Origin of the sequence: Curtobacterium sp. MCLR17_044 (genome assembly GCF_003234435.1) — a bacterium.
GTDB lineage: Bacteria > Actinomycetota > Actinomycetes > Actinomycetales > Microbacteriaceae > Curtobacterium > Curtobacterium flaccumfaciens.
In genome coordinates, this window is the sequence record NZ_QKTC01000009.1 from 56,172 (window position 1) to 153,949 (window position 97,778).

The following is a 97,778-nucleotide window of genomic DNA, read 5'->3' on the forward strand; positions in this document are numbered from 1 at the left end:
CCGACGCCGTGCAGTCCGCGCCCTGGCTGCCGATCGGTCTCGGGGTCCTGGGCGTCGACGCGCTGTCGTTGTCCGGGCACAAGCTCGGCGCCCCGAAGGGCACCGGCGTGCTCGCCGTGCGCGCCGGCGTCCCGCTCGAGCCGCTGCTGCACGGCGGGGGACAGGAACGGGGGCGGCGGTCCGGTACCGAGGACGTGGCCGGTGCCGTGGCGGTGGCGACCGCCCTCGGGCTGGCGGCGGAGACGGTGCGGTCGGGGGAGGGCACGGCGACCACCGTCCGCGAAGCGGTGCTCGACGGCGTGCTCGCCGCGGTCCCCGGAGCGTTCGTCACCGGGTCGCGGGAGCACCGGCTGCCCGGGCACGCGTCGTTCTGCTTCCCGGGCGTCAACGGCGAGACCGTCCTGCTCGAGCTCGAGCAGCGCGACGTGGTGTCGTCGTCGGGCAGTGCCTGTGCCGCGGGCAGCACCGAGGCCTCCCACGTGCTCACGGCGCTCGGGATCCCCGAGGACGTGGCGCGCACCGCGCTCCGCCTGACGTTCGACGCGGTCCTGACGGCCGACGACGTCCCGGTCGTCGTCGGGGCCGTGGCCGAGGCTGTGGCAACCGTCCGTGCCCTCGGCTGAGGTGTACTAGACGTTCTACTCCATCTCTGGGTACGTGTCCCCCCTTCTGCGGACAACCGATCTGCGTCAGAGTGTCGTCATGGCAAACGCGATGATGACCCGGACACGACGGGACGACCGCTTCCGAGCGGTGCAGCTCCTGCCGGCGCCGGCCACCCTCGTCGCGCTCGCCCTGGCAGCGCAGCACGACCTCGGCACGGCCCCGCTCGGGATCATCGCCGTGGTCGGAGCGCTCGCGACCGCCGGGAGTGCCCTGCTCCCGATGGTCCGGCCAGCCGCCGCCCACCGGTCGATGCCCGCACCGACCGAGACGGACCGGTACCGAGAGGACACCGAACACCCTTGAGGTCCACCACCGTGCGGTTCCCCTGAACCGAGCCGCGCGGTGGACCTAGACCGGATGTCGACCCCCTGATCGACGTCCGGCGCGGGGCGCGACGTTCCCCCTGTCGTCGTGTCCCGCCGTACACCGCGATCCCGCCGTGGGTCGACGTCCGCACCCCTGAGCGGCGTCGGTTCCCCTGCAGCCCACGGCGGGATCCGGTTCCCCGGTAGCGTCGTCGCATGCCCTCGTACCGCGCGACCCTGGCGATCGGTGCCCTCGCACCCGGCACCGCCCCGGACGCCGTCCTGCCCGCCGCGGCCGCCCTCGTGCGCGAACACGCCGTGGTCGAGGCCGAGGACGTCCGGCTGCTCCGTGGTGTCCCGTGTGCGGTCGTGCGCTTCGAGGCCGAGGACGACCGTGCCGCCGCGGCCGTCCGCGACGCCGCAGTCGACGGGCTGCGGGACGTGGTCGAGATCCGCTCCGACGTCGTCACCCGGCGCGAGGGCGGTCGCTGGATCCCCGTCGCCTGACCGCCGGGCGGTCGCCTGACGGTCAGGCGCTGTGCGTCGCCGGTTCGGGTGTCCCCGGCCAGACGTAGTCCAGGTCGTCCGGCACGTCCGGGAACAGCTCCCGGTAGTGCTCCGGCGCCTTCTGCACGAGCTTCGAGCGGTGCGAGACGTGCAGGGCCTCGTCGTCGTTCCACGGCGGGACCGGCACGTCGCCGCGCTCGTACGCCGCCAGTTCCTCCGGCACGCGGCCCAGGTCGAGCAGGGTCTTCTCGAGACACGTGTCGGCGTACCCGCGCTCGGCCCAGACGTGGCACGTTGCCTCCTGGTACGCCATCAGCGCCGGACGGTAGCCACGCCACATCGCCGTCACCGGGTGGTGCTGCCAGCCGTAGTCGGGGAGCGTCAGTGCGCGCATCAACTGCAGGGTCTCGACCCGCTGCTTGCCGAGCCGCCGGTCGTCGAGGACCTCGGCGGATGCCCGGAAGTCGGCGTACGGCAGGAAGGTCTGCATGGCGCGGAGGCTACCCCGACCGACTGGCACCCGACACATGTCGTCACGAACGTGCCGCCCGCCCCGGCAGCGTGTGAGCATCGACCGCATGAGCGGAGAACTGGTCGTCGGCGTCAGTGGCAGCCCATCGGACCCCTCGCGGACCTCGACCCTGGTCGCGGCGACGGTGGCCCGGTTGGCCGAGGAGATCGACGGCGCTCGGACCGAGACGATCGAGATCGGCCCGCTGCTGGCCGACCTCGGAGCGGCGTCGGGTCGCGAGACGATGTCCGACCGCACCCGCCGGGCCCTCGAGACGGTGGAGGCCGCGGACGTGCTCGTCGTGGGCAGCCCGGCCTTCCGGGCGGCCTACTCCGGCGCCTTCAAGCTCTTCTTCGACTGGGTCGGCCAGTACGACCTCGTCGACACCCCGGTGCTCCTGACCGCCACCGGCGGCAGCGATCGGCACGCCCTGCTCGTCGAGCACCAGATGCGCCCGCTGTTCGGGTTCTTCCAGTCCACGACCCTGCCGCTCGGGGTGTTCGGCAACGAGCGCGACTTCACCAAGCGCGAGGGTGGCTACGACATCGCGAGCGTCGACCTGGAGCTCCGCATCGACCAGGCCGTGCGCCGCGCCGTGCCGCTCATCCGCGGCGGCTTCGCCACCGCAGGCCTGACCGACGTGCGGCGCCCCGCCGAGTTCTGATCCTCGTGCGCGCGCCCGGCTCTTCCGGGCGTCCCTGGTGCTTCCGGGCGTCCCTGGTCGAAAGTTCTCACCAGGTATGCCCGGAACCACCTGGCATCGCGCGTGCCATGGGAAGGAACGGGCGCGACCAAGCGTGACCAGCAGGCGGACTGGAGGCCCGTGGCGACGCCGCCACGGGCCTCCCTTCCGGTGGTTGGCTCAGCCGAGCAGGGACGCGACGTGCGCGACCGCCAGGCGGTAGCCATCGGCGCCCGCGCCGGCGATGACCGCCGTCGCGGCGGTGGCGACGTGGTCGACGTGGCGGAACGGCTCGCGCTTCCACGTGTTCGACAGGTGCACCTCGACGACGGGGACCCACAGGGCCTCCACCGCGTCGTGCAGCGCGACCGAGGTGTGCGCGTAGGCGGCGGGGTTGATGACGACCGCGGCGAAGTCGTCGAGGGCCTCGTGCAGCCACTCGACCAGCTCGCCCTCGCGGTTCGTCTGGCGGAAGTCGGCCTCGAGCCCGTGCACGGCCGCCTCGGTGTGCACGATCGCCTCGATCTCGGCGAGCGTCACGGTGCCGTACTGCTCCGGGTCGCGGCGCCCGAGGATGTCGAGGTTCGGGCCGTTGAGGACGAGGATGCGCGACGCGTCGGTCATGGGCCGAGCGTAGCGAACCGGGGGAGCGCTGCGCCGCTCGGACGATGCATGCGCTGGCTATGTGAACGGTCACAAATCGGTGTAACGTCTCCGTCCGGGTCGGCAGAGTTGTCGACTGCAACACACTGACGTGGAGATGTGAATGGTTCTCGCTGCAGCGAACGAAGGGATCCGGCTCGACTTGGGCTGGGTCGACTACCTGATGATCATCGTGTACTTCGCGGTCGTCATCGGGATCGGGTTCACCGCCCGCAAGCAGGTCCGGACGAGCATGGACTTCTTCCTGTCCGGCCGCTCGATGCCGGCGTGGATCACGGGCCTGGCGTTCGTGTCCGCGAACCTCGGCGCCACCGAGATCCTCGGCATGGCGGCCAACGGTGCCCAGATCGGCATGGCCACCCTGCACTACTACCTCGTCGGCGCCGTGCCCGCGATGGTGTTCCTCGGCCTCGTGATGATGCCGTTCTACTACGGCTCGAAGGTCCGCTCCGTGCCGGAGTTCATGCTGCGCCGCTTCGGCAAGGCGCCGCACCTGGTGAACGCGATCGCGTTCGCGGTGTCGAACGTGCTCATCGCGGGCATCAACCTGTACGCGATGGCCATCGTCATCGAGGCCATGCTCGGCTGGCCGGAGTGGCTGGCGATCATCGTCTCCGCCGGCTTCGTGCTCGTCTACATCACCCTCGGCGGGCTCTCGAGCGCGATCTACAACGAGGTCATGCAGTTCTTCGTGATCATCGCCGGGCTCATCCCGCTCACGATCGTCGGTCTGCACCGCGTCGGCGGCTGGGACGGCCTCTCGAAGGCCATCACCGAGACCCAGGGCGTGCAGCACCTGCAGGCCTGGGCCGGCACCGGCTTCGGTGACGTCACCAACCCGATCGGCGCCAACTGGCTCGCCATCGTGCTCGGCCTGGGCTTCGTGCTCGGCTTCGGCTACTGGACCACGAACTTCACCGAGGTGCAGCGCGCGTTCTCGGCGAAGAACATGTCCGCGGCCCGCCGCACCCCGCTCATCGCCGCGATCCCGAAGCTCTTCATCCCGGCCATCGTCGTGATCCCGGGCCTCATCGCCGCGGCCGTCGTGGGCAACCAGTTCGCCGACGGCACGCTGACCTACAACGACGCGATCCCGAAGCTCATCCAGATGTACCTGCCGACCGGTGTGCTCGGCATCGCGGTGACCGGCCTGCTGGCGTCCTTCATGGCCGGCATGGCGGCGAACGTCTCGTCGTTCAACACCGTCTTCACCTACGACATCTGGCAGCGCTACATCCGCCCGAACATGCCCGACCTGCACTACCTGAAGACCGGCCGCTGGGTCACCGTCGTCGGCGTCGTGGTCGGCATCGCGACCGCGTTCATCGCGGCCCAGGCGTCGAACATCATGACGTACATGCAGACGCTGTTCTCGTTCTTCAACGCACCGCTGTTCGCCGTGTTCATCCTCGGCCTGCTGTGGAAGCGCATGACGACGCAGGGTGCGCTCTGGGGCTACGTCCTCGGCATCGTGACCCCGACGATCACCTGGATCGCCTACCTGGTCAACCCGGACCTGTTCGCCACCGCGACCGCGGAGACCCTGTACGGCGCGATCATCTCGTTCGTCACCGTGCTGGTCGTCGGCTTCGTCGTCTCGATGCTCACCAAGCCGAAGGACGAGAAGGAGCTCGGTGGACTCGTCTACGGCGTGGGCAAGATCGACCTGCACGGCGACTCGGTCGCGACGGACACCGCCTGGTACCGCTCGCCCGCCCTGCTCGGCACCGTCGCGCTCGTCCTGTGCGTCGTCCTGTACCTCCCGTTCCTCTGATCCGCGAAGGAGACCACTTCTCATGAGTGACACCACCACCCCCGGCGCGATGACCGAGGAGCAGAAGGCAGCCCTCGTCCGCTCCACCCGCCGACTCGACCTGCGCCGCATCCTCGGCGGCCTGTTCGTCCTGTACGGCGTGATCACGACCATCGTCGGGATCGTGCACTGGAACACCGACCCCGAGAAGACCGGCGGGATCCACATCAACCTGTGGGTCGGGATCTCGCTGCTCATCGGCGGCGGCCTGTTCTTCCTCTGGGACCGCCTGAACCCGGTGCCCGCCGAGGACATCATCGGCCAGGCTGAGGCCGAGTCGCACCAGCGTGCCGCGGGCGAGGGGCGCGAGCTGGCCTGAAGCTGCTCGGGTCGGGCGTCCCCGGCCAGACGCTGAACGACGAAGTCGCTGTCGGACGACAGCGGCTTCGTCGTTTCCGGCCGCGGCGGCCGGTGCCTTGACCGGGGCCGAGCGTTGCGGGTAGCATTGATATGTCGATCGGGTGCTGCTCGGTCGAAAGTGATCCTCGGATGTCCTGCAGCCAGCGCGGGCCCGAGGATTTGCGCTTTCGGGGGCTTCCGTCAGGAGACCAGGATCGGGCTCGACAGTCCGTGATCTCCGGCGAGGCCGGCAACATGAGCCCCGCAGGCGATGTCAGCCAACGCGAGGAGCGGCTCCTCGGACGGGTTGAGGTGCTCGAACCGCACTCCGTGACCGACTCCACGATCGCGGAGCGCATCGAACATCGCTCGGTCATCCTTGTCCCGAGCGGGTCCGCGTGTCTCGAGGACCACGTGCCCGACCTTTCGCAGCTCCAGTTCGTGCACGAGGCGTTCGATGCACCGTCTTCGCCGACGTTCCGTCCGTGCCACGGTGCCGTCGTACCGGACCACGATGACGGCCACCGCATGCCGGAGGAGATCGAGCCACGAGATGCGCTGGCTCGGCAGCGCCTCGTACCAGTGCAGCTTCCGCATCCGCCTCGGAGTCGCCGCTCGGACGTCAGCACGCGCGGCGTCGCTGATCGAGACTGAGATGATCACCGCAGCGAGGACGTACGCAGTGTGGTCCCGTCCACCACCGGGTTCTGACTCGTCCACGTACGCCCGCGTCCGACCAGCATATTGTGTACCGGTTGGTTCCCCCACGAAACGGTTGCGCGCTGGATCGGGTGGGTCCAGGTTGAGCGTGACGAAAGGAACCGCCATGGACACGATGGTCTTCATCAACCTGCCCGTCACGGACCTCGAGCGCTCGAAAGCGTTCTACGAGGCGCTCGGGTACTCGATCAACCCGGCGTTCAGCGACGACACCGCGGCGTGCGTGGTGGTGTCCGACACGATCTCCGTCATGATCCTGACGACGGCGAAGTTCGCCGAGTTCACGGACAAGACGATCGCCGACACCGACACGATCGAGGTCATCAACTCACTCAGCGCCCCGTCGAAGGAGGACGTCCACCGCATCGTCGACGCCGCGGTCGCCGCCGGCGGTACCGAAGACCGCCCGGAGATGGACCTCGGCTTCATGTACCAGCGGAGCTTCACCGACCCGGACGGACACCGCTGGGAGTACGTGTGGATGGACGAGCAGGCGACGCAGGACGGCCCGCCCGCCGAGTGAGTGATCGGCTGTCGGCGGCGCCCGCCAGGATGGTCGCATGAGCACCGAGCCCGTCACCGCCCCGCCCGTGCCCGACCTCGTCACCGGCGACGACGGCCTCGCCCGGCCGGTCTGGGCGTCGTCGGACGAGCTCCTCCGCGAGTACTACGACACCGAGTGGGGCATGCCCGTCCGCGACGAACGCGGGGTGTTCGAGCGGCTCTCGCTCGAGGCGTTCCAGTCCGGTCTGTCGTGGCGCACGATCCTCGCCAAACGACCGGCGTTCCGGGCCGCCTTCGCGGACTTCGACGCCGACACTGTCGCAGCCTTCGGCGAGGACGACGTCGCACGGCTCATGGCCGATGCCGGGATCGTCCGGAACCGCGCGAAGATCCTGGCGACGATCACCAACGCGAACGCCACCATCGCCCTGCGGCAGGACGGCGGCCTCGCCGACTTCGTGTGGTCGTTCCGGCCGGCGACCACGCCCGAGCCGCGGTCGTCCGCCGAGGTCCCGACGAAGTCGGACGAGTCCCTCGCCCTGTCGAAGGCGCTGCGGAAGCGCGGCTTCGCCTTCGTCGGACCGACCACGATGTACGCCCTGATGGAAGCGCTCGGCATCGTCGACACCCACCTGATGGGCAGCCACCGGCGCGGGACCTCCGGCGTCTGGAGCTGACGGGCAAGCCCGCGAGAACGAGAACGAGAACGCCGGGACTATGGTCACGACATGGCCGACGACATCCGGATCGCGTTCCTGCTGTTCCCGCACCTGACCCAGCTCGACCTGACCGGTCCGGCGCAGGTCCTCAGCCGCGTGCCCGGCGCACGCGTCGAGTACGTCGCGGCGACACTCGACCCGGTGCCGAGCGACTGCGGCTTGGCGCTCGTCCCCACCGTGACGATCAGGGATGCGGGCCCCGCGGACGTGCTCGTAGTGCCCGGTGGTGACGGTGCCTTCGACGCGATGCTCGACCCGGACGTCGTGGCCTTCGTGCGACGTCAGGCCGAGCACGCGAGGTGGATCACCTCGGTGTGCACCGGCGCCTTCGTGCTCGGCGCCGCCGGGCTGCTCGCCGGCAGACGCGCGACCACCCACTGGGCCTCGAAGCCGATGCTCGAGGCCTTCGGCGCGCAGCCGGTGGACGCCCGGATCGCAAGGGACGGTGCCGTCGTCACCGCCGCCGGGGTGAGCGCGGGCATCGACATGGCGCTGTGGCTCGCCGCCGAGCTCGCTGGACAGTCCGCGGCCGAGGCGATCCAGTTGCAGATCGAGTACGACCCGCAACCGCCCTTCGACCACGGATCGGCTGAACGCGCAGACGCCGCCGTCGTCACCCGGGCCCGCGCAGCAGCCGAGGAATCGCGCGGCGCGAGGGTGACCCGCGCCGCCGCAGCCGTCCTGCGCTGACGCGGACCTTCGGACGGTCACGAATCCCCGCTGGTCTCCGCCGAGTGGTCACGACACGTCGTTCCGGGCGCGGCCAGTCGACACTTCGTGACCGCTCGGGGCCATGCACGCGGGGTGTTGTGACCGGGCAGCCGCAGCAGCAGCCGCCGCCGCGCGCTAGACCAGCGGCTTCCGCATCTGCGCCGACGTCACCTGGTACCCGAGCGCCGCGTAGAGCTCCTGCGCCCCCGTGTTGTAGCCGAACACGTTCAGCCCGATGCTCGTCGCACCGTGCTCCGCAGCGGCGCGGTGCCCGAGTTCGAGCGCCCGCCGTGCGTGCCCGCGGCGCCGGTGTGCCTCGTCGATCTCGACGTTGAACACCCACCAGTCGGTGCTGCCCGGCGTGAGCGGTCCGATCCACAGGTACCCGATGACGGTGTCGTCCTGGTCGGTGACGTCCCACACGAGGTGCCCGTCAGCGGGGGACCCGCCCGGGAACCAGCGGTCCCGTGACTGCTGCTCGTTCGCCTCGGCCTGCTCGCGGGTCTCGCCCGCCTGCATCCGCGACTCGACGTACTCGGCCATCGTGCGCTGGAGCCAGGCCGGGAGGCGCGTAGCCGGCATCAGTGCCAGCCGCGTGTCCGTCATCGGTTGCCCTTGGAACCCCGGCTCGGCTTACCGCGCATCTTGCCGCGTCCGGGTGTCGGCCCCTTGCCGGTGTTCGACTTCTTGCCGGCGCCGGACTTACCGCTGCCGGGCGACTTCGCCTTGGCCTTGCCGCCGGCGCCCGCGGCGCCGCCCTTGGAACCCGACGCACCCGACCCGCCGGACCCACCCGACCCGCCGGACGAACCCTTGGCACCCGACCCGGCCTTGGCGCTGCCACGAGCCGGACGCGAGTCGTCGTCGGCGTCGCGATCCGGGCCTCCCGGCTGGCGTGAACTGTTGGCGGTCCGCCCGCGCACCACGCCGATGAACTCCTCGGTGGTCTCGGTGGCGTCCTCGTCCCGCCAGACCAGCGCGATGCGCGTGCCCTCGGCGTCCATGAGCGGACGACCGACCAGGTCCTTGCGGCTGGCGGCGCGGAACAGCGACTGGGGGAGCACGACGACGCCGACGTTCGCCTCGACCAGGTCGAGCGATCCGTCGATGTCGGCGGGCACCGGGCCGGCGTCGATCACGTGGACCTCGGCGTCGGCCAGGTCGACCTCGGCGAGTTCGGCGAGGGGGGAGTCCTTGGGCATCGCGACGACGGCCGTCTCGGTCCAGAGCGGGATGGCGTTGTGCTGCTCGGACACGGGCATGCGTGCGAAGACCATGTCGGCCTCGCCGGCCAGCGTGTCGTCGACGTCGTCGGCGCCGATCGGCCGCAGCCGGAGCTCGACGGAGGGGAAGCGTTCCCGCCAGACACGGGCCCACTTTGCGGGGGAGACCCCCGGCACGAAGGCGATGGTGAGAGCCGCGGTCATGCAGACGAGCATAGGGGCCGTACCCTTGTCCTCATGGCGCAGGAACAGACCATGAAGCCCGAGACGGCTGCGAAGAAGCTCGGCATCTTGCTGACGGCGGCTCCGGAGTCCTTCCAGAGCGCTCCCCTCACGCGGACCGCCTTCGACGAGCTCCGCACCGAACCCCCGACCTGGCTCGAGGACCTCCGACGCGACGGCCCGCACCCGCGACCCGTCGTGGCGCAGAAGCTCGGCATCTCCATCTCCGGCCTGAGCCGTGCGGGGATCGACGACGCACTGACCACGGCGGACATCAAGACGCTGCTCGAGCAGAAGCCCGAGTGGCTCGTCCGTGAGCGTGCGACGCAGGCCGCCGTGCACGCCGAGAACGCCCGTGTGAAGCAGGAGCGCGCCGCCAAGGCCGCTGCCCGCGCCGAGGACTGACCCCACCCCGCACCACTCCGCCGCACCGAGGACGCCCCACGTGCACGAGACCGTCGCCGACGCCATGCTCGTCGTGCCGCAGTTCGCGTCCGTGTGCTGCATCGTCGGTGACCGCTACCGACCGCGCCCGGGCGTGATCGTGCCGGCGGGCGTGATGCTCGTCGCGATGCTGATGCCCGTCGTCGACGCCGGTGCGGTGTGGACCCTGTTCGCCGCGACCCTCCTGCTCCTGCTCGCGCCGTTGCCCGTGATGCGTCGCCGCCGCGCCGACGGTCGCCGCGCGGAGCCGATGGACGTCCACCGCGCGCTCTCCGCCGTCGTGATGGCCGGGATGCTGCTGATGGGTCACGCCTCGGGCGTCGCCGGCGACCACGCGGGGCACGGCATCGCCCTGTCCGCGGTGCTCGGCGCCGGCGTGATCGGCTACTGCGCGTTCAGCGGTTGGCTGCTCCGGTACGAGTGGGGCCGCGAGGACCGGCGGGCCGTCCGCAGCGGCGAGGTCTTCGCGATGACCGTCGCGGTGGTCGGCATGACCCTGGCGATGTAGCGGAGCGAGCGCTGCCGGTCGCGGCCCCCGCTGCAGGTCCGTCGGGTCCGTCAGTCGCGTGCGGCGCTGTCCGTCGGGGCGTCCGCCGCGTGCGTCACCCGCTGCTTCGCCGCCTGGATCGTGTCCTTCGGCACCGGCGGCACACCCCGCCGGATCCCGCGCAGGCCGACGACGAACAGGATCGCGGTCACGATCGCGAACACGACGAAGGTGATCCCGGTCGCCGCCCACAGCGGCAGCGCGAGGGCGAGCAGCGCCACCGCGAAGCCGGCCAGCGCGACCAGGGTCGTCAGGGCGAACCCGACAGCGACACCGGTGAGCACCAGCCCGGTCTTCGCACCGCTCGCGCGCTCGCCGATCTCGCGCCGCGCCGAGGCGACCTCCTCGCGCACGGCGCGCAGCACCGGCTCGAGGGCCTTCTGCACGAGTCCGGCGGTCACGGTGTCGCGGAACGACGGCCGTCCGGGAGTGGTGGTGTCGTCGTGGTCGGTGCTGCTCATGGGGTCTCCTGTCCGGGCGCGGCGGTCCGCGTTCCCTGACAGGACGCGACCGGTCCGATGATCGTCACGCTGACTCGCGTGCGCCCGGTGCGTTCCCAGGTTGCGCAACGGACGGGAGGCCCGCCCCGCGTCGTCGACGCTGGACGGGCCTCCCGGGTGGTCGGGCCCACGGCCCTACTCGGCGACCTCCTCGAGGTCGTCGATCCCACGGGCGGCGGCCGCTGCGCGGCGGGCACGCATCGACGGCGCGGCGACGGCGGCGAGCACGGCCACGACCGCCACACCGGTGCACGCCCAAAAGCCGATGGTGAAGGCGTCGTCGGTCGGCAGCCCCTGCGGCGTGCTGTGCGAGGTGATCAGCGCGGCGATGACGGCGGTGCCGACGCTCGAGCCGATGGTCCGGACGACCGTGTTGGCGCTGATGGCCTCACCGGTCTGGTTCGCGGGGACGCTCTCGATGATCGCGTTCGAGCAGGCGGCGAGGGCCAAGCCGATGCCGATGCCGGTCAGGACGCCGGAGGCCACCACCTGCCACAGCTCGGCGTGCGCGATCGCCGGCAGCACGAACGCGGCGACGATGGCGAACCCGCCGATGAGCATCGGCGGCTTCGGGCCGACCTTGCGCACCAGGATGCCCGCGATCGGCCCGGCGACGACCATCATCACGACGGTCGGCAGCAGGAAGAGACCGGCCTGGGTGACGTCCTTGCCGAAGCCGTAGCCGAGCGCCGTCGGGAGCTGCAGGAGCGTCGGGACGAGGACGAAGGTGCCGAACATCGCGAACCCGAAGACGAGTGCGACGACGTGGGCGGTCCAGACGCCGCGGACCGCGAAGAGCCGGACGTCGATGAGCGGCTCGGCGACCCGGAGCTCGACCAGGACGAACACGACCAGTGCGACGGCGCCGAGGACCAGCAGGCCGATGGTCTTGCCGTCGCCCCAGCCCCAGGTCTCACCCTCGCTGACGGCGAGCAGGATGGCGACGAGTGACACCGCGAGGACGAACGTGCCGGCCATGTCCAGGCGGCCGGGCTTCCGGACCGGGGACTCCGGCATCCCGAAGACCGCGCCGAGCAGTGCGATGACGACGAGCACGGCGGGGAGCCAGAACAGCCAGTGCCACGACAGGTGCTCGACGATGGGCCCGGCCGCGACGATGCCGACACCGGCACCGATGCCGAAGATCGCCGACAGCAGACCGATCGTGACGCTGACCTTCTCCTTCGGCAGCTCGTCACGGACGATGCCGATCGACAGCGGCATCACGGCTCCGGCCGCACCCTGCAGCGCGCGCCCGACGATCAGGACGCCGAGGTTCGGGGCGAGGGCGGCGAGCACGGCGCCGACGAGCAGGATCGACAGCACGACGATGAGGACCTTGCGCTTGCCGATCATGTCGCCGAGGCGACCGAGGATCGGCGTGAGCACCGAGGCGGAGAGCAGGTACGCGGTGAGCACCCAGCTCGTCGCACTGGTGGAGGCGCCGAGGTCCTGCCCGATGGTCGACAGTGCCGGGGCGACGAGCGACTGCAGGACGGCGAAGGACAGGCCGCCGAGGGACAGGTAGACGATGATCGCCGTGCTGTTCGGCCGACGTCCGTCGGTGGTGGGGTGCGAGCCGGTCCGTGGGCTCTGCATGGTGTCGGTCATCGTGCTCCGTGTCGTCGTGGTCGTCAATGTAAACAATTGCTGACATGACGAGCGTACGCGTTCGAGAGGGCATGTCAACGCTTGCTTACATCCCTGTGAGGACCGGTAGGCTGCGCTCCATGAGCAAGGACGCCGCGGCCACCCGACTCCTGCTCGTGCAGGCCGCCCGGCGTCGGTTCGCCTTCGACGGGTACCGCGCGACGACCGTCCGCGACATCGCCGGGGACGCCGGGGTGAACGTCGCCCTCATCAACCGGTACTTCGGCTCGAAGGAGGGGCTCTTCCGCGCCTGCCTCGACCGCGTCGTCCGCGACCTGGGGGCCGAAGAGGCGAGCCAGCAGGGCCTCGAACGGGCGCTGACCGGCATCATCACGCACATCGTGCGCGCCCCGACCGACGACGACTCCCTGCAGCTCATGCTCCTGCTCCGGTCCTCCGGCGACGACGGCGCCGATGCCATCCGCCGTGAGACGCTGCGCCGGTACGCCGAACGGCTCGCGGGCACGGTCGGCGGCGCGGGGTCCGAGGAGCTGCTCGTCCGTGCCGAGATCGCGCTGGCGGTGGTGCTCGGGATGTCGATGCTCCGGCAGTCCACCGCGGTGGAACCGCTGGCATCCGCCGACGACGCCGTCGTGTCGGCCGCGCTCGAGGACGCCCTCCGCGCCCTGCTCGCACCGCCGCGGTAGCGTCGAGCCGTGTCCGACCGTCCCGCACGTCGCCCCGACCCCGCTCCGCGCCTCGACGAGGTCGACGAGCGCATCCTCTGGACCCTGTCGGCCGACGCCCGGATCCCGAACAACCGGCTCGCGGCCGCCGTCGGCATCGCGCCGTCGACCTGCCTGGCACGGGTCCGTGCGCTCGAGGACGCCGGGGTGATCCGCGGCTACCGGGCCGAGGTGGACGTCGCCCGGCTCGGGTTCTCGATCGAGGCGATGGTGTCCGTCCGGGTGCACGCCGCAGCCCGCCACGAACTGCGGGACTTCGCCAAGCGCCTGCTGCGGGTGCCCGTCGTGCAGGACGTGTCGTTCCTGGCGGGGGACAAGGACTTCCTCGTGCACATCGCGTGCGAGTCGACCGAGCAGCTCCGGGACTTCGTCGCCGACGAGCTCAGCGGTGACCCCTCGGTGGCGACGACGCAGACGAACATCGTGTTCGAACGCCTCGTCGCCGACCGGGCCACCCAGGGCCGCTCCTTTGACGAACTCCGGCGCTGGCGGGCCTGACGCACGGAACCCGGGTCAGCGCTTCCGGGTCATCGGGATGTGCGGGATGCGGTCCTCCAGGTACTCGTCGCCCGAGCGCACGAAGCCGAAGCGGCCGTACCACTGCTCCAGGTGCGACTGGGCGCCGAGGGCGATGCTCGGCGAGCGCGACTCGGCGATCGCGGCCTCCATGAGCTGCGCGCCGAGCCCCTGGCCGCGGGCGTGCTTCGCGGTGGCGACCCGGCCGATGCGCTCGGTGCCGTCGGGCTCGCGGAGCAGGCGGAGCGTCGCGTCCACCGAACCGTTGCCGGCCCAGAACTGCACGGTGCCCGGCTCGAGGTCACGGCCGTCGATGTCGCCGTACGCGGCTTCCTGCTCGACGACGAAGACGTCCTGGCGGAGCCGCAGGATCTCGTGCAGCGTGACGATGTCCAGGTTGCGGGTCGGAGCGTTGAAGATCGAGACCACGGACGGCCCTTCCTGAGAATTTCTTCCGAAACAGAGTGTGTTCCGGACCGGATCGGCGTACATTGCCGGTCAACCACTCTACGTGCGCAGCCGAGATCAGGAGGTGAGCGCATGGACCACCCGTTGCGCGCACCCTGGCGCGCCGCACTCCGCATCGTCCTGCTGGGCGTCGGGACGCTCGCCGCCCTCGTGCTGCTGTCCCTGCTCCTTGGCGCGCGACCGGCCTCCGCCGCGACGACCTCCGCCGCACCGACCGAGCAGCGCGGACTCGTCGGCAGCGTCGTCGACGGCGTCGGTGGCACCGTGCAGGGCGTGACCGGTGAGGTCGGCAAGGTCGTCGGCGGCGTGACGGATCCCGTCCGCAAGGCCGTGGCACCGGCACCCACACCTGCTGCGCCCGCTCCGGCCCCCGCGCCCGCACCTGCTCCGGTGCCCCCCGCGCCCGCACCTGCTCCGGTGCCCGCAGCGCCCGCACCGGGTCCAGCAGCACCCGCTCCAGCTCCCGCAGCCCCCGCGCCGTCGAGCCCCGCTCCGGTCGCGACCACACCGGCTGCCCAGCCGACCACGACCGCCCCTGCGGCCCACCCGGCCACGCGCCCGGTGCGACAGGTCGTCGACCAGGTGAGCAGCGCCTCCAGGCCGGCCACCGACACCGTCGCGAACGTCCTGCGCCCCGTCACCGGAACCGTGGAACGCGTCACCGACACGCGCCCCGTGACCGCCGTCGTCGACACCGTCGACGACGTGGTCGGCAGCGTCCCGGTGGTCGGCACGGTCCTCGGCGACGACACCCTCGGCGCCGCCACCGGTCCGGTCACGGGCCTGGTCGACGACACGCTCGGCTCGGTCGGCACGACCGTGGGCACCGTCCCCGACGTGGTCGAGGGCGTCGTCCCGTCCGTCGGCGGCACCCTGCCAGGAGGCACGGACCCCGTCGTCGACGTCCCCGCGCTCCCGGTGGGCGGCGGCTCGAACCCGTCCGCCGGGCCCGTCCCGTCGGTGCCGGTCGCGAACACACCCGTCCGGCCCGGAACCGCCGCCACGCAGGGCGCCACGGTGCCCGCCGCACCCGCACCCGCACCCGCACCCGCACCCGCACCCGCGCGCCTCGCCGCCGATGCCGTGGGCGACCGCGCAGCCGGACTCCGCCCGTCGGAGCCCGTCGACGTAGCCGCCACGACGGCCACGGCCGGCCCGGCCGTCGATGTGCAGGACGCGACCCTCGGCGGACACGCTCTGCTCGTCCCCGCGGACGGCGAGGGCCACGGGCTCCCGTTCGACGGAGCCGACGCCGGCGTGCTCGGTGGCAGTGCCTCCTCGACCTCCGGCGGCGCAGCAGCCGTCGGCATCGTCGGCTCGACCGACGACATCGTCTCCCTCGCCGCGGGGTCTCGCGGCACGCTCTCCGACGACGCGGTCCCCGCATCGGTCGTCGGCGAGCACGACGTCGCCCCTGACTGAGATCGGTGCGCCTGTCCACCACGGCAGGCACGCACACATCCCGGCTGCGTCCGCGGTCGGTGACGATCTCGATCAGGGAGTACGACCATGAACAAGTACGTCTCCAGAGGGCTCTGGTTCGCCCTCTTCGTCGGCGGGCTCACGCTCGGCGGCACGGCTGCGGCGAACGCGGCCACGACATCCGGTGCCGACGGCACCGTCTCGGGCACCCAGGTGGCCCCCGCCGTCGACGCCCCGGTGTCCCTCGGCGGCAACGCGATCGCCGTGCTCGGCGACGCGGTGTCGACGGCGACGGGGTCCACGCCCGCCGCTCCGGCCCCGGCCCCGGCCCCGGCCCCGGCGCCTGCTCCGGCCACGACCGCTCCTGCCCCCAGCACCTCGGGCCAGGACGGCACGCTCTCGGGCACCCAGGTGGTGCCGGACGTCGCGGCACCGGTGACGGTCGGCGGCAACGCCGTGGCGGTCGCCGGTGACGCGGTCTCGGCCGCCGCACCCGCGGCTGCTCCGGCTCCGGCGCCTGCTGCCCCCGCTCCGGCTCCTGCCGCTCCTGCCGTTCCCGCTCCGAGCACCTCGGGCGAGGACGGCACGGCCTCCGGCACCCAGGTCGCCCCGACCGTGACCGTCCCCGTGACGGTGTCCGGCAACGGGATCGGAGTCCTCGGCGACGGCACCGCGACGTCGACCGCCCCGGCGGCGACGAACCCGGCACCGGCTGCCGAAGCCCCGTCGGCGCCCACCACCTCGGGCACCGACGGACTGCTCTCCGGCACCCAGGTGACCGGTCTGGTCGACGTCCCGGTGACGATCGGTGGCAACGGCATCGGTGTCCTCGGTGACGGTACGAGCACCGGCGGCACCACGGCTCCGACCACCGGCACGCCGACCCCGGCGGTCGGTGGTTCGACCTCGGGTTCGGACGGCACGGCCTCGGGCACGCAGGTGTCCCCGGTCGTCTCGATCCCGGTCACGGTGGCGGACAACGGCATCGGGCTGCTCGGGACGGGCACCGCGACGGGCACGGCGCCCGCTGCGGGCTCGGGCACCGGGACCGCTCCGGCGACCGGTGGTTCGACCTCGGGTTCGGACGGCACGGCTTCGGGTACGCAGGTGTCCCCGGTCGTCGACGTCCCGGTGACGGTCGGTGGCAACGGCATCGGCGTCCTCGGTGACGGCACGAGCACCGGCGGCGCCACGGCTCCGGCCACCGGCACCACGACCCCGACGACCGGCGGTTCGACCTCCGGCGACGGCGGCCTGCTCTCCGGGACCCAGGTCACCCCGGTGATCAGCCTGCCGATCACGATCGGCGGCAACGGGATCGGCATCGTCGGTGACGGCACCAGCACCACCCCCGGCACCGGCACGAACCCCGGGACCGACCCCGGGACGGACCCGGGCACGGACCCCGGCACCGACCCGGGCACGGATCCCGGCACCGACCCGGGCACCGACCCCGGTACCGACCCGGGCACCGTCCCCACCGACGGGACGGGCACCGACACCGGCACCACGCCCGGCACGGCGACCATCCCGGTGGGCACGGTCGACGTCGTCGAGCCGACCCGGGCCTCCACGACGGGTGTGGTGACCACCACGACCGCTGCCACCAGCGGGGTCCGCACCAGCGCCGGGACCGTCGCGGCAGCCGCCGCGGCCGGTGACGGCCAGCCGGAGCTCGCCTACACGGGAGCCGGCTCGCCGGTCCTGCCCGCCGGGTTCGCGCTCCTGCTGCTCCTCGCCGGAGCGGGCACGCTCGTGCTCCGTCGCCGGCACTGACCGGCGGGTGATCGAGGGGCGTCACACCGTGGCGCCCCTCGTCACCATGCCCGGAGGGGCGTGCGCGTTCCACGACAGAACACCGGAGGATCGACGGATGTCCTGTCGGAACATGTGGGCGCATCGGATGCGTGTGCATGTTCCGACGGACCGCTCGTCGATCGACTCGTGCATCGTCGCAGTGCGGACGCCGGACGCCGGACGCCGGACGCCGGACGCGGGCGCCGGACACCGCGGGTGCCACGTGCTGACCGTGCCCGGGGAGACGCCCGGTTACGGCGGCGCTGCCACCGTGGCGCGGCCGTCAGCGGCCTGGGGTATCGTTCCGACTACGCAAGCGCTCCGGGGTCGGTGTAATTCCGAGCCGGTGGTGACAGTCCACGAACTGATGACGGGTGCGAACCCGACAGAGGTTGACCCGGTGGGATTCCGGGACCGACGGTGAAAGTCCGGATGGGAGGCGCGCTGGGCGGACAGGACGACCCCACGACCCGTGGGGTGCGACCCGTCCGTCGATGCCGACGATCGTCGAACGCCCCCGGAGTCCCGTTGAGAGGACACCAGTGTTCACCGGCATCATCGAGGAACTCGGCACCGTCACCGCCGTCGAGCAGCAGGGCGACTCCGTCGCGCTCACCGTCCACGGCCCCGTCGTCGTGCAGGACGCCCGGCACGGCGACTCGATCGCGACGAGTGGTGTCTGCCTGACCGTCGTCGAGCAGACCCCCGAGACCTTCACCGCCTTCGTCATGAAGCAGACCCTCGACATGAGCGCCCACGGTGCACTCCGGGTGGGTGACCGCCTGAACCTCGAGCGCGCCGCCTCGGTCGGTGACCGCCTGGGCGGGCACATCGTGCAGGGCCACATCGACGGCACCGCCACGGTGCTCGAGACGGCCGACGGTGACGGCTGGCGGCGTGTGCGGTTCTCGCTCGCGCCCGCACTCAGCCCGCTCGTGGTCGACAAGGGTTCCATCGCACTCGACGGCGTCTCGCTCACGGTCAGCGCGGTCTCACCCGAGGACACCGCGCCCGACGCGGCCTGGTTCGAGGTGAGCCTGATCCCCGAGACGCTCGAGGCCACGACGCTCGGGCTCCGCGTGCCGGGTGACCGGGTGAACGTCGAGACCGACGTCCTGGCACGGCACGTCCGCCGCATGCTGCGGCTCGACGCCGCGGCGCAGTCGCTCGAGACCGTCGGATCGGAGGCCCGGTGATGGTCGCCGAGGCCGGTGCCGTCCCGCAGGCACTCGGGTTGTCGAGCATCGAGGCCGCGATCGCGTCGATCGCCGCCGGTCGTCCGGTGATCGTCGTCGACGACGAGGACCGCGAGAACGAGGGGGACGTCATCCTGTCCGCCGAGCTCGCCTCGCCGGAGTGGATCGCGTGGACCGTCGCGCACTCGTCCGGGTTCATCTGCGCGCCGCTCAGCACCGAGATCGCCGACGCCCTCGACCTGCCGCCGATGGTGGCGCACAACGAGGACGTCCGCGGCACGGCCTACACGGTCACCGTCGACGCCGCCGTCGGTGTGACCACCGGCATCAGCGCTCATGACCGCGCCCGTACGCTGCGGGTCCTCGCCGACCCGACCTCGGTGCGCGACGACCTGCACCGCCCCGGACACGTGGTGCCCCTGCGCGCACGACCGGGCGGGGTCCGTGAGCGCGCCGGGCACACCGAAGCAGCGATCGAGCTCGTCACCGCAGCCGGGCTCCGGCCCGCTGCGGCGATCTGCGAGATCGTCGACGAGGACGGCAGCATGATGCGGCTGCCGGCGCTCGTCGGACTCGGGGCACGCGAGGGCGTGCCCGTCATCACCATCGCCGCGCTCGCCGAGTGGCTGGACGCGGCAGACCGGGCGGCGGCAGCGACCGCAGCGCCCACGGAAGGAACGACACGATGAGCGGAGCAGGCGCGGCGGACCGCGACCAGGTCGACGGCACCGGGATCCGGGTGGCCGTCATCGCCGGACAGTGGCACGACACCATCGCCGCGGGCCTGCTGGCCGGCGCACAGCGCGAGGTCGAGCGGCTCGGGGCGACGGCCGAGGTCATCCCCGTCCCCGGCAGCTTCGAGCTGCCCGTGGTCGCGAAGACCGCGCTCGAGGCCGGGTTCGACGCGGCGGTCGCGCTCGGCGTCATCATCCGCGGTGGCACCCCGCACTTCGAGTACGTCTCGGGTGCTGCGACGAGCGGCCTGACGCAGGTCGCGATCGACACCGGCAAGCCCGTCGGGTTCGGCGTGCTCACGCTGGACGACGAGCAGCAGGGACTCGACCGCGCCGGGCTGCCCGACTCCAAGGAGGACAAGGGCGCCGAGGCCGCACACGCGGCGATCAGCACCGCGGTGACGCTGCGGTCCCTGCGCCTCCCGGTCTGATCGGCTCGTGATCTGACGCTCCACGCAGAACGGCCCCGCACCGGTGAGGTGCGGGGCCGTTCTGTGCTTGCTGGTCCGCGCTTGCTGGCTCGCGGCAGTGCTTGCTGGCTAGCGCTTGCCGAACACGTGGATCGGCAGGAAGAAGGAGAGGCTCATCAGGAGCACGCCGGCCATGAAGACGAAGGCCTGGCCCGACTCGACCTGGAAGGCGAACCCGAACAGGTACATCGACACCAGCAGCAGCAGGATCGAGAAAACAGCGGCGATGACGCGGCCCACGGGATACCTCCGGGTGTCGACGAGTGGATCGTTCCCCAGTCTATCCCCAGCCGGGGGTGTGCCGGTTCACGCTCCGGGTCGCGTCGCGATCAGACGGTCGACGACGGTGAGCAGGGTCTCCATGTCGACGCTGCCCCGCTTCGGTCGCACCTCGCTCGCGGCACCGAGCGAGGCCTGGTGGTACAGCCCGTCGCCGAGGAGCTTGACGGCCTGCGCGGTCGGCTCGTCGCCGAGGGCGTCGACGAGGGTCGCGAGCCAGGCGTTCTCGGTGTCGTCGAGGGTGCGTCCGGCCTCTTCGTAGCCGGCCTGCTGCAGGCGGCTCGCGGCGAGCAGGGCGAGGTCCAGCTCGCTGCCGACGAACAGGCAGTTGCGCACGAAGTAGCGCGCGGCACCGTCCTCGGCCTCCTGCATGCGCTCGACGTCGATCGCGGACAGGTCGGACAGGCGTTCGCAGAGCCCCTCGACCAGCGCGGCCTTGGACCCGAAGTGGTAGAGCAGGCCGCCCTTCGAGACACCGGCGCGCGCGGCGACGGCGTCGAGCGTGGCGGGACGCTCGCCTTCCTCGCACACGATGGCGACGAAGCTGTCGAGGACGCGGTCGCGGGCACTGGCCATGCCGAGAGTCTAGGAGCAGTTCCGGGGGTCGCGGACGCCAGCTCCTCCGTGGTCGCCGTGAACGCTCACGAAATGCCGCGGGACCGTTGCTCATCGTTCCAGCACCGGCTAGCGTCGAGCCGACCGTGAAGGTTCACGAGACGACAAGGATCCGCATGTCAGCGCAGACGGCGAACACCGCCACCACCCCGACCTCGACCACCACCGACCGCCCCGGGTGGGCCGTCCTCGGCCCCGGCGGCATCGCCCGACGCTTCCTCTCGCAGCTGCCCGCCAGCGGGGGCGTCCTGGTCGCGGCCGGCAGTTCGTCCGCCGAGCGGGCGCAGGTCTTCGCCGACGAGGCCGCCGGGTTCGGGTTCACGGATGTGACCGCCGGGACCTACGACGAGGTCCTCGCCGACCCGCGGGTGGACGCCGTCTACGTGTCGACCGTGCACACCGGGCACGCCCGGCTCGTGATCGCCGCACTCGAGGCCGGCAAGGCCGTCCTGTGCGAGAAGCCCCTCGCCGTGAACCACGGGACCGCGATGGCGCTCACGGACGCCGCACGCCAGGCCGGTCTGCCGCTCGTCGAGGCGTTCATGTACCGCTTCCACCCGCAGACCGCGGCACTGCTCGACCTGATCCGCGACGGCGTGATCGGCGACGTGACCCACGTCGACGCCTCGTTCGCGTTCCGGACGGGCGAGCGCACCGGTCGACTGTTCGACGTCGGCACCGCCGGCGGCGGGATCCTCGACGTCGGCGGGTACCCGGTGACGATGGCCGCGGCGATCGTGCAGGCCGCGACCGGGGTCGCCGTCGCCGAGCCCGTGGACCTCACCGCCACGGGCACGCTCGGGCCGACCGGGGTCGACGAGTGGACGGTCGCGCAGCTCACCTACCGGGGCGGGATCACGGCGACGGTCCGGACCGGCGTCTTCGTGCAGGACGACAACGCCGTGTCGGTGTACGGCTCGCGCGGTCGCATCGTGCTCACCGACCCGTGGACCCTGGGCGACGACCCCACCATCGAGATCCACACCGTCGACGAACCCCCTCGCTCGCTGTCGTTCGCGGGTGAGCACCCCTACGCCCGAGAAGCCGACGCCACCACCGACGCCCTGCGTGCCGGCGGGGTCGAAGCGGCGCAGATGACCATCGACGAGACCCTCGCCACCGCCCGCACGCTCGACAGGTGGCGCGCGGCGATCGGCCTGCGCTACCCCTTCGAGGCCGAGACCGCCGACATCCCGACGGTGTCCGGCCGGCCGCTCACCGTGCAGGACGGCAACCCGATGCGCTACGGCGAGGTGCCGGGCGTCGGCAAGCGGATGTCCCGCCTGGTGATGGGCGTCGACAACCAGCCCGACCTGGCACACGCCAGCGCGATCTTCGACCTGTTCGTCGAGCAGGGCGGCAACGTGTTCGACACCGGCTACATCTACGGCGGCGGGGTGCTCGAAGGACGGCTCGGCAGGTGGATCCAGAACCGGGGGATCCGGGAGGACGTGGTGGTCATCACGAAGGGCGCCCACACCCCGCACTGTGACCCGGAGTCGATCACCCGGCAGCTGCTCGAGAGCCTCGAGCGCCAGGGCACCGACTACGCGGACATCTACATGATGCACCGCGACAACCCCGACATCCCGGTGGGGGAGTTCGTCGACGTGCTCGACGAACACCGCCGGGCCGGCCGCATCCGCGTCTACGGTGGCTCGAACTGGACCCCGGCACGGTTCGACGAGGCGAATGCCTACGCACGGGCCAACGGCAAGCACGGGTTCGAGGTGCTCAGCAACCACTTCGGTCTCGCCGAGGCGTACGACGTGCCGTGGGACGGCTGCGAACACGCGACCGATGCGGCATCGAAGGCCTGGCTCGAGGAACGCCAGGTCCCGCTGCTGCCGTGGTCGTCGCAGGCCCGCGGCTTCTTCACCGGCCGCGCGACGCCCGAGGACACCAGCGACGCCGAACTCGTCCGCTGCTACTACTCGGACGACAACTTCGAGCGGCTCCGGCGTGCGCGGGAACTCGGCACGCAGTTCGGCGTCCCCGCGACGGCGATCGCCCTGGCGTACGTGCTCAACCAGCCGTTCCCGACGTTCCCGCTCTTCGGACCCCGTACGATCGCGGAGGCCCGGTCGTCCATGACCGGCCTCTCCGTCGACCTCTCCCCGGAACAGGTGGCATGGCTGGACCTCCGCGCCTGACCCCGGGCGGCCGCGCGACGATCATCGACGTCGCCGCGGCCGCCGGGGTGTCCCGGCAGACCGTCACCCGCGCGATGAACGGCATGTCCGGCATCAGCGCGGCGACCAAGGACCGCGTGCTCCAGGCCGCGGCTGCGCTCGACTACCGTCCGTCACGGTTCGGCCGCGGGCTCGTCACGGGTGGCGACCACCAGCTCGGGCTCGTCGTCAACGACCTGCGGAACCCCTACGCACCGGCACTCGCCTCCGCGGTGCTCGGCCTGGCCGCCGCCCGCGGGTGGAACGTCATGCTCGCCGACGTCGGGCTCGCGAGCGACTCGGACCGGATGGTGGAGTCCCTCGGTGCCCAGACCGACGTCGTGATCGGCTACCTCGGGTCCCGTGCGCCGGAGTGGATCGAACGGCTCGGCTCGGTCCCGGTCGTCGAGCTCGACCCCTCGGGGCCGGTGACCCGCGCCGCGGTCCGGATCGACCCGACCGCCGCGATCGAGGACCTCGCCGACCACCTCGTCGACGTCGGGGTGAAGCACCCCGTCGTGCTCGACGCCGCCGCCGACGGCGCGCCGAGTCAGCGCGGGGAGCACATGGTCGCGGCACTCCGGCGTCGCGGGTACCTGCCCGACCTCGTCGTCGCGTCCGCGCCCACCGCAGAGGCCGGTGCCGAACGGACCGAACGGATCCTCGCCGAGCACCGCCGGGTCGATGCGGTCCTGGCGTTCAACGACGTGCTGGCGCTCGGCGTGCTGTCGGCCTGTCGTCGTGCCGGCGTCGACGTCCCCGCTGACGTCCGCGTGGTCGGCGTCGACGGCCTGCCGCTCGGGACGCTCGTCGCGCCGACGCTCACCACGCTGGCCGTCGACCTCGACGAGGTCGCCGGCCAGGCCCTCGACCTGGCGCTCGGCATGCTCGCGGGCGAGCTGCCGCGCTCGGGCGCGGCCGTCGAGCGCACGGTGCGACACCGGTTGCTGCTCCGCGAATCGGCGTAGGCCCGACGACGCGACCAGTGGACCGACGCAAGGCCCGTGGCGGGACCGGCACGGGCCTCCCGGCCGTCGTCAGTTGCATTTGCAACCAAAACCGTCCGGACGGTACACTAACGGAGTCCTGACGGGGCGCGTGTCCATCCCGCGTCCCGTCTCGTCTGCCCCACGTACCACCCGCCGTCGACCTGGTCCGGCTCGAAGTCCCAGGAGTCCGCCGTGTCCGCACTGCTCACCAGCCCCGTCGCCACCCGCGTCACCGGCAGCCGCGCCCGACGGTTCCTCGCGCTCGCCGTGCTCATGCTGCCGGTCCTGCTCATCTCGGTCGACAACACCATCCTGAGCTTCGCGCTGCCGTCGATCAGCCGCGCGCTGAACCCGGACGCGACCACGCAGCTCTGGATCGTGGACGCGTACCCGCTGGTGCTCGCCGGTCTACTCGTCGTGATGGGCAGCATCGGTGACCGCATCGGCCGTCGGCGGATCCTGGTGATCGGTGCGACCGGCTTCGCCCTGTTCTCGGTGGCCGCGGCGTTCGCGACCGACGCGTGGATGCTCGTCGCGGCCCGGATCGCGATGGGCGTGTTCGGCGCGATGCTCATGCCCGCGACGCTGTCGATCATCCGCAACGTGTTCGTGGACGCGGGGGAGCGGCGGATGGCGCTCGCCGTCTGGTCGACGATGTTCGCGGCCGGCAACGCGCTCGGCCCGCTCGTCGGCGGCGCGCTGCTCGCGCACTTCCACTGGGGCAGCGTGTTCCTGGTCGCGGTGCCGATCCTCGTGCTCATGCTCGTCGGCGTGCCGTTCTGCGTGCCGGAGTCCCGCGACCCGATGCCCGGGCCGGTCGACCTGCCGAGCATGTTCCTGTCCCTCGGCGCGCTCGCACCCATCGCCTGGGCCATCAAGTCGGTCGTGCACCCCGAGGAGCGCGGCCTCGCGATCGCCATGCTCGCGGTCGGTGTCGTGTGCGGCATCGCGTTCGTCCGTCGGCAGCTGCGGTCCCGCACGCCGATGCTCGACCTGCGCCTGTTCCGCAGCACGGCCTTCACCGGCAGCGTGCTGATGAACCTGGCGGCGATGTTCTCGCTCACCGGGTTCCTGTTCTTCATCGCCCAGCACCTGCAGCTCGTGGCCGGGCTCGACCCGTTCGCATCCGGCGTCGTCCTCATCCCGGGGTCGGTCCTGACCATCGTCGCCGGGCTCGCGGTCGTGCCGATCGTGGCGCGTGTCGCCCCGCGCTGGGTCGTGTCGGTCGCGCTGCTGTTCTCGGCGGCGGCGTACGCCCTCGTCGCGGTCCTCGGACACCACGCCTCCATCGCCGCCCTGGCGTTCGCGTTCGTGCTGCTCGGCATCGGGATCGGGGCGTCCGAGACGGTGACGAACGACCTCATCATCTCGACGGCACCGGCGGACAAGGCGGGTGCGGCGTCGGCGATGTCCGAGACGGCGTACGAGATCGGCGCCGTGCTCGGCACCGCGGTCCTCGGCACGATCCTGGCGACGACCTACCGGGCGCACGTCGTGGTGCCCGACGGGTTGTCCTCGGCGGCGCACGTCGCGGCGCAGGAGACCCTCGGCGGCGCGGTCGCCGCGGCGGGGCAGCTCGGCGGCAGCGCCGGGCAGGTGCTGCTCGAATCGGCGCGGGCGGCCTTCGACTCCGGCGTGACGATCACGGCGGGTGTCGCCGCGGTGCTCATGGTCGTGGCGGCCGCGGGTGCGCTCGTCATGCTCAAGCGCCGCTGAGCGGCCGCGCGGGCGCCGCGCGCCGCGCTGCGCCGCGAGCGTCGCTGCGCTTCGTGAGCAGGAATGGTCGGGTCGCCGTGCGTGACCCGACCATTCCTGCTCACGAAGTGCCCACCACGGCGCGCCCGGCCACGCCCGAACCTGTGAATCGTTGACCTCAACCAGGGTTCAGGTCATACGTTGGGTGGCAGCCGCCGAGTGACGGCAGCCCCTCCCGAAGGAACGACCACGATCACCATGCCCGACGAAGCACCGGCAACCATCGCCGACGCGTACAAGTCCGCCTTCCGCGGGCACCCTGCCGGCGTCGCCGTCATCACGGCCGAAGGCCCCGACGGACCGACCGGCCTCACCGCCTCGAGCGTCGCGAGCGTCGCCGTCGACCCGCCCGTGCTGGTCTTCTCGCTCTCGACGAACTCCGGCTCGGCCGGGGTCGTGCTCGGTGCGCCGCTGTTCGTCGTGCACCTGGTCGACTCCCTCGGGGTCGCACTCGCGAAGCGCTTCGCCTCGACCGGCAGCCCGGCCGCCGACGACCCCATCTGGGGCACCCTGCCGTCCGGCGATCGCTACCTGCCGAGTGCGGCGAGTGCGCTCCGCTGCCGACCGCTGTCGACGACGCCCATCGGCAGCTCGACCGTCGTCGTGGCCGAGGTGCTCGACATCATCGTCGGCGCCGACCGCGGCGAGCCGCTGGTCTACCACAACCGGGAATTCCACTCCCTCACCGATCGTTCCCGGCTCTCGTGAGCCGCGGAGCCGCGTCCACAACCCACTGATCGAAAGGACCTCACATGGCTGAGTACACCCTGCTGGAACTGCCGTACGACTACGCCGCGCTCGAGCCGCACATCAGCGGCAAGATCATGCAGCTGCACCACGACAAGCACCACCAGGCCTACGTGACCGGTGCCAACACCGCGCTGCAGCAGCTCGGTGAGGCCCGTGAGTCCGGCAACTTCGGCGCGATCAACAAGCTCGAGAAGGACCTCGCGTTCCACCTCGGTGGCCACGTGAACCACTCGATCTTCTGGACCAACCTCGGCCCGGACACGAAGGTCCCCGAGGGCGAGCTCGCCGCGGCGATCGACGAGTTCTTCGGTTCGTTCGAGAAGTTCCAGGCGCAGTTCGCCGCCGTCGCGAACGGCATCCAGGGCTCCGGCTGGTCCGTGCTGGCCTGGGACACCGTGGGCCAGAAGCTCACCACGTTCCAGCTCTTCGACCAGCAGGGCAACATCCCGTTCGGCCTCGTCCCGATCTTCATGCTCGACATGTGGGAGCACGCCTTCTACCTCGACTACCTGAACGTCAAGGCGGACTACGTCAAGGCCGTCTGGAACATCGTCGACTGGGAGAACGTCGCCGCTCGTTTCGAGAACGCGAAGTCGCAGCGGTTCGTCACGCTCTGATCCGCGTCGGCGCGTCACCACGGTGACCACCTGACGAACGGGAGGCACGGTGTCAGCTGGCACCGTGCCTCCCGTTCGTGGTCCGGGTCACGTTCCGGGCCGTGCGCCGTCGCCGTGTCCCGTCGCCGGGTACGCGAGCGGTCCGCGATCGCGTGGGTGCGTGCGCTCAGCGCACGCGGTCTGCGGCGGCCGTGCTGGCTGCCAGGTCGTGGGCGATGCGACGCAGTGCAGCGTCGGCGTCGGTGTGCGCGCCGTCGACGAGCGCGCCCCACTGGGCTCCGCGGGCGGCCATGACCGTGTGCTGGGCCGCACGTTCGGCGAGGACGGGGTCGGCGCCGTGTGCTCGGCACCAGGCCCGGACGGCGGCGACCTGGCAGCGGTGCGCGCGGCGCTGCCGGTCACGCCCGTCGAGGGACTCGACCGACCCGAGTTCGAAGGTGAGACGTGCGGCCAGCGCACGGTGCGGGTCGTCGAGCCCGCCGAAGGTCGCGACCAGGTGGTCGGCGAGGGCGTCGGTGTCGGCGGCCGGGTCGAGTGCGGGCGCTCGGTGCGAGGTCGCGAGGTGTTCGACGACGGAGTCGATCAGGGCGTCGCGGGAGCCGAAGTGGTAGACGACCGGGTAGGCGCTCGTGCCGAGTACGCGGCCGAGACCCCGGACCGTGACGTCCTCGATCTTGGTCTCGACGAAGTGGTCGACGACCTTCTCGAGGATCGCGGGTTTGCGGGTGGGGTCGGGCTTCCTGGGCATGGCATCTCCGTCGTCGGGGCGGTGGTCGCGCGACCGCCCACATACTAGCAGCCGGTATATCAGTGACACCATTGGTCGTTGTGTGCGATCTCTCCGCGAAACCTCCGTTTTCACCGATAGAAACGGAGAAAAACTCGGCTCCGGGTAGACTGTTGCGGATGTCCATGCCGTACGAGGGCGCTCTGCCGCCGTCACGGCCCGAGGGGACCCGCGCCGGACGGGTGGTCGCGGGCCGTCGTCGCGGCGCCGGAAAACGCTTCCTGGTCGTCGGCGACGTCCTGGACGGCGTCCTCGTGCACACCACCGCACACCGGATCGGGGTGCACGACCCCGCTGCGGAGATCCGGCACCGGCCGACCGGTGCCGGTGGCAACACGGCCACGTGGCTCGGCTGGCTCGGGGCCGAGGTCGACGTCGTCGCCCGGGTCGGAGTCGACGACGTGTACCGCCACGAGCGCGCGCTCGAGGACGCCGGGGTCCGCGCCCACCTGCGCTACGACGCGATGACGTCCACCGGGGTCGTCGTCTCGGTCCGCAACGACCACGGTCGCACCGCGATGTCGGACCCCGCCGCGAGTGGGAAGATCAGTGCCGCCGACGTCCCGCCGTCGGTGGTCGCCCGCGCCGACATCGTGCACCTGACCGGGGCCGCCATGCTCGGCGGCGGTGCCGACCGGCTCGCCGACCTCGTGGCGTGCGCCCGGACCGGCCCGGCGCGCGTGGCGGTGGACCCCTCGTCGGTGGCGGTGATCGAGACGATCGGTGCGGACCGGTTCCTCGAGGCCCTGCGGGGCGTCGACGTGCTCTTCCCCGACCAGCACGAGGCGCTCGCCCTCGCCGGGGGTGACGACCTCGACGCCGCGGTGCGGCGGCTGACCGAGCACGTCCCGCTGGTCGTCGTCACGGCCGGAGCCGACGGCGCGCTCATCGGACGCCGGGGCCGCAGCGTCCACCGGGTCCCCGCGACACCGGCGACCGTCGTCGACACCATCGGGGCGGGGGACGCCTTCGTCGCCGGGTTCGTCCGTGCGTGGGCGACGGATCCGGTCCGCGTCGGTGCTGCAGCCCGCGAGGGTACCCGGGTCGCCGCGCGGGCACTCGGCTTCGTGGGCGGTCGACCGCCGGTCTGAGCTGACGGGTACCCGCGTGGTGCCGTCGGGTCAGCGCTCCGACGGCTCAGCGACGACGTTCAGGGTCTGGATGCGCCCCGCGGCGGCGGGCGCGAGCCGGATCTCGACGCGCAGCCGCCCGCAGGTGCCGGGGAGCCACCAGCGCAGGTGCGACGGCGCCGCCGAGTACTCGGACACCGGCGCGGCACCGAGGTCGGCACCGACGTCCGCGACGGCCTGCGCCACAGCCCGCCGCCGTCGGTCGTACGGCACGTCCATCGCCACGTTGGGTGTGCAGATCGCGTCCGCCAGGTCGTCCCGCCAGTCGGCCAGGAGGCGCGTCACGGCGGCCTGGGCGGCTCGCGTCGCGCGGGTGGTCGCCACCACCCCGGTGCTCGGTCCGGTCACGTCGGCGTCGGCTTCCGGCGCGTCGGATGTGTGGGCCGTCAGCGCCGCGTCGAGCACGAGGTCGTGCGCCTGCTGCGCGGCCGCGGAGACCTTGGCCTGCGTGGCGTTCTCGAACGCGACGACCCCGAGGCCGTCGCGCACGGACCACCGCATGTGCGCGGAGAAGCCCGGGTAGCCGCCGGAGTGCGAGACGAGCTCGCCGAAGCGATTGTCCTGCTCGACGAACAGCCCGAAGCCGTACGCCGTCGCGCGGGCCGAACTCGGGACGACGGACGACGGGACGACCCGCATCGCCTGCTGCATGAGCCGGCGGTCAGCGGGGGAGACCGGGCCGGGTTCCGGCGCGGCGGAGAACGCCGAACCGAGGTGTGTCGCCCAGCGCGCCAGGTCACGCACGGTCGAGAAGAGCCCGCCGATCGACGAGAAGGCGCCGGGGCCGGTCATCGGCAGGGGTTCCCAGTCGCCCTCGTGTCCGCGGACACCGGTGACCACGAAGCCGGTCGACTCGGCGGCACTGAACACCGTGTCGGTGAGGCCGAGGGGACGGAGCACGATCTCATCGGCGGCAGCGGTGAAGGGCTGCCCCGTCACGGCGGCGACGACCCGGCCGAGCAGCGCGTAGCCGAGGTTCGAGTAGGCGAAGCGGGTGCCGGGCAGCGAGTCGAACAGCAGGCCGCCGCGCAGGACCTCGTCGAGCTCGGCGTCCGAGATCGACTCCTGCCGGTCGGCCCAGGGGTCGTCGGTGGGGAACCCGGCCGACATCGTCAGCAGCATCCGCACCGTGGGGACCGGGGAGTCCGGGGTCGGCAGGGTGACGGCGCCGAAGGCCGGCACGAAGTCGGTGATCGGCGCGTCGAGGTCGAGTGCACCCCGGGCGACGAGGGTCAGCAGGGTCGCGGCGGTGACGCTCTTGGTGCAGGAGGCGATGCGGTACACGGTGTCGGCGTCCGGGCTCCGGCCGTCACCGCGGTCACCGTGCCCGCCGGACGCGACGAGGCCGGAGCGGTCGAACACGCCCCACACGCTGCTCGGCGCGATGCCCTGTTCGACGCGAGCACGGAACAGCTCGTCAACCTGGTCGACGACCGCAGCGATCGCGGGGTGCGACCCGGTCACGAGCGCCGCATCCGTTCGTAGGCGTCGAGCGCCCGCTGCCGTGACGCCTTCAGGTCGACCATCGGCTCGGGCCGCAGCTCGTCGGCGGGGACCCAGCGGTGGACGTACTCGCGGTGCGGGTCGAAGCGCTCGAGTTGCCGATCGGGGTTGAAGACGCGGAAGTACGGGGCGGCGTCGAAGCCGGAGCCCGCGACCCACTGCCAGTTCGCCGCGTTGTTGGCGGGGTCGGCGTCGACCAGGGTGTCCCAGAACCACTGCTCCCCGACGCGCCAGTCGACGAGCAGGTTCTTCACGAGGAAGCTGCCGGCGGCCAGCCGCACCCGGTTGTGCATGGCCCCGCTGTGCCAGAGCTCGCGCATGCCCGCGTCGACCAGGTCGAAGCCGGTGAGACCCTGCCGCCAGCGGTCGACCTCAGCTGCTTCCGGGTCACGCCACGGGAACGCGTCGAAGTTCCGACGGACGTTGACGGTGGCGATGTCGTCGCAGTGGAAGTACTCGTTCCAGTTGAACTCCCGCCATGCCAGCTGCCGGAGGAACGCGGCGGCGTTCTGGCGCTGCGCAGGCTCGAGCCGCTCGTGCAGGCGGTGCCACACCTGGTACGGGCTGATCTCGCCCCACCGCAGGAACGGCGACAGGCTGCTGGTCGCTTCCATCGCGGGCTCGTCGCGCTGGTCGTAGTCCTCGAGCGCGTGCTCGACGAAGTGCTCGAGCTGCTGCTGCGCGCCGTGCTCGCCCGGGGTCCAGGCGTCACGGAGGCCGCCGGCCCAGTCGGGCTTCGTCGGCAGCAGTGCCCAGTCGGCCAGCGCATCACCCGTGACGTCGGCCGGAGCGGGCAGGTCGTCGGGGTCGGGCAGGGGGTGGCGCGGTTCGGGCAGCGCCTGGACGGCGTTCCAGAACGGGGTGAAGACCTTGTACGGCTCGCCCTGCCCGGTGAGCACGGTCCACGGTTCCCAGAGCAGGTTCGCGGCGAAGCTGTGCGCCTCGACGCCACGGTCGTGCAGGGCCGTCTTGATGCCGGCGTCGATGTCCCGCTCGACGGCGCCGTACCGACGGTTCCAGTACACGGCGTCGGCTCCGGTGTCGGCGACGAGCTGGTCGATCGCCGTCGCCGCGGCACCGCGCCGGAGGACCAGCCGGGAACCCCGCTCGCGCAGGTCGGCATCGAGGGCGGTCAGGGACTGGTGCAACCACCAGCGGCTCGCGGCACCGATCGGACGGAGCCCGGGGGACTGCTCGTCGAGGACGACCACCACCGTGACGTCGCCGCCGTGGTCGATCGCCGCACGGAGCGCCGGGTTGTCCGACAGCCGCAGGTCGTCACGGAGCCAGACGATCGCGCCGGTCACACCGTCGCCGCATCCGCAGCGGCCACCGGGCGGGTCGTCGATCGCCGGCCCGGTGCCGTGCCGACCGCCAGCCGGAGCTTCGTGCAGAGCTCGGTGAGGGTGCGGAGTTCGGGGTCGGACAGTCCGGCGCCGACCTGCTGCGCGATGCTCGCCGCGTGCTGCACGGCGACCTGGCGGTAGACGTCGAAGCCGTGCGGGGTCAGTGCCACGATCACGCCGCGGGCGTCGGTGGGGTCCGGCTGCTTCTCGACGATGCCGCGGGCGAGCAGTCGGTCGACCAGGCGGCTGACGCTCGGCTGGGTGAGGAGCAGGTGCCCGGTGAGGTCGCGCATGCGGCAGCGGCGGCCGGGCTGGGTCGACAGGTTGAAGCAGACGTCGTACTCGTTGAACGAGATCTCGTCGCCGGGGAAGTCCGCGTTGAGACTCCGCATCACGGCGACCTGGGCGCGGAAGAGCGCTTCCCAGGCGGCGACCGCGGTCGCCTTCTCACTGCGGCGTGTCTCGCTCACGTTCGCGTTCCCTCCGGTCGTACGGTCTGACCACACTACCGACGGGGTCCGACAGGAGCCGGGCGACATGCACGAGGGCCGGCCGCCTGTCGGCGACCGGCCCTCTCCCTTGCACCAAGAGTTTCCTGCAATCACATTCCACAGGCGGTGCCACAGCAAACACCGTCTGCACCACCGACTGTATAACGAAGCGGTAACGGCGCGCCAGCCTCTCCGGGGCCGGTTCGCTGCGAGTTCACCAAGAGCAGCCGATCAGGCTCAGAAGAGGTCGGGCGACGGGGTCGACGCGTACCGCACGGCGACGTCCGCGTGCCGGTCGAAGCGGTAGCCGACGCCGCGCACGGTGCGGACGATCTCCTCGAACGCGCCGAGCTTGGAGCGGAGCCGACGCACGTGCACGTCGATTGTGCGCTCGTTCGGGGTCTCGTCCTCGCCGTCCGACCAGAGGCCGTCGATGATCGCGGACCGGTCGACGGTCTGGCCCTCGCGGAGGACCAGGAACTGCAGGAGCTCGAACTCCTTGTAGGTCAGGGGTGCTGCTTCGCCGTCGAGGGTCACGCGCTTCCGGGAGATGTCGATGACGACGCCGGTCTCCTCGGGCTCGGGCTTCTCGGCCTGCTTGCGGGCGGCCACCGCGGAGCGGTCCTGCAGGGCGAGCCGGACGACGTCGACGTCCCGGCCACCGGAGTGCTCGGCGGCGACGGCGACGGCCGCGTACGTCTCGGACGACGGGACGAGCTGCGCCGTGAGGGCCTTGAGCTGCTCGACCACCGCGGCCAGGGTCGTGCCCGCGGCGGCGGCCTTCGCTTCGTCGATGCCGACGTACAGGGCGAAGCCGCGGGCCTCGGTGCCCTCGGGGAGCGCGCGGTTCCGCTGCGGTGCGACCACGGGGCTCGTCGGCACGGTGGCCGGTCCGGTCGCCGCCGGGGAGGCCGGGCGCGGACGGATCGGGGTGACGGTGCCGAGGTCGGTCGGGGCCGGTGCGGAGCGGAGCGCGGTGCGGGGCTGGGCGATGGTGAGCGACATGGTGGTTCTCCGGGCGGTGTGGCCGGTGCGCGGGTGGCGCGGCGGCCGGTGTCGAATGCGTCATCCCGGGTACGGCGGTACGCCGATGTGCCCTGCGGTCCTGCTGCGGACCGGGGCCGACCCGGGGGAACGGGAGACAGACCTCGTGACGTGGTGCGCGTCGCCGACGGTGTCCGTCACCCGGGGATCACGCGCTCGCGACGGGGGTGGTGTCGCGGGGGATCCGGCTGGAACGGGTGCCGATCAGGCACACATTCGACAACGCATGACCGGCATGGTCGGCATCATCACGCCGACGGTCCCCACTGCCCCTGCGGAGGAGCACGCCTCGGAGAGGACGCGGGTGGACACGGTTGCAGTCATGTGACGAGTATCTGCGGTATACCAACGCGGTGTCAACCGTCCGCGCGGACGGTGCGCTGGGCGCGACCGCACGGACGTCGAGCGCCACGCCCGTTCTTTCCCATTGCGCCCGCGATGGAAAGTCGAATCGGGCGTACCGGGTGGAAAGAACCGACCGGGTACGCCCGGAACGACCTGGTACGCCCGGTACGCCCGGAACGGGCGGGTACGCCCGGAAAGACCTGGTACGCCCGGAACGGGCGGGTGCGGTGAGCGCGACCGCACGGACGACAGGAGGCGCGGTGCCAGCTGGCACCGCGCCTCCTGTCCGTGACGTATCGGGTCTGCGCTACTCGGCCAGGCCGTAGAGCCGGTCGCCGGCGTCGCCGAGGCCCGGGACGATGTAGCCGTTCTCGTCGAGCTTCTCGTCGAGCGCACCGAGGACGATCGAGACGTTGCGGTCGCCGACGGCCTGCTCGACCATGGCAAGCCCCTCGGGGGCGCCGAGGATGCACACGCACGTGATCTCCTGCGCACCGCGGGCGAACAGGAAGTCGATCGCGGCGGCGAGGGTGCCACCGGTGGCGAGCATCGGGTCGAGCACGAAGCACTGCCGCCCGGACAGGTCGTCGGGCAGGCGCTCGGCGTAGGTCTGCGGCTCGAGCGTCTCCTCGTTGCGGGCCATGCCGAGGAAGCCGACCTCGGCGGTCGGGACGAGCTTGACCATGCCCTCGAGCATGCCGAGCCCGGCGCGGAGGATCGGGACGACGAGCGGCCGCGGCTTGGCGATCGCGACGCCCATGGTGTGCGCCACCGGCGTGTCGATCGGCGTCGCCGTGACCCGGACGCCCCGCGTGGCCTCGTACGCGAGGAGCGTGACGAGCTCCTCGGTCAGGGCGCGGAACGTGGGGGAGGGCGTCGTACGGTCGCGGAGCACCGAGAGCTTGTGGGTGATGAGCGGGTGGTCGGCGACGTGGACTCGCATAGGGTCGAGCCTAGCGTGCCGTCGACCGTCAGGAGGTCCCGTGGAGGAGCCCGCAGCCCGCCCGTTCGTCCCGGCGATGGAGCGCGCGCTCGACGAGGCTCGACGGTGCCTGGAGACCGACGACGTCCCGGTCGGCGCGGTGGTGCTCGACCGCGACGGCGTCGTGGTCGCCACCGGCCGGAACGAGCGCGAGGCACGACAGGACCCGACGGCCCACGCCGAGGTCCTCGCGCTGCGTGCTGCAGCGGCGGTGACGGGGGACTGGCACCTCGAGGAGCACACGCTCGTGGTGACGCTCGAGCCCTGCCCGATGTGCGCCGGCGCCGTCATGGCCGCACGGGTGCCCCGTGTCGTGTTCGGCGCGTGGGACCCGAAGGCGGGCGCCAGCGGCAGCGTCTACGACATCGCCAGGGACCGCCGGCTGCCGCATCGCTCCGAGGTCATCGGGGGCGTGCTCGAGGCAGCGTGTGCCGAGTTGCTCGACGACTTCTTCAGTCCGCGGCGAGGATGACGATCGCCTCGGTCGGCGGCTGCGGCCCGGTGCGCAGGACGTCCGGTTCGACGTAGATGACCCGGGCGATCGGCACGGCGCTCCGGACACGCTGCTCGACGGTGTCGATGCCGGCGGCGACGTCACCGAGCCGGCGGTCCCCGTCGACGGCGACCTTCACGCCGACCATCAGCTCGTCCGGTCCGAGGTACAGGGTCTTCAGGTGGATGATCGCGTCGACCTCGGGGCCGTCGAGCACCGCCTGCTTGATGCGCTCGACGTCGGCGGCGGTCGCGCCCTCGCCGACGAGCAGGCTCTTCGTCTCGATGCCGAGCACCACGGCGACCGCGATGAGCAGCGCCGCGATGAGCATCGTGCCGATCGCGTCGAACACCCCGTTGCCGGTGATCGCCGTCAGGCCGACGCCGAACAGGGCGAAGACCAGGCCGAGCAGGGCCGCGGTGTCCTCGAGCATCACGACGGGCAGCTCGGGGGCCTTCGCACGGCGGACGAACTGCACCCAGCTCTGCGAACCCTTCTGCGGTCGGGCCTCGTGCAGCGCGGTGCGGAGCGAGAAGCCCTCGAGCCCGATGGCGATGACGAGCACCACGAGGGGGAGCCACCAGTTCTCGAGCGGGTGCGGGTGGGCGAGCTTCTCGATGCCCTCGTAGAGCGAGAAGACGCCGCCGACCGAGAACAGGATGATGGAGACGACGAACGCGTAGACGTAGCGTTCACGCCCGTAGCCGAACGGGTGCTCCTGGTCCGCCGCTCGCCGGGCCTTCCGGCCACCGAGCAGCAGCAGGAGCTGGTTCGCGGAGTCGGCCAGGGAGTGCACGCCCTCGGCCAGCATCGACGCCGATCCGCTGATCGCCGCCGCGATGAACTTCACGATCGCGATGCCGATGTTGGCACCGAGTGCGGCGAAGATCGCCTTCGTGCCTCCGGAAGCGCTCACAGCTGTCCCCTTCTCGTGGTCTGCGACACGATCCTAGGCGGGTGGCGTCGGTAGGGTCGGGAGCATGACGATCGACCTGCCCCGCACCGCCCTGCTCGGCGTCGGCTCCATGTCCGGCGCGGTCCTCGACGGCCTGCTCGCCGCGGGACTCGACCCGGCCACCGTGACCCTCACCACGAAGTCCGAGGCGTCCGCTGCTGCCCACCGGGAGCGCGGTCTCGACGCGACCGCGAGCGACACCGACCCCGACGCCAACCGGTCGGCCGTCCGTGGCGCGGCCCTCGTCGTCGTCGGCGTGAAGCCGTACATGATCGCGGACCTGCTCGACGAGGTCGCCGACGACCTGGAGCCCGGCGCAGTCCTGGTCAGCGTCGCCGTCGGCACCACCACCGCGAGCATGGAGACACGGGTGCCCGACGGCGTCCGCGTCGTCCGTGCCCTGCCGAACACCCCGATCGGCGTCGGCCACGGCGTCACCGGCATCAGCGCGGGCACCTCGGCCGACGCCGAGGCCGTCGCACTGGCGTCGTCGGTGTTCACCGCCTCGGGCGAGGTCATCGAGGTGCCGGAGTCGCAGCTCGACGCGCTGTCCGCCGTGTCCGGTTCCGGTCCCGCCTACGTCTTCCTGCTGATCGAGCAGTGGCAGCGTGCCGCCGAGGAGCTCGGGTTCACCCACGAACAGGCGGCGACGATGGTGCAGGGCACCGTCCGCGGCGCGGTCGAGCTGCTCGAGCGGTCGGGCCGTGAGCCCGCCGACCTGCGCCGCGCGGTGACGAGCCCGAAGGGCACGACGGAGCGGGCCGTCGCGGTGCTGCAGGACGCCGACCTGGCGGACACGCTGCTGCGCGCGTCGCGTGCCGCGATCGCGCGTGCCGAGGAGATCGCCGCGTCGTAGACGCACACCGCGTCGTGGACGCAGCCACAGTGCGGACGGGAGGCCCGGGGCGACGCCGCCACGGGCCTCCCGTCCGTCCGGTGGTCGTTACTCGTACGCGGCGAAGCGCTCCAGGTCGGTCTCGGAACCCGAGACGATGATGACGTCGTCCTCACCGATGACGCTGTCCGGCGTCGCCGGCACGAACGGGCTGCCGGGCGGCTTGATGCCGAGCACGGTCAGGCCGAAGCGGGTGCGGATCACGGTGGTGGCGAGGTCCTTGCCGCGGACCGCGCGCGGCGGGAACATCTTGACCACGGCGAAGTCGTCGTCGAACTCGATGAAGTCGAGCATCCGGCCGGAGACCAGGTGTGCCGTGCGCTCGCCGGCCTCGCGCTCGGGGTAGACGACGTGGTTCGCGCCGATGCGGGACAGGATCGTGCCGTGCGAACGGCTGATCGCCTTCGCCCAGATCTGGGGGACGCCGAGGTCGACCAGGTTCGCCGTGATGAGCACGCTCGACTCCAGGTCACTACCCGTGCCGACGACGGCGATGGCGAAGTCCTGCGCGCCGATCTGCCGGAGCGCGTCGATGTCGGTCGCGTCCGCCTGCACCGCGTGGGTGACCCGGTCGGACCACTTCTGCACCAGCCCGGCGTCGGTGTCGACGACGAGCACCTCGCGGTCCTGGCGCTCGAGCTGGCCGGCGGTGGCGGCCCCGAAGCGCCCGAGCCCGATGACCAGGACGGGGGCGTCGTGACTGATGGCACCGTGCTGGTGCGACGAACGGGTGCGGTCAGCCAACGATCGGCCTCTCCTCAGGACGGCGGAACAGTTGCCGGCTCTGGCTGGCGGCCAGGGCAGCGGCGATGGTCACTGTACCGACCCGGCCGAGGAACATGGTGGCGGCGAGCACGTACTTGCCCGGTTCCGGCAGGTCCGCGGACACGCCGGAGGACAGCCCGCTGGTCGAGAACGCCGAGATCACCTCGAACAGCACCCGGTCGAGCGAGTCGTCGGTGATCTGCAGGAGCACCACGGTCGCGACGGCCACGATCGTCGCCCCCCAGAGCACGATGGCCACCGCGACCCGCAGGACGTCGCTCGGGATCCGGCGACCGAAGGCCTCCATGCTCTGGCGACCGCGGGCCTCGGCGACCGCGGCCAGGAACAGCACCGCGAGGGTCGTCACCTTGATGCCGCCGGCCGTCGAGGCGGATCCGCCACCGATGAACATGAGCATGTCCGTGACGAGCAGGCTCGAGCCGTTGAGCTGGTCGAAGTCGACGAGCGAGAAGCCTCCCGAGCGGGTCATCGTCGACAGGAAGAGTGCCTGGAACGCGGTGCGCCCGGCTCCTTCTTCGCCGAAGGTCGTCGGGTTCGACGCCTCGAGTGCGGTGTAGACGACCGCACCGCCGAGGAGCAGGATCGCGCTCGTCGCCAGGGTGAGCTTGACGTGGATCGGCCAGCGCCGCGGGGTGCGCAGCTGCTTCGTCAGGGCACGGATCACCGGGAACCCGATGGACCCCGCCACGACACCGATCATCAGCAGCGTCAGGAACCAGTAGTCGTGGGCGAACGGGTCGAGGCCGTCGGCGTTCGGTGAGAAGCCGGTGTTCGTGAAGGCCATCGCCGCGTAGTAGAAGGAGTCGCCGACCGCGGTCCAGAACGGGATGCCGGCGATGAGCACCGACGGCAGGAGCAGCAGACCGAGGACGATCTCGATCGACAGCGTGCTCACCGCCACGGTCGCGAGCAGGGTGCCGACCTCGCCGAGCCGGACGGCCTGCCCCTCGGGCACGGCGCCGTGGTGGGTGCGGAGCGGGTTCGAGTCGCCGGCTGCCATGAGCTTGGCGCGCAGGCCGAGCTTGCGGGTCACGAACAGGCCGAGGATCGACGCGAAGGTCAGGACACCGACGGCGCCGATCTGGGTGCCGATGACCACCAGGACCTTGCCGAACACCGACCAGTGCGTCGCCATGTCGACCGTGGACAGCCCGGTGACGCAGACCACCGACGCCGCGGTGAAGAGGGCGTCCGCGAAGTGGGTGCTGCTGCGGTCCGCCGTGGCCCACGGCGTCATGAAGGCCACCGTGAACAGGAAGATCAGCGCGATGAACACGACGATCGCCAGTCGGGACGGCGACGACCGCAGCACCGTCGCGATCCGGCTCGCTCGCCGTCGGCCGACACTCACGTGGTGCGGGATCGGCTCGGTTCGGTCGAGCATGCGTATGCCTCCGAGGACATGGGCCGGGACGGTTCGTCATGGTACATCCGTGGTGCCCCGGCTAGCCTTGCCCCATGGCCGACATCTTCTCCGTCGTGGCGGACCCGACCCGGCGCGAGCTGCTCGGCACGCTGTTGTCCGCCTACGGTTCGGACGTCACCGGCGGGGAGCTCAGCGTCGGCCAGCTCGTCGAACGCCTCGGGGTCAGCCAGCCCACGGTGTCGAAGCACCTGCGTGTCCTGCGCGACATCGGGCTCGTCACCAGTCGCGAAGAAGGGCAGCACCGCTACTACCGGCTCGACCCGGAGCCGCTCGTGCACCTGGAGGACTGGGTCCTGCCGTTCACGGGCGCGGTCGACGCCGACGGCACCCCGGCCACCACCGCGTGGACGCCGGACGGCCAGCCGGTGTCGATCCGCCGGAACGGCACGGCCGGCAAGGCGACCGTCGAGGTGGGCACCGAGCTCGGTCGTGTGATGGCCGAGGCGTCGTACCGGGCGACCGCGGCGATCTCCGGCGCGCAGCAGGGCTGGGAGCGCGTCGTCGACCGCAGCCGCAAGCGCTTCACCCGCCGGGGCGACGAGGACTGAGCCCTGCCGCTCGGGCTTCCGAGCCCGGGGCGGCGCCGGTGCACGCGGCGCGGACTGATCCTGGACACCGGGTCGCACACGCCTCTACAGTTGCCACTGACCACACAGGTCACACCACTCCCGTGCGCAGCGCGCGTGCGAGCCCCGAAGGCGGACCATGACCGGCAGTTTCGACGACGTGCGCTTCCTCACCGTCGCAGAGGTCGCCGAGATGATGCGCGTCTCGAAGATGACCGTGTACCGGATGGTGCACGCCGGTGAGCTCCCCGCCATCCGCTTCGGCCGTTCCTTCCGCGTCCCCGAGTCAGCCGTCGCCGACGTGCTGCGCGGTGGCGTGGCGGACGTCGGCTGAGCGCGCGTTCGACATCACAGCGGGCAGCCGGTAGACTCGGGCAGGTTGATTTTCCGCGGTCTCTTCGGCCCGGTGTCCGTACATCAGCATCAGTCCGAGCGAGGTCCACATGGGTTCTGTCATCAAGAAGCGTCGTAAGCGCATGGCGAAGAAGAAGCACCGCAAGCTCCTTCGCAAGACGCGTCACCAGCGACGTAACAAGAAGTAGACCCTCACAGGTCTGCGCAGGTCGGAGGACCTGCACGAGAAGCCCCGGTTCGCCGGGGCTTTCGCGTTCCCGGACTACGCTGGGACCATGCCCGCAGTGACGTTCCTGACGAAGCCCGGATGCCACCTCTGCGACGACGCCCGACCCGTGGTCGAACGCGTCGTCGCCGACCACCCGGGGGTCACCCTGCAGGAACGCTCGATCCTCGACGACGACGCCCTCCGCCAGGAGTATGCGGAGGACATCCCCGTCGTGCTGATCGACGGGCGCGTCCACAGCAACTGGCACGTCGACGCCGACCGGCTCGCACGTGCGCTCGAGAAGGCCGAGGCCCGCGCATGATCTCCCACGTCGTCTCCTGGTCCCTGCGGACCGACCTCGACCGCACCGCGTCGATCGCCCGCATCCGCGAACTCCTGACCGGTCTGGTCGGCACCGTCGAGTCGATCCGCTCGCTCGAGGTCGTCGAGAACGTCGCCTACCCGGACAAGAACCACGACGTCGCCGTCGTCGCCAGCTTCGACGACCTCGCCGGGCTCGACGCGTACCAGGTGCACCCGGAGCACCAGGCCGCGGCAGCGGAGATCCGCGAACTGGTCACGGCGCGGGCCGCCATCGACTGGCAGAGCTGAGCCGGGCCTCCCGTCCCGCCCCCGGCGCTGCGTGCGCTGCGTGCGTCCAGTGAGCAGAAAAGGTCGCCTCCGATTTCCGGAGGCGACCTTTTCTGCTCACTCGCTGGTGACTACGGGGTCAGGCGCGTCGGGCCACGGAACAGGTAGGTGACCTCGCGGATCGACGGCTCACCGAGCATCAGCATCAGCACGCGTGCGAGGCCCATGCCGAAGCCGCCGTGCGGCGGGACGCCGTAGCGGAAGAAGTCGAGGTACCAGCCGAGCTCCTCCGGGTCGAGGCCCTTCTCGACGGCCTGCGCCTCGAGCACGTCGACGCGGTGCTCACGCTGGGCACCCGTGGAGATCTCGGCACCGTTGAAGATGAGGTCGTAGCTGTTGGTGACCGACGGGTCGCCCGGCTTCCGCATGTGGTAGTACGGCCGGATCGAGGCGTCGTACTCCGTGACGAACACGAACTCGGAGCCGTGGTGCTCCTTCGCCCAGGCGGCGACGCGGCGCTCGCCCTCGGGGTCCAGGTCACCGTCGGCGCGGACGACGTCGTAGCCGCTGTCGGCGACGATCTTGCGCGCGTCGGCCAGGGTCACGCGGGGGAACGGCGTCGCAGGGACCTGCAGCTCGAAGCCGAAGACCTCCGCGATGTCCTTGCCGTACTTCTCCTTGACGGCGGTGATGCCGGCGACCAGGACCTCTTCGTGCATCGCCATGACGTCCTCGTGGGACTCGATCCACGAGAACTCGGCGTCGACGCTGGTGAACTCGGTGGCGTGGCGGCTCGTGAAGGACGGGTCGGCGCGGAAGGCGTCCGCGATCTCGAACACGGCACCGAAGCCGGCCGGCTGCGCCATCTGCTTGAAGTTCTGCGGCGACTGGGCCAGGTAGGCGGTCGTCTCGAAGTACTCCAGCTGGAACAGCTCGGCGCGCGACTCGGATGCCGACGCCATGAGCTTCGGGGTGTGGATCTCGATGTAGTCGCGGTCGACCCAGTACGTGCGGAACGCGTGCTCCAGCGTCGTCTGGATCCGGAAGATCAGGTTCTGCTTGCGGTTGCGCAGGTCGAGGAAGCGCCAGTCGAGGCGCTTGTCGAGCGACGAGTCGTCGGCGATCGGGGTCTCCGGGATCGCGGCACTCACCACCTGCAGCGCACCGATCTTGACCTCGAGCCCGCCGAGCTTCACGCGCTCGTCGTGCTTCAGCGTGCCGGTGACGTGCACGAAGGTGCCGTGCGCCAGGCCGGAGATCTCGTTGGTGGTCGCGAAGGCGGACTGTGCGGCGTCGTCGCCGTCCTCGGCCTCACGCGTCGCCGGGTTCACGAGCTGGACGGCGCCGGTCTCGTCGCGCAGCACGACGAACTGCACCTTCTTCTGGTCTCGGACGGTCTCGACCCATCCGGCCACGGAGACGGGACCGTCGGGGAGGGCTGCCAGGTCGGCGATGCGGGTGCGTTCGATCACGGTGGTCGAGTCTAACCGCCTGCGTCCGGGGGCGTGGGCAGCAGGGTTCTTCCCTCCACAGGGCCGCCTGCGTCCGGCGTTCTCCACCGATAGCCGGGAGGCCCGTGGCGGCCTGCGTGGGATCCGTAGCAATCTCGACGTGGCCGGGTCGCGGGACGAGAGGGGGACCGGGTGGGGACGGAGACGGGGGAGCTCGCGGCCTGGCCGCCTGCGGCGGTCGCGGTGGTGGTGGCTGCGCTCTGCACGGCGGCGTTCACGCTGCTCGTGGCGGTCGTCGGTGGGCTGTGGGCGGTCATCCGGTGGCGGCGGGACGTCGCGCGGGAGCAACGGGACCGCTACTGGGCGCGGTTGACCGTGGTGTTCGACCTGATCACCGCGGCGGAGGTCGGGCGTCGCGAGATCGGCCGGAACCTGGCACAGGCGATGTACGACATGCAGAAAGTGCCTGCCGGAGAAGAACCCGCTGCAAGGGTGTTGGCGGAACTGTTCATCGAGAAGAGGAGACAGTGATGACGACTCGTCTGCGCCGTGCCTGGCGAGAGCTGGTGCGGAAGGAAGACACGGTTCCCGCGGAGCGGCCGTACATCGGTCCTGCGCCCGGCGAGAGCATGTGGGACTGGGCGCAACGTGGGGCGATCGACTGGCAGCTCCACGTGGAAGAGGGGGAGCTCAAGCTCGAACTCGAGCGGCAGCGCATGCGCGCCAGGGTGCTCGCCGAGGACACCGCGACATCAGGGGAGCGACGCGCGGAGTGATCCGAGCGTGCCGATGAACTCCTCGGCCATGCCGGCCCGCTCGACGAGCTTGGCGTGCCGGGCACGGGCGTCCTCGAGGTACGCGTCGAGGCGGGCTGCCAGCGCTGGTTCGTCATCGGGGTCCTTCGTCGCGAGGGCGTCGACCACGCGGAGCAGCTCGGCCATCTCGTCGAGCGTGAACCCGAGCGGCTTCATCCGGCGGATCACGAGCAACCGTTCGAGGTCCTGCGCCGTGTAGACCCGGAAGCCGCCGGTGGTGCGGCCGCTCGGCACGAGCAGCCCCACCTCGTCGTAGTGCCGGATCGTGCGCAGGGACATGCCGGCGCGGTCGGCGAGCTCGCCGATGTGCATCGTGTCGGGGGCGTCGCTGGTGCTCACGGCGTACGACTCTACCCTCACGTGAGGGTAGAGTTCCGATCGATGTCCGTGATCACACACGCGCCGACGGCCCCGAGCGTCCTCGCCGCCCTCCGCTCGCCCCGCATGCTCACCCGAGAGGTCCTGGCCGGCATCGTCACCGCGCTGGCCCTCATCCCCGAAGCGATCTCGTTCTCCGTCGTCGCCGGGGTCGATCCCGCGGTCGGCCTGTTCTCGAGCGTCGTCATCGCGATCGTGATCTCGATCGTCGGCGGTCGCCCCGCGATGATCTCCGCCGCAGCCGGCTCGGTGGCGCTCGTCATCGCCCCACTCGTCCGGGAGCACGGGATCGAGTACCTGGTGCCCGCGATCGTCCTGGGCGGCGTGTTCCAGCTCGTGCTCGGGTTCCTCGGGGTGGCACGGCTGATGCGCTTCATCCCGCGCAGCGTCAACGTCGCGTTCGTGAACGCCCTGGCCATCCTCATCTTCACCGCCCAGCTGCCGAACCTGCTCGGCGACGACGTGCCGTTCATCGTCTGGCCGCTGACCGTGCTCGGCATCGCGATCATCGTCGGCTTCCCGTTCCTGACGAAGGCGATCCCCGCACCGCTCATCGCGGTCGTCGTCGTCACCGGCATCACGATGGTGTTCAGCATCGCCGTGCCGACGGTGGGCGACGAGGGCGAACTGCCGACGGCGCTCCCGGGCTTCGGCGGCATCACGACGCCGTTCACCTTCGAGACGCTGCAGATCATCGCTCCGTACGCGTTCGGTGTCGCGATCGTCGGGCTGATCGAGACCCTGCTCACCGCGCAGCTCGTCGACTCCATCACCGAGACGGGCTCGAGCAAGTGGCGCGAGTCGTGGGGGCAGGGCGTCGCGAACATCGCGTCCGCCTTCTTCGGTGGGACCGGCGGCTGCGCGATGATCGGCCAGACGGTGATCAACGTGAAGACCGCGGGTGCCCGGACCCGCGTCTCGACCTTCGCGGCCGGTGTCTCGGTGCTGGTCCTGACGATCGTGCTCCACGACCTCGTGGCCCAGATCCCGATGGCGGCACTGACGGCGGTCATGCTCATGGTCTGCGTCGCGACCTTCGACTGGCACAGCATCCGACCGCGCACCCTCCGACGGATGCCGCTCGGCGAGACCGCGGTCATGCTCGTCACCGTCGTGGTGGTCGTCGTGACCGAGAACCTCGCGACCGGGGTGCTCGTCGGTGTGGTCGTGGCGGCCCTGGTCTTCGCCCGACGGGTGGCGCACGTGGTGACCGTGGTGCGCGAGCCGGTCGACGACCGCACCGTGCGGTACCGGGTCCGCGGGGCGTTGTTCTTCGCCTCGTCGAACGACCTCGTCACACGGTTCTCGTACGCCGAGGACCCGGAGCACGTGATCATCGACCTGGCCGACGCCCACGTGTTCGACGCGTCCACGGTCGCGGCGCTCGACGGGGTCGAACAGCGGTTCGCGAAGCACGGGTCGACCGTCGAGGTGGTGAACCTCGACACGGGGTCGATCGCGCTGCACGGGCGGCTCTCCGGTGAGCTCGGCGGCTGAGTGCTTCCGCATCCGGTGAATCACCTGAGGGGGCGGTGGGAACCGCGGGCGACCTACACTGGAACCCATGCCCGCGACCCGTCTCCACCTCGTCCGGCACGGAGAGGTGCACAACCCGGGCCGCGTCCTCTACGGCCGGCTCCCGGGCTTCGGGCTGAGCGACCTCGGCACGCGGATGGCGCAGGCCTCCGCGACCGCCTGGAAGGACGCCGGCATTGACGTGCGTCGGATCGTGGCGTCCCCGCTGCAGCGCACGCAGGAGTCCGCAGCGCCCTGGTCGGCCGCCTACGGGCTCGACGTGACGCTCGACGAGCGCCTGATCGAACCGACGAACCGCTACGAGGGGCAGCCCCCCGGGTTCACGAAGCGCTCGCTCGGCCGCCCGGCGGAGTGGCCGTGGATCGCGAACCCGCTGCGTCCCAGCTGGGGCGAGGCGTACGAGTCGATCGCCAACCGCATGCTCGCGGCGATGACCACGGCGTGGGAGAGCGTGGACGAGGGCGACGTCGTCCTGGTCAGCCACCAGCTGCCGATCTGGATGGTCCACCGGAAGCTCGCGGGGGAGCCCCTGTGGCACGACCCGCGCAAGCGCCGCTGTGACCTGTCGAGCATCACCACCGTCGAACGTGTGCCCGCCACGTCGACCGGTCGGTTCACCGAGGTCGGGTACGCGGACCCCGCGCAGGAACTGCGCGCGACCGCCGTCGACGAAGGAGCAGTGTGAACAGCACGAAGCGTGCGCGCGTCATCAGCAAGCGGTTCGCGGTCCTCGCAGCGACGACCGTCGCCGCCGTGCTCGTCCTGTCCGGCTGCTCGTCGGACAGCGGCGGCATCGCGAAGCAGTACGGCAACGGCACGACCCAGAACTACATCTCCGGTGACGGTGCCGTGACCGAGGTCTCCGCGAAGGACCGCACCGACCCGGTCACCTTCCGGGCCGAGGACTCGAACGGTGACACGGTCTCGTCGAAGGACCTCCGCGGCAAGGTCGTCGTCCTGAACTTCTGGTACGCCAGCTGCCCCCCGTGCCGTGCCGAGGCGAAGTACCTCAACAAGGTGCACGACGAGTACGCCGACGCCGACGACGTCGCGTTCATCGGTGTCAACGTCCGCGACGAAGCAGCGACCGCGGCCGCCTTCGAGCGCACCTTCGACGTGCAGTACCCGACGGTCCTCGACCAGCGCACGGGCACGATGCAGCTCGCGATGTCCGGGCAGATCGCACCGAACGCGGTGCCGGCCACGATCGTCCTCGACACGAAGGGCCGCGTGGCCGCTCGGGTCCTCGGCGCGATCGACGGCACGAGCATCCTGCAGACCCTGGTCAGCGACGAGCTCGACGCCGGCAAGGCCTCCTGACCCGTGACCTCCAACCCCTTCGCCGACGCGATCCTGAGCGGCCAGATGGCCGTCGCGCTGCCCGTGGCGGCGCTCGCCGGGCTCGTGTCGTTCCTGTCCCCCTGCGTGCTGCCGCTCGTGCCGGGGTACCTCGGGTACGTCGGCGGTGTCGCCGAGGGCGGGCAGCGTCGGGGTCGTGTGGTGCTCGGCGTGCTGCTGTTCATCGCCGGGTTCACCGCGGTGTTCGTTGCGTACACGACGGTGTTCGGCGCGCTCGGCTTCTGGCTCGTGCGGTGGCGCGACCTCATCACGCAGATCCTCGGGGTCGTCGTGATCGCGATGGGCCTGGTGTTCGTCGGTCGGTTCACGTTCCTGCAGCGCACCATCAAGCCCAGCTGGACCCCGGCCACCGGGCTCCTCGGCGCCCCCCTGCTCGGCATCGTGTTCGGCCTCGGCTGGACCCCGTGCCTCGGCCCGACCCTGGCGGCCATCAACCTGCTCAGCGTCCAGTCGGGCAGCGCCTGGCAGGGCATGTGGCTCGGGGTGGCGTACTGCCTCGGGCTCGGCATCCCGTTCGTCCTCGTCGCCCTCGGCGCCGGCTGGGCCACGGGGGCCATCGCGGCGGTGAAGCGTCACATGCGCACCGTCAACATCATCGGAGGAGCGATCCTGATCGTCATCGGTCTGCTCATGGTCACCGGTATCTGGTCGGCCGTCATGTCGAGCGTCGGGGCGGTGATCCAGAGCTTTGTCCCCGCGGTCTGACCTGAACGAGCACATCCCGACGGGCGCAGGCGACGGGGCCGACAGCGCCTCCGACCCGCAGCGACCGTCCGACCACGTCGACGGCTCCGGCCCCACCGACGGTGGCATCAACCAGCCGAAGCTCGGCTTCGTCGGGTACCTCCGCTTCTTCTGGCGGCAGCTGACGAGCATGCGCACGGCGCTGTTCCTGCTCATGCTGCTCGCCCTCGCGGCCATCCCGGGCTCCCTTGTCCCGCAGCGCACCGCCGACCCGAACGGCGTCGTGCAGTACAAGGCGGACCACCCGCAGCTCTACCCGGTGCTCGACAAGCTGCAGGTCTTCGACACCTACACCTCGGTGTGGTTCTCCGCGATCTACCTGCTGCTCTTCATCTCGCTCATCGGCTGCATCGTGCCCCGCACGAAGCACCACTGGCAGGCACTGCGGACCCGTCCGCCGAAGACCCCCGCGCGCCTGACGCGACTGGCGGGCTTCCGCACGGTGGCGGTGCAGCCGGACGCGATGATCGACGGGACGACCGGGATCGACGCGACCACGGGCCTCCCGTCCGCCGAGCACGCGGTGACGCGCGCGATGGCGATCCTGAAGCGGTCCGGGTACCGCGTCGAGCGGTTCGGCGACTCGGTGAGCGCGGAGCGCGGCTACCTGCGCGAGACCGGCAACCTGGTGTTCCACGCCGCCCTCGTCGGGGTGCTCCTGGCGGTCGGGGTCGGCGGTGGCTTCGGCTTCACCGGTCAGCGCCTGCTGGTCGAGGGCCAGACGTTCTCGAACGTGCTCGGCTCGTACGACTCGTTCAACCCCGGTCGCTGGTTCCAGCAGACCGACCTCAAGGGCTACAACCTCCGGCTCGACAAGTTCGTGACGAAGTACGAGGAGCGCAACCTCGACGCCCTCGGGCAGGCGCTCGACTACTCGGCCACGGTCACGAGCACCGAGAAGGGCGGCGAGCCGAAGACGAGCCGCCTCGGTGTGAACGACCCGCTGCACGTCGGCGGCACGAACGTCTACCTGCTCGGCAACGGCTACGCGATGCAGGTCACGGTGCGCGACGGCGACGGCAACGTGGCCTTCAAGGACGTCGTGCCGTTCCTGCCGGAGGACGCGAACTACACCTCCACCGGCGTCATCAAGGTGCCGGACGCGAAGCCGGACCAGCTCGGCATGGTCGGGTTCTTCTACCCCACCGCGTCGAAGCTCGCGAGCGGCGCCTACTCGAGTGCCTACCCGGACACCCAGAACCCGCTGCTGACGCTGCAGGTCTACACGGGTGACCTCGGGCTCGACAGCGGTGTCCCGCAGAGCGTGTACACGCTCAGCACCAAGGGGCTCGACCAGATCGCCGGTCGGCAGTCGGACACCGCGAGCATCGCGCTGAAGCCCGGCCAGACGAAGAAGCTCCCCGAAGGCGCCGGGTCGATCACGTTCGACGGCGTCAAGCGGTACGTCTCCCTCGACGTGCACCACGACCCCTCGCAGCTCTGGGTGGGCGGGTTCGCCCTGCTCTCCACCCTCGGCCTGCTCACCTCGCTGTTCGTCCCGCGCCGTCGCGTCTGGGTGAAGGTCGTCCCGCGCACGGACACGGCGGGCGGCGAGTACGACCTCGAGTACGCCGGGCTCGCACGCGGCGAGGACCCGAACCTCGAACGGGCCGTCGCGGACATCGCACAGCGCCACACGTCGGACCTCGGAGTTAGGATGCCCCAGTGAACGACATGACCACGAACCTCGCGACCTACTCGGTCGTGCTCACGTACTCCGCGATGGCGGTGTACGTGGTCGCGTTCATCTCGTTCGCCCTCGACATGGCCAAACGCTCCGGCGACGTCACGGCCGCCGCGAAGAACGCGGGCGCCGACGACAGCTCGGCCGACGCGGCCAGCGCTGCGGCAGCACCCGGAGCGAAGACGGTCGCGACCGTCCGCGGCGGCACCGTCGTGCTCGAGCAGGTCGCCGCACCGCCGTCGGGCGGTTCCGCCGGCCGCGGCACGAAGTTCGAGCGCGTCGGCATGGCGATGACGATCCTCGCGCTCGTCCTGCACGTCGCCTCGGTCGTCCTCCGCGGCATCGCGGCCGACCGTGTGCCGTGGGGCAACATGTTCGAGTTCTCGCTGACCGGCACGGCGCTGATCACCCTGATCTTCCTGCTCGTGCAGTTCTGGCAGAACCTGAAGTTCCTCGGTGTCTTCATCACCGGCCTGACGATCATCCTGCTCGGCATCGCGACCGTGAACTACTGGGTCCCCGTCGTCCCGCTGCAGCCGGCCCTGCAGTCGTACTGGCTGGTCATCCACGTCTTCGTGGCGATCGCCGGCACCGGGTTCTTCGCGCTCGGCGCGGGGCTCGCGGTGGCGCAGCTCGTGCAGACGTACCGCCAGGGCCGCACGGCCTCCGGCAAGCTCCGCTTCATGGCGACGCTGCCCGACGCCGACCGGCTCGAGGTCCTGACCTACCGCGTCCTGCTCGTCGGCTTCGTCCTCTGGACGTTCACGCTCATCGCCGGTGCGATCTGGGCCGAGCGCGCCTGGGGTCGCTACTGGGGCTGGGACACGAAAGAGGTCTGGACCTTCATCATCTGGGTCGTCTACGCGGGCTACATCCACGCTCGTGCGACCCGTGGCTGGCGCGGTGCGCGGTCGTCCTGGCTGGCCCTCATCGGCTTCGCTGCGGTGATGTTCAACTTCTCGGTCGTGAACGTCTTCTTCAAGGGCCTGCACAGCTACTCGGGTCTGTGAGCCGCGCGGGTCGCTGACGCGGCCCTGGTCGCGACCACGACCGGACGGGAGGCACGGTGCCAGCTGGCACCGTGCCTCCCGTCCGTCGTCCGGGGTGCGTCGAGAGCCGCGACCGGTCCGGCGGACCCCGCCAGCGGTCACGACATGCCGTGTGCGGAGCGGCGTGGTCGCGCGAACCGTCGTTCCGGGGCCGTCCGAACGACGGAGCGGGAGACCTGGGCGAACGCGAGTGGCGTGTCGTGCACCCTCGACGGACCCGACCGAGCGGCGGGCGCGCTACCCGGCGGCTGCGAGCAGGTCGTGCACGCGCGTCACCCGCTCGCGCCACCACGCCGTGCGCTCCGGAGACGCGGCGTACCGGTCCACCAGCTCCGGCGCGACGTCGACGCGGCGCACCGGCACCCGACCGCCGACCGGCAGCAGCGGATCGGTCGTGACGTCCCCGGCGAACATCGCGGCCGTCCCGAGCCCGGCGGCGTACCCGGGCGTCATCGCCGCGGCGGCCAGGAACGCTCCCATCCCGAGCCCGACCGAGGTGTCGAGCGCACTGGAGACGACGCACGGCAGCCCGGCGTCGGCGATGACGGCACGGGCCGCGGTGATCCCCCCGAGCGGCTGGGCCTTCACGACCAGGACGTCGGCGGCACCGGCCCGGGCGACGGCGAGGGGGTCGCTCGCCTTCCGGACGCTCTCGTCCGCGGCGACCCGGACGCCGAGGCCGGCGATCCGCGACCGGAGCTCCGCGAGCTCGGGCACCGTCGCGCAGGGCTGCTCGGCGTACTGCAGGTCGAACGGTGCGAGCCGCTCGAGTGCCACGGCGGCCTGCTCGACGCTCCACAGCCCGTTCGCGTCGACCCGGACCGCGGCCTCGGGCCCCATCACCCGGCGGACCGCGGCGACACGGGCGACGTCGTCGTCGACGGTCGTGCCGGGTTCGGCGACCTTGACCTTGGCGGTGGTGCACCCGGGGTACCGCGCGAGCAGGTCGGCGACGTCGTCGGCGGCGATCGCCGGGACGGTGGCGTTGACCGGCACGGAGTCGGCGGCCGGTTCGTGGTCCGTCCATCCGAAGTCGACGGTGGCGCGTAGCCAGGCGGCGGCTTCAGCGTCGTCGTACTCGACGAACGGGGAGAACTCGGTCCAGCCGGCGGGGCCGCGCAGCACGACCGCCTCGCGCGTGGTGATGCCGCGGAACCGCACCCGCATGGGCAGGGCCACCACGTGGGCGTCGGCGAGGAGGTCGGCGAGGTCGGGGAGCACGTCCGCCATCCTCCCACCGCACCCAGGGGGCCCGCCGGTTCCTCGGAGGGGACCGCCAGGGCAGGGCACTAGCATGCATCGGTCGGCCTCGGTCGGCAGGGGAACGACCCGGAACGAGGGAGGCTCGGTGGCGGTGGATCCGCGGCAGCGCGCAGCACAGCAGCGTGCATCGCAGCGCCCGTCCGACCCGTCGAGCGCCGGAGCAGCACGCCCGGCGGCGTCGGCTCGTCCGGCAGCCGCAGCCCGACCCTCGGCGGCGACCCGCCCGGCAGCGGGAGCTCGATCCGCGGCGGCTCCCGGGCGCGACTCCGACGACTTCGCCCGCCTCATGCAGCGCAACACCGTCGACGTCCGGCAGACGGGTGGCACGAAGCGCCGCAACCCCGTCGTCGGCAAGATCGCCCTCGGCCTGGCCGTGGTGTCCGCCGCTGTGGACGCCAGTGCCTTCGCCGTGTTCATGGGCGGTGACACGAACTTCGCCTTCGGGATCTGCTTCGTCGTCGTGTTCCTGACGCTCGTCGCCGCCGTGCTCGGGTTCGTCGCCGCCGTCGGCTCGTTCGGACGCTGGTACGGCGCCGTCGGGGTCGTCCTGGCGTTCTTCGCGAACCCCGTCATCCTCATCGTGATCATGGTGTTCGTCGCGCCGGAGATCCTGACCGACATGGGCGCCTGACCCGCCAGACGCCCGGCGGTACGTTGGGAGCATGGCTGCTCCCGTCTCCGACCTGTTCGACCCCGACGTCTGGACCACCGCTCCGATCGCGGAACAGTTCACCGACATCACGTACCACAAGCACGTCTCCAAGGGCATCGTCCGGGTCGCCTTCGACCGTCCCGAGGTCCGCAACGCCTTCCGCCCGCGCACGGTCGACGAGCTCTACCGCGCCCTCGACGACGCCCGGCAGGACCCCCGTGTCGGTGTCGTGCTGCTCACCGGCAACGGCCCGAGCCCGAAGGACGGCGGGTGGGCGTTCTGCTCCGGCGGCGACCAGCGCATCCGGGGGCGGAGCGGCTACCAGTACGTCGGCGACGAGGGTGCGCCGCCCGAGGGTGTGGACCCCGCGGCCGCCCGGGCGTCGATGGGCCGGCTGCACATCCTCGAGGTCCAGCGGCTGATCCGGATGATGCCCAAGGTCGTCATCGCGGTCGTCCCGGGCTGGGCTGCGGGCGGTGGGCACTCGCTGCACGCGATCTGCGACCTCACCATCGCGAGCGCCGAGCACGGGAAGTTCAAGCAGACCGATGCCGACGTCGGCTCGTTCGACGGTGGATACGGCAGCGCCTACTACGCCAAGCAGATCGGGCAGAAGTTCGCCCGCGAGGTCTTCTTCCTCGCCCAGGAGTACTCCGCCCAGCGCGCGTACGAGATGGGTGCGGTGAACGCCGTGGTGCCGCACGAGGACCTGGAGCGTGAGGCGATCCGCTGGGGCGAGATCGTGCTCGGCAAGTCGCCGACGGCGATCCGGATGCTCAAGTACGCGTTCAACGCCGTGGACGACGGCATGGTCGGCCAGCAGGTGTTCGCGGGCGAGGCGACGCGGTTGGCCTACGGCACCGACGAGGCCGTCGAGGGCCGCGACTCGTTCCTCGAGAAGCGCGCTCCCGAGTGGACCGCGTTCCCCTGGCACTACTGATGCCCCGTCCGCTGGTCGCGATCGGTACGTCGGACCCGACGGCCGTGCTGCGCGGCCTGGAGGCAGCACTCGCCGGCGGCCCCGCACTGCTCCCCGTCGCCGAGGGGGCACCGGCCCTGCCGACGCCACCTCCGGCCGAGGTCCGGCAGGCGGTCGCCCTGGTGGTCGAGACGAGCGGGTCCACCGGCACCGGCAAGCGCGTGGCGCTCTCGTCCGAGGCGCTCCTCGCCGGTGCCGCCGCGGCGGACGCGGCACTGGGTGGGCCCGGGCGCTGGGTCCTCGCGCTGCCGACGCACTACATCGCGGGCATCAACGTCCTGACCCGCTCGATCACCGCGGGCACCGAACCCGTCGTCGTGCCACCCGGGCACTTCGCGGCCGCCGCGTTCACCGAGGCCGCAGAACGGCTCGTCACCGGTCCGGCCGCGCCGCGTCGCTACACCTCGCTGGTGCCGGTGCAGCTCGCCCGGGTCCTCGACGACCCGGACGCCACCCGTGCGCTCGCCCGGTTCGACGCGGTCCTGGTCGGCGGGCAGGCCACCCCGGCGCCGCTCCGGCAGCGTGCGCTCGACGCCGGGGTCCGGGTCGTGACGACCTACGGTGCGAGCGAGACGAGCGGCGGATGCGTCTACGACGGCGTCCCGTTCGGCACCGTGCGCACCGCGCTGGTCGACGGCGAGCTGCACCTGGCGGGGCCGATGCTCGCCGAGGGGTACCTGGACGACGATGCCCGCACGGCGTCGGCCTTCGTCGAGCGGGATGGGCTGCGCTGGTACCGGACCGGGGACACCGCGACCCTGTCCAACGGCGTGGTCCGCGTGCTCGGACGCCTCGACGACGTGGTGATCTCCGGCGGCGAGAAGGTCCAGCTCGGTGCGGTCGAGCGGCTCGTCCGCGGGCTGCCCGGGCAGGAGACCGCTGTCGTCGCCCGGCGCTCGGCGGGGGAGTGGGGCGAGGTCCCGGTCGTCGTCACCGAGCAGCCACTCGACCTCGATGCCGTACGTGCGCACGTCGGGGCCACCCTGGGCCGTGCCGCCCGTCCGGCGGACGTCGTGGTGCTGGACCGGATCCCGATGCTGTCGTCGGGCAAGCCCGACCGTCGGGCCGTGCAGGCGCTCGTGGAGCCGGGCCGCCCGTAGGGACCGCGAGCGGCCGGGCGGCGCATCGGCAATATGATCGGTGCTCGTGGCACGAACGAAGAACTCGACGCAGAAGCAGGGCCGGTCCGGCAACCCGGCGAAGGCCGCTGCCCCCGCCCGCACCAAGCGGAAGGCGACCGCACGCGACTGGATCGGCGGCGCACGCCTGCGCACCCTGACCCTCGGTGTCGTCCCGGTCGTGCTCGGCACCGCCGTCGCGTTCGTCGACAGCGGGGAGCCCGGCGACTTCGGCGACTACCTGGCGAAGGACGGCCACCTCGCCGTCGCGCTGCTCGCCCTGGCCGTGGCACTGTTCCTGCAGATCGGTGTGAACTACAGCAACGACTACTCCGACGGGGTCCGCGGCACCGACGAGTACCGCGTCGGCCCGGCACGACTCACCGGAGCCGGTCTGGCCAAGCCCCGGACCGTGCTCACCGTCGCCCTGACGTTCTTCGGCCTGGCCGCGGGCGCCGGCCTGGTCATCGTGCTGCTCACCCAGCTGTGGTGGCTGCTGCTCGTGGGGGCCGCCGCCATCGTCGCCGCCTGGTTCTACACGGGCGGCAAGAAGCCGTACGGGTACAACGCCCTCGGCGAGGTCTTCGTCTTCGTCTTCTTCGGGCTGGTCGCCGTGCTCGGCACCCAGTTCGTGCAGATCCGCGAGGTCACGGTCAGCGGCTGGGCAGCCGCGGTGGCCGCCGGCTTCTTCGCCTGCGCGGTCCTGATGGTGAACAACATCCGCGACATCGACGAGGACCAGCTGGCGGGCAAGCGTACGCTCGCCGTGGTCGTCGGTCGTCCGGTGGCCCGCGTCCTGTACGGCCTGTTCCTGATGCTGCCGTACGTCGTGCTGCTCTGGTTCGTGCTGCTGTACTTCCGCACGGGCTTCACGTACTTCTCGCTGCTGCTGGCGCTGCCGGCACTGGCGATCGGGGTGTCGTCACGGAAGCCCCGCGAGCTCATCACGGCCCTGCAGCTGTCGTCGTTCGCCTCGCTCGCCTTCGGCGTGGTGCTCGGGATCACCCTGGCCATCCAGCCGTAGCCGTCCCGGCTGCTCGACCGGACGGCCCCGCCCTCGCGCTCGGAGTCAGTCGGCGTCGGTGTCCCGGCGCGCCTCGTGCCGGTCCGCGTCGGACACCGGACGGACGGTCGGGGTGGCCGCGGCGTCGGAGTCGGCGGCATCGACGAAGTCGTCCTCGAAGTCCGAGTCGGCGTCCCGCTCCGGGGTGCCGCGGCGGTTCGCCAGGCTCAGGGCCACCTGCGTGCGCAGTCCGGACAGGGCGATGTACGAGATGAGCAGGCCCACCAGGGCGGCCACGATCGTCGCCCAGTACCACGGCATCGGCGTCAGGAGCAGGAGGAGCACGAGCGCCACCACGAAGATGCCGAGCCGAGCCAGGGTGTACAGGAGCCACGCTTTCACACGGTGAGTCTACGGAGCGCCGACCGGCAGGGGCATCACAGGGTCGCGACCTAGACTTCACCGCATGGTCCGCTTGTGGTTGATCGTCGCCGTGGCCGCCGTCGCCTTCACGGTGTACGCGGCCATCGACTGCGGCACGATGCCGCGTCAGCGCGTCCGTTCCCTGCGTCGTGGCGTGTGGCTCCTGCTCGTCATCATCCTGCCCGTCCTGGGCGGCGTCCTCTGGTTCCTGCTGGGTCGCACCCCGGCGGCCGACCCCGGTGCTTCGGCCCGGTACCGTGGACCCGAAGACGACCCGGACTTCCTCGGCACTACGCCGGAGCCGGGCACCACCCTCACGGACAAGGACCAGGACGACGCGACCCTCCGAGACCTCGAAGACCAGTTCCACGAGCGCGACGACGACGGCCGCACCGATCGCTGACGGCCCCGCTGGTTCGGGCAGCCCGGCGACGGACACCGCGCTCGCCCTCCTGCAGGAACTCGTGCGTGCCGGCGTCACCGACGTCGTGGTGAGCCCCGGTTCGCGTTCCCAGGCACTCGCCCTCGCGGCGGTCGCCCTCGAGCGCGCCGGCGGGTTGACCGTGCACGTGCGGTTGGACGAACGGACCGCCGGGTTCTTCGCACTCGGGCTCGCGGTCGAGACGCACCGACCCGCAGCGGTGGTGACGACGTCGGGTACCGCGGTGGCGAACCTGCACCCCGCCGTGCTCGAGGCGCACCACTCGGGTGTGCCGATGATCGTGCTGAGTGCCGACCGCCCCGACGAACTGCGCGGCATCGGCAGCAACCAGACCACCGTCCAGCCGGGGATCTTCGGCCAGGCCGTCGCCTTCGTCCGCGACGTCGAGGCCCCGTCGGCGCACGGCGTCGACGCCTCGGTCCGCGACACCCTGCGCACCCTCGCCCGACAGGCCGTCGCCGCCGCAGCCGGGCACACCGGACAGCCCGGTCCCGCGCAGCTCAACGTCGCGTTCCGCGAGCCGCTGTCGGCCGGACTCGCCCCGGAGCACGTCGGCCCCGTGCCCGAGGACGAGGTCGACCTGGCGTTCGCGACCCGCCGGGCGCACACGGGTCTGCCGGTCGCCGAACTCACCCCGGACGACGAACCGGGCACCGTCGTCATCGCCGGGCACGATGCCGGCGAGGACGCCGAGCGGATCGCCTGGGAACTCGGGGCGCCGCTCCTCGCCGAGGTCTCGAGCGGCGCGCGCTTCGGCCGCAACCTGGTCGTGGCCTACCGCGAACTCCTGCGCGACGCCGACCACGGTGGCGCCGTCCGCCGCGCCGTCGTGCTCGGCCACCCGACCCTCAGCAGAGAGGTCCCCGCGCTCCTGCAGCGCGACGGGGTCGAGACGATCGTCGTCCGCGGACCGGCGGCCGACCCCTTCGACCCGGCCCGTGCCTCCCGACCGGACGCCGTGACCACCTTCGTGTCCGACGTCCGCGTGACGGGCCGCACCCGGCCGGAGCACCGTGCGTGGGTCGGCCGCTGGGTCGGCGCCAGCCGACGGATCCTGGGGGACGGCGATGCCGGCCCGGACCTCGACGCCAAGCGCTCCGCCGACCGTGCCGAGCGGAACAAGTTCCTGCGTGACGAGGTCGCGCTCCGTCGCCGACCCGTCGACCGGGCCATGCTCGCCGAGGCCGTCTGGGGGGTGACCTGGCCGCACGACCGGCTGGTCCTCGGGGCGTCGCAGCTCATCCGCGAAGCCGACGCCCGGGTGCTCGGCAAGAAGATCCGGGTGCACGCGAACCGCGGCCTCGCCGGCATCGACGGCACCGTCTCGACCGCACTCGGCATCGCCGCGGCGCTCGAGCAGTCCTCGGCCTCCGTCGGCACCACACGCGTGCTCCTCGGCGACCTGACCCTGCTGCACGACCTCGGTGCGTTCGTCACCGGCACCGAGGAACGCACCCACCGGGTGCAGGTCGTCGTCGGCAACGACCACGGCGGCGCGATCTTCCGCGGGCTCGAGGTGGCGAAGACCACGCCCGAAGCCGACATGCGGCGGATGATGTCGACCCCGCAGCACGTCGACGTCGAACGGGTCGTCACGGGCCTCGGGTGGGAGTACCGCCGGGCGGCGACGTGGGGTGACCTGGAGCGGGTGCTCACCGACCCGGCCGAGCGGGTCGTGATCGAGGTCCCGCTGGCCGACTGACCACCCAGCGGCTGTCGGCGACCGCGCGACCGCGAGGGTCGCGCGACCGCTTGGATCGCGCGCCTGCCTCAGGCCAGCGCGTCGGCGATCGGCCGGAACTTCAGGGCCGTCTCGGCGACCTCGCGCGCCGGCTCCGAACCGGCCACGATCCCGGCCCCCGCCCATGCCCGGACGGTGCCGTCGTCGTCGATCCGGGCGCTGCGGAGCGCGAGCATCCACTCGCCGTCGCCCGTCGCGCTCATCCAGCCGACCGGCCCGGCGTAGCGGCCGCGGTCGACGCCCTCGAGCTCGGCGACGAGCCGTACGGCCACGTCCGTCGGGGTCCCGGCGACCGCGGCCGTCGGGTGCAGGGCGTCGGCGACGTCGAGCGACGTGGTGTCGGGCGGCAGCGTGGCCTGCACGTCGGTCGCCAGGTGCCACAGGTTCGGCAGCTGCAGCCGGAACGGTTCGGCGTCGGCGCGCAGGTCCGTCGCGAGCGGGGCGAGGGCCGCGAGCAGACTGTCGATCGCGAAGGTGTGCTCCTCGACGTCCTTGGCGCTGCTGGCCAGGGCCTCGGCGGCGGCCCGGTCGGACACCTCGTCGGTGCCCCGAGCGGCGCTGCCGGCGAGCACCCGTGCGGTCAACCGCGTGCCGTCGGTGCGGGCGAGGGTCTCGGGGGTGGCGCCGACCAGTCCGTCCACCGCGAAGGTCACGCACTGCGGGTAGGCGGTCGCGAGGTCGAGCAGGACCGCCCGTCGATCGGCTCCCGGCGGCAGCGTGCCGACGAGGTCGCGGGCGAGCACCACCTTGCGGGCATCCCCGGCCACGATGCGGCGGACCGCCTCGGTCACGTTGGCGGCGTAGGTGTCCTCGTCGATGTGCCCGGGCCGCAGGGCCACGGAGACGTGCGTCCCGACGTGGGGGACCGGGACCGAGGTCCGGGTGAAGGCCAGGGGCTCCGCGCCGAGCGTCGTGTCGATCGCGGTCAGCCAGGCCTTGCCGCGACGCCGACCGAGGACCACCCGGGGCACGATGAGCACGCTCTCGTCGGCGGAGTCGTCGGCGAAGGCGAACGACCCGAACGCGACGAGCCCCGAACCGCGCAGCTGCACCGGGTCGTCGACGACAGCGGTCTCGACGATGCTGCGCCAGAGGGCCGCGGCGTCCCGCATCCGGTCGGGGCCGGTGAACGTGAACCGGAGCGCCTCACCGATGCCGACGATGCCGTCGCCGTTCCGGACGAAGGCGAGGGGACGGTCGCGGAGCGTGTGGCGGAGGACGGCGCCCGGGTCGTCGAGGATCCGGGTCGAGACCGTCAGCGGGGGCGCCGCCGTGGTGGTTCGGGTCACGGCTCCGATGCTACGCGCCGATCCCGCACCGCCCGGGTGGCTGCGAGTCCGGTGAACGCTCGGTCGGGACCTCTAGGATTGATCGTGTGAGCAGAGCGGACCTGAACAAGCGCCCGGACGAGGTGGCGGCGATGTTCGACGACGTCGCGGCCAAGTACGACCTCACGAACGACATCCTGTCGGCGGGCAACGCCCCGCTGTGGCGTGTCGCGACGGTCCGCGCGGTCGACCCGCAGCCCGGCGAGAAGGTCCTCGACATCGCCGCGGGCACCGGGACCAGTGCAGCGGCCTTCGCCAAGAAGGGCGCCGAGGTCACCGCGCTCGACCTGTCCGCCGGCATGATCGCCGTCGGCCGCGAACGCCACCCCGAGATCACCTTCGTCGAGGGCAACGCCGAGCAGCTGCCCTTCGACGACGACACGTTCGACGCCGTCACGATCTCGTTCGGGCTGCGCAACGTGAACGACCCGAAGCAGGCGCTCGCCGAGATGCTGCGCGTCCTGAAGCCCGGTGGCCGCGTCGTCATCTGTGAGTTCTCGACGCCGCCCCGCGCCCTGCTGCGCCTCGGCTACGGCACCTACCTGAAGCGCGTGCTCCCGGGCATCGCGCGGCTCTCGAGCAGCAACCCGGCCGCCTACCGCTACCTCGCCGAGTCGATCGACGCGTGGCCCGACCAGCAGGTGCTCACCCAGTGGCTCCGCGGTGTCGGCTTCTCGGTGGTCGCCTACCGCAACCTGACGGCCGGTATCGTCGCACTGCACCGTGGCCGCAAGCCCGTCGCCGACACGGTGCGCGAGTCCGCGGCACGGCGTGCGAAGGCCCGCCGTGACCACCAGAACACCGGCGAGCAGCCGCGCGTCGACCCGGCCGCCGACTGACCGGTCACCACCCCCGAAGACGGAGCAGCACTTGAATCCGAGCGTCCCGGTCGCACGTCGCGCGCCGAGCCTGCGCGCATCGCTGGGCATCGGCGAGCGGTTGTTCGCCACGCCCGCCGACCGACGCTTCATCTCCGCGGTCGACGACGGGCTCGAACTCGTCGAGCAGGGCCTCGAGGACGCCATGCGCTCCACCGACACCCTCGCCGACACCACCAGCCGGTACCTGCTGTCCGCCGGTGGCAAGCGCATCCGTCCGACCCTGACGCTCCTCATCGCCCAGCTCGGTGACGGCGTGACGGACGCCGTGGTCAAGGCCGCGGTGAGCATCGAGACCACGCACCTGGCGTCGCTGTACCACGACGACGTCATGGACGAGGCGCCCGTGCGCCGCGGGGTCCCCGCCGCGCAGATCACCTACGGCAACAACGTGGCGATCCTCACCGGCGACCTGCTCTTCGCCCGCGCCAGCCTGATCACCGCCGACCTCGGCACCGAGGGCATCCGGATGCAGGCCGAGACCTTCCAACGTCTCTGCATGGGGCAGCTGCACGAGACCACGGGGCCGCAGCCGGACGACGACCCGCTCGAGCACTACATCCAGGTGCTCAGCGACAAGACCGGTTCGCTCATCGCCACCGCGGCACGTGCCGGCGTGATGTTCTCCGGTGCCGACCGCGCCTACCTGGACGCCGTCGGTACCTTCGGCGAGAAGGTCGGCGTCGCCTTCCAGCTCGTCGACGACGTCATCGACCTCGCCCCCGCGACGGACAAGACCGGCAAGATCGCCGGCAACGACCTGCGTGCCGGCGTCGACACCCTGCCGGTCCTGCAGCTGCGCCGGATGGCCGCGACCGACCCGTCCGCGCAGCACCTGGTCGAGCGCATCGAGCGCGACGTCAACGGTGCACCGGACGACGTGGTCGACTCCGCGCCGTACCAGTCCGCCGTCGCCGCGCTCCGCGAGCACGAGGCCACCGCGGCGACCCGAGCCGTCGCCGTCGCCTGGGCCCGCGAAGCCGTCGCCGCCCTCGCCCCGCTCCCCGACGGCACCGTGAAACGGGCACTCACCCGCTTCGCGGACTCCGTCGTCGACCGAAGCCGTTGAACACCCCTCCCGACGGCGCACGCACTGCGGCCCGGTCGGGAGGCCCCCCGGGAACCCCCACCCGAACGAACTGGAGACGATCAGTGCCCACCCTCCGACTCGCCATCGTCGGCGCCGGCCCGGCCGGCATCTACGCCGCGGACATCCTGCTGCGCGAGGCCCACGGCTACGACGTGTCGATCGACCTGTTCGAGCAGCTCCCCGCGCCCTACGGTCTGGTCCGGTACGGCGTCGCCCCCGACCACCCGCGCATCAAGGGCATCATCAACGCCCTGCGCGACGTCCTCGACCGCGGTGTCGTCCGGCTGTTCGGCAACGTCCGCTACGGCGAGGACATCACCCTCGAGGACCTCAAGAAGCACTACAACGCGGTCGTGTTCTCGACCGGCGCGATCAAGGACGCCGACCTCGACATCCCCGGTGTCGACCTCGACGGCTCGTACGGCGCCGCCGAGTTCGTGAGCTGGTTCGACGGCCACCCGGACGTCCCGCGCACCTGGCCGCTGAACGCCGAGAGCGTCGCGGTCATCGGCGTCGGCAACGTCGCCCTCGACGTCTCCCGCATCCTGGCGAAGCACGCCGACGACCTGCTGCCGACCGAGATCCCCGCGAACGTCTACGAGGGCCTCAAGGCCTCGCCCGTGACGGACGTGCACGTCTTCGGTCGCCGCGGCCCGGCGCAGGTGAAGTTCACGCCGCTCGAGCTGCGCGAGCTCGGCGAGGTCCGTGACGTCGACATGGTGGTCTACGACGAGGACTTCGACCACGACGAGGCCTCGAAGACCGCGATCGCGACGAACAAGCAGGTCATGGTGATCAACCGTGTCCTCGAGCAGTGGCGCACGCGCGAGGTCGGCCAGGCCAGCCGCCGGCTCCACCTGCACTTCTACGCGAAGCCGATCGAGTTCGTCGGCGACGAGCAGGGCAAGCTGACCGCCATCCGCTACGAGCGCACCCGGCCGAACGGCGAGGGCGGCGTCGAGGGCACCGGCGAGATCCGCGAGATCCCGATCCAGGCCGCGTACCGCGCGGTCGGGTACTTCGGTTCCCCGCTGCCCGGTGTTCCGTTCGACGAGCGCCACGGCGTCATCCCGAACCACGAGGGCCAGGTCCTCGACGACGACAACCAGCAGATCCCCGGGGTGTACGCCACCGGCTGGATCAAGCGCGGTCCGGTCGGGCTCATCGGACACACGAAGTCCGACGCGATGGAGACCGTGCAGCACATCGTCAACGACCAGGCGAGCTGGTGGACCCCGGAGGACCCCTCCGACGAGGCCATCCCGGCCCTGCTCCGCGAGCGCGGTGTCGAGTACACCGACCTCGAGGGCTGGCACCACCTCGACACCCACGAGCAGGCGCTCGGTGCAGTCGACGGGCGCGAGCGCATCAAGGTGGTGCCGCGCGACGAGATGATCGAGGTCTCGCTCGGACGCGTCGACACCCCGACGAGCTGACGACACCATGACCGACACGCGCCCCGTCCCGTTCACAGCGGTGCGGGGCGCGTCCGCGTCGGGGATGCGGCTGCAGGGTGTCGACGTGGCCCGTGCGGTCGCGCTGCTCGGCATGATGGCCGCACACATCGGCGGCATCGCGGAGCAGCTCGACTGGACCGACCCGGCCACCTGGACCGCCGTTGCCCACGGGCGCCCGTCCACGCTGTTCGCGGTCCTCGCCGGCGTCTCGATCGGTCTGACGAGCGGCCGCACCGACCCGCCCGGGCCGCCCACCATCCGCCGCATCCGTGCCCGGCTCGCGATCCGCGCCGTGGTGGTCGTCGTCATCGGGTTCGCCCTGATGGCGCTCGACACCCCCGTGTACGTGATCCTGCCGACCTACGGGGTGCTGTTCCTGCTCGTGGTCCCGGTGCTCCGCGTCCGCCCGGCGGCGCTGCTCGGCATCGCCGCGCTCTGCGCGGTGCTGTCGCCGCTCGCCGCGCTGACGATCGCGCCGGCCTACGCGGACGCCGGCATGATCGGCGTCCAGCTCGGCCTGGTCTACCCCGTGGTCACCTTCCTGGCGTACGTCCTGGTGGGGCTCGCGGTCGCCCGGGCCGGCCTGGAGGACCGTGGCCGGCAGATCCTGGTCCTGGCGTCCGGCACACTGGTCGCCGCCACCGCGTACGTCACCGGGTCGGTCCTCGCCCCGCTCCCCGACGACGCGGCCCTGGCGTTCCCCGGGGTCCCGTACGCGGGCGAGGCGACGACCCCCGGTCAGGCCCTCGCACAGCTCTTCCTGTCCCCGCGCGACCACTCGTCGTCGGTCGTCGACGTGGTCGGCACAGCCGGGGTGGCGGTCGCGGTGATCGCCCTCTGCCTGCTCGTGTTCGACGGCCGCGGGCGCGTCGCCGAGCGGATCGCGTTCCCCCTGGCGGCCGTGGGGTCGATGCCGCTGACGGTGTACTCGGGGCACCTCGTGGTCATCGCGATGCTGCCGAGCTACCCCGAGTCGGCCGAGGCCTGGGGCTGGTTCGCCCTCGGCTCGGTGGTCTTCGCGATGCTGTGGCGGCGGTTCCTCGGCCGCGGCCCGCTCGAGCGGGTGGTCGGGGCCCTGGCGTCCCTCGTCCCGATGCGCTGAGCGCACCTGGCGGACCCGCACCGGCCACGGAACGCTCACCGCACGGTGCAGGGTTGTCCGTTCGCCGCGGGCTTGCTCGCCGGGTGCCCCGCTGTCGCGACGCACGGTGCGGCCAAGGTCGCACCGGGTGGGGGACGACGCACCGTGCGCGGCGGAGGCGACCCGCGCCTCCCGTCCGCACCGTGCGTGGTTGGTTGTGCGACGCGTGGCGCACGGGATCCTGAACCGGCTCGGAACGCCCCGCACGGTGCAGGGTTGTCCGTTCGCCGCGGGCTTGCTCGCCGGGTGCCCCGCTGTCGCGACGCACGGTGCGGCCAAGGTCGCACCGGGTGGAGGACGACGCACCGTGCGCGGCGGAGGCGACCCGCGCCTCCCGTCCGCACCGTGCGTGGTTGGTTGTGCGACGCGTGGCGCACGGGATCCTGAACCGGCTCGGAACGCCCCGCACGGTGCAGGGTTCTCCGTTCGCCGCGGGCTTGCGCGCCGGGTGCCCCGCTGTCGCGACGCACGGTGCGGCCAAGGTCGCACCGGATGGAGGACGACGCACGGTGCGACGGTGCGACGCTGCGACGCTGCGACAGCGACGGCTACTGCAGCGCCGCCGTGAGCCGCGCGACGTTGTCGAGCACCTTGGAACGTCGCGGACGGTCGACCCACGCGTCGAGCGTGAGCTCGAAGCTGTGCTCCTTGTAGGAGTCCTGCACCTCGCGCAGGGCGTCGACGAAGCGGTGACCGCGCACCATCACGGAGACCTCGAGGTTCAGGCTGAACGAGCGCATGTCCATGTTGCTCGACCCGATCACCGACACCTCGTCGTCGATCGTGAAGTGCTTGGCGTGCAGGATCGTCGGCGCGCGGTACAGCCAGATCCGCACGCCGGCCCGCAGGAGTTCCTCGTAGTAGGAGCGCTGCGCGTGCCAGGTCATGGCGTGGTCGCCCATCTCGCCGACGAACAGCTCGACGTCGACCCCGCGCTGCGCCGTCGTGGTGATGGCGTAGAGCATCGAGTCGTCCGGCACGAAGTACGGCGACGTGATCGAGACCTTCTGCTGCGCCGAGTAGAGCAGCGCGTTGAACAGGCGCAGGTTGTTCTCGCCGTCGAAGCCCGGGCCGGACGGCACCACCTGGCAGTCGAGCGCGTCGCCGCGGTCGGCCCGCTGGACGGGGTCGCTCTCGCGCAGCAGCAGCTCGTCGGTCTCGCTGTACCAGTCGGTGACGAACAGGGCGTTGAGCCCGGCGACGACCGGTCCCTCGAACCGGGCGAACAGGTCCTTGTAGACCATGCCCTTCTCGATGTGGGACTTGATGTCGTACGACGCGTCGATCAGGTTCTGCGAGCCGGTGAACGCGACCGAGCCGTCGATCACCATGATCTTCCGGTGGTTGCGGAGGTCGGGGCGCTGGAACTTCCCCTGCAGCGGCAGGAGGGGCAGCATCAGGTGCCACTCGATGCCCGCCTGGTCCATGAACGCCAGGGTGTCCTTGTAGCCCGGGTAGCCGCGGCTGGCCCAGTGGTCGAGCAGGAACCGCACGGTGACGCCCCGTGCCTGCGCCCGCGCGAGCGCCTCGAAGAACGGGCGTGTGGTGTCGTCGAGCGTCGCGATGTAGAACTCGACGTGCACGAACCGGCGGGACTGGTCGATCGCCCGGGTCATCTCGGCGATGGACTCCTCGGAGTCGGGGTAGAGCTCCGCGGAGTTGCCACCGACCAACGGCATCGCACCGAGTTCGCGGTTCAGCCGCGTGACGCTCTCGAGCCACGCGGGCCACGGGTGGTCACGGCGGACCCGCTCGATGCCCTCGGTCTGCTCGAGGATGTACGCGTTGATCTCGGTCTGCTTCTCGCGACGGGCGCGGGGGAGCTTCGTCGACCCGATGACCAGGAAGACGATGAAGCCGATGTAGGGGATGAGGAAGATCGCGAGCAGCCACGCCGTCGCGGTCTGCGGCTTCCGGTTGATCGGGACGTAGATGATCGAGAAGACGCGGATCGCCAGGTCCAGCAGGACGAGCAGGACGGTGATGACGACGCTGAGCCAGTGCTCCACGGGGTGCCGGTGTCGGGTGTCGTTCGCAGGGGCCGCTGGTCAGCGGAAGTTGATGAACTGCAACGGGACGTCGAACTCTTCACCCTTGAGGAGCTGGATCGTGTTCTGCAGGTCGTCACGGCTCTTCGACGAGACGCGGAGTTCGTCGCCCTGGATCTGGCTCTTCACCGTCTTCGGGGCGTTGGCCCGCAGGAACGCGCCGATCTTCTTCGCCACGTCCTGCTCGATGCCGTTCTTGAACTTCACCTCGATGCGGTACTCCTTGCCCGAGGGGTACGGGTCGCCGGCGTCGAGGCTCTTCAGGCTGATGTTCCGCTTGATCGCCTTGCTCTGCAGCACGTCGAGGACGGCCTTGGCGCGCTCTTCCGAGTTCGCCTTGATGAGGACGTCCTCGCCGCTGAACGCGACCGAGGCGTCGGCGCCCTTGAAGTCGTACCGCTGCTCGATCTCCTTGGCCGCCTGGTTGAGGGCGTTCTCCGCCTCCATCTTGTCGACCTTGCTGACCACGTCGAAGGAACTGTCTGCCATGCGGAACAGCCTAACGGCGGACGGGAGGCCCGGTTCGGCCCCCGTGCGCGGGCCCTGGTGGGTGTGTGGTCGCGTCCAGGGCCGATGGTCACGACCACCGTCAGCCATCCGCTATGCTTTTGTGCGCGCCTTCGGTTGGTGATCACACCGGCTGGGTGCGCATGGCAAGTTACCCAAGCGGCCAAAGGGATCTGACTGTAAATCAGCCGGCGTAGCCTTCGGGGGTTCGAATCCCTCACTTGCCACCATCTGATCGGCCCCGTCCACTGCGGACGGGGCCGATGGTGTTTCCGGGAGGATGGGTGCATGGCATCCGACCTCACCCCGTCCCAGTTCGCCGACCTCGCCGAGTCGATCGCCCGTGACGCAGCGGCGCTGGCCGCACGGCGCCGCGCCGAGGGGGTCGAGGTCGCGGACCGGAAGTCGAGCATCGTCGACGTGGTCACGGCCGCCGACCGTGAGGTCGAGGCACTCATCCGCGCCCGCATCGCCGAGGCCCGACCGGACGACGCCTTCCACGGCGAGGAGTCCGGGTCGGCCTCCGGCGCCTCGGGCATCACGTGGGTGGTGGACCCGATCGACGGCACGGTCAACTACCTGTACGGCAGCGCCGACTACGGCGTGAGCATCGGCGTCGTGCGCGGAGCACCCGACCCGATGACCTGGGAGCCGATCGCGGGCGTCGTCGTGGCGCCGGCGACGGGCACCGTCTTCCGGGCGGCGGTCGGGCAGGGTGCGACCCGTGACGGGGAACCGTTGTCCGTCGCCACGCCCGGTTCGCTCGCCGAGACGCTCGTCGCCACCGGGTTCGGGTACACGGCCGACCGTCGCCGGGAGCAGGTCGCGGTGCTGGCCGGACTCATCGGCGAGGTGCGGGACATCCGCCGCGGGGGAGCGGCGTCGCTCGACTGCTGCGCCGTCGGGGCGGGCGTGGTGGACGCGTACTACGAGCGCGGGATCAACCCGTGGGACATGGCGGGCGGGGCCCTCGTCGCGCAGGAGGCCGGCGCGGCGATCCGCATCTGGGAGGCCGGGGGGACCCGCTCCTTCCTCTTCGCGAGCCCCGCCGTCGCCGACGAACTCGAGGCCCTGGTGCGTGGACTCGAGGCCGGTGCACTCGGAGCCGTGCGGGCCTGAGGACGCGCCGATCCCCAGGTCCGGGGGTGCCGGGAGGACATGACCACGACTGGCGACCTGCGACGTCTCCTGCTAGCGTGCTCAGGTCCCGTTACCTGCTCGTTACCAACGAGTGAGCCCTTCTCTGATCAGGATCGCCACCGCACGCATGCCCCGTACTCCTCTGTCGTCCGCTCCCACCGACGGTTCCGTCGACGCCGCCACCCCGGTCGTCCACCAGACCCGACGCGCTCGGATCGAGGCAGAGCGGGCCGCGGCGAAGGGCGCGGTCGTGGTGCAGGAGGCGCATGACTCGACGGGTCCGAGCTTCGACGACGTGATCGGTGCGGTCACGCCGGGAACCCCCGCGGCCCCCGTGTCGCCGATCGACCTCGCACCGGCGTCGCCCGTGCGCCCGGCCTCCCGCATCGTGACGCCGCCGGCCCCCACCTCGCCCGTCGTGCACGCGCAGCCGGCCGCTCGCGCTGCCTCGGTGTCGCAGCCGCGTCGGGTCGCTGGGCAGGTCCCCGCGTCGCGTCGTCGCAGCAGCCGTCCGGCGCCGACGGCCCCGGTCGACCGCGCGACCCGTCACATCCGTTCCAGCACCCCCGTCAGCGCACCGGCCCCGAAGCGTGGTGCGTCGTTCCGCCGGTCGGCCTCCCGTGTGACCGCGGTCGGCGCCCTGCTCTTCGCGGCCGGCCTGGTCGTGTCGACCTCGCTGCCGGCCCAGGCGCTCTGGGTGCCCGAGTCCGGCTCGACCGCGGCCCGTGCCAGCTCGGGTGCCACCCAGTCGATGCAGGTCGGTGCCGCTGCTGACGGGTCGACCGCCCGTGACCAGTTCACGGTCTCGGACGCCACGCAGTACGCGAACGTCGACTCCTCCAGCTTCACGAACGACCCGACCGGCACGATCCAGTGGCCGTTCCTGACCGGTGTCCCGATCACCTCAGGCTTCGGCGGACGCCAGGTCGCCGGGTGCTCGTTCTGCTCGACGAACCACATGGGCGTCGACTTCGCCCCGGGCGAGGGCACCCCAATCGGCGTCATCGCGGCCGGGACCGTCATCAAGGTGCAGGCGAACGACGGCGGCTTCGGCAACGACGTCTGGGTCGAGCACGACGTCGACGGCAAGCAGTTCGTCAGCGTCTACGGCCACATGGAGGACAACTCCTTCAAGGTGGTCACCGGCCAGCACGTCGAGGTCGGCGACATCCTCGGCCTCGTCGGCAGCACGGGCAACTCCACGGGCCCGCACCTGCACCTCGAGGTGCACGTCGACGGGGTCCCGGTGGACCCGCTGGCGTGGCTCAAGACCAACGCGAACTAGCGGCCCACGACGCGGCACGCCCGGGCGTCTCGCCCGGTTCCGGAGCAGCGTCGGAGGTCTGCTATCCTCGTGTGGTGCCGTTCGCGGCACATCGCCCCGATAGCTCAGTGGTAGAGCACCTCCATGGTAAGGAGGGGGTCGTCAGTTCAATCCTGACTCGGGGCTCCGACCCGGTGCGCGTGCCGCTCCGGATCTCTGGCGGGGTAGCTCAGTTGGTTAGAGCACACGACTCATAATCGTGGGGTCGCGGGTTCAAGTCCCGCCCTCGCTACACGCAAGGCCCTCTCGTCCAGGATCCCCTGGGTCAGGGGGCCTTCTCTGTTGCCGGCCCTACTTCGATTGCCGGGGCCGACCCGCCGCGCGTTCAGTCCGCCGCCGGCACGTCGGCCGCGACGTTCTCCTGCGCGGCGAACTGGGTGCGGTGCAGCTCCTCGTACCGGCCACCCGCGGCCAGCAGTTCGTCGTGCGTGCCCCGCTCCACGATCGAGCCGTCCTCGACGACCAGGATCACGTCCGCGCTGCGGATCGTGGAGAGCCGGTGCGCGATCACCATCGCCGTCCGTCCCTCGAGCGCCTCGCCGAGTGCTGCCTGCACCGCTGCCTCGGAGGTCGAGTCGAGCGCCGCCGTCGCCTCGTCGAGGATGACGACGCGCGGCTGGGCGAGCAGGAGCCGGGCGATCGTCATCCGCTGGCGCTCGCCCCCGGAGAGCCGGTAGCCGCGTTCACCCACCATGGTGTCCAGCTGGTCGGGGAGGGACCGGATGAGCGGCTCGAGTCGCGCACGGCGGACGGCGTCCCACACCTCGTCGTCGGACGCCTCGGGCCGGGCGAACCGCAGGTTGGAGCGGATGGTCTCGTGGAACAGGTGGCCGTCCTGCGTCACCATGCCGAGGGTGTGCCGCATCGAGGCGAACGTGACGTCGCGGACGTCCGTCCCGGCCAGGCGCACCGCGCCGCTGTCGACGTCGTACAGGCGCGAGAGCAGCTGCGCGACCGTGGACTTGCCGGCTCCGGACGAGCCGACCAGGGCGACGGTCTGCCCCGGTTCGATCCGGAACGACAGGCCGTGCAGCACCTCCTCGCCGCCGCGGGTGTCGAGCGTCGCGACCTCCTCGAGCGAGGCGAGGGACACCTTGTCGGCGGACGGGTACGCGAACCGGACGTCGTCGAACTCGACGGAGACCGGGCCGTCGGGGATGGTGACCGCGTCGGGCTGCTCCTGGATGAGTGGTTCGAGGTCGAGCACCTCGAAGACGCGCTCGAAGCTGACCACGGCGCTCATGATCTCGACCCGGGCGTTCGCCAGGCTCGTCAGCGGTGCGTAGAGCCGGGTGAGCAGGAGCGCCAGGGTGACGACCTCGCCGGTGTCCAGCCGGCCGGCGAGCGCGAGGAAGCCGCCGAGCCCGTAGACCAGCGCGAGGGCGAGCGCGGAGACGAGCATGAGCGCGGTGAAGAAGACGAACTGCAGCATCGCGGTCCGGACCCCGATGTCGCGCACCCGGGCAGCGCGGACGCGGAACTCCTCGGCCTCTTCGTCGGGCCGGCCGAACAGCTTGACGAGGGTGGCGCCGGGTGCCGAGAAGCGCTCGGTCATCTGGGTGCTCATCGCGGAGTTGTGGTCGGCGGCCTCGCGACGCAGGGCGGCGAGACGGCTGCCCATCCGGCGCGCGGGGACCAGGAACACCGGGAGCATGACGACGGCGAGCACCGTCACGAGCCACGAGGTGCTGAGCATGACGATCAGGGTGAGGACCAGCGCCACCAGGTTCGTGACCACGCCGGACAGTGTGCCACTGAAGGCCTGCTGGGCGCCGATCACGTCGTTGTTGAGGCGGCTCACGAGCGCACCGGTCCGGGTACGGGTGAAGAACGCGATCGGCATCTTCTGCACGTGGTCGAAGACGGCGGTGCGGAGGTCCAGGATCACGCCCTCGCCGATGCGCGCCGAGTACCACCGCGTCGTCAGCGACACGGCGGCGTCGGCCACGGCCACCAGCGCGATGACCACGGCCAGCCGGACGATCGTCGCGACCTCACCGCGGGCGACGATGACGTCGACCACCTGACCGGCGAGGACCGGCGTCGCGACCGCGAGGAAGGCGCCGACGACGGACAGGCCGATGAACACCAGCAGCTTCGCCCGGTACGGCACCGCGAACGTCAGGATCCGCCGGACGGACGCGCGGGAGAACCCGTGCTTGCCGCCCTGCGCGGACGAGATCTTGTACAGCGAGCTCCAGGCTGCGCTCTCCATGCTCATGGCGGTTCCTTTCCGGGGCCCCGGGCCCAACCTAGATGGCTGGCCGGGTCCCCGGTGACCGCTCCCGTGGCGGTGCGCCGCGCGGCCACCCGCCGGAGGCCGTCCGGCCGCCTACTGCGTGCGGTGGGAGCCGGTGTCCGTCCGCGTCGCGAGCACCCCGGCCGCACGGAACGCGTCCTCGACCGCGGCGGTGACCTGCTGCCAGGCGGCGCGTCGCCGGTTCGCTCCGATGCTGCCGCCCGACACGGCCGTGCCGTGCCCGGCCCGGCGCAGGGTGATCGTGGTGGTGGCACCGTCCACGACGGTCGACAGCTCGTACCGGCGGTACTCCCGGGCCGGCTGCACGAGCGCGCCGAGCAGGATCGTGAGCGTCCGGCTGCCCGCCGTCGCGGTCATCGTGCCACCCGTCGACTCGACGTGGTGGCCCGTGCGGCGCAGCGCGGCGGCCGCGACCTCCATGGCGGTGCACCGGTCTCCCGTGTGCACGGCGAACTCCGTCGTGGTGTCCATCGGCCCTCCCCGTCCCGAACGAACCCGTGCCGCACGGCACGCCCCGATTCCCCCGAATCGGTCTCAGACAGTCTAGCTGAAGCGTCCTCATCGATCACCGGCCCCCCGGACGGGCCTCGGTAGACTGCCGTGGTGTCAGTGAACCCCGAGCTCGTCGGCAGGACGTTCCCGCCGGCCCAGCCCTACCTGGTCGGCCGCGAGAAGGTGCGCGAGTTCTCGCGTGCGGTCTTCGCGACCAACCCCGTCCACCACGACCCGGACGCCGCACGTGCCGCCGGGTACGACGACGTGGTCGCACCCCCGACGTTCGCCGTCGTCGTGCAGGAGGCCACGCTCGCGCAGCTCCTGAACGAGCCCGACGCCGGCATCGACTTCTCCCGCGTCGTCCACGGCGAGCAGTCCTTCACCTACGACCGGCCGATCGTCGCCGGTGACGAGCTCACCGCGACCCTGACGGTCACCAGCGTGAAGACCCTCGGCGGCAACGCGATGGTCACCGCCCAGAGCACCATGAACGACGCCGAGGGGGAGCACGTCGTCACGGCGACCTCCACCCTCGTGGTCCGAGGAGACGACGCATGACCGCCGCACCCGCCACCGCGCTCGAGGTCGGCACCGTCGTCGCCGAGCGCGACGTGCACATCACGCGCGACTCGCTCGTCCGGTACGCCGGCGCCTCGGGCGACTTCAACCCGATCCACTACCGCGACGACGTCGCCGCCTCGGTCGGCCTGCCCGGTGTGCTCGCCCACGGCATGCTCACGATGGGCATCGCCGTGCAGCCGGTCGCCGAGTGGCTCGGTGACAGCGGCTGGGTCGCGGGCTACGGCGTCCGCTTCACGCGCCCCGTCGTCGTCGACCCGGAGCAGGGTGCCACCGTCGGCATCGTCGCGAAGGTCGGCACCGTCGACGAGGACGGCCGACCGAAGCGCATCGACCTCACCGTGACCGCCGCCGGGCAGACCGTGCTCGGCAAGGCGCAGGTCACGGTGGTGTTCCGCTGACCGTGTCCGAGCCGGTGCTGGCCGACCTGACGACGCTCCGCGTCGGCGGGGCCGCCACCCGGCTGCTCACGGCCGAGACGACCGACGAACTCGTCGCCCACGCACTCGACGCCTTCGGCGACCACGAGTGGCTCGTCCTCGGCGGCGGCAGCAACCTGCTGGTCGCCGACCAGGGCTTCGACGGCACCGTCGTGCTGGTCCGGACGACGGGCGTCGACGCCGACCGCGACGCCGACCGCGACGCCGACGGCGTCACCGTCCGCGTCGCCGCGGGGGAACCGTGGGACCCGTTCGTCGCCACGACCGTCGCGAACGGCTGGACCGGCCTGGAGGCCCTCAGCGGCATCCCGGGCACCGTCGGTGCGTCCCCGGTGCAGAACATCGGCGCCTACGGGGTCGAACTCGCCGACGTGCTCACCCGCGTCGAGTTCCTCGATGCGGCCACGGGGGAGCGCGCGTGGCTCCCGGCAGCCGAGCTGGCGCTCGGCTACCGCACGTCGACCCTCAAGCACGGTCGGCGCGGTGTCGTGTTGACGGTCGAGTTCCGACTCGGACTCGCGGGCGAGCACGGCGTGCCCGTGCGGTACGCGCAGCTCGCCGGTTCGCTCGGGGTCGACCTCGGTGCGCTCGTGCCACCCACGACCGTCCGCGACGAGGTCCTGCGGCTGCGCGGCTCGAAGGGCATGGTGCTCGACGGGGACGACCACGACACCTGGAGCGCCGGGTCGTTCTTCACGAACCCGATCGTCTCGCCGGCGTTCGCCGAGACCCTGCCGGCGGATGCGCCCCGGTGGCCCGCGGGCGACGACGTCAAGCTCAGTGCCGCGTGGCTCATCGAGCACGCCGGCGTGCACCGCGGGTACGCGGTGCCGGGCTCCCGCGCGGCGATCTCGTCCAAGCACACCCTCGCGCTCACGAACCGCGGCGGGGCGACGGCCGCGCAGGTGGCCGAGCTCGCACGGTTCGTGCAGGTGACCGTCCTGAACCGCTTCGGTGTCTCGCTCGTCCCGGAACCCGTCGTGGTGGGGGACCTGCTCGGCTGATCGTCCACGCGACGGGACGGACGAGCACGACGCACCACGGGCCTCCCGGCACGCAGAACGGGCCACCTCGACGAGGTGGCCCGTTCTGCGTTCCGCGGGGTGTCGTGGGCGCAGCGTCTACGCGAAGAACTTCGCCAGTCTGGCGACGCCCTCGGCGATGTCGTCGTCGCCCAGCGCGTACGACAGGCGCAGGTAGCCGGAGGGGCCGAAGGCCTCACCCGGCACGACCGCGACCTCGGCGTGCTCGAGGATCAGGTCTGCCAGCTCGAGCGTGGTCGTCGGGGTGGTGCCGGCCCACTCGCGACCGAGCAGTGCGGTGACGTCCGGGTAGACGTAGAAGGCGCCCTGCGGGGTCGGCGTGCGGAAGCCCGGGATCGCGTTGAGGCCGTCGACGATGGCCTTCCGTCGGCGGTCGAAGGCCTCGCGCATGGCGGCGACGGGCTCCTGCGGACCGGTGAGGGCGGCGATCGCGGCGCGCTGCGACACGTTCGAGACGTTCGACGACAGGTGCGACTGCAGGTTCGACGCGGCCTTGACGGCGTCGGCCGGGCCGATGAACCACCCGACGCGCCAGCCGGTCATCGCGTAGGTCTTCGCGACGCCGTTCACCAGGATCGTGGTGTCGGCGAGGGCGGGGACCTCGGCCAGGATGCCGGCGAACCGGACCCCGTCGTAGACCAGGTCCTGGTAGATCTCGTCGCTGATCACCCAGATGCCGTGCTCGAGCGCCCACTCGCCGATCGCCCGGGTCTGCTCGGCGGAGTACACGGCGCCCGTGGGGTTCGACGGCGAGCAGAACAGCAGCGCCTTGGTCGCCGGGGTGCGGGCGGCCTCGAGCTGCTCGACCGTCACCAGGTAGTCCTGGTCGCTGCCGGCGAAGACCTCGACGGGCTCGCCGCCGGCGAGCCGGATGGCCTCGGGGTAGGTGGTCCAGTACGGCGCGGGCAGCAGGACCTCGTCGCCGGCGTCGACGATGGTCTGGAACGCCTGGTAGACCGCCTGCTTGCCACCGTTCGTGACGATGACCTGCGACGGCTCGACGCTGACGCCGGACACCCGGGCGGTCTTGTCGGCGATGGCCTGCTTGAGTTCGGGCAGGCCCGTCGCGGGCGTGTAGCGGTGGTTCTTCGGGTCCTGCGCGGCAGCGACGGCCGCGTCGACCACGTGCTGCGGGGTCGCGAAGTCGGGCTCACCGGCGGCGAACGAGATCACTGGACGACCGGCGGCCTTGAGTGCCTTGGCCTTCGCGTCGACCTTGAGCGTCGCGGACTCGGCGATGGCCGCGATGCGGGATGCGATGCGCGGACGATCGACCGGCGCGGTGGCGGGGGTGTCGACGGACACGTGGGCGGTGGACTCGGGGCCTGGGGCTGCGGTGCTCACGGGGCCCAGCCTACCGGCGCGGCACGCCGTGGAAGGGGCCAAGTGGACACCGTGTGACGGACTCCCGTAGACTCGTCCACCGGAACGCGGATCGGTGACGAACCGTGTCCGAAGGGCGGTGGCTCAATTGGTAGAGCAGCGGTCTCCAAAACCGCAGGTTGCAGGTTCGAGTCCTGTCCGCCCTGCAACTCTGGAAGGGTAGAAGTTGGCGAGCAAAGACATGGAGACGACGGCGGACGACGTCGTCGCCAAGGCGAAGCAGGACCGGGCCGAGCGCCGCGGGCCCATCGCTGCCATCGTGCTCTTCATCCGCCAGGTGATCGGCGAACTGCGCAAGGTCGTGACGCCGACTCGCAAGGAACTCTTCAGCTACACGGGCGTCGTGCTCGTGTTCGTCGTCGTCATGATGATCCTGGTGTCGATCCTCGACTTCGTGTTCGGTCTCGGCGTCGGGTACGTCTTCGGCAACGGGCCCACGGCCTGACCCCGACGTCGACTGCCGTGTGCGGTCGTTCCGAGGAGTACGGTCGCCCGAGACGGCGTCGATCGTGACCATGAACGAACGCCACCCCGACCCGAACCACCGAACGGAAAGAATCGACTGTGTCTGACAACTCCCGCGATGACATCGACCTCGCGACGGCTGCCGAGCAGTCCTCCGAGGTCGAGGAGAACCAGGAAGGCGACGTCGAGACCGGCGAAGGACGCTCCGTCGAGTCCGCTGAAGAGCGTGCGATCTCGATCGAGGGCGACGACGACGAGTCCCTCGGCCTCAGCTCCGAGCCCGACGACGGCACCGTCGACGCCGGCCTCGACGAAGCACTGACGGCCCTGCAGGAAGCCCGCGACCCCGAGGCCGACGCCGTCGTGGACGACGCCCTCGAGATCGACTCCACCGACGAGGCCGAGGCCGCCGTCGAGGCCGTCGAGGACGAGGAAGAAGTCGAACTCGAGTCCGAGACCGCCGCCGAGGCGAACGAGACGCTCGCCGCCGACGAGGCACTCGACGCCGAGGACGAGGACGACGAGCCCGCCGAGGTCGACCCGTACGAGGCCTTCAAGGCCGAGCTGCGGATGAAGCCGGGCAAGTGGTACGTCATCCACTCCTACGCGGGCTTCGAGCGCCGCGTGAAGTCGAACATCGAGAACCGCATGGTCTCGATGTCGATGGAGGACTACATCTACCAGGTCGAGGTCCCGATGGAGGACGTCGTCGAGATCAAGAACGGGCAGCGCAAGCTGGTCACCCGCGTCCGGATCCCCTCGTACGTGCTCGTCCGCATGGACCTCAACGAGGACTCGTGGTCCGTCGTCCGGCACACCCCGGGCGTCACCGGCTTCGTCGGCAACGCGCACAACCCGACGCCGCTCCGTTTCGACGAGGCGTTCGGCATGCTCAAGTCCCTCGTGCAGGTCGCCGAGGCCGCCCCGACCAAGGGTGGCGCGAAGGGCAGCGGCCTGCAGGCACAGCCCGCGGCCGAGGTCGACTTCGAGATCGGCGAGACGATCACCATCAAGGAAGGCTCGTTCGCGGGCCTGCCGGGTTCGATCTCGGAGATCAAGCCGGAGAGCGGCAAGCTCACCGTCCTCGTCTCGCTGTTCGAGCGCGAGACCCCGGTCGAGCTCAGCTTCGACCAGGTCACCAAGCTCTAGCGACCACCCAGCTGTAGCGATCACCGAGATCGACTACACTGAACGGGTTTGGGCCCGCGCGCCTCGTGCGAGCGGGCCTTCACCGCTGTCCGGAACGGCCGGACCAGCGGGAGAGTGCACGGATCCCCGTGTGTTCGATTCCAGGAGGAAGACAAGTCATGGCACCGAAGAAGAAGGTCACGGGCCTGATCAAGCTGCAGATCAACGCGGGAGCCGCCAACCCGGCCCCCCCGATCGGTCCGGCGCTCGGTCAGCACGGCGTCAACATCATGGAGTTCTGCAAGGCGTACAACGCGGCGACCGAGTCGCAGCGTGGCAACGTCGTGCCGGTCGAGATCACCGTCTACGAGGACCGTTCGTTCACGTTCGTCCTGAAGACCCCGCCGGCCGCTGAGCTCATCAAGAAGGCTGCTGGTGTGCAGAAGGGGTCCTCGACCCCGCACACGGTCAAGGTCGCGAAGATCTCGATGGACCAGGTCCGTCAGATCGCCGAGACCAAGCAGGCCGACCTGAACGCCAACGACATCGAGCAGGCCGCGAAGATCATCGCCGGCACCGCACGCTCGATGGGCATCACGGTCGAGGCCTAAGCACCGATCGGGCTCCGGCCCACCACCAGACACCTTTCCGTGGGAGAGCCTCGCCGGCTCGCCAACCACGTATCTCGCAAGGAGACCACCATGGCGAAGAAGTCCAAGGCCTACCAGGCCGCGGCCGCGAAGATCGAGGCCGACAAGTTCTACACCCCGACCGAGGCCGTCGCCCTGGCCAAGGAGACCGGTTCCTCGAAGACCGACTCCACGGTCGAGGTCGCGCTGAAGCTCGGCGTGGACCCCCGCAAGGCCGACCAGATGGTCCGCGGCACGGTCATCCTGCCGCACGGCACGGGCAAGACCGCCCGCGTCATCGTCTTCGCGACGGGTGCGGCTGCCGAGGCCGCCATCGCCGCCGGCGCCGACGAGGTCGGTGGCGACGAGCTCATCGCCAAGGTCGCCGAGGGCTACACCTCGTTCGACTCCGCCGTCTCGACCCCGGAGCTCATGGGCAAGGTCGGTCGTCTCGGTAAGGTGCTCGGCCCGCGTGGCCTCATGCCGAACCCGAAGACCGGCACCGTGACCCCGAACGTGGCGCAGGCCGTCAACGACATCAAGGGCGGCAAGATCGAGTTCCGCGTCGACAAGCACGCCAACGTGCACTTCGTCGTCGGCAAGGCCTCGTTCACGCCGGAGCAGCTCGACGAGAACATCTCGACCGCGCTCGAGGAGATCAACCGCCTCAAGCCGTCGTCCTCGAAGGGTCGTTACGTCATGAAGGGCGCCGTCTCGACGACCTTCGGCCCCGGCATCCCGCTGGACGTCAACAGCATCTGAGTCCACTGACTCACGGGTCCTCCGACCCATGGAAGGGCCCGCACCGGCAACGGTGCGGGCCCTTCCTGCACGTCGTCGCCGTGTCCCGATAGCGTGGAGCCGTGCGCACCCTCGTGAACTCGCTCCGACTGATCGCCGTCATCGCCATCGTCGTCGCGGTCGTGGCGCAGTGGCTCGAGAGCTCGCAGACCCCGACCTACTCGTTCTGGAACTTCTTCGGCTACTTCACGATCCAGTCGAACCTGATCATCGCCGTGGCCCTCGCGGTGACGCTCGTCGCCGCGGCCCGTCGCAAGCGGGCGGACCTCGCCGTCTCGGTGCTCCGTGGCGCCGCGACGGTGTACATCGCAACGACGGGCATCGTCTACAACACGCTGCTCACGGGCGCAAACGTGTCGGCCTCGGTGCCGTGGTCGAACGACATCGTGCACAAGATCATCCCGGTGTACGCGGTGCTCGACTGGCTGCTGTTCTCGGACCGCGCACGGCTGCTGCTCCGCCACGTGTGGTGGTTCCTGCTCTACCCGGCGGTCTGGACCACCGTGGTGCTCGTCCGCGGCGCGACCGACGGGTGGGTGCCGTACCCGTTCCTCGATCCGGCGCAGGGCTACGGCGTCGTCGCGATCTACGTGGTCGGGATCGCGGTCTCGATCACGCTGCTCGGCATCCTCGTCGTCGGGATGAGTCGGCTGCGGCTGGTGAAGGTCTAGGAGCGGAAGCCGCGGAGCTTGTCGAGCACCAGGTCGGCGAGCTGAACGAGCCCGCGGATCTGGTCGTCGTCGCGGTCGACCCAGCGGCACTCGGGTTCGTCGGCGACCGGCACGAACCCGTCGTGGCGTTCCCAGACGAACAGGGTGCGGTCGGCACCGAGCACGTACTGCTGCCACCAGATCTGCCGGAGGTAGTGCCGGGGGATGCTCCGCCAGGCCTTGCCGGTGGTCTTGATCTCGGCGAGCACCACGCGGGACGACTCGTCGACCCCGACGCCGTCCGGGGTGGCGAGGTGGGCGCGGTTCGCAGCGGCGTGGAAGAGGTGTGCCGAGGGCTGGATGCCGTGGGTGGCGGCCACCCAGGCGGCGATGACCGGTTCGCGGTCCTTGCCGTGCTCGGTGAACGCGTTGCCGGAGAACCGGGAGCCGTAGCGCTTCTCGGTGACGACGGCCTCGACGGCGCGCAGTGAGGCCAGCCGAGCGACGTCGGTGGCGGTGATGCCCATGGCGCGGGCGCGGAGCCAGGCGACGCGGTCCGAGGAGTGCGCGACGATGCGCTCGGTGTGGCCACGCAGGGCGGTGAACGCGTCACGCGCAGCCGGGACCGGCGTACCGGGGGCGGGATGCGCCTCTCCCCACGAGCTCGGCCCGCCCGCCGCTTCGCGACGCCCGGGTACCGGCTCGCGTGGGCCCAGACCGGGGTCCAGGTCGCCCCACAGGGTGGGCTGCACGATCGTCACCCGACGATTGTCCCCCCGACCACCGGCAAGACCGAAACCGACGCGCTCACGCGACCGCGGGTGTGCGTCAGGAGACGAGCTCGCGGCCCTCGGCGAAGGCGACCAGCTCGTCGACCCCGGCGGGGGAGAGGGCGTAGCCGATGGCGAGGGCCGCGGCGCCCTGCAGCGCGGCGAGGGACCCGGCGCGGGACTGCACGATGACGAGGTGCTCACTGGCCAGGGGCATCGAGCGGGAGTAGACGACCTCGCGGACGCCGGCGAGCAGGTGCTCACCGGCCTGCGTGATCGATCCGCCGAGTGCGATGACGGACGGGTTGATGAGCGAGATGCAGGTCGCCAGGACCTCGCCGATGTCCCGACCGGCCTGTCGCACGGCGTAGATCGCGTCGAGGTCGGACCGGTTCACCAGGTCGATCACGTCCGCACCCGTGTGCGCGTCGTGCCCCTTCGCGCGGAGGGCGCGGGCGATCGCCGGACCGGAGGCCACGGCCTCCAGGCAGCCGGTGTTGCCGCAGTGGCAGGGGACGTCGCCGGCGCGGGAGACCCGCACGTGGCCGATGTCACCCGCGGTGCCCTGGGCGCCGCGCTGCAGCCGGCCCTCGGAGACGATGCCGGACCCGATGCCGGTGGCGACCTTCACGAACAGCAGGTGGTCGACGTCCGGCCAGCCGTGCTCGCGCTCACCGAGGGCCGCGATGTTGACGTCGTTGTCGAGCAGCACGTGGGCGGCGATGTGCTGACGGAGCCACGAGGGCACGTCGAAGCCGTCCCAACCGGGCATGATCGGCGGGTTGGCCGGGCGGCCGGTGGAGAACTCGACCGGTCCGGGGACGCCGATGCCGATCGCGATGACGTCCTGTCGGCTGCGCCCGACCTCGGCGAGCAGGTCGTCGATCGTCTCGACGAGCCAGGACAGCGTCGGCACCGGACCGGCGGCGATGTCGATCCGGGCCTCGCGGGTGGCGAGTGGTGCCGCGACCAGGTCGGTGACGGCGACGCGACCGTGCGAGGCACCGAGGTCGGCGGCGATCACGAGGCGGGCGCGGGGCTTCAGCGCCACCTGGGCGGGCGGACGGCCGCCGGTGGAGACGGCGGTGTCCACGGCGCCGACCAGCCCGATGTCGATCAGGGAGTCGAGGCGCACGCCGATGGTGGAGCGTGCGAGTCCTGTCAGTGCGGCGAGCTCGGCCCTGGTGCGCGGCACGCCGTCGCGGAGGATCTGGAAGAGCTCGCTCGTCCCGACCGGAGGCGACGCTGCCGTCCGGTTCAAGTCGACCATGTGGGGAGTGAAGCACACATCGTTCGCGCCACGCAATGAAGTCCGTCGACATTCCTCGGACTTCTGCTTGACCGCCGACAAAAGTGCTCGTAGTGTGACGATCGGTCAGTGACGACCGCACCATCTCGACGAGGAGAACCCCTGGTGACCCAACCGCTCTCGGTCCAGCTCTACACGGTCCGCGATGCCCTCAGTGCCGATCTGCCCGGCACCCTGCAGCGCATCGCCGACATCGGCTACACGAACGTCGAGGCCTTCGGCTTCGTCGACAACGCCGACGAACTCGCCGCCGCCCTCCGCGACGCCGGCCTCGCCGCCCCGAGCGGCCACGCCCGTCTGCTGGACGCCGGCGAGCAGGACCTCGAGCGCATCTTCCACGCCTCCACCACCCTCGGCTTCGGGACCCTCATCGACCCGCACATCGATGAGTCCCGCTGGACCACCCGCGAGGACGTCGAGGCGATCGCCCGCGAACTCAGCGCCCTCGCCCCGCGCGCCGCCGACCACGGTCTGGTGCTCGGCTACCACAACCACGCGTTCGAGTTCTCGAACCGCATCGATGGCGTCAGCGCCTACGAGGTCTTCGCCGACGCCCTGTCCGACGACGTCGTGCTCGAGCTCGACACCTACTGGGTGCAGGTCGGCGGGGAGGACCCGGTCGCGGTCATCGGCAAGTACGGCGACAAGGTCCAGTTCCTGCACGTCAAGGACGGCGACGGCTCGCACGACGACAAGCAGCAGGTTGCCGTCGGCAACGGCATCATGCCGATCCGCGACATCATCGCCGCGGCGCCCGACGCACTGCACGTCGTCGAGCTCGACGACCACGAGGGTGACGTCTTCCAGGCCGTCGCCGACTCCTACACGTTCCTCGAGGGGGCCCGCGCATGACCGACACCACGACCGCCGCTGCGACGGCGACCGACAGCACCACCCGCACCGGCCCGGTCGGCGTCGGTGTCATCGGCGCCGGGGTCATCTCGGACCAGTACCTGTCGAACCTCACCGTCTTCCCCGACGTGACCGTCCGCTTCATCGCCGACATCGACCTGCCGCGCGCCGCCGCCCAGGCCGAGAAGTGGGGCGTCCCCGGATCGGGCACCGTCGAGGAGCTCCTGGCCGACGACGACATCGAGATCGTCGTGAACCTGACGATCCCGGCCACCCACGTCGAGGTCGCGCTGCAGGCCCTGGCCGCCGGCAAGCACGTCTGGGGCGAGAAGCCCTACGCCCTCGACCGTGCCAGCGCCGCGGAGCTCCGCGACGCCGCGGCCGCCGCGGGCAAGACCGTCAGCGTCGCCCCGGACACGTTCCTCGGCGCCGGCCTGCAGACCGCGCTCCGCACCATCCGCGAGGGCCGCATCGGGACGCCCCTGAACGGCCTGACGCTCTTCCAGAGCCCCGGACCCGAGTCGTGGCACCCGAGCCCCGAGTTCCTCTTCGCGTACGGTGCCGGTCCGCTGTTCGACATCGGCCCGTACTACATCACCACCCTCGTCCAGACGTTCGGACCGGTGAAGAAGGTCACGGCCACCGCGTCGAAGTCCCGCGCCACCCGCACCATCGGTTCCGGACCGAAGGCCGGCACCGAGTTCCCGGTGGACGTCCCGACGAACCACTCCGCGCTGATCGAGTTCGAGAACGGCGGGAGTGCGCAGAGCGTGTTCTCGTTCGAGTCCGACCGCGGCCGCACCGGCTTCGTCGAGATCGCGGGGGAGACCGGCACCGTCGTGTTCCCCGACCCGAACAACTTCGACGGCGACACCGAGCTGTACGCCCTCGGTTCCGAGGAGCCCGAGACGATCCCCGCGGTCGGCTCCACCTACTCGCGTGGCACCGGCGTGGTCGACCTGGCCCGCTCGCTGCGTGCCGGCGACGAGAACCGCGTCCCCGGTGCGCTCGCCTTCCACGTCCTCGACGTGATGGTCTCCATCGCCGAGGCGGCAGAACGTGGCGAGGCGGTGCTCGTCGAGAGCACCGTGTCGCCCTCCCCGACCCTCCCCGAGGGCTGGGACCCCGCGGAACGCACCCTGGCCTGACCGCCGGGGTGCTGCCCGCAACCCACAGCAGCACCCGACCAGCACCATCCGCAGCACCAGCTCCACCTCTGCACCATCCCCTGCACCATCTCAACGACGAGAAAGTAGAGAGTCATGCGCACTGCCATCCGCGCACTGGCCATCACCGCGGCCGCCGCACTCACCGTGTCCGGCCTCGCAGCCTGCTCCTCCGGATCGTCCGGCGACTCCGGCGACTCCAAGACGCTCACCTACTGGGCGTCCAACCAGGGCACGTCCCTGCAGAACGACAAGGAGGTGCTGACCCCCGTCCTCAAGAAGTTCACCAAGGAGACCGGGATCAAGGTCGACCTCCAGGTCATCGGCTGGAACGACCTGCAGAACAAGATCCAGACCGCCGTCACCTCGGGCCAGGGCCCGGACGTCGTCAACATCGGCAACACCTGGGCGACCTCGCTCCAGGCCACCGGCGCCTTCCAGGAGTTCGGTGACGCCGAGATGAAGGCGATCGGCGGCGAGGACAAGTTCGGCAAGGTCGCCCTGTCCACCGGTGGCGCGCCCGACAAGACGGTCACGAGCGTCCCGCTCTACGGCCTCGCCTACGGCCTGTACTACAACAAGAAGATGCTGTCGGACGCCGGCATCACCCCGCCCACCACGTGGGAGGAGATGGTCTCGGCCGCCGAGAAGCTGACCAAGGGTGACACCTACGGCTTCAGCCTCGCGGGCGGTTCGTACACCGAGAACTCGCACTTCGCGTTCATCAACTCGGCGCAGAACGGTGGCGAGTGGTTCGACAAGGACGGCAAGCCGACCTTCACCTCGAAGGCCAACGTCGACGGCATCAAGCGCTACCTCGACCTCATGCAGGACGCGAAGGTCGCCAACCCGTCGAACGCGCAGTACGACAACGCCACGCAGTCCACCACGGACTTCGCGAAGAAGAAGGCCGCGTTCATCCTCAACCAGAACAACGCGAACGCGACCATCGAATCGCTCGGCATGAAGTCGTCCGAGTACGGCGTCGTGGCGCTGCCCGCCCCGAGCGGTGGCGAGCAGATCGCGTCGTTCCCGGCCGGCATCAACCTGTCGGTGTTCAAGAACACGAAGAACAAGGACGGCGCGCTCAAGTTCGTCAAGTACATGACGAGCATGGACACGCAGACGACGCTGGACAAGCCGTACTCGGCTCTGCCGGTGCTCGCCGAGGCTGCTGACTCCGTCACGGACGAGCAGACGAAGACGTTCCTCGACATCTACAACAACAAGGCGAAGCCGCTCCCGCTGGTGCCCGCCGAGGACCAGTTCGAGTCCACGGTCGGCAAGGCGATGAACGACATGTTCGCCAAGATCGCGACCGGTTCCAAGGTCTCCGAGGCCGACATCAAGTCGGCACTGCAGACCGCCCAGGACCAGGTGTCCCAGGCCGCCGGTTGATCCACCCTGGAGGCCCGGGTCGCGTCCGACGGACGCGCCCGGGCCTCCGCCCCTGACGCTCCAGGGCCGACCATCCGTCGGCCGTGAGGCACACGCCCCGGAGCCGACCACGCGTCGGCCGTGCGGCTGACGCCCCACGCACCCCGCGCCTCCCGGCCGCTGCCACGGCCGCGCGGACCGCACCTGCACGCCCCTCCTGCCGAAAGGCCCCACCAGATGTCCACGACGGTCCTGCCCGACTCGGAGCGCATCGACCTGACGCACACGAAGGCCCCGACGATGTCGGGCCGTCCGCCAGGTCGCAAGCGCAAGACCCACTGGCTGCCCTACGCGCTCGTCGCGCCGGCCATCCTGTTCGAGCTGCTCATCCACATCGTCCCGATGCTCACCGGCATCTGGATCTCGTTCATCCAGCTCACCAAGTACTTCATCGCGAACTGGGGTGCCGCGCCCTTCGCCGGGTTCCGGAACTACCAGGTCGTCGTCGACTTCGACCAGGCGATCGGCCGCGGAGTCCTCAACTCGTTCCTCATCACGTGTGCCTTCACGGTCCTCGTGGTCGGGCTCTCCTGGACCTTCGGCATGGCCGCAGCCGTCGCGCTGCAGAAGCCGTTCGCCGGACGCGGGCTCTTCCGCACCCTGTTCCTCGTGCCCTACGCGCTGCCGATGTACGCCGGCGTCATCACCTGGAAGTTCATGTTCCAGCGGGACTCGGGGGCCCTGAACCACCTGCTCGTCGACCAACTCGGGCTGTTCGGCGGCAACGCCCCGTTCTGGCTCATCGGCAACAACGCGTTCGTGGCCGTCGTCGTCGTGGCGATCTGGAAGACCTGGCCGTTCGCGTTCCTGATGCTCATGGCCGGCCTGCAGTCGGTGCCGAACGACGTGTACGAGGCCGCCTCGGTCGACGGTGCCAAGCCGTTCCGCCAGTGGCGCTCGATCACGCTGCCGATGGTCCGCCCCGTCAACGTGACGCTCGTGCTCGTGATGTTCCTGTGGACGTTCAACGACTTCAACACGCCGTTCGTGCTGTTCGGCTCGACCGCTCAGCCACCCGCCGCGGACCTGCTGAGCTTCCACATCTACAACGCGTCGTTCATCACCTGGAACTTCGGTTCCGGTGCCGCGATGAGCGTCCTGCTCCTGCTCTTCCTGCTCGTCGTCACCGGCATCTACCTCGCCGTGACCAACCGGAGGTCCGTCCGTGCGTGAGACAACTGGCGCCAAGTCCTTCAAGATCATCACCCTGGTCGTCCTGACGCTGTTCACGGTCGTGCCGCTCTACGTGATGATCACCACGGCCATCAAGCCCCTCGGCGACGTGCAGGACAACTTCACGTGGATCCCGTCGCGGATCACCTTCCAGCCGTTCATCGACATGTGGTCGACGGTGCCGCTCGGTCGGTACTTCATCAACTCGCTCGTGGTCTGCACCGTGGCGACGGTGTTCTCGCTGATCATCGCGACGTTCGCCGCCTACGGTGTCTCGCGCTGGAACTTCAAGGGCAAGAGCACCTTCACCACCGCGGTGCTCTCCACGCAGATGTTCCCCGGCGTGCTGTTCCTGCTGCCGCTGTTCCTGATCTTCACGAACCTCGGCAACTCCCTCGGCATCCAGCTCGTCGGGTCGTGGCTCGGCCTGATCATCACGTACCTGACGTTCACGCTCCCGTTCTCGATCTGGATGCTCGCCGGGTACTTCGAGACCATCCCGCGCGAACTCGACGAGGCCGCGATGGTCGACGGTTCGGGCCCGATGGGTGCGCTGTTCCGGGTCATCCTGCCGTCGGCCCGTCCGGGTTTGGTGGCGGTGGGGATCTACTCGTTCATGACGGCCTGGGGTGAGGTCCTCTTCGCCTCGGTCATGACGAACGGCCTCGGTTCGACCCTGGCGGTCGGTCTGCAGCAGTACTCGACGCAGACGAACGTGTACTGGAACCAGGTCATGGCGGCGTCGCTCGTCGTGTCGATCCCGGTCGTGGCCGCGTTCCTCGTGGTCCAGCGCCAGTTCGTCGCCGGCCTGACCGCGGGTGCCGTGAAGTAGGCGGAGGCCCCTTCCGCACGACCCCTTCCGCAAGACACCGGTGTTCGCGCTCGACGCCCCCGCATGACGCGGTGCGCAGCGCGAACACCGGTGTTTTGCCGTTCCCCACCCGACGACCCACCGACCCCGACCACCCGACGACCGACAGGATGGAACCATGAGCGACGAGACCCGCGGGCGGCAGCTGCTGCCCGGACAGACCAGCCGCGTGCACGTGTACGACGTCGAGTCCCGCACCTCGCGGCTCGTGTTCGAGTCGGCCGCGGTGCTCGTCGAGGCGCCGAACGTCCTGGACGCCGAGACCCTGGTGCTCAACGGCGACGGAAGCCTCTGGCTGCTGCGGCTGCCGTCGGGCGACAGCGGCACCGACACCGTGCTCGACGAGACGGCGCTCGTGCCGGTGCCGATGGACGGCGTCGACGAGATCAACAACGACCACGTGCTCGACCCGTCCGGCAGCTCCATCGTGGTGAGTGCCCGTGACGGCGAGCTGTACCGCGTTCCGCTGCCCGAGGGCGGCCCCGCGACCCGGATCACCGACGTCGCGTCCGCCCTGCCCACCAAGCGGAAGTTCTACCTGCACGGCATCGCCCCCGACGGGAGCGCCCTCGCGGCGATCGTGGGGGAGCTGTCCGAGGACGGCGTCTGGACGACCGACGTCGCGATGGTCGACCCGGAGACCGGCGAGCCGACGTTCGTCACGCGGGACGAGCACCCCGACGACGGCTGCACCATCAGTCCGGCCGGCGGGATCCTGCTCTGGAACACGGAGCGGTTCACCCCCGGTACCGCGCAGCTGGCCGTGCGCTGGCCCGGGCACGACAGCCCCGTCCGCCTGACGAACGACGACCGCGTGAACTGGTTCCCGCACCTGTCCCCGGACGCCGCACACCTGCTCTACCTGTCGTACGAGCCCGGCGTGCAGGGTCACCCGGCCGACCACCGCGTCGAGCTGCGCCTGCTGCCGGGGTCGCTCGTCCGGGGTGCCCGGATCGCGGTCCAGCCCGAGACCCTGGTGGCCCTCGACGGCGGTCAGGGGACGGTCAACGTGCCGCCGTGGGCCCCGGACTCGACGTGGTTCGCGTACTGCGACTACCCGGCGGCGGGGTAGCGGGATCGGCGGCGTCTTTACGCGCTGCGCGACAGTCCACGCTCCGCCGGACGCGTGGACTGTCGCTCAGCGCGAAACGCGATCGGACGCCCCGCGCCTGCCCGCGCGCCTGCGCCCGCCCGCCCCGCTAGACCTCGCGCACCTGCCCCTGCTTGATGTGCAGGCGCCGCTCGGCACGCTTCGCGACCCACGAGTCGTGCGTGACGATGACGACGGTCAGCCCGCGCTCCCGCCACTGCTTCTCGATGAGCGCCATGATCTCGTCGCGGGTCGACTCGTCGAGTGCACCCGTCGGCTCGTCGGCGAGCAGCACGCTCGGGTTCTTCACCAGCGCCCGGGCGATCGCCACGCGCTGCTGCTGTCCGCCGGACAGCTCGGCCGGCAGGTGCTCCATCCGCTCACCCAGACCGACCTCGCGGAGCGCGGCGACCGCACGCTCGCGGACCTCGCTCCGCGACCGGTTCGCGATCGACCCCGCGAACGCCGTCTCGACGTTCTCGAGCGCCGTCAGCGTCGGGATCAGGTTGAAGCTCTGGAACACGAAGCCGATCTCGGTCGCCCGCAGGTCGGTCAGCGCGCCGTCGCCGAGCTTCGCCACGTCGCGGTCGCCACCGAGGTGGATCGACCCGGCACTCGGCCGGTCGAGCGCTCCGAGCATCTGCAGCAGGGTCGACTTCCCGCCGCCGGTCGGCCCCTGGACGGCCACGAGCTGCCCCTGCGGGATCGTCAGGTGGACGTTCGTCAGGGCGGTGACGGTCCGGTTCTTCTGCTTGTAGGTCTTGCTGACGTTCGTCAGCCGGTACATCGGACTGGAGGCACGGCTCGCCTCCGCCTCGCCGGTCGCGGTGTCGGTGCTGGTCACGGTTGCTCCTGTCGTCGGTTCGGTCGTGTCGGTGCGGCCGGGCATCAGGCCACGCTCCGGAGCGCCTCGGCCGGACGGAGCCGGCTCGCACGCCAGCCGCCGAGCGCGCCGGCGATGAGGCCGCCGAGGATCGCGAGGCCGATCGCCAGCAGGATGATCTCGACGGTCACCGGGGCGTGCAGGACCACGTCGGTCGTCGACGCGGTGCTCGCGCCGCCGCCGAAGCCTCCTGCCGGCGCACCGCCCGTCGTGCCGCTGCCCGCGGCCGCGGTCGCTGCGCCGCCGGGCATGCCGCCACCGCCACCGGCACCCCCGCCGGTCGTGCTCGAGGCGCTCGCCGAGATCGTCGGGCTGATGACGTTCACGACGAGGATGCCGATCAGGCCGGCCGCGGCGCCGAGCACGCCGCCGATCAGGCCCTGCACCAGGGACTCACCGGCCACCTGTCGGGTGATGCGGCCGTTCGACCAGCCGATCGCCTTGAGGGTCCCGAACTCGCGGGTGCGGCGGGTCACGCCGGAGATCGTGAAGAGGATCGCGATGAGGAACGCCGCGGCGAGCACCACGATCGACAGCCACTTGCCGAGGTTCGAGACCAGGCTCGACGCGGTGCTGAGCGACCCGGACACGCTCGAGGCCAGGTCGGCCTCGGTGGAGACGGTGGCGCTCGTCAGCTTCGCCTGCAGAGCGGACTTGATCGTGCTGACGTCGGACGAGGACTCGGCGGAGACGTAGATCGAGGTGACCTTGCCGTCGAGGTCGGCCAGCGCTTGCGCGGTGTCGAGCGGGATGTAGGTGTTCGAGCCCGTGGTCGAGGCCGAGCCGGTGGAGCTCACGATGCCGATGACGGTGAAGTCGGTGCCGCCGATGTCGACCGTGTCACCGACCGCCTTCGACTCGCTCTTCGCGTACGACGCATCGAGCACGACGACGTCCTTGCCCGCGTCCTTCGCGGCGAAGGTGCGCCCCTTCGTGAGCTCGGTGCTCGTGAGCGGACCGACCGTCGCGCCGGACACCGGGATGCCGGTCACCGTGAACGAGTCGACGCTGAACGACCCACCGCCGAACCCGCCGCCACCGCCGGTGTCCCCGCTCGGCGGGCCCTGCTGGGTGGTGCTGTCGCTGCTGGAGTCGCTGCTGCTGTCCGTGCTGCTGTCGTCGGTCGACTGCTGCTGGACCTGGCCGGAGAACGTGCTGTTCTCGAGGGTCAGCACACCGGTCGCGGCCTTGACGCCGTCGGTGCTCGTGATCGTGGACAGGTTCGCGGCGTTCAGGGTGCTCGTGCCGCGCGCGACGGCGAGCCGCGACTGCGACAGGTCGGTCGAACCGCTGTCGTCGTCGCTGTCGCCCTGGCTGCCGAAGTCGAAGCTCGGACGCCCGCCGTTCGTCGACGCCGTCGCGGTCTTGGTGACGGTGATGTCGGTGCCGACGCCGTACACGGACTGCAGGACGCTCGACTGCGCTGCCTGCACGCCACCCGAGATCGACGACACGATCACCACGAGGGCGATGGCCAGGGCCATCCCGATCGCGATGATGACCGTCTGCTTCTTGCGGTTCGTGAGTTCGCGCCTGAGGTAGGTCAGGAACATGGTTCTCCTCGGTGGTGGCCGGCTGGGGTCACCGGCCGCGCAGAGCACGCGGCGGGGCCGACGGAGGAGAACCTAGGCACGCTGTCGATGACCGGCCCATCGCGGACCTATGAGGCGACTAAGGGCGCATCAGCCGACGTCGCCGTACCGCTGGCGCAGGTGCTCCGCGTAGCCGCCGGGGGTCCGGCCGGCGAAGCGCCCGCTCGTCACCACCGGCAGGTCGACGGTGGCGTCCACCCGGAAGCCGAGCGCCCGCGCCCGGGCCACCAGCCGCGCGTCCTCGTGCTCGGGCACCGGGTCGAACCCGCCGAGGCTGACGTACGCCGCGGCGAGCACGCCGAGGTTCGCGCCGTGCACGTGCCCGAGGGCGGCACCGGGCGGGTGCGCCCGCGTCCAGCGGTCGAGCACCGCGGGCGCCAGGTCGTCCGGGTCGGGGACGACGGCACCGACGAGTACGTGCGCACCAGCGGTGAAGGCGTCGGACTGCTGGAGGAGCCACCGTTCGTGCACGCGCGAATCGGCGTCGGTGTGGGCGAGCCACCGGGCAGCCGGGTCGCCGTCGTGCGCACGGAGCGCGTGCGTCGCCCCGATCGTGCGTGCCCGACCGACCCCGACACGGTCCGTGGTCAGGACGTCGACCGGGTACCGATCGACCACCGAAGCGGTGCCGTCCGTGCAACCGTCGAGCACCACCGTGACGGCGGCGTCGAATCCGGGTCGCTCCGCGGCGAGCCGGTCGACGGCCACCAGGAGCGCGTCGAGGCACGCGGCGATCCGGTCAGCCTCGTCGTGCGCGGGGACGACGACGTCGATGCGTGCACGCTGTTCCGGTCGCGTCACCGGATGATCCCCTCGGCCCGGGCCACCGAGGTGACCGCCGGGCCGGGCAGGACACTCAGGACGAAGTCCTCCTCCACGTGCCGGAGCAGAGCGGGACGCGGCCACCGTTCGGTCAGTCGCGCGTCCACCGCGTCACCGCTCGACACGGCCTCGTCGTCGGGGTGCCGCCAGTGGCAAGCCACGAGCACACCGTCGTCGTCGAGTGACCCGAGCACCCGGTCGATCGTCGCGTCGAGGTCGGCTGGTGACAGGTAGTACCCGACCTCGGACATCACCACCAGGTCCCACCGCCCGTCCGGCCACTCCGCCGGCAGGGCAGCCTGCACGAACCGAGCGGTCGGGGCGCGCCGGGCGGCACGCTCCAGCGGCGCCGCCGAGATGTCGGTGCCGAGGACGTCGTCCGCGCGGTCGGCGAGGGCAGCGGTCAGGACCCCGGTCGCGCAGCCGAGCTCGAGCGCCGACCGGAACCGCGGGCGGGGGAGCGCCGCCAGCGTCACGGCACGCTTGCGCTGCTCGTACCAGGATCCGTCGAAGTCCCACCCCTCGGGCTTCCGGTCGTAGTGGGCGTCGAACGACTCGCGCGACCGCGACGCGGCGGACTCCGGTGCGAAGAACCACTCCGTCGTCCGCAGGTGGTGGGCGGCGTGCCGGTCGTCGACGATCGCCTCGTCTCCCGGTGCGTCCGACAGGGGCCGGGTCTGCGACGGATAGGCGTCGACAGCGGAACGCTTCCGGGCGACGAGGTCGTCGGGCAGCGCGAGGGCCCGGACGTCGTCCCACGGGGCGACGGAGTGGTCCGGGTCGTCCCAGTGCCAGGCCCAGATCGGGTACGCGAGCAGGTCGACGTCGGGGGCGCTCGCCGCCGCGGCCTCGGTGACCTCGCCCACGATGCGGTGGTCACGGTGCCCGTCCCCGCGCCACGGCGCGACGAGCAGCACGGGGCGGGCGGCGTCGGCGAGCACCGTGTCCAGGCTCTCGACGACACGGTCTCGGTGTTCACGGGTCGCGCCGTCCGGGATCCCCACCGAGGTCGACGTCACGTCGGGGTGCAGGGTGCGCAGGGCCGCCACGAACTCCGCGTCACGGGCGGTGGCGAGTGCCTCCGGGGTCGTCGTGGGGGAGTCCGGGTGGGAGCGCTCGCCGCGGGTGAGGAGCAGCACGTGCACGGGGACGCCGACCGCTGCAGCGGCCGCGATCAGCCCACCGGCGCCGAGCGTCTCGTCGTCGGGGTGGGGCGCGACGACCACCACCGACCCGGTACCGGCCAGGTCGATCGCCGGTGCGTCCAGGCCGTCGAGGAATCCCGTCCACGCCGCCGGGTCGGTGCCCGGCTCGCGGTGGTCGAAGCTCACCACGCGACACCGCCCCGCTCGAGCACCATCCGGCCGATGCGGGCGAGGTCCCGCGCGCCGTGGTCCTGCAGGACGTAGAGCTCGAGGTCGGCGACCCGCGCGGCGACTGCGGGGTCGGCGGTCAGTGGAGCCGGGCCGATCGTAGAGACCACCCGCTCGCGCACGGCGTCGACCGAACGGCGCACCCGCGACCGGACGGTCTGGGCGAGCAACCGCCAGTCGGTGTCGTCGGAGGCCGGGTCGGAGTCGTCTATCCGGGCGGCGGCGTCGGCGAGGGCGTCCTCGGCGTCGGCGAGGTCGGCCACGGTGGCGCCGAGGGCGGCCTGCAGCAGCTCGGACTCCGGGTGTGCGGCCGCGGTGTCACGGAGCACCCGGGCGAGCCCGACCGCACCGCCCCACCAACAGGCCGCGACGCCGATGCCGCCCCAGGCGAAGCCCGGACGTCGGAGGTACCAGCCGGGCGCGCCGACGGGTCGTGCCCGGACGCCGTCGAAGTCGACCGGTCCGCTCGGCACGTCCGGCATCCCGCGTGCGACCCAGGTCTCGTCGTGCACGGTGACGCCGGGCTGTCGCAGGTCCACGGCGACGAGGACCCGCTCGTCACCCAGGTGCGCGGTGACCAGGGCGTGCGAGAGCGTCGAGGCGAGCGAGCACCACGGCTTCGTGCCGTGCAGCAGGACCGTGCCGTCGTGCTGTGGTGCGGCGTCGAGCCGGAGGCCCGGCCCCTCGGCCGCGAAGACGCCCCAGGTCGAGCCGTCCGGGGCGTCGACCCCGGCCTGCGCGAGGATCCCGAGCGCGTCCAGGTGCGGTTCGACGGTGCGGGCGGTGGCGACGTCCGCCGCGGCGATCGCGGCGAGCGTGCCGAAGAACCCGCCGGCCGTGCCGGCGGACAGGGGTGGGGTGGTGGCGGCGACCGCCCGCGCGACCGTCAGGCGGTCCGTCGGTGGCGAGCCGGGCCTCCCGGTCGTCCGTTCGATCCGCGCGGTGTCCAGGTGCCGGGCCGACGGGGGCCAGGCTGCAGATCGCAACATGCTCCCAACGTACGGAGCGGCAGACGTGGACGTCTCCTCGATCCACAGAACGCACTGGGCCGTGCCACAGACGACTCATAGGAACTTCTCGATACTCGAAGACGTGACCATCTCCCAGCCCGCAGCAGCCCCGCGCCTCACGCGTGCCGACGGAACCCCGTTGCGCATCCTGGTCGTCGACGACGAAGCCAGCCTCACCGACCTGTTGTCCATGGCACTCCGCTACGAGGGCTGGGACGTCAAGAGCGCGAACGGCGGGCAGGACGCCCTGACGACCGCGCGGGAGTTCAAGCCCGACGCGATGGTGCTCGACGTGATGATGCCGGACCTCGACGGGCTGCAGGTGCTGAGCCGGCTGCGGCAGAACAACGACGACACCCCGGTGCTGTTCCTCACCGCGAAGGACTCCGTCGAGGACCGCGTGACCGGGCTCACCGCGGGCGGCGACGACTACGTCACCAAGCCGTTCTCCCTCGAGGAGGTCGTGGCGCGGCTGCGTGGGCTCATCCGCCGCTCGCAGATCTCGATCTCCGAGGCCGGGGACTCCCGCATCGTCGTCGGCGACCTGGTGCTCGACGAGGAGTCGTACGAGGTGCACCGCGCCGGCCGCCCGATCGAACTGACCGCCACCGAGTTCGAGCTGCTCCGCTTCCTGATGCGGAACCCCCGTCGCGTGCTCTCGAAGGCGCAGATCCTGGACCGGGTGTGGTCGTACGACTTCGGCGGCAAGTCGTCGGTCGTCGAGATCTACATCTCCTACCTGCGCAAGAAGATCGACGCCGGTGAGACCCCGATGATCCACACGGTGCGCGGCGTCGGGTACGTCATCAAGCCGACCTCGTGACCCTGCGGCGCCGGCTCGTCCTGAGCATCGTCGCCCTCGTCGTCGCCGTCAGCGCGGTGATCGGGGCGGCCAGCATCATCGCGCTCTTCTCGATCCAGACCAGCGCGATCGACAAGCAGATCACGAGCGCCACCCACCGGGCGCAGCGGTACCTGCAGCAGAACCAGTCGGGGCAGCCGAGCATCGACCTGTCCCGGCCGTCCGGGCAGGCCGCCGGCACCCTGACGGCGTACTTCGTCGACGGGCAGGTCGTCATCGCGAACGTGCTCGACGACTACGGCCGCCCGAGCGGGGTCCCGCAGACGAGCGCCGAGGCACTGGGGTCCGTCCGTGTGGACGCCGACCCGGAGACGATCGACCTCGGCTCTGACGTCGGGCGGTACCGCCTCGCCGCCGTCAACGTCGGCCCGGCCGTCCTGGTCGTGGGACTCCCGATGGCCCCCGTCTACGACAGCGTCTGGAAGCTCTTCGGGGTCGTCCTCTCCGTCGTGGCGACCGCACTGGTCGCCGGTTCGGTCGTCGCCGCGTTCGTGGTCCGACAGTCGCTCCGGCCGCTCGAGCGCGTCGCCGAGACCGCGTCCACCGTCGCGCGCATGCCGCTCGACCGCAGCGACGCCCTCGACGGTGTCCGCGTGCCCGACACCGACCCCCGCACCGAGGTCGGCCGGGTCGGCAGCGCGTTCAACCGCATGCTGGGGCACATCGGCAGTGCGATGCAGGCGCGGGAACGCTCGGAGCAGAAGGTGCGGCAGTTCGTGGCCGACGCCTCGCACGAGCTCCGGACCCCGCTCGCCTCGGTGCGCGGGTACGCCGAGCTCACCCGGCGCATGGGCGGCGACCTGCCGAAGGACGTCGTCTACGCGATGAGCCGGGTCGAGTCCGAGTCCATCCGGATGACCTCGATGGTGGAGGACCTGCTGCTCCTCGCCCGGCTCGACGAAGGCCGCGAGATCCAGTTCGCCGAGGTCGACCTGACCGGACTGGTGCTCGACGCCGTGAACGACGCCCACGCCGCCTCGCCCGAACACCCCATCGAGGTCGACGTCCCGCCGGAGCCGGTCACCATCACGGGCGACGCCGCGCGCCTGCACCAGGTCATCGTCAACCTCGTCACGAACGCCCGGACCCACACGCCCGAGGGCACCCGCATCACGGTGGGCCTCGCCCCGGTCGACGGCGGCGTGGACCTGACCGTGCGCGACACCGGCCAGGGGATCGACCCGGAGTTCCTGCCGAAGCTGTTCGAGCGCTTCGCCCGGGCGGACAGTTCGCGGTCCCGCACGGTCGGGTCGACCGGCCTGGGGCTCGCCATCGTGGACGCGGTCGTGCAGGCGCACGGCGGCCGGGTCGAGGTCACGAGCGAGCCGGGGGACACCGTGTTCACGGTGCACCTGCCCCGCGACCCGGCTTCGGCTGCCGCCGGGGCCGGGGCCGGGGCCGGGGCTGTCGCGTCGTCGCCGGTTGACCCGGCGGGGTCCGCGGACTGGTCGGCGACACCCGCTGCGGTGGACCGCACCCACTGACGGTCGGGAGGCGCGGGGCGGGGCCGCCCCGCGCCTCCCGACCGCTGTTTGGTCTCGTCCACGGCATCTGCTACTCTTCTCGAAGCCAAAGACCGCCGGATGTCGTGCTGCTCGCAACGTGTTTGTGAACATCGTGACCGAAGGTCCTCACTCGTGAGGCATCCCGCGCAGGTGTTCCGAACCACTCCCACCATCTGGTGAGAGCAGCTCCGAGCCTCTGCGCCGGAGCTTTTTTCGTTCGTGGACCTGGGGCTGCCGGCAAGACCCCCAAGGAGAACCATGGCGAACAAGGAAGCTGCGGTCGCCGAGCTCACGGAGTCCTTCCGTAGCTCGAACGCCGTTCTGCTCACCGAGTACCGCGGTCTCACGGTCGCGCAGCTCAAGGAGCTCCGCAACTCGATCCGTGAGCACGCCACGTACGCCGTGGTGAAGAACACGCTGACCAAGATCGCGGCGAACAACGCCGGCATCTCGTCGTTCGACGACGAGCTCGCCGGTCCGTCCGCTCTCGCCTTCGTCCACGGTGACACCGTCGCCGTCGCGAAGTCGCTGCGTGCATTCGCCAAGGCGAACCCCGAGCTCGTGGTGAAGGGCGGTTACTTCGACGGTAACCCGCTCACCGCGACCGAGGTGGACAAGCTCGCCGACCTCGAGTCCCGTGAAGTGCTGCTCGGCAAGCTCGCCGGCGCACTCAAGGCCTCGCTGTTCGGTGCTGCGTACCTGTTCCAGGCACCCCTCTCGCAGGCCGTCCGCACCGTGGACGCCCTTCGCGAGAAGCAGGAGTCCGCGGCCTGATCAGGCTCGCGTTCATCAACCACACGTACTAGCTAGTAGTAGGAGAAAATCATGGCGAAGCTTTCGCAGGACGAGCTCATCGAGGCCTTCAAGGAGCTCACGCTCATCGAGCTCTCGGACTTCGTGAAGAAGTTCGAAGAGGTCTTCGAGGTCACCGCGGCCGCCCCGGTCGCCGCTGCCGCCCCCGCCGGCGCAGCTGCTCCGGCCGAGGCCGCTGAGGAGAAGACCGAGTTCGACGTCATCCTCAAGTCCGCTGGTGACAAGAAGATCCAGGTCATCAAGGAGGTCCGTGGCCTGACGTCGCTCGGCCTCGGTGAGGCCAAGGCGCTCGTCGAGACCGCCGACGCCAAGATCCTCGAGGGTGCGAACAAGGAGACCGCCGACAAGGCGAAGGCGACCCTCGAGGCCGCTGGCGCCACGATCGAGCTCGCGTAGTCTCGACCGTTCCGGTCACGAAGGCCGCTGCCCCTCGGGGTGGCGGCCTTCGTCGTGTGCGGGGCGCTGGCGGCGGCGGCTTGACTGTCGCCGAGACTCGGCTGTGCGGACACTTTGCCGGCCGTTGGAGCGGGAAGTTGTCCGGTGGGCCGAGACTGGACCCGTCGCAGGAGCTGCTCATGGAGCGATCAACACCTCGTGCGAGCGGAGCAGCGCACGGAACCGGTCGAGGCTCTCGAGGTGCCACCAGGTCACCCGGATGACGGACCGGACTTCTCGTCGGGTACGGATGCGGTCCTCCCGGCGCTTCTCCTGCCAGAGGACGTCGCCGGGATCGCGACCTGCGAGCATCTCGCGGTCGACGTACTTCTGCTTGCCATCGAACTCGACGACGACTCCGGCGTCGGGCAACCAGAAGTCGACGCGGTCGCGAAACCCGTTCGTGACGAACTCATGCTGCGGGTGGATGGTGGTCACTCCCAGTTGCACGAGTCGGATCGAAGAGTACGACTCACCGGGTGACTCGTGTGCCGGATCGAGCGCAGTGGCGACGAGCCGAGCCCTCCGGCCACCACGCGATGCGGGCGGCGGCAGATGTTCCTCGAACACCTTCCTGTCGATCGCCTTCATGCGTACCGCATGGTCGATGGCCACGGCGGCTACTGCCGGGTCACACGTTCGCGCGACGGCCATCGCCGTTCCAAGCGCATCGACCACCGGGACGCCGTCGAATCGGCTGCGGCCGAGGCGCAGGCCAGCGGGGTCGATACCGTGTCGAATGAGTCCGACCCGGTGTTCGACGCCGACCAGCTCCCAGTCGACGACGTGAATCCGCTCCGGAGCCGGTCCGATCAACGGCCAGCCATGGATGAGCGCAGCCGTGACGTGGGAGAACGCGCTGGTCGGACCCAGGTCGGGAGCGACAGCCCGAGCCATGGCGAGGTGCTTGTCCGCCTTGTCGAGTGCATCCCACACCCGCTTGTCCATGTAGATACCCGCACGGAGCCGAACGACTCGCCCAGCGGCATAGAGCCGTCGGAGTTGTCGTGCTTGCGATGGATCCGACCGCTCGGCGCGGAGGAGATCGGGCCGTGTCTGGTGCAGTTGCATGATGCGAGTGTGCGGACTCTGATGTGCGCTGTATGCCCTCCGGCGGGATCTGTGGAGAGAGGGAGGTCACGACTGTCTCGAGGACGGTGCCGAGTCTCGTCTGGGCAGACGTTTTCGCGCCTTGGTGAGCCGTGGAGAGTCCGCCTGGCCGAGACTCGGCACCGTCCTCGAGACAGTCGTGACCTCCCTCTCTCCACAGATCCCGCCGGAGGGCATACAGCGCACATC

General features: G+C 71.2%; 106 protein-coding genes, 4 tRNA genes and 1 riboswitch (1 of these 111 only partly in view). Of the genes, 73 read left to right on the top strand and 37 right to left on the bottom strand.

What is annotated here, in order from left to right; all coding sequences use genetic code 11:
* From DEJ04_RS07920 to DEJ04_RS07930, 3 genes are all read left to right on the top strand, one after another.
* A protein-coding gene (locus tag DEJ04_RS07920; RefSeq protein ID WP_111046762.1) for a cysteine desulfurase family protein crosses the window boundary here: on the top strand, nt 1-623 show its 3' portion. The gene continues 517 nt to the left of window position 1, outside the view; 623 of the gene's 1,140 nt are visible here — the last part of the coding sequence; the start codon falls outside the window, past its left edge; its stop codon occupies nt 621-623.
* Nucleotides 624-702: 79 nt separating this feature from the next.
* Complete coding sequence (locus tag DEJ04_RS07925) at nt 703-969, top strand: hypothetical protein (RefSeq protein ID WP_111233264.1); 267 nt, start codon at nt 703-705, stop codon at nt 967-969.
* Nucleotides 970-1,187: 218 nt separating this feature from the next.
* Nucleotides 1,188-1,478 (top strand): hypothetical protein, encoded by a 291-nt coding sequence (locus DEJ04_RS07930; RefSeq protein ID WP_110863438.1) that lies wholly within the window; start codon nt 1,188-1,190, stop codon nt 1,476-1,478.
* A 22-nt stretch (nt 1,479-1,500) separates the two neighbouring features.
* Here the strand turns inward: DEJ04_RS07930 and DEJ04_RS07935 are convergent, their stop codons facing one another.
* The gene (locus DEJ04_RS07935) at nt 1,501-1,968 is read right to left on the bottom strand and encodes an MSMEG_6728 family protein (RefSeq protein ID WP_111046763.1); all 468 of its coding nucleotides are present in this window, start codon (nt 1,966-1,968) and stop codon (nt 1,501-1,503) included.
* 88 nt (nt 1,969-2,056) lie between these two features.
* Here DEJ04_RS07935 and DEJ04_RS07940 point away from each other — a divergent pair, with 88 nt between their 5' ends.
* On the top strand, nt 2,057-2,653 hold the full coding sequence (locus DEJ04_RS07940; protein ID WP_027466300.1) for an NAD(P)H-dependent oxidoreductase: 597 nt from the start codon (nt 2,057-2,059) through the stop codon (nt 2,651-2,653).
* 198 nt (nt 2,654-2,851) lie between these two features.
* On the opposite strand, the gene aroQ is transcribed toward DEJ04_RS07940, so the two are convergent.
* Nucleotides 2,852-3,295, bottom strand: a complete 444-nt coding sequence (gene aroQ / locus DEJ04_RS07945) for a type II 3-dehydroquinate dehydratase (protein WP_027466301.1) — start codon at nt 3,293-3,295, stop codon at nt 2,852-2,854.
* Between the two features lie 142 nt (nt 3,296-3,437).
* Between aroQ and DEJ04_RS07950 the strand changes: the two genes are divergently transcribed.
* Nucleotides 3,438-5,108, top strand: a complete 1,671-nt coding sequence (locus DEJ04_RS07950; protein WP_071405106.1) for a sodium:solute symporter family protein — start codon at nt 3,438-3,440, stop codon at nt 5,106-5,108.
* Nucleotides 5,109-5,130: 22 nt separating this feature from the next.
* Nucleotides 5,131-5,466 carry a hypothetical protein gene (locus tag DEJ04_RS07955; RefSeq protein ID WP_071247515.1) on the top strand — a complete coding sequence of 112 codons (336 nt, stop codon included), beginning with the start codon at nt 5,131-5,133 and terminating at the stop codon, nt 5,464-5,466.
* Nucleotides 5,467-5,687: 221 nt separating this feature from the next.
* Here the strand turns inward: DEJ04_RS07955 and DEJ04_RS18865 are convergent, their stop codons facing one another.
* Nucleotides 5,688-6,332 (bottom strand): DUF3800 domain-containing protein, encoded by a 645-nt coding sequence (locus DEJ04_RS18865; RefSeq protein WP_375334728.1) that lies wholly within the window; start codon nt 6,330-6,332, stop codon nt 5,688-5,690.
* On the opposite strand from DEJ04_RS18865, the gene DEJ04_RS07965 reads away from it, so the two are divergent.
* From DEJ04_RS07965 to DEJ04_RS07975, 3 genes are read left to right on the top strand one after another with little or no spacing between them, the layout of a single operon-like run.
* Complete coding sequence (locus DEJ04_RS07965) at nt 6,313-6,729, top strand: VOC family protein (protein ID WP_111022206.1); 417 nt, start codon at nt 6,313-6,315, stop codon at nt 6,727-6,729. The genes DEJ04_RS18865 and DEJ04_RS07965 overlap by 20 nt on opposite strands.
* Before the next feature lie 37 nt (nt 6,730-6,766).
* Nucleotides 6,767-7,387, top strand: a complete 621-nt coding sequence (locus tag DEJ04_RS07970; RefSeq protein WP_111046765.1) for a DNA-3-methyladenine glycosylase I — start codon at nt 6,767-6,769, stop codon at nt 7,385-7,387.
* Nucleotides 7,388-7,438: 51 nt separating this feature from the next.
* Entirely contained in the window at nt 7,439-8,119 is a 681-nt protein-coding gene (locus tag DEJ04_RS07975) for a DJ-1/PfpI family protein (RefSeq protein WP_111046766.1), read from the top strand.
* A 156-nt stretch (nt 8,120-8,275) separates the two neighbouring features.
* Here the strand turns inward: DEJ04_RS07975 and DEJ04_RS07980 are convergent, their stop codons facing one another.
* On the bottom strand, nt 8,276-8,746 hold the full coding sequence (locus tag DEJ04_RS07980; protein ID WP_111038132.1) for a GNAT family N-acetyltransferase: 471 nt from the start codon (nt 8,744-8,746) through the stop codon (nt 8,276-8,278).
* Nucleotides 8,743-9,567 (bottom strand): LysR family transcriptional regulator substrate-binding protein, encoded by an 825-nt coding sequence (locus DEJ04_RS07985; protein ID WP_220035555.1) that lies wholly within the window; start codon nt 9,565-9,567, stop codon nt 8,743-8,745. Before DEJ04_RS07985 ends, DEJ04_RS07980 begins: the two co-directional genes overlap by 4 nt.
* Before the next feature lie 33 nt (nt 9,568-9,600).
* Between DEJ04_RS07985 and DEJ04_RS07990 the strand changes: the two genes are divergently transcribed.
* Nucleotides 9,601-9,990 carry a DUF5997 family protein gene (locus DEJ04_RS07990; protein WP_017888549.1) on the top strand — a complete coding sequence of 130 codons (390 nt, stop codon included), beginning with the start codon at nt 9,601-9,603 and terminating at the stop codon, nt 9,988-9,990.
* Between the two features lie 40 nt (nt 9,991-10,030).
* On the top strand, nt 10,031-10,537 hold the full coding sequence (locus DEJ04_RS07995) for a hypothetical protein (RefSeq protein ID WP_017888550.1): 507 nt from the start codon (nt 10,031-10,033) through the stop codon (nt 10,535-10,537).
* A gap of 50 nt (nt 10,538-10,587) precedes the next feature.
* Here DEJ04_RS07995 and DEJ04_RS08000 read toward each other — a convergent pair whose 3' ends face one another.
* Both DEJ04_RS08000 and DEJ04_RS08005 read right to left on the bottom strand, forming a co-directional pair.
* Nucleotides 10,588-11,037 carry a phage holin family protein gene (locus DEJ04_RS08000; protein ID WP_111046768.1) on the bottom strand — a complete coding sequence of 150 codons (450 nt, stop codon included), beginning with the start codon at nt 11,035-11,037 and terminating at the stop codon, nt 10,588-10,590.
* A 174-nt stretch (nt 11,038-11,211) separates the two neighbouring features.
* Nucleotides 11,212-12,687 carry an MFS transporter gene (locus DEJ04_RS08005; RefSeq protein ID WP_111046769.1) on the bottom strand — a complete coding sequence of 492 codons (1,476 nt, stop codon included), beginning with the start codon at nt 12,685-12,687 and terminating at the stop codon, nt 11,212-11,214.
* 119 nt (nt 12,688-12,806) lie between these two features.
* Here DEJ04_RS08005 and DEJ04_RS08010 point away from each other — a divergent pair, with 119 nt between their 5' ends.
* Both DEJ04_RS08010 and DEJ04_RS08015 read left to right on the top strand, forming a co-directional pair.
* Nucleotides 12,807-13,373 carry a TetR/AcrR family transcriptional regulator gene (locus DEJ04_RS08010; RefSeq protein ID WP_111046770.1) on the top strand — a complete coding sequence of 189 codons (567 nt, stop codon included), beginning with the start codon at nt 12,807-12,809 and terminating at the stop codon, nt 13,371-13,373.
* A 9-nt stretch (nt 13,374-13,382) separates the two neighbouring features.
* Nucleotides 13,383-13,910 carry an Lrp/AsnC family transcriptional regulator gene (locus DEJ04_RS08015; protein WP_027466312.1) on the top strand — a complete coding sequence of 176 codons (528 nt, stop codon included), beginning with the start codon at nt 13,383-13,385 and terminating at the stop codon, nt 13,908-13,910.
* Between the two features lie 15 nt (nt 13,911-13,925).
* Here DEJ04_RS08015 and DEJ04_RS08020 read toward each other — a convergent pair whose 3' ends face one another.
* Nucleotides 13,926-14,357, bottom strand: coding sequence for a GNAT family N-acetyltransferase (locus tag DEJ04_RS08020; protein ID WP_027466313.1), 432 nt, complete (start codon nt 14,355-14,357; stop codon nt 13,926-13,928).
* A gap of 111 nt (nt 14,358-14,468) precedes the next feature.
* Between DEJ04_RS08020 and DEJ04_RS18180 the strand changes: the two genes are divergently transcribed.
* The 5 genes from DEJ04_RS18180 (at nt 14,469) to ribH (ending at nt 19,976) form a co-directional block, all read left to right on the top strand.
* Nucleotides 14,469-15,818 (top strand): hypothetical protein, encoded by a 1,350-nt coding sequence (locus DEJ04_RS18180; protein ID WP_146248674.1) that lies wholly within the window; start codon nt 14,469-14,471, stop codon nt 15,816-15,818.
* Nucleotides 15,819-15,905: 87 nt separating this feature from the next.
* On the top strand, nt 15,906-17,594 hold the full coding sequence (locus tag DEJ04_RS18680) for a hypothetical protein (protein WP_181437769.1): 1,689 nt from the start codon (nt 15,906-15,908) through the stop codon (nt 17,592-17,594).
* A gap of 334 nt (nt 17,595-17,928) precedes the next feature.
* Nucleotides 17,929-18,063, top strand: a riboswitch (FMN riboswitch).
* Between the two features lie 94 nt (nt 18,064-18,157).
* Nucleotides 18,158-18,811, top strand: coding sequence for a riboflavin synthase (locus DEJ04_RS08040; protein WP_071247477.1), 654 nt, complete (start codon nt 18,158-18,160; stop codon nt 18,809-18,811).
* Nucleotides 18,811-19,500, top strand: a complete 690-nt coding sequence (gene ribB, locus DEJ04_RS08045) for a 3,4-dihydroxy-2-butanone-4-phosphate synthase (RefSeq protein WP_111029361.1) — start codon at nt 18,811-18,813, stop codon at nt 19,498-19,500. Before DEJ04_RS08040 ends, ribB begins: the two co-directional genes overlap by 1 nt.
* On the top strand, nt 19,497-19,976 hold the full coding sequence (ribH, locus tag DEJ04_RS08050) for a 6,7-dimethyl-8-ribityllumazine synthase (protein WP_071406282.1): 480 nt from the start codon (nt 19,497-19,499) through the stop codon (nt 19,974-19,976). The genes ribB and ribH overlap by 4 nt, the downstream gene beginning before the upstream one ends.
* A gap of 108 nt (nt 19,977-20,084) precedes the next feature.
* Here the strand turns inward: ribH and DEJ04_RS18390 are convergent, their stop codons facing one another.
* The gene (locus DEJ04_RS18390; RefSeq protein WP_017888559.1) at nt 20,085-20,255 is read right to left on the bottom strand and encodes a hypothetical protein; all 171 of its coding nucleotides are present in this window, start codon (nt 20,253-20,255) and stop codon (nt 20,085-20,087) included.
* Nucleotides 20,256-20,321: 66 nt separating this feature from the next.
* The gene (locus DEJ04_RS08055; protein WP_027466318.1) at nt 20,322-20,870 is read right to left on the bottom strand and encodes a TetR/AcrR family transcriptional regulator; all 549 of its coding nucleotides are present in this window, start codon (nt 20,868-20,870) and stop codon (nt 20,322-20,324) included.
* Between the two features lie 155 nt (nt 20,871-21,025).
* On the opposite strand from DEJ04_RS08055, the gene DEJ04_RS08060 reads away from it, so the two are divergent.
* The 5 genes from DEJ04_RS08060 (at nt 21,026) to DEJ04_RS08080 (ending at nt 27,191) form a co-directional block, all read left to right on the top strand.
* Nucleotides 21,026-23,062, top strand: coding sequence for an aldo/keto reductase (locus DEJ04_RS08060; RefSeq protein ID WP_111046772.1), 2,037 nt, complete (start codon nt 21,026-21,028; stop codon nt 23,060-23,062).
* The gene (locus tag DEJ04_RS08065) at nt 23,041-24,048 is read left to right on the top strand and encodes a LacI family DNA-binding transcriptional regulator (RefSeq protein ID WP_111029363.1); all 1,008 of its coding nucleotides are present in this window, start codon (nt 23,041-23,043) and stop codon (nt 24,046-24,048) included. The genes DEJ04_RS08060 and DEJ04_RS08065 overlap by 22 nt, the downstream gene beginning before the upstream one ends.
* 213 nt (nt 24,049-24,261) lie before the next feature.
* Nucleotides 24,262-25,785 carry an MFS transporter gene (locus DEJ04_RS08070; RefSeq protein ID WP_027466321.1) on the top strand — a complete coding sequence of 508 codons (1,524 nt, stop codon included), beginning with the start codon at nt 24,262-24,264 and terminating at the stop codon, nt 25,783-25,785.
* Between the two features lie 237 nt (nt 25,786-26,022).
* Nucleotides 26,023-26,532 (top strand): flavin reductase family protein, encoded by a 510-nt coding sequence (locus tag DEJ04_RS08075; RefSeq protein ID WP_027466322.1) that lies wholly within the window; start codon nt 26,023-26,025, stop codon nt 26,530-26,532.
* Between the two features lie 44 nt (nt 26,533-26,576).
* Nucleotides 26,577-27,191, top strand: a complete 615-nt coding sequence (locus DEJ04_RS08080; RefSeq protein WP_111046773.1) for a superoxide dismutase — start codon at nt 26,577-26,579, stop codon at nt 27,189-27,191.
* A gap of 166 nt (nt 27,192-27,357) precedes the next feature.
* On the opposite strand, the gene DEJ04_RS08085 is transcribed toward DEJ04_RS08080, so the two are convergent.
* A complete protein-coding gene (locus DEJ04_RS08085; RefSeq protein WP_071406286.1) occupies nt 27,358-27,939 on the bottom strand; it encodes a TetR/AcrR family transcriptional regulator in 582 nt (193 codons plus the stop codon).
* Between the two features lie 158 nt (nt 27,940-28,097).
* Here DEJ04_RS08085 and DEJ04_RS08090 point away from each other — a divergent pair, with 158 nt between their 5' ends.
* Nucleotides 28,098-29,069: a carbohydrate kinase family protein gene (locus tag DEJ04_RS08090; protein ID WP_111032020.1), complete on the top strand. Its 972-nt coding sequence runs from the start codon at nt 28,098-28,100 to the stop codon at nt 29,067-29,069.
* A gap of 30 nt (nt 29,070-29,099) precedes the next feature.
* Here the strand turns inward: DEJ04_RS08090 and DEJ04_RS08095 are convergent, their stop codons facing one another.
* The 5 genes from DEJ04_RS08095 to upp all read right to left on the bottom strand — a co-directional run bounded on the left by DEJ04_RS08095 (nt 29,100) and on the right by upp (nt 34,780).
* The gene (locus DEJ04_RS08095) at nt 29,100-30,572 is read right to left on the bottom strand and encodes a serine hydrolase (protein ID WP_181437770.1); all 1,473 of its coding nucleotides are present in this window, start codon (nt 30,570-30,572) and stop codon (nt 29,100-29,102) included.
* On the bottom strand, nt 30,569-31,918 hold the full coding sequence (locus tag DEJ04_RS08100) for a deoxyribodipyrimidine photo-lyase (protein ID WP_111046775.1): 1,350 nt from the start codon (nt 31,916-31,918) through the stop codon (nt 30,569-30,571). Before DEJ04_RS08100 ends, DEJ04_RS08095 begins: the two co-directional genes overlap by 4 nt.
* A complete protein-coding gene (locus DEJ04_RS08105) occupies nt 31,915-32,427 on the bottom strand; it encodes a MarR family winged helix-turn-helix transcriptional regulator (RefSeq protein WP_181433080.1) in 513 nt (170 codons plus the stop codon). Before DEJ04_RS08105 ends, DEJ04_RS08100 begins: the two co-directional genes overlap by 4 nt.
* Nucleotides 32,428-32,685: 258 nt before the next feature.
* A complete protein-coding gene (locus DEJ04_RS08110; RefSeq protein ID WP_111029368.1) occupies nt 32,686-33,453 on the bottom strand; it encodes a winged helix-turn-helix domain-containing protein in 768 nt (255 codons plus the stop codon).
* Nucleotides 33,454-34,144: 691 nt separating this feature from the next.
* The gene (gene upp, locus DEJ04_RS08115; RefSeq protein WP_071406290.1) at nt 34,145-34,780 is read right to left on the bottom strand and encodes a uracil phosphoribosyltransferase; all 636 of its coding nucleotides are present in this window, start codon (nt 34,778-34,780) and stop codon (nt 34,145-34,147) included.
* Between the two features lie 76 nt (nt 34,781-34,856).
* Here upp and DEJ04_RS08120 point away from each other — a divergent pair, with 76 nt between their 5' ends.
* Entirely contained in the window at nt 34,857-35,291 is a 435-nt protein-coding gene (locus tag DEJ04_RS08120; protein ID WP_110861637.1) for a nucleoside deaminase, read from the top strand.
* Here the strand turns inward: DEJ04_RS08120 and DEJ04_RS08125 are convergent.
* Nucleotides 35,272-36,228, bottom strand: a complete 957-nt coding sequence (locus DEJ04_RS08125) for a cation diffusion facilitator family transporter (RefSeq protein ID WP_027466331.1) — start codon at nt 36,226-36,228, stop codon at nt 35,272-35,274. The genes DEJ04_RS08120 and DEJ04_RS08125 overlap by 20 nt on opposite strands.
* Nucleotides 36,229-36,292: 64 nt before the next feature.
* Here DEJ04_RS08125 and proC point away from each other — a divergent pair, with 64 nt between their 5' ends.
* Nucleotides 36,293-37,123 (top strand): pyrroline-5-carboxylate reductase, encoded by an 831-nt coding sequence (proC, locus tag DEJ04_RS08130; protein ID WP_111046776.1) that lies wholly within the window; start codon nt 36,293-36,295, stop codon nt 37,121-37,123.
* 87 nt (nt 37,124-37,210) lie between these two features.
* Here proC and DEJ04_RS08135 read toward each other — a convergent pair whose 3' ends face one another.
* On the bottom strand, nt 37,211-37,906 hold the full coding sequence (locus DEJ04_RS08135) for a TrkA family potassium uptake protein (protein WP_217499818.1): 696 nt from the start codon (nt 37,904-37,906) through the stop codon (nt 37,211-37,213).
* On the bottom strand, nt 37,899-39,332 hold the full coding sequence (locus DEJ04_RS08140; protein WP_111032014.1) for a TrkH family potassium uptake protein: 1,434 nt from the start codon (nt 39,330-39,332) through the stop codon (nt 37,899-37,901). Before DEJ04_RS08140 ends, DEJ04_RS08135 begins: the two co-directional genes overlap by 8 nt.
* A 74-nt stretch (nt 39,333-39,406) precedes the next feature.
* Here DEJ04_RS08140 and DEJ04_RS08145 point away from each other — a divergent pair, with 74 nt between their 5' ends.
* The 5 genes from DEJ04_RS08145 to DEJ04_RS08165 all read left to right on the top strand — a co-directional run bounded on the left by DEJ04_RS08145 (nt 39,407) and on the right by DEJ04_RS08165 (nt 41,114).
* A complete protein-coding gene (locus DEJ04_RS08145; protein ID WP_051596885.1) occupies nt 39,407-39,922 on the top strand; it encodes a helix-turn-helix transcriptional regulator in 516 nt (171 codons plus the stop codon).
* Nucleotides 39,923-40,079: 157 nt separating this feature from the next.
* Nucleotides 40,080-40,274 carry a helix-turn-helix domain-containing protein gene (locus tag DEJ04_RS08150; protein ID WP_017888579.1) on the top strand — a complete coding sequence of 65 codons (195 nt, stop codon included), beginning with the start codon at nt 40,080-40,082 and terminating at the stop codon, nt 40,272-40,274.
* Nucleotides 40,275-40,383: 109 nt separating this feature from the next.
* The gene (locus tag DEJ04_RS08155; RefSeq protein WP_003792170.1) at nt 40,384-40,482 is read left to right on the top strand and encodes a 30S ribosomal protein bS22; all 99 of its coding nucleotides are present in this window, start codon (nt 40,384-40,386) and stop codon (nt 40,480-40,482) included.
* Between the two features lie 87 nt (nt 40,483-40,569).
* On the top strand, nt 40,570-40,824 hold the full coding sequence (locus DEJ04_RS08160) for a glutaredoxin family protein (protein ID WP_071247435.1): 255 nt from the start codon (nt 40,570-40,572) through the stop codon (nt 40,822-40,824).
* Nucleotides 40,821-41,114, top strand: coding sequence for a Dabb family protein (locus tag DEJ04_RS08165; protein WP_111038117.1), 294 nt, complete (start codon nt 40,821-40,823; stop codon nt 41,112-41,114). Before DEJ04_RS08160 ends, DEJ04_RS08165 begins: the two co-directional genes overlap by 4 nt.
* 110 nt (nt 41,115-41,224) lie before the next feature.
* Here the strand turns inward: DEJ04_RS08165 and aspS are convergent, their stop codons facing one another.
* Nucleotides 41,225-42,565, bottom strand: coding sequence for an aspartate--tRNA(Asn) ligase (gene aspS, locus DEJ04_RS08170; RefSeq protein ID WP_111038116.1), 1,341 nt, complete (start codon nt 42,563-42,565; stop codon nt 41,225-41,227).
* A 171-nt stretch (nt 42,566-42,736) separates the two neighbouring features.
* Between aspS and DEJ04_RS08175 the strand changes: the two genes are divergently transcribed.
* Together DEJ04_RS08175 and DEJ04_RS08180 are read left to right on the top strand one after the other, a co-directional pair.
* On the top strand, nt 42,737-43,075 hold the full coding sequence (locus DEJ04_RS08175) for a hypothetical protein (protein WP_111046777.1): 339 nt from the start codon (nt 42,737-42,739) through the stop codon (nt 43,073-43,075).
* Nucleotides 43,075-43,320, top strand: a complete 246-nt coding sequence (locus tag DEJ04_RS08180; protein ID WP_111233288.1) for a hypothetical protein — start codon at nt 43,075-43,077, stop codon at nt 43,318-43,320. Before DEJ04_RS08175 ends, DEJ04_RS08180 begins: the two co-directional genes overlap by 1 nt.
* Here DEJ04_RS08180 and DEJ04_RS08185 read toward each other — a convergent pair.
* Nucleotides 43,297-43,671 carry a MerR family transcriptional regulator gene (locus DEJ04_RS08185; protein ID WP_071406340.1) on the bottom strand — a complete coding sequence of 125 codons (375 nt, stop codon included), beginning with the start codon at nt 43,669-43,671 and terminating at the stop codon, nt 43,297-43,299. The genes DEJ04_RS08180 and DEJ04_RS08185 overlap by 24 nt on opposite strands.
* Nucleotides 43,672-43,740: 69 nt before the next feature.
* Between DEJ04_RS08185 and DEJ04_RS08190 the strand changes: the two genes are divergently transcribed.
* The 6 genes from DEJ04_RS08190 to ccsB all read left to right on the top strand — a co-directional run bounded on the left by DEJ04_RS08190 (nt 43,741) and on the right by ccsB (nt 50,070).
* Nucleotides 43,741-45,234 carry a SulP family inorganic anion transporter gene (locus tag DEJ04_RS08190; RefSeq protein WP_111046778.1) on the top strand — a complete coding sequence of 498 codons (1,494 nt, stop codon included), beginning with the start codon at nt 43,741-43,743 and terminating at the stop codon, nt 45,232-45,234.
* A gap of 67 nt (nt 45,235-45,301) precedes the next feature.
* Entirely contained in the window at nt 45,302-45,958 is a 657-nt protein-coding gene (locus DEJ04_RS08195; protein WP_071406299.1) for a histidine phosphatase family protein, read from the top strand.
* Entirely contained in the window at nt 45,955-46,593 is a 639-nt protein-coding gene (locus tag DEJ04_RS08200) for a TlpA disulfide reductase family protein (RefSeq protein WP_258370551.1), read from the top strand. The genes DEJ04_RS08195 and DEJ04_RS08200 overlap by 4 nt, the downstream gene beginning before the upstream one ends.
* Nucleotides 46,594-46,638: 45 nt before the next feature.
* A complete protein-coding gene (locus DEJ04_RS08205; protein WP_071247888.1) occupies nt 46,639-47,337 on the top strand; it encodes a cytochrome c biogenesis CcdA family protein in 699 nt (232 codons plus the stop codon).
* Nucleotides 47,321-49,045 carry a cytochrome c biogenesis protein ResB gene (locus DEJ04_RS08210; protein ID WP_250896982.1) on the top strand — a complete coding sequence of 575 codons (1,725 nt, stop codon included), beginning with the start codon at nt 47,321-47,323 and terminating at the stop codon, nt 49,043-49,045. Before DEJ04_RS08205 ends, DEJ04_RS08210 begins: the two co-directional genes overlap by 17 nt.
* A gap of 5 nt (nt 49,046-49,050) precedes the next feature.
* Complete coding sequence (ccsB, locus tag DEJ04_RS08215) at nt 49,051-50,070, top strand: c-type cytochrome biogenesis protein CcsB (RefSeq protein WP_110863489.1); 1,020 nt, start codon at nt 49,051-49,053, stop codon at nt 50,068-50,070.
* A gap of 276 nt (nt 50,071-50,346) precedes the next feature.
* On the opposite strand, the gene DEJ04_RS08220 is transcribed toward ccsB, so the two are convergent.
* Nucleotides 50,347-51,339, bottom strand: a complete 993-nt coding sequence (locus DEJ04_RS08220) for an o-succinylbenzoate synthase (RefSeq protein ID WP_111046779.1) — start codon at nt 51,337-51,339, stop codon at nt 50,347-50,349.
* Nucleotides 51,340-51,457: 118 nt separating this feature from the next.
* Between DEJ04_RS08220 and DEJ04_RS18185 the strand changes: the two genes are divergently transcribed.
* Genes DEJ04_RS18185 through DEJ04_RS08240 form a run of 4 tightly spaced genes read left to right on the top strand, consistent with a single transcriptional unit; the run spans nt 51,458 to nt 55,145 of the window.
* Nucleotides 51,458-52,003: a hypothetical protein gene (locus DEJ04_RS18185; RefSeq protein WP_146245060.1), complete on the top strand. Its 546-nt coding sequence runs from the start codon at nt 51,458-51,460 to the stop codon at nt 52,001-52,003.
* 31 nt (nt 52,004-52,034) lie between these two features.
* Nucleotides 52,035-52,964, top strand: coding sequence for a 1,4-dihydroxy-2-naphthoyl-CoA synthase (locus DEJ04_RS08230; RefSeq protein ID WP_111046780.1), 930 nt, complete (start codon nt 52,035-52,037; stop codon nt 52,962-52,964).
* Nucleotides 52,964-54,103: an AMP-binding protein gene (locus DEJ04_RS08235; RefSeq protein ID WP_111046781.1), complete on the top strand. Its 1,140-nt coding sequence runs from the start codon at nt 52,964-52,966 to the stop codon at nt 54,101-54,103. The genes DEJ04_RS08230 and DEJ04_RS08235 overlap by 1 nt, the downstream gene beginning before the upstream one ends.
* A 40-nt stretch (nt 54,104-54,143) precedes the next feature.
* A complete protein-coding gene (locus tag DEJ04_RS08240) occupies nt 54,144-55,145 on the top strand; it encodes a 1,4-dihydroxy-2-naphthoate polyprenyltransferase (protein ID WP_111046782.1) in 1,002 nt (333 codons plus the stop codon).
* Between the two features lie 45 nt (nt 55,146-55,190).
* Here the strand turns inward: DEJ04_RS08240 and DEJ04_RS08245 are convergent, their stop codons facing one another.
* Nucleotides 55,191-55,526 carry a DUF4229 domain-containing protein gene (locus DEJ04_RS08245; RefSeq protein WP_111032003.1) on the bottom strand — a complete coding sequence of 112 codons (336 nt, stop codon included), beginning with the start codon at nt 55,524-55,526 and terminating at the stop codon, nt 55,191-55,193.
* 64 nt (nt 55,527-55,590) lie between these two features.
* Here DEJ04_RS08245 and DEJ04_RS08250 point away from each other — a divergent pair, with 64 nt between their 5' ends.
* Together DEJ04_RS08250 and menD are read left to right on the top strand one after the other, a co-directional pair.
* On the top strand, nt 55,591-55,950 hold the full coding sequence (locus DEJ04_RS08250; protein WP_071406307.1) for a PLDc N-terminal domain-containing protein: 360 nt from the start codon (nt 55,591-55,593) through the stop codon (nt 55,948-55,950).
* A gap of 49 nt (nt 55,951-55,999) precedes the next feature.
* A complete protein-coding gene (gene menD, locus DEJ04_RS08255; protein ID WP_309148014.1) occupies nt 56,000-57,691 on the top strand; it encodes a 2-succinyl-5-enolpyruvyl-6-hydroxy-3-cyclohexene-1-carboxylic-acid synthase in 1,692 nt (563 codons plus the stop codon).
* A 68-nt stretch (nt 57,692-57,759) separates the two neighbouring features.
* Here menD and DEJ04_RS08260 read toward each other — a convergent pair whose 3' ends face one another.
* Nucleotides 57,760-59,019 carry an isochorismate synthase MenF gene (locus DEJ04_RS08260; protein ID WP_111046783.1) on the bottom strand — a complete coding sequence of 420 codons (1,260 nt, stop codon included), beginning with the start codon at nt 59,017-59,019 and terminating at the stop codon, nt 57,760-57,762.
* 86 nt (nt 59,020-59,105) lie between these two features.
* Between DEJ04_RS08260 and DEJ04_RS08265 the strand changes: the two genes are divergently transcribed.
* The 4 genes from DEJ04_RS08265 (at nt 59,106) to DEJ04_RS08280 (ending at nt 63,585) form a co-directional block, all read left to right on the top strand.
* Complete coding sequence (locus tag DEJ04_RS08265) at nt 59,106-59,897, top strand: demethylmenaquinone methyltransferase (RefSeq protein ID WP_071406309.1); 792 nt, start codon at nt 59,106-59,108, stop codon at nt 59,895-59,897.
* A gap of 31 nt (nt 59,898-59,928) precedes the next feature.
* Nucleotides 59,929-61,005 (top strand): polyprenyl synthetase family protein, encoded by a 1,077-nt coding sequence (locus tag DEJ04_RS08270; protein ID WP_027466355.1) that lies wholly within the window; start codon nt 59,929-59,931, stop codon nt 61,003-61,005.
* 83 nt (nt 61,006-61,088) lie between these two features.
* The gene (locus tag DEJ04_RS08275; RefSeq protein ID WP_110863405.1) at nt 61,089-62,462 is read left to right on the top strand and encodes an FAD-dependent oxidoreductase; all 1,374 of its coding nucleotides are present in this window, start codon (nt 61,089-61,091) and stop codon (nt 62,460-62,462) included.
* 7 nt (nt 62,463-62,469) lie between these two features.
* Nucleotides 62,470-63,585 carry a heparan-alpha-glucosaminide N-acetyltransferase domain-containing protein gene (locus DEJ04_RS08280; RefSeq protein WP_111046784.1) on the top strand — a complete coding sequence of 372 codons (1,116 nt, stop codon included), beginning with the start codon at nt 62,470-62,472 and terminating at the stop codon, nt 63,583-63,585.
* Nucleotides 63,586-64,172: 587 nt separating this feature from the next.
* On the opposite strand, the gene cls is transcribed toward DEJ04_RS08280, so the two are convergent.
* Complete coding sequence (gene cls / locus DEJ04_RS08285) at nt 64,173-65,633, bottom strand: cardiolipin synthase (RefSeq protein ID WP_071406312.1); 1,461 nt, start codon at nt 65,631-65,633, stop codon at nt 64,173-64,175.
* A gap of 39 nt (nt 65,634-65,672) precedes the next feature.
* Nucleotides 65,673-66,161, bottom strand: a complete 489-nt coding sequence (locus DEJ04_RS08290; RefSeq protein ID WP_017888627.1) for a YajQ family cyclic di-GMP-binding protein — start codon at nt 66,159-66,161, stop codon at nt 65,673-65,675.
* Nucleotides 66,162-66,324: 163 nt separating this feature from the next.
* On the opposite strand from DEJ04_RS08290, the gene DEJ04_RS08295 reads away from it, so the two are divergent.
* The 5 genes from DEJ04_RS08295 to DEJ04_RS08315 all read left to right on the top strand — a co-directional run bounded on the left by DEJ04_RS08295 (nt 66,325) and on the right by DEJ04_RS08315 (nt 68,875).
* A tRNA-Tyr gene (locus tag DEJ04_RS08295) sits at nt 66,325-66,409 on the top strand.
* Between the two features lie 58 nt (nt 66,410-66,467).
* Nucleotides 66,468-67,298: an inositol monophosphatase family protein gene (locus DEJ04_RS08300; RefSeq protein WP_111038103.1), complete on the top strand. Its 831-nt coding sequence runs from the start codon at nt 66,468-66,470 to the stop codon at nt 67,296-67,298.
* 148 nt (nt 67,299-67,446) lie between these two features.
* Nucleotides 67,447-68,604 (top strand): M23 family metallopeptidase, encoded by a 1,158-nt coding sequence (locus DEJ04_RS08305; RefSeq protein ID WP_111046785.1) that lies wholly within the window; start codon nt 67,447-67,449, stop codon nt 68,602-68,604.
* A gap of 93 nt (nt 68,605-68,697) precedes the next feature.
* Nucleotides 68,698-68,769, top strand: a tRNA-Thr gene (locus DEJ04_RS08310).
* 32 nt (nt 68,770-68,801) lie between these two features.
* Nucleotides 68,802-68,875 (top strand) — tRNA-Met (locus DEJ04_RS08315).
* 93 nt (nt 68,876-68,968) lie between these two features.
* On the opposite strand, the gene DEJ04_RS08320 is transcribed toward DEJ04_RS08315, so the two are convergent.
* Both DEJ04_RS08320 and DEJ04_RS08325 read right to left on the bottom strand, forming a co-directional pair.
* Nucleotides 68,969-70,864, bottom strand: coding sequence for an ABC transporter ATP-binding protein (locus DEJ04_RS08320; protein ID WP_111038101.1), 1,896 nt, complete (start codon nt 70,862-70,864; stop codon nt 68,969-68,971).
* A gap of 111 nt (nt 70,865-70,975) precedes the next feature.
* A complete protein-coding gene (locus DEJ04_RS08325; protein ID WP_071406316.1) occupies nt 70,976-71,374 on the bottom strand; it encodes a hypothetical protein in 399 nt (132 codons plus the stop codon).
* 132 nt (nt 71,375-71,506) lie between these two features.
* On the opposite strand from DEJ04_RS08325, the gene DEJ04_RS08330 reads away from it, so the two are divergent.
* Genes DEJ04_RS08330 through DEJ04_RS08340 form a run of 3 tightly spaced genes read left to right on the top strand, consistent with a single transcriptional unit; the run spans nt 71,507 to nt 73,421 of the window.
* Nucleotides 71,507-71,956: a MaoC family dehydratase N-terminal domain-containing protein gene (locus tag DEJ04_RS08330; protein WP_084741396.1), complete on the top strand. Its 450-nt coding sequence runs from the start codon at nt 71,507-71,509 to the stop codon at nt 71,954-71,956.
* Nucleotides 71,953-72,378, top strand: coding sequence for a MaoC/PaaZ C-terminal domain-containing protein (locus DEJ04_RS08335; protein WP_027466539.1), 426 nt, complete (start codon nt 71,953-71,955; stop codon nt 72,376-72,378). Before DEJ04_RS08330 ends, DEJ04_RS08335 begins: the two co-directional genes overlap by 4 nt.
* 2 nt (nt 72,379-72,380) lie before the next feature.
* Complete coding sequence (locus DEJ04_RS08340; protein ID WP_111046786.1) at nt 72,381-73,421, top strand: UDP-N-acetylmuramate dehydrogenase; 1,041 nt, start codon at nt 72,381-72,383, stop codon at nt 73,419-73,421.
* A gap of 117 nt (nt 73,422-73,538) precedes the next feature.
* On the opposite strand, the gene DEJ04_RS08345 is transcribed toward DEJ04_RS08340, so the two are convergent.
* Complete coding sequence (locus tag DEJ04_RS08345) at nt 73,539-74,765, bottom strand: pyridoxal phosphate-dependent aminotransferase (RefSeq protein ID WP_111046787.1); 1,227 nt, start codon at nt 74,763-74,765, stop codon at nt 73,539-73,541.
* Nucleotides 74,766-74,916: 151 nt separating this feature from the next.
* Between DEJ04_RS08345 and DEJ04_RS08350 the strand changes: the two genes are divergently transcribed.
* The 6 genes from DEJ04_RS08350 to DEJ04_RS08375 all read left to right on the top strand — a co-directional run bounded on the left by DEJ04_RS08350 (nt 74,917) and on the right by DEJ04_RS08375 (nt 78,537).
* Nucleotides 74,917-74,989, top strand: a tRNA-Trp gene (locus DEJ04_RS08350).
* 35 nt (nt 74,990-75,024) lie between these two features.
* A complete protein-coding gene (gene secE / locus DEJ04_RS08355) occupies nt 75,025-75,288 on the top strand; it encodes a preprotein translocase subunit SecE (protein ID WP_371830607.1) in 264 nt (87 codons plus the stop codon).
* Between the two features lie 119 nt (nt 75,289-75,407).
* Nucleotides 75,408-76,457, top strand: coding sequence for a transcription termination/antitermination protein NusG (gene nusG / locus DEJ04_RS08360; protein ID WP_071406319.1), 1,050 nt, complete (start codon nt 75,408-75,410; stop codon nt 76,455-76,457).
* Between the two features lie 158 nt (nt 76,458-76,615).
* Entirely contained in the window at nt 76,616-77,047 is a 432-nt protein-coding gene (rplK, locus tag DEJ04_RS08365; RefSeq protein ID WP_017888638.1) for a 50S ribosomal protein L11, read from the top strand.
* 90 nt (nt 77,048-77,137) lie between these two features.
* Entirely contained in the window at nt 77,138-77,827 is a 690-nt protein-coding gene (rplA, locus tag DEJ04_RS08370; protein WP_017888639.1) for a 50S ribosomal protein L1, read from the top strand.
* Between the two features lie 101 nt (nt 77,828-77,928).
* Nucleotides 77,929-78,537: a Pr6Pr family membrane protein gene (locus DEJ04_RS08375; protein ID WP_071406320.1), complete on the top strand. Its 609-nt coding sequence runs from the start codon at nt 77,929-77,931 to the stop codon at nt 78,535-78,537.
* On the opposite strand, the gene DEJ04_RS08380 is transcribed toward DEJ04_RS08375, so the two are convergent.
* Together DEJ04_RS08380 and DEJ04_RS08385 are read right to left on the bottom strand one after the other, a co-directional pair.
* Nucleotides 78,534-79,277, bottom strand: coding sequence for a YqaJ viral recombinase family protein (locus DEJ04_RS08380; protein ID WP_111046788.1), 744 nt, complete (start codon nt 79,275-79,277; stop codon nt 78,534-78,536). The two genes, DEJ04_RS08375 and DEJ04_RS08380, sit on opposite strands and share 4 nt — an antisense overlap.
* A gap of 67 nt (nt 79,278-79,344) precedes the next feature.
* A complete protein-coding gene (locus DEJ04_RS08385; protein WP_027466368.1) occupies nt 79,345-80,556 on the bottom strand; it encodes an ROK family transcriptional regulator in 1,212 nt (403 codons plus the stop codon).
* 144 nt (nt 80,557-80,700) lie between these two features.
* Here DEJ04_RS08385 and DEJ04_RS08390 point away from each other — a divergent pair, with 144 nt between their 5' ends.
* From DEJ04_RS08390 to DEJ04_RS08415, 6 genes are all read left to right on the top strand, one after another.
* Nucleotides 80,701-81,447, top strand: coding sequence for a sugar phosphate isomerase/epimerase (locus DEJ04_RS08390; protein ID WP_111046789.1), 747 nt, complete (start codon nt 80,701-80,703; stop codon nt 81,445-81,447).
* The gene (locus tag DEJ04_RS08395; protein WP_111046790.1) at nt 81,444-82,595 is read left to right on the top strand and encodes a Gfo/Idh/MocA family protein; all 1,152 of its coding nucleotides are present in this window, start codon (nt 81,444-81,446) and stop codon (nt 82,593-82,595) included. Before DEJ04_RS08390 ends, DEJ04_RS08395 begins: the two co-directional genes overlap by 4 nt.
* Nucleotides 82,596-82,709: 114 nt before the next feature.
* Entirely contained in the window at nt 82,710-84,011 is a 1,302-nt protein-coding gene (locus tag DEJ04_RS08400) for a sugar ABC transporter substrate-binding protein (RefSeq protein WP_111038092.1), read from the top strand.
* A 216-nt stretch (nt 84,012-84,227) separates the two neighbouring features.
* Complete coding sequence (locus DEJ04_RS08405; RefSeq protein ID WP_017888646.1) at nt 84,228-85,223, top strand: carbohydrate ABC transporter permease; 996 nt, start codon at nt 84,228-84,230, stop codon at nt 85,221-85,223.
* Complete coding sequence (locus DEJ04_RS08410) at nt 85,216-86,055, top strand: carbohydrate ABC transporter permease (protein WP_071406325.1); 840 nt, start codon at nt 85,216-85,218, stop codon at nt 86,053-86,055. The genes DEJ04_RS08405 and DEJ04_RS08410 overlap by 8 nt, the downstream gene beginning before the upstream one ends.
* Before the next feature lie 157 nt (nt 86,056-86,212).
* Nucleotides 86,213-87,166 carry a biopolymer transporter Tol gene (locus tag DEJ04_RS08415; protein WP_111046791.1) on the top strand — a complete coding sequence of 318 codons (954 nt, stop codon included), beginning with the start codon at nt 86,213-86,215 and terminating at the stop codon, nt 87,164-87,166.
* A gap of 127 nt (nt 87,167-87,293) precedes the next feature.
* Here DEJ04_RS08415 and DEJ04_RS08420 read toward each other — a convergent pair whose 3' ends face one another.
* The 5 genes from DEJ04_RS08420 to DEJ04_RS08440 all read right to left on the bottom strand — a co-directional run bounded on the left by DEJ04_RS08420 (nt 87,294) and on the right by DEJ04_RS08440 (nt 92,843).
* Complete coding sequence (locus DEJ04_RS08420) at nt 87,294-87,971, bottom strand: ABC transporter ATP-binding protein (protein WP_111046801.1); 678 nt, start codon at nt 87,969-87,971, stop codon at nt 87,294-87,296.
* Between the two features lie 101 nt (nt 87,972-88,072).
* The gene (locus DEJ04_RS08425) at nt 88,073-89,620 is read right to left on the bottom strand and encodes an ABC transporter permease (RefSeq protein ID WP_071406327.1); all 1,548 of its coding nucleotides are present in this window, start codon (nt 89,618-89,620) and stop codon (nt 88,073-88,075) included.
* Nucleotides 89,621-89,749: 129 nt separating this feature from the next.
* Nucleotides 89,750-90,460 (bottom strand): glycosyltransferase family 2 protein, encoded by a 711-nt coding sequence (locus tag DEJ04_RS08430; RefSeq protein ID WP_111046792.1) that lies wholly within the window; start codon nt 90,458-90,460, stop codon nt 89,750-89,752.
* A complete protein-coding gene (locus DEJ04_RS08435) occupies nt 90,457-91,812 on the bottom strand; it encodes a bifunctional PIG-L family deacetylase/class I SAM-dependent methyltransferase (RefSeq protein WP_258371338.1) in 1,356 nt (451 codons plus the stop codon). The genes DEJ04_RS08430 and DEJ04_RS08435 overlap by 4 nt, the downstream gene beginning before the upstream one ends.
* Nucleotides 91,809-92,843: an acyl-CoA dehydrogenase family protein gene (locus tag DEJ04_RS08440; protein ID WP_111046794.1), complete on the bottom strand. Its 1,035-nt coding sequence runs from the start codon at nt 92,841-92,843 to the stop codon at nt 91,809-91,811. Before DEJ04_RS08440 ends, DEJ04_RS08435 begins: the two co-directional genes overlap by 4 nt.
* Nucleotides 92,844-92,946: 103 nt before the next feature.
* Here DEJ04_RS08440 and DEJ04_RS08445 point away from each other — a divergent pair, with 103 nt between their 5' ends.
* The 4 genes from DEJ04_RS08445 (at nt 92,947) to rplL (ending at nt 96,440) form a co-directional block, all read left to right on the top strand.
* The gene (locus tag DEJ04_RS08445) at nt 92,947-93,687 is read left to right on the top strand and encodes a response regulator transcription factor (protein ID WP_017888661.1); all 741 of its coding nucleotides are present in this window, start codon (nt 92,947-92,949) and stop codon (nt 93,685-93,687) included.
* Nucleotides 93,684-95,210, top strand: a complete 1,527-nt coding sequence (locus DEJ04_RS08450; RefSeq protein ID WP_111046795.1) for a cell wall metabolism sensor histidine kinase WalK — start codon at nt 93,684-93,686, stop codon at nt 95,208-95,210. The genes DEJ04_RS08445 and DEJ04_RS08450 overlap by 4 nt, the downstream gene beginning before the upstream one ends.
* Nucleotides 95,211-95,489: 279 nt before the next feature.
* Nucleotides 95,490-96,005 carry a 50S ribosomal protein L10 gene (gene rplJ, locus DEJ04_RS08455; protein WP_017888663.1) on the top strand — a complete coding sequence of 172 codons (516 nt, stop codon included), beginning with the start codon at nt 95,490-95,492 and terminating at the stop codon, nt 96,003-96,005.
* Nucleotides 96,006-96,056: 51 nt separating this feature from the next.
* A complete protein-coding gene (gene rplL / locus DEJ04_RS08460) occupies nt 96,057-96,440 on the top strand; it encodes a 50S ribosomal protein L7/L12 (RefSeq protein WP_027466380.1) in 384 nt (127 codons plus the stop codon).
* Nucleotides 96,441-96,617: 177 nt separating this feature from the next.
* Here rplL and DEJ04_RS08465 read toward each other — a convergent pair whose 3' ends face one another.
* Nucleotides 96,618-97,427 carry a hypothetical protein gene (locus tag DEJ04_RS08465; protein WP_111046796.1) on the bottom strand — a complete coding sequence of 270 codons (810 nt, stop codon included), beginning with the start codon at nt 97,425-97,427 and terminating at the stop codon, nt 96,618-96,620.
* Nucleotides 97,428-97,778 lie beyond the last annotated feature (351 nt).

Excerpts from the sequence above, each read along its gene's own strand:
- DEJ04_RS08005 (WP_111046769.1), bottom strand. The coding sequence starts at position 12,687 with ATGACCGACACCATGCAGAGCCCACGGACCGGCTCGCACCCCACCACC.
- DEJ04_RS07980 (WP_111038132.1), bottom strand. The coding sequence starts at position 8,746 with ATGACGGACACGCGGCTGGCACTGATGCCGGCTACGCGCCTCCCGGCC.
- DEJ04_RS18865 (WP_375334728.1), bottom strand. The coding sequence starts at position 6,332 with ATGAAGACCATCGTGTCCATGGCGGTTCCTTTCGTCACGCTCAACCTG.
- DEJ04_RS08010 (WP_111046770.1), top strand. The coding sequence starts at position 12,807 with ATGAGCAAGGACGCCGCGGCCACCCGACTCCTGCTCGTGCAGGCCGCC.
- DEJ04_RS08250 (WP_071406307.1), top strand. The coding sequence starts at position 55,591 with ATGGTCCGCTTGTGGTTGATCGTCGCCGTGGCCGCCGTCGCCTTCACG.
- DEJ04_RS07940 (WP_027466300.1), top strand. The coding sequence starts at position 2,057 with ATGAGCGGAGAACTGGTCGTCGGCGTCAGTGGCAGCCCATCGGACCCC.
- DEJ04_RS07925 (WP_111233264.1), top strand. The coding sequence starts at position 703 with ATGGCAAACGCGATGATGACCCGGACACGACGGGACGACCGCTTCCGA.
- DEJ04_RS08190 (WP_111046778.1), top strand. The coding sequence starts at position 43,741 with ATGTCCGTGATCACACACGCGCCGACGGCCCCGAGCGTCCTCGCCGCC.
- rplA (WP_017888639.1), top strand. The coding sequence starts at position 77,138 with ATGGCGAAGAAGTCCAAGGCCTACCAGGCCGCGGCCGCGAAGATCGAG.
- DEJ04_RS08065 (WP_111029363.1), top strand. The coding sequence starts at position 23,041 with ATGGCTGGACCTCCGCGCCTGACCCCGGGCGGCCGCGCGACGATCATC.
- DEJ04_RS07965 (WP_111022206.1), top strand. The coding sequence starts at position 6,313 with ATGGACACGATGGTCTTCATCAACCTGCCCGTCACGGACCTCGAGCGC.
- proC (WP_111046776.1), top strand. The coding sequence starts at position 36,293 with ATGACGATCGACCTGCCCCGCACCGCCCTGCTCGGCGTCGGCTCCATG.
- DEJ04_RS08290 (WP_017888627.1), bottom strand. The coding sequence starts at position 66,161 with ATGGCAGACAGTTCCTTCGACGTGGTCAGCAAGGTCGACAAGATGGAG.
- DEJ04_RS08415 (WP_111046791.1), top strand. The coding sequence starts at position 86,213 with ATGAGCGACGAGACCCGCGGGCGGCAGCTGCTGCCCGGACAGACCAGC.
- DEJ04_RS08395 (WP_111046790.1), top strand. The coding sequence starts at position 81,444 with ATGACCGACACCACGACCGCCGCTGCGACGGCGACCGACAGCACCACC.
- DEJ04_RS08140 (WP_111032014.1), bottom strand. The coding sequence starts at position 39,332 with ATGCTCGACCGAACCGAGCCGATCCCGCACCACGTGAGTGTCGGCCGA.
- DEJ04_RS08425 (WP_071406327.1), bottom strand. The coding sequence starts at position 89,620 with ATGTTCCTGACCTACCTCAGGCGCGAACTCACGAACCGCAAGAAGCAG.
- DEJ04_RS08160 (WP_071247435.1), top strand. The coding sequence starts at position 40,570 with ATGCCCGCAGTGACGTTCCTGACGAAGCCCGGATGCCACCTCTGCGAC.
- upp (WP_071406290.1), bottom strand. The coding sequence starts at position 34,780 with ATGCGAGTCCACGTCGCCGACCACCCGCTCATCACCCACAAGCTCTCG.
- DEJ04_RS08420 (WP_111046801.1), bottom strand. The coding sequence starts at position 87,971 with ATGTACCGGCTGACGAACGTCAGCAAGACCTACAAGCAGAAGAACCGG.
- DEJ04_RS08185 (WP_071406340.1), bottom strand. The coding sequence starts at position 43,671 with ATGCACATCGGCGAGCTCGCCGACCGCGCCGGCATGTCCCTGCGCACG.
- DEJ04_RS08150 (WP_017888579.1), top strand. The coding sequence starts at position 40,080 with ATGACCGGCAGTTTCGACGACGTGCGCTTCCTCACCGTCGCAGAGGTC.
- DEJ04_RS07970 (WP_111046765.1), top strand. The coding sequence starts at position 6,767 with ATGAGCACCGAGCCCGTCACCGCCCCGCCCGTGCCCGACCTCGTCACC.
- DEJ04_RS08220 (WP_111046779.1), bottom strand. The coding sequence starts at position 51,339 with ATGGCGGACGTGCTCCCCGACCTCGCCGACCTCCTCGCCGACGCCCAC.
- ribB (WP_111029361.1), top strand. The coding sequence starts at position 18,811 with ATGGTCGCCGAGGCCGGTGCCGTCCCGCAGGCACTCGGGTTGTCGAGC.
- DEJ04_RS08320 (WP_111038101.1), bottom strand. The coding sequence starts at position 70,864 with ATGAGCATGGAGAGCGCAGCCTGGAGCTCGCTGTACAAGATCTCGTCC.
- DEJ04_RS08085 (WP_071406286.1), bottom strand. The coding sequence starts at position 27,939 with ATGCCCAGGAAGCCCGACCCCACCCGCAAACCCGCGATCCTCGAGAAG.
- DEJ04_RS08055 (WP_027466318.1), bottom strand. The coding sequence starts at position 20,870 with ATGGCCAGTGCCCGCGACCGCGTCCTCGACAGCTTCGTCGCCATCGTG.
- DEJ04_RS08385 (WP_027466368.1), bottom strand. The coding sequence starts at position 80,556 with ATGGTCGACTTGAACCGGACGGCAGCGTCGCCTCCGGTCGGGACGAGC.
- DEJ04_RS18680 (WP_181437769.1), top strand. The coding sequence starts at position 15,906 with ATGAACAAGTACGTCTCCAGAGGGCTCTGGTTCGCCCTCTTCGTCGGC.
- secE (WP_371830607.1), top strand. The coding sequence starts at position 75,025 with ATGGAGACGACGGCGGACGACGTCGTCGCCAAGGCGAAGCAGGACCGG.
- DEJ04_RS08075 (WP_027466322.1), top strand. The coding sequence starts at position 26,023 with ATGCCCGACGAAGCACCGGCAACCATCGCCGACGCGTACAAGTCCGCC.
- DEJ04_RS08000 (WP_111046768.1), bottom strand. The coding sequence starts at position 11,037 with ATGAGCAGCACCGACCACGACGACACCACCACTCCCGGACGGCCGTCG.
- DEJ04_RS07930 (WP_110863438.1), top strand. The coding sequence starts at position 1,188 with ATGCCCTCGTACCGCGCGACCCTGGCGATCGGTGCCCTCGCACCCGGC.
- DEJ04_RS07935 (WP_111046763.1), bottom strand. The coding sequence starts at position 1,968 with ATGCAGACCTTCCTGCCGTACGCCGACTTCCGGGCATCCGCCGAGGTC.
- DEJ04_RS08120 (WP_110861637.1), top strand. The coding sequence starts at position 34,857 with ATGGAGCGCGCGCTCGACGAGGCTCGACGGTGCCTGGAGACCGACGAC.
- aroQ (WP_027466301.1), bottom strand. The coding sequence starts at position 3,295 with ATGACCGACGCGTCGCGCATCCTCGTCCTCAACGGCCCGAACCTCGAC.
- DEJ04_RS07955 (WP_071247515.1), top strand. The coding sequence starts at position 5,131 with ATGAGTGACACCACCACCCCCGGCGCGATGACCGAGGAGCAGAAGGCA.
- DEJ04_RS07990 (WP_017888549.1), top strand. The coding sequence starts at position 9,601 with ATGGCGCAGGAACAGACCATGAAGCCCGAGACGGCTGCGAAGAAGCTC.
- DEJ04_RS08325 (WP_071406316.1), bottom strand. The coding sequence starts at position 71,374 with ATGGACACCACGACGGAGTTCGCCGTGCACACGGGAGACCGGTGCACC.
- DEJ04_RS08235 (WP_111046781.1), top strand. The coding sequence starts at position 52,964 with ATGCCCCGTCCGCTGGTCGCGATCGGTACGTCGGACCCGACGGCCGTG.
- DEJ04_RS08400 (WP_111038092.1), top strand. The coding sequence starts at position 82,710 with ATGCGCACTGCCATCCGCGCACTGGCCATCACCGCGGCCGCCGCACTC.
- DEJ04_RS08280 (WP_111046784.1), top strand. The coding sequence starts at position 62,470 with ATGACCGACACGCGCCCCGTCCCGTTCACAGCGGTGCGGGGCGCGTCC.
- DEJ04_RS08305 (WP_111046785.1), top strand. The coding sequence starts at position 67,447 with ATGCCCCGTACTCCTCTGTCGTCCGCTCCCACCGACGGTTCCGTCGAC.
- DEJ04_RS08335 (WP_027466539.1), top strand. The coding sequence starts at position 71,953 with ATGACCGCCGCACCCGCCACCGCGCTCGAGGTCGGCACCGTCGTCGCC.
- DEJ04_RS08230 (WP_111046780.1), top strand. The coding sequence starts at position 52,035 with ATGGCTGCTCCCGTCTCCGACCTGTTCGACCCCGACGTCTGGACCACC.
- DEJ04_RS08205 (WP_071247888.1), top strand. The coding sequence starts at position 46,639 with ATGGCCGTCGCGCTGCCCGTGGCGGCGCTCGCCGGGCTCGTGTCGTTC.
- DEJ04_RS07975 (WP_111046766.1), top strand. The coding sequence starts at position 7,439 with ATGGCCGACGACATCCGGATCGCGTTCCTGCTGTTCCCGCACCTGACC.
- DEJ04_RS07950 (WP_071405106.1), top strand. The coding sequence starts at position 3,438 with ATGGTTCTCGCTGCAGCGAACGAAGGGATCCGGCTCGACTTGGGCTGG.
- rplK (WP_017888638.1), top strand. The coding sequence starts at position 76,616 with ATGGCACCGAAGAAGAAGGTCACGGGCCTGATCAAGCTGCAGATCAAC.
- DEJ04_RS08155 (WP_003792170.1), top strand. The coding sequence starts at position 40,384 with ATGGGTTCTGTCATCAAGAAGCGTCGTAAGCGCATGGCGAAGAAGAAG.
- DEJ04_RS08060 (WP_111046772.1), top strand. The coding sequence starts at position 21,026 with ATGTCAGCGCAGACGGCGAACACCGCCACCACCCCGACCTCGACCACC.
- DEJ04_RS08300 (WP_111038103.1), top strand. The coding sequence starts at position 66,468 with ATGGCATCCGACCTCACCCCGTCCCAGTTCGCCGACCTCGCCGAGTCG.
- DEJ04_RS18180 (WP_146248674.1), top strand. The coding sequence starts at position 14,469 with ATGGACCACCCGTTGCGCGCACCCTGGCGCGCCGCACTCCGCATCGTC.
- DEJ04_RS08080 (WP_111046773.1), top strand. The coding sequence starts at position 26,577 with ATGGCTGAGTACACCCTGCTGGAACTGCCGTACGACTACGCCGCGCTC.
- ribH (WP_071406282.1), top strand. The coding sequence starts at position 19,497 with ATGAGCGGAGCAGGCGCGGCGGACCGCGACCAGGTCGACGGCACCGGG.
- DEJ04_RS08405 (WP_017888646.1), top strand. The coding sequence starts at position 84,228 with ATGTCCACGACGGTCCTGCCCGACTCGGAGCGCATCGACCTGACGCAC.
- DEJ04_RS07985 (WP_220035555.1), bottom strand. The coding sequence starts at position 9,567 with ATGACCGCGGCTCTCACCATCGCCTTCGTGCCGGGGGTCTCCCCCGCA.
- DEJ04_RS08440 (WP_111046794.1), bottom strand. The coding sequence starts at position 92,843 with ATGTTGCGATCTGCAGCCTGGCCCCCGTCGGCCCGGCACCTGGACACC.
- DEJ04_RS08180 (WP_111233288.1), top strand. The coding sequence starts at position 43,075 with ATGACGACTCGTCTGCGCCGTGCCTGGCGAGAGCTGGTGCGGAAGGAA.
- DEJ04_RS08090 (WP_111032020.1), top strand. The coding sequence starts at position 28,098 with ATGTCCATGCCGTACGAGGGCGCTCTGCCGCCGTCACGGCCCGAGGGG.
- rplL (WP_027466380.1), top strand. The coding sequence starts at position 96,057 with ATGGCGAAGCTTTCGCAGGACGAGCTCATCGAGGCCTTCAAGGAGCTC.
- DEJ04_RS08195 (WP_071406299.1), top strand. The coding sequence starts at position 45,302 with ATGCCCGCGACCCGTCTCCACCTCGTCCGGCACGGAGAGGTGCACAAC.
- rplJ (WP_017888663.1), top strand. The coding sequence starts at position 95,490 with ATGGCGAACAAGGAAGCTGCGGTCGCCGAGCTCACGGAGTCCTTCCGT.
- DEJ04_RS08110 (WP_111029368.1), bottom strand. The coding sequence starts at position 33,453 with ATGTCGCTCACCATCGCCCAGCCCCGCACCGCGCTCCGCTCCGCACCG.
- DEJ04_RS08165 (WP_111038117.1), top strand. The coding sequence starts at position 40,821 with ATGATCTCCCACGTCGTCTCCTGGTCCCTGCGGACCGACCTCGACCGC.
- DEJ04_RS08145 (WP_051596885.1), top strand. The coding sequence starts at position 39,407 with ATGGCCGACATCTTCTCCGTCGTGGCGGACCCGACCCGGCGCGAGCTG.
- ccsB (WP_110863489.1), top strand. The coding sequence starts at position 49,051 with ATGACCACGAACCTCGCGACCTACTCGGTCGTGCTCACGTACTCCGCG.
- DEJ04_RS08465 (WP_111046796.1), bottom strand. The coding sequence starts at position 97,427 with ATGGACAAGCGGGTGTGGGATGCACTCGACAAGGCGGACAAGCACCTC.